The sequence below is a fragment of the Leclercia sp. LSNIH8 genome, from assembly GCF_002920195.1.
Lineage (GTDB): Bacteria > Pseudomonadota > Gammaproteobacteria > Enterobacterales > Enterobacteriaceae > Enterobacter.
Genome location: NZ_PQJY01000002.1, coordinates 114,985 through 229,355, shown reverse-complemented (window position 1 = coordinate 229,355; position 114,371 = coordinate 114,985). Strand labels below are relative to the sequence as shown.

At 56.3% G+C, this 114,371-nt stretch carries 109 protein-coding genes and 5 tRNA genes (2 of these 114 only partly in view); 64 read left to right on the top strand and 50 right to left on the bottom strand.

The genetic code is table 11. From position 1 onward, the window contains the following. The 3 genes in view from gcvA to rlmM are tightly spaced (at most 45 nt apart) and all read left to right on the top strand, a layout consistent with a single transcriptional unit that may run on beyond the window. Positions 1-698: the 3' portion of a glycine cleavage system transcriptional regulator GcvA gene (gene gcvA, locus C3406_RS05920; RefSeq protein ID WP_103180950.1), read on the top strand. The gene continues 217 nt to the left of window position 1, outside the view; 698 of the gene's 915 nt are visible here — the last part of the coding sequence; its start codon lies beyond the left edge, outside the window; its stop codon occupies positions 696-698. Positions 699-743: 45 nt separating this feature from the next. Further along, a complete protein-coding gene (locus C3406_RS05915) occupies positions 744-1,139 on the top strand; it encodes a DUF423 domain-containing protein (RefSeq protein WP_039029918.1) in 396 nt (131 codons plus the stop codon). Beyond that, on the top strand, positions 1,132-2,232 hold the full coding sequence (gene rlmM / locus C3406_RS05910) for a 23S rRNA (cytidine(2498)-2'-O)-methyltransferase RlmM (protein WP_103180949.1): 1,101 nt from the start codon (positions 1,132-1,134) through the stop codon (positions 2,230-2,232). Before C3406_RS05915 ends, rlmM begins: the two co-directional genes overlap by 8 nt. Positions 2,233-2,323: 91 nt before the next feature. On the opposite strand, the gene xni is transcribed toward rlmM, so the two are convergent. From xni to queF, 5 genes are all read right to left on the bottom strand, one after another. Next, positions 2,324-3,082 carry a flap endonuclease Xni gene (gene xni, locus C3406_RS05905; protein WP_103822725.1) on the bottom strand — a complete coding sequence of 253 codons (759 nt, stop codon included), beginning with the start codon at positions 3,080-3,082 and terminating at the stop codon, positions 2,324-2,326. 112 nt (positions 3,083-3,194) lie between these two features. Further along, the gene (locus C3406_RS05900; protein WP_103822724.1) at positions 3,195-4,562 is read right to left on the bottom strand and encodes an L-serine ammonia-lyase; all 1,368 of its coding nucleotides are present in this window, start codon (positions 4,560-4,562) and stop codon (positions 3,195-3,197) included. A 63-nt stretch (positions 4,563-4,625) separates the two neighbouring features. Further along, on the bottom strand, positions 4,626-5,915 hold the full coding sequence (locus C3406_RS05895) for an HAAAP family serine/threonine permease (RefSeq protein ID WP_103822723.1): 1,290 nt from the start codon (positions 5,913-5,915) through the stop codon (positions 4,626-4,628). A 549-nt stretch (positions 5,916-6,464) separates the two neighbouring features. Beyond that, the gene (gene ppnN, locus C3406_RS05890; protein ID WP_103822722.1) at positions 6,465-7,829 is read right to left on the bottom strand and encodes a nucleotide 5'-monophosphate nucleosidase PpnN; all 1,365 of its coding nucleotides are present in this window, start codon (positions 7,827-7,829) and stop codon (positions 6,465-6,467) included. 116 nt (positions 7,830-7,945) lie between these two features. Beyond that, positions 7,946-8,788 (bottom strand): NADPH-dependent 7-cyano-7-deazaguanine reductase QueF, encoded by an 843-nt coding sequence (gene queF / locus C3406_RS05885; protein ID WP_103822721.1) that lies wholly within the window; start codon positions 8,786-8,788, stop codon positions 7,946-7,948. A 68-nt stretch (positions 8,789-8,856) separates the two neighbouring features. Here queF and syd point away from each other — a divergent pair, with 68 nt between their 5' ends. The 8 genes from syd to C3406_RS05845 all read left to right on the top strand — a co-directional run bounded on the left by syd (position 8,857) and on the right by C3406_RS05845 (position 17,365). Further along, a complete protein-coding gene (gene syd / locus C3406_RS05880; RefSeq protein ID WP_103822720.1) occupies positions 8,857-9,402 on the top strand; it encodes a SecY-interacting protein in 546 nt (181 codons plus the stop codon). A 632-nt stretch (positions 9,403-10,034) separates the two neighbouring features. Next, entirely contained in the window at positions 10,035-10,361 is a 327-nt protein-coding gene (locus C3406_RS05875; RefSeq protein WP_103822719.1) for a YqcC family protein, read from the top strand. Continuing rightward, a complete protein-coding gene (gene truC, locus C3406_RS05870) occupies positions 10,358-11,152 on the top strand; it encodes a tRNA pseudouridine(65) synthase TruC (protein WP_103822718.1) in 795 nt (264 codons plus the stop codon). Before C3406_RS05875 ends, truC begins: the two co-directional genes overlap by 4 nt. 3 nt (positions 11,153-11,155) lie before the next feature. After that, the gene (locus tag C3406_RS05865) at positions 11,156-11,605 is read left to right on the top strand and encodes a flavodoxin (protein ID WP_103822717.1); all 450 of its coding nucleotides are present in this window, start codon (positions 11,156-11,158) and stop codon (positions 11,603-11,605) included. Positions 11,606-12,089: 484 nt separating this feature from the next. After that, entirely contained in the window at positions 12,090-13,442 is a 1,353-nt protein-coding gene (gudP, locus tag C3406_RS05860; protein WP_103822716.1) for a galactarate/glucarate/glycerate transporter GudP, read from the top strand. A gap of 2 nt (positions 13,443-13,444) precedes the next feature. Beyond that, entirely contained in the window at positions 13,445-14,785 is a 1,341-nt protein-coding gene (locus tag C3406_RS05855; protein WP_103822956.1) for an enolase C-terminal domain-like protein, read from the top strand. 12 nt (positions 14,786-14,797) lie between these two features. Beyond that, complete coding sequence (gene gudD, locus C3406_RS05850; protein WP_168194507.1) at positions 14,798-16,138, top strand: glucarate dehydratase; 1,341 nt, start codon at positions 14,798-14,800, stop codon at positions 16,136-16,138. An 87-nt stretch (positions 16,139-16,225) separates the two neighbouring features. Further along, positions 16,226-17,365 (top strand): glycerate kinase, encoded by a 1,140-nt coding sequence (locus C3406_RS05845; protein ID WP_103822714.1) that lies wholly within the window; start codon positions 16,226-16,228, stop codon positions 17,363-17,365. Between the two features lie 38 nt (positions 17,366-17,403). Here C3406_RS05845 and barA read toward each other — a convergent pair whose 3' ends face one another. Beyond that, a complete protein-coding gene (barA, locus tag C3406_RS05840; protein ID WP_103822713.1) occupies positions 17,404-20,175 on the bottom strand; it encodes a two-component sensor histidine kinase BarA in 2,772 nt (923 codons plus the stop codon). Between the two features lie 57 nt (positions 20,176-20,232). Here barA and rlmD point away from each other — a divergent pair, with 57 nt between their 5' ends. From rlmD to eno, 5 genes are all read left to right on the top strand, one after another. After that, positions 20,233-21,531 carry a 23S rRNA (uracil(1939)-C(5))-methyltransferase RlmD gene (gene rlmD / locus C3406_RS05835; protein WP_103822712.1) on the top strand — a complete coding sequence of 433 codons (1,299 nt, stop codon included), beginning with the start codon at positions 20,233-20,235 and terminating at the stop codon, positions 21,529-21,531. Positions 21,532-21,583: 52 nt separating this feature from the next. Next, positions 21,584-23,821 carry a GTP diphosphokinase gene (relA, locus tag C3406_RS05830; protein ID WP_103822711.1) on the top strand — a complete coding sequence of 746 codons (2,238 nt, stop codon included), beginning with the start codon at positions 21,584-21,586 and terminating at the stop codon, positions 23,819-23,821. 69 nt (positions 23,822-23,890) lie between these two features. Further along, positions 23,891-24,682, top strand: coding sequence for a nucleoside triphosphate pyrophosphohydrolase (gene mazG / locus C3406_RS05825; protein ID WP_103822710.1), 792 nt, complete (start codon positions 23,891-23,893; stop codon positions 24,680-24,682). A 224-nt stretch (positions 24,683-24,906) separates the two neighbouring features. After that, entirely contained in the window at positions 24,907-26,544 is a 1,638-nt protein-coding gene (gene pyrG, locus C3406_RS05820) for a glutamine hydrolyzing CTP synthase (protein ID WP_103180932.1), read from the top strand. A gap of 82 nt (positions 26,545-26,626) precedes the next feature. Further along, positions 26,627-27,922: a phosphopyruvate hydratase gene (gene eno, locus C3406_RS05815; RefSeq protein ID WP_103826476.1), complete on the top strand. Its 1,296-nt coding sequence runs from the start codon at positions 26,627-26,629 to the stop codon at positions 27,920-27,922. 56 nt (positions 27,923-27,978) lie between these two features. On the opposite strand, the gene C3406_RS05810 is transcribed toward eno, so the two are convergent. Continuing rightward, positions 27,979-29,193 (bottom strand): glycosyltransferase, encoded by a 1,215-nt coding sequence (locus C3406_RS05810; protein WP_103822708.1) that lies wholly within the window; start codon positions 29,191-29,193, stop codon positions 27,979-27,981. Positions 29,194-29,444: 251 nt separating this feature from the next. Between C3406_RS05810 and queE the strand changes: the two genes are divergently transcribed. Beyond that, complete coding sequence (gene queE / locus C3406_RS05805; RefSeq protein ID WP_103822707.1) at positions 29,445-30,116, top strand: 7-carboxy-7-deazaguanine synthase QueE; 672 nt, start codon at positions 29,445-29,447, stop codon at positions 30,114-30,116. Positions 30,117-30,136: 20 nt separating this feature from the next. On the opposite strand, the gene C3406_RS05800 is transcribed toward queE, so the two are convergent. Then, the gene (locus C3406_RS05800) at positions 30,137-31,531 is read right to left on the bottom strand and encodes an MFS transporter (RefSeq protein ID WP_103822706.1); all 1,395 of its coding nucleotides are present in this window, start codon (positions 31,529-31,531) and stop codon (positions 30,137-30,139) included. A gap of 26 nt (positions 31,532-31,557) precedes the next feature. Beyond that, positions 31,558-32,727 carry a M20 aminoacylase family protein gene (locus C3406_RS05795; RefSeq protein ID WP_103822705.1) on the bottom strand — a complete coding sequence of 390 codons (1,170 nt, stop codon included), beginning with the start codon at positions 32,725-32,727 and terminating at the stop codon, positions 31,558-31,560. A gap of 171 nt (positions 32,728-32,898) precedes the next feature. Here C3406_RS05795 and C3406_RS05790 point away from each other — a divergent pair, with 171 nt between their 5' ends. Further along, a complete protein-coding gene (locus C3406_RS05790) occupies positions 32,899-35,223 on the top strand; it encodes a helix-turn-helix transcriptional regulator (RefSeq protein WP_103822704.1) in 2,325 nt (774 codons plus the stop codon). On the opposite strand, the gene queD is transcribed toward C3406_RS05790, so the two are convergent. After that, the gene (gene queD, locus C3406_RS05785; RefSeq protein WP_103822703.1) at positions 35,224-35,586 is read right to left on the bottom strand and encodes a 6-carboxytetrahydropterin synthase QueD; all 363 of its coding nucleotides are present in this window, start codon (positions 35,584-35,586) and stop codon (positions 35,224-35,226) included. Positions 35,587-35,893: 307 nt separating this feature from the next. Here queD and cysJ point away from each other — a divergent pair, with 307 nt between their 5' ends. The 3 genes from cysJ (at position 35,894) to cysH (ending at position 40,222) form a co-directional block, all read left to right on the top strand. Continuing rightward, positions 35,894-37,699: an NADPH-dependent assimilatory sulfite reductase flavoprotein subunit gene (cysJ, locus tag C3406_RS05775; RefSeq protein WP_103822702.1), complete on the top strand. Its 1,806-nt coding sequence runs from the start codon at positions 35,894-35,896 to the stop codon at positions 37,697-37,699. Next, a complete protein-coding gene (gene cysI / locus C3406_RS05770; RefSeq protein ID WP_103180923.1) occupies positions 37,699-39,411 on the top strand; it encodes an assimilatory sulfite reductase (NADPH) hemoprotein subunit in 1,713 nt (570 codons plus the stop codon). The genes cysJ and cysI overlap by 1 nt, the downstream gene beginning before the upstream one ends. Positions 39,412-39,487: 76 nt before the next feature. Next, positions 39,488-40,222: a phosphoadenosine phosphosulfate reductase gene (gene cysH / locus C3406_RS05765; protein WP_103822701.1), complete on the top strand. Its 735-nt coding sequence runs from the start codon at positions 39,488-39,490 to the stop codon at positions 40,220-40,222. 89 nt (positions 40,223-40,311) lie between these two features. Here cysH and C3406_RS05760 read toward each other — a convergent pair whose 3' ends face one another. Beyond that, a complete protein-coding gene (locus tag C3406_RS05760) occupies positions 40,312-41,355 on the bottom strand; it encodes an aminopeptidase (protein WP_103822700.1) in 1,044 nt (347 codons plus the stop codon). Positions 41,356-41,595: 240 nt separating this feature from the next. Between C3406_RS05760 and cysG the strand changes: the two genes are divergently transcribed. The 11 genes from cysG (at position 41,596) to C3406_RS05705 (ending at position 50,538) form a co-directional block, all read left to right on the top strand. Next, positions 41,596-42,954 carry a siroheme synthase CysG gene (gene cysG, locus C3406_RS05755; protein WP_103822699.1) on the top strand — a complete coding sequence of 453 codons (1,359 nt, stop codon included), beginning with the start codon at positions 41,596-41,598 and terminating at the stop codon, positions 42,952-42,954. Positions 42,955-43,109: 155 nt separating this feature from the next. Further along, the gene (gene cysD / locus C3406_RS05750; protein WP_015963247.1) at positions 43,110-44,018 is read left to right on the top strand and encodes a sulfate adenylyltransferase subunit CysD; all 909 of its coding nucleotides are present in this window, start codon (positions 43,110-43,112) and stop codon (positions 44,016-44,018) included. 9 nt (positions 44,019-44,027) lie between these two features. Continuing rightward, positions 44,028-45,455: a sulfate adenylyltransferase subunit CysN gene (gene cysN / locus C3406_RS05745; RefSeq protein WP_103822698.1), complete on the top strand. Its 1,428-nt coding sequence runs from the start codon at positions 44,028-44,030 to the stop codon at positions 45,453-45,455. Beyond that, a complete protein-coding gene (cysC, locus tag C3406_RS05740) occupies positions 45,455-46,060 on the top strand; it encodes an adenylyl-sulfate kinase (RefSeq protein ID WP_103822697.1) in 606 nt (201 codons plus the stop codon). The genes cysN and cysC overlap by 1 nt, the downstream gene beginning before the upstream one ends. A 58-nt stretch (positions 46,061-46,118) precedes the next feature. Then, entirely contained in the window at positions 46,119-46,442 is a 324-nt protein-coding gene (locus C3406_RS05735) for a DUF3561 family protein (RefSeq protein WP_103822696.1), read from the top strand. Between the two features lie 167 nt (positions 46,443-46,609). After that, on the top strand, positions 46,610-46,921 hold the full coding sequence (gene ftsB, locus C3406_RS05730; protein ID WP_032613637.1) for a cell division protein FtsB: 312 nt from the start codon (positions 46,610-46,612) through the stop codon (positions 46,919-46,921). 19 nt (positions 46,922-46,940) lie between these two features. Beyond that, positions 46,941-47,651: a 2-C-methyl-D-erythritol 4-phosphate cytidylyltransferase gene (ispD, locus tag C3406_RS05725; protein ID WP_103822695.1), complete on the top strand. Its 711-nt coding sequence runs from the start codon at positions 46,941-46,943 to the stop codon at positions 47,649-47,651. After that, entirely contained in the window at positions 47,651-48,130 is a 480-nt protein-coding gene (gene ispF, locus C3406_RS05720) for a 2-C-methyl-D-erythritol 2,4-cyclodiphosphate synthase (protein WP_006811766.1), read from the top strand. The genes ispD and ispF overlap by 1 nt, the downstream gene beginning before the upstream one ends. Next, positions 48,127-49,176: a tRNA pseudouridine(13) synthase TruD gene (truD, locus tag C3406_RS05715; RefSeq protein ID WP_103822694.1), complete on the top strand. Its 1,050-nt coding sequence runs from the start codon at positions 48,127-48,129 to the stop codon at positions 49,174-49,176. The genes ispF and truD overlap by 4 nt, the downstream gene beginning before the upstream one ends. Beyond that, the gene (gene surE, locus C3406_RS05710; RefSeq protein ID WP_103180914.1) at positions 49,157-49,918 is read left to right on the top strand and encodes a 5'/3'-nucleotidase SurE; all 762 of its coding nucleotides are present in this window, start codon (positions 49,157-49,159) and stop codon (positions 49,916-49,918) included. The genes truD and surE overlap by 20 nt, the downstream gene beginning before the upstream one ends. Then, entirely contained in the window at positions 49,912-50,538 is a 627-nt protein-coding gene (locus tag C3406_RS05705; RefSeq protein ID WP_103822693.1) for a protein-L-isoaspartate(D-aspartate) O-methyltransferase, read from the top strand. The genes surE and C3406_RS05705 overlap by 7 nt, the downstream gene beginning before the upstream one ends. A 66-nt stretch (positions 50,539-50,604) precedes the next feature. On the opposite strand, the gene C3406_RS26430 is transcribed toward C3406_RS05705, so the two are convergent. Beyond that, positions 50,605-50,808, bottom strand: coding sequence for a hypothetical protein (locus C3406_RS26430; protein WP_231604148.1), 204 nt, complete (start codon positions 50,806-50,808; stop codon positions 50,605-50,607). On the opposite strand from C3406_RS26430, the gene nlpD reads away from it, so the two are divergent. Together nlpD and rpoS are read left to right on the top strand one after the other, a co-directional pair. Further along, positions 50,714-51,778: a murein hydrolase activator NlpD gene (gene nlpD, locus C3406_RS05700; RefSeq protein WP_231604353.1), complete on the top strand. Its 1,065-nt coding sequence runs from the start codon at positions 50,714-50,716 to the stop codon at positions 51,776-51,778. The genes C3406_RS26430 and nlpD overlap by 95 nt on opposite strands. 60 nt (positions 51,779-51,838) lie before the next feature. Continuing rightward, positions 51,839-52,831: an RNA polymerase sigma factor RpoS gene (rpoS, locus tag C3406_RS05695; RefSeq protein WP_103180911.1), complete on the top strand. Its 993-nt coding sequence runs from the start codon at positions 51,839-51,841 to the stop codon at positions 52,829-52,831. Positions 52,832-52,882: 51 nt separating this feature from the next. On the opposite strand, the gene C3406_RS05690 is transcribed toward rpoS, so the two are convergent. Together C3406_RS05690 and C3406_RS05685 are read right to left on the bottom strand one after the other, a co-directional pair. Further along, a complete protein-coding gene (locus C3406_RS05690; RefSeq protein ID WP_103822691.1) occupies positions 52,883-53,260 on the bottom strand; it encodes a DUF4440 domain-containing protein in 378 nt (125 codons plus the stop codon). Next, complete coding sequence (locus C3406_RS05685) at positions 53,257-53,673, bottom strand: MarR family winged helix-turn-helix transcriptional regulator (protein ID WP_103180909.1); 417 nt, start codon at positions 53,671-53,673, stop codon at positions 53,257-53,259. Before C3406_RS05685 ends, C3406_RS05690 begins: the two co-directional genes overlap by 4 nt. A gap of 172 nt (positions 53,674-53,845) precedes the next feature. Here C3406_RS05685 and C3406_RS05680 point away from each other — a divergent pair, with 172 nt between their 5' ends. From C3406_RS05680 to C3406_RS05670, 3 genes are read left to right on the top strand one after another with little or no spacing between them, the layout of a single operon-like run. Next, positions 53,846-54,448, top strand: coding sequence for a non-oxidative hydroxyarylic acid decarboxylases subunit B (locus C3406_RS05680; protein WP_103822690.1), 603 nt, complete (start codon positions 53,846-53,848; stop codon positions 54,446-54,448). Further along, the gene (locus tag C3406_RS05675; RefSeq protein ID WP_103822689.1) at positions 54,438-55,865 is read left to right on the top strand and encodes a non-oxidative hydroxyarylic acid decarboxylases subunit C; all 1,428 of its coding nucleotides are present in this window, start codon (positions 54,438-54,440) and stop codon (positions 55,863-55,865) included. Before C3406_RS05680 ends, C3406_RS05675 begins: the two co-directional genes overlap by 11 nt. A gap of 10 nt (positions 55,866-55,875) precedes the next feature. Then, positions 55,876-56,115, top strand: a complete 240-nt coding sequence (locus C3406_RS05670) for a non-oxidative hydroxyarylic acid decarboxylases subunit D (RefSeq protein WP_103822688.1) — start codon at positions 55,876-55,878, stop codon at positions 56,113-56,115. 139 nt (positions 56,116-56,254) lie between these two features. Here C3406_RS05670 and mutS read toward each other — a convergent pair whose 3' ends face one another. Both mutS and C3406_RS05660 read right to left on the bottom strand, forming a co-directional pair. After that, on the bottom strand, positions 56,255-58,816 hold the full coding sequence (mutS, locus tag C3406_RS05665; protein WP_103822687.1) for a DNA mismatch repair protein MutS: 2,562 nt from the start codon (positions 58,814-58,816) through the stop codon (positions 56,255-56,257). A gap of 113 nt (positions 58,817-58,929) precedes the next feature. Beyond that, complete coding sequence (locus tag C3406_RS05660; protein ID WP_103180903.1) at positions 58,930-59,160, bottom strand: SymE family type I addiction module toxin; 231 nt, start codon at positions 59,158-59,160, stop codon at positions 58,930-58,932. 189 nt (positions 59,161-59,349) lie between these two features. On the opposite strand from C3406_RS05660, the gene C3406_RS05655 reads away from it, so the two are divergent. Beyond that, on the top strand, positions 59,350-59,694 hold the full coding sequence (locus C3406_RS05655; RefSeq protein ID WP_103822686.1) for a nitrous oxide-stimulated promoter family protein: 345 nt from the start codon (positions 59,350-59,352) through the stop codon (positions 59,692-59,694). Between the two features lie 203 nt (positions 59,695-59,897). Here C3406_RS05655 and C3406_RS05650 read toward each other — a convergent pair whose 3' ends face one another. The 8 genes from C3406_RS05650 to ascF form a co-directional block, all read right to left on the bottom strand. Further along, a complete protein-coding gene (locus C3406_RS05650) occupies positions 59,898-60,656 on the bottom strand; it encodes an isocitrate lyase/PEP mutase family protein (RefSeq protein WP_103829358.1) in 759 nt (252 codons plus the stop codon). An 8-nt stretch (positions 60,657-60,664) separates the two neighbouring features. Beyond that, positions 60,665-61,723: a bifunctional transcriptional activator/DNA repair enzyme AdaA gene (locus tag C3406_RS05645; RefSeq protein ID WP_233210539.1), complete on the bottom strand. Its 1,059-nt coding sequence runs from the start codon at positions 61,721-61,723 to the stop codon at positions 60,665-60,667. 451 nt (positions 61,724-62,174) lie between these two features. Beyond that, positions 62,175-63,407: an MDR family MFS transporter gene (locus C3406_RS05640; protein WP_103822683.1), complete on the bottom strand. Its 1,233-nt coding sequence runs from the start codon at positions 63,405-63,407 to the stop codon at positions 62,175-62,177. Between the two features lie 13 nt (positions 63,408-63,420). Next, positions 63,421-64,182 carry a siderophore ABC transporter ATP-binding protein EitC gene (gene eitC, locus C3406_RS05635; protein ID WP_103822682.1) on the bottom strand — a complete coding sequence of 254 codons (762 nt, stop codon included), beginning with the start codon at positions 64,180-64,182 and terminating at the stop codon, positions 63,421-63,423. Continuing rightward, entirely contained in the window at positions 64,182-65,219 is a 1,038-nt protein-coding gene (locus C3406_RS05630) for a FecCD family ABC transporter permease (RefSeq protein WP_103822681.1), read from the bottom strand. Before C3406_RS05630 ends, eitC begins: the two co-directional genes overlap by 1 nt. Next, positions 65,219-66,217 (bottom strand): siderophore ABC transporter substrate-binding protein EitA, encoded by a 999-nt coding sequence (eitA, locus tag C3406_RS05625; protein ID WP_103822680.1) that lies wholly within the window; start codon positions 66,215-66,217, stop codon positions 65,219-65,221. Before eitA ends, C3406_RS05630 begins: the two co-directional genes overlap by 1 nt. A gap of 191 nt (positions 66,218-66,408) precedes the next feature. Continuing rightward, positions 66,409-67,833, bottom strand: coding sequence for a 6-phospho-beta-glucosidase (locus tag C3406_RS05620; protein WP_103822679.1), 1,425 nt, complete (start codon positions 67,831-67,833; stop codon positions 66,409-66,411). An 18-nt stretch (positions 67,834-67,851) separates the two neighbouring features. Then, the gene (gene ascF, locus C3406_RS05615) at positions 67,852-69,303 is read right to left on the bottom strand and encodes a PTS cellobiose/arbutin/salicin transporter subunit IIBC (RefSeq protein WP_103822678.1); all 1,452 of its coding nucleotides are present in this window, start codon (positions 69,301-69,303) and stop codon (positions 67,852-67,854) included. A 244-nt stretch (positions 69,304-69,547) separates the two neighbouring features. Here ascF and C3406_RS05610 point away from each other — a divergent pair, with 244 nt between their 5' ends. After that, positions 69,548-70,561 (top strand): LacI family DNA-binding transcriptional regulator, encoded by a 1,014-nt coding sequence (locus C3406_RS05610; protein ID WP_103822677.1) that lies wholly within the window; start codon positions 69,548-69,550, stop codon positions 70,559-70,561. Here C3406_RS05610 and C3406_RS05605 read toward each other — a convergent pair whose 3' ends face one another. The 4 genes from C3406_RS05605 to norV all read right to left on the bottom strand — a co-directional run bounded on the left by C3406_RS05605 (position 70,562) and on the right by norV (position 75,210). Beyond that, positions 70,562-72,223: an SgrR family transcriptional regulator gene (locus C3406_RS05605; protein ID WP_103822676.1), complete on the bottom strand. Its 1,662-nt coding sequence runs from the start codon at positions 72,221-72,223 to the stop codon at positions 70,562-70,564. A gap of 92 nt (positions 72,224-72,315) precedes the next feature. Continuing rightward, positions 72,316-72,468, bottom strand: a complete 153-nt coding sequence (locus tag C3406_RS26250) for a hypothetical protein (protein WP_199182720.1) — start codon at positions 72,466-72,468, stop codon at positions 72,316-72,318. A 163-nt stretch (positions 72,469-72,631) separates the two neighbouring features. Further along, the gene (norW, locus tag C3406_RS05600; RefSeq protein ID WP_103822675.1) at positions 72,632-73,765 is read right to left on the bottom strand and encodes an NADH:flavorubredoxin reductase NorW; all 1,134 of its coding nucleotides are present in this window, start codon (positions 73,763-73,765) and stop codon (positions 72,632-72,634) included. Further along, complete coding sequence (norV, locus tag C3406_RS05595) at positions 73,762-75,210, bottom strand: anaerobic nitric oxide reductase flavorubredoxin (protein ID WP_103822674.1); 1,449 nt, start codon at positions 75,208-75,210, stop codon at positions 73,762-73,764. The genes norW and norV overlap by 4 nt, the downstream gene beginning before the upstream one ends. A 189-nt stretch (positions 75,211-75,399) precedes the next feature. On the opposite strand from norV, the gene norR reads away from it, so the two are divergent. Continuing rightward, positions 75,400-76,914: a nitric oxide reductase transcriptional regulator NorR gene (gene norR / locus C3406_RS05590; RefSeq protein ID WP_103822673.1), complete on the top strand. Its 1,515-nt coding sequence runs from the start codon at positions 75,400-75,402 to the stop codon at positions 76,912-76,914. Here norR and gutQ read toward each other — a convergent pair. The 7 genes from gutQ to srlA form a co-directional block, all read right to left on the bottom strand. Next, a complete protein-coding gene (gene gutQ, locus C3406_RS05585; protein WP_103822672.1) occupies positions 76,911-77,876 on the bottom strand; it encodes an arabinose-5-phosphate isomerase GutQ in 966 nt (321 codons plus the stop codon). The two genes, norR and gutQ, sit on opposite strands and share 4 nt — an antisense overlap. Next, positions 77,869-78,642: a glucitol operon DNA-binding transcriptional repressor SrlR gene (gene srlR, locus C3406_RS05580; protein WP_103180889.1), complete on the bottom strand. Its 774-nt coding sequence runs from the start codon at positions 78,640-78,642 to the stop codon at positions 77,869-77,871. The genes gutQ and srlR overlap by 8 nt, the downstream gene beginning before the upstream one ends. 63 nt (positions 78,643-78,705) lie before the next feature. Continuing rightward, the gene (gene gutM, locus C3406_RS05575) at positions 78,706-79,065 is read right to left on the bottom strand and encodes a transcriptional regulator GutM (protein WP_103180888.1); all 360 of its coding nucleotides are present in this window, start codon (positions 79,063-79,065) and stop codon (positions 78,706-78,708) included. Between the two features lie 103 nt (positions 79,066-79,168). Then, a complete protein-coding gene (srlD, locus tag C3406_RS05570; RefSeq protein ID WP_103180887.1) occupies positions 79,169-79,948 on the bottom strand; it encodes a sorbitol-6-phosphate dehydrogenase in 780 nt (259 codons plus the stop codon). A gap of 14 nt (positions 79,949-79,962) precedes the next feature. Beyond that, entirely contained in the window at positions 79,963-80,325 is a 363-nt protein-coding gene (gene srlB, locus C3406_RS05565; protein ID WP_103822671.1) for a PTS glucitol/sorbitol transporter subunit IIA, read from the bottom strand. 12 nt (positions 80,326-80,337) lie between these two features. Further along, complete coding sequence (gene srlE, locus C3406_RS05560; RefSeq protein ID WP_103822670.1) at positions 80,338-81,297, bottom strand: PTS glucitol/sorbitol transporter subunit IIB; 960 nt, start codon at positions 81,295-81,297, stop codon at positions 80,338-80,340. Beyond that, positions 81,294-81,857 carry a PTS glucitol/sorbitol transporter subunit IIC gene (gene srlA / locus C3406_RS05555; RefSeq protein ID WP_103822669.1) on the bottom strand — a complete coding sequence of 188 codons (564 nt, stop codon included), beginning with the start codon at positions 81,855-81,857 and terminating at the stop codon, positions 81,294-81,296. The genes srlE and srlA overlap by 4 nt, the downstream gene beginning before the upstream one ends. Before the next feature lie 84 nt (positions 81,858-81,941). Between srlA and C3406_RS26730 the strand changes: the two genes are divergently transcribed. The 19 genes from C3406_RS26730 to C3406_RS05465 all read left to right on the top strand — a co-directional run bounded on the left by C3406_RS26730 (position 81,942) and on the right by C3406_RS05465 (position 96,652). Beyond that, complete coding sequence (locus C3406_RS26730) at positions 81,942-82,067, top strand: hypothetical protein (RefSeq protein WP_255410161.1); 126 nt, start codon at positions 81,942-81,944, stop codon at positions 82,065-82,067. A gap of 57 nt (positions 82,068-82,124) precedes the next feature. Then, a complete protein-coding gene (gene mltB / locus C3406_RS05550) occupies positions 82,125-83,216 on the top strand; it encodes a lytic murein transglycosylase B (protein ID WP_103822668.1) in 1,092 nt (363 codons plus the stop codon). Positions 83,217-83,377: 161 nt separating this feature from the next. Continuing rightward, positions 83,378-83,875 carry a nicotinamide-nucleotide amidase gene (pncC, locus tag C3406_RS05545; protein ID WP_103822667.1) on the top strand — a complete coding sequence of 166 codons (498 nt, stop codon included), beginning with the start codon at positions 83,378-83,380 and terminating at the stop codon, positions 83,873-83,875. A gap of 87 nt (positions 83,876-83,962) precedes the next feature. Beyond that, the gene (recA, locus tag C3406_RS05540; protein WP_103180881.1) at positions 83,963-85,021 is read left to right on the top strand and encodes a recombinase RecA; all 1,059 of its coding nucleotides are present in this window, start codon (positions 83,963-83,965) and stop codon (positions 85,019-85,021) included. 67 nt (positions 85,022-85,088) lie between these two features. Then, entirely contained in the window at positions 85,089-85,589 is a 501-nt protein-coding gene (recX, locus tag C3406_RS05535; protein WP_103822666.1) for a recombination regulator RecX, read from the top strand. 131 nt (positions 85,590-85,720) lie between these two features. Further along, positions 85,721-88,348: an alanine--tRNA ligase gene (alaS, locus tag C3406_RS05530; protein ID WP_103822665.1), complete on the top strand. Its 2,628-nt coding sequence runs from the start codon at positions 85,721-85,723 to the stop codon at positions 88,346-88,348. A gap of 241 nt (positions 88,349-88,589) precedes the next feature. Continuing rightward, entirely contained in the window at positions 88,590-88,775 is a 186-nt protein-coding gene (csrA, locus tag C3406_RS05525; RefSeq protein ID WP_000906486.1) for a carbon storage regulator CsrA, read from the top strand. Positions 88,776-89,117: 342 nt separating this feature from the next. Continuing rightward, positions 89,118-89,210, top strand: a tRNA-Ser gene (locus tag C3406_RS05520). A gap of 4 nt (positions 89,211-89,214) precedes the next feature. Next, positions 89,215-89,291 (top strand) — tRNA-Arg (locus tag C3406_RS05515). Positions 89,292-89,355: 64 nt separating this feature from the next. Next, positions 89,356-89,432, top strand: a tRNA-Arg gene (locus C3406_RS05510). A 65-nt stretch (positions 89,433-89,497) separates the two neighbouring features. Then, a tRNA-Arg gene (locus tag C3406_RS05505) sits at positions 89,498-89,574 on the top strand. Between the two features lie 161 nt (positions 89,575-89,735). Next, a tRNA-Arg gene (locus C3406_RS05500) sits at positions 89,736-89,812 on the top strand. A 249-nt stretch (positions 89,813-90,061) separates the two neighbouring features. After that, on the top strand, positions 90,062-90,628 hold the full coding sequence (gene yqaB, locus C3406_RS05495; RefSeq protein ID WP_103822664.1) for a fructose-1-phosphate/6-phosphogluconate phosphatase: 567 nt from the start codon (positions 90,062-90,064) through the stop codon (positions 90,626-90,628). Then, on the top strand, positions 90,625-91,053 hold the full coding sequence (locus tag C3406_RS05490) for a YqaA family protein (RefSeq protein WP_103822663.1): 429 nt from the start codon (positions 90,625-90,627) through the stop codon (positions 91,051-91,053). The genes yqaB and C3406_RS05490 overlap by 4 nt, the downstream gene beginning before the upstream one ends. Positions 91,054-91,124: 71 nt before the next feature. Further along, the gene (gshA, locus tag C3406_RS05485) at positions 91,125-92,669 is read left to right on the top strand and encodes a glutamate--cysteine ligase (protein ID WP_103822662.1); all 1,545 of its coding nucleotides are present in this window, start codon (positions 91,125-91,127) and stop codon (positions 92,667-92,669) included. Between the two features lie 152 nt (positions 92,670-92,821). Next, entirely contained in the window at positions 92,822-93,337 is a 516-nt protein-coding gene (gene luxS / locus C3406_RS05480; protein ID WP_103822661.1) for an S-ribosylhomocysteine lyase, read from the top strand. A 239-nt stretch (positions 93,338-93,576) separates the two neighbouring features. After that, entirely contained in the window at positions 93,577-93,945 is a 369-nt protein-coding gene (locus C3406_RS05475; protein WP_146052340.1) for a hypothetical protein, read from the top strand. Further along, positions 93,942-95,480: a coiled-coil domain-containing protein gene (locus C3406_RS05470; protein WP_103822659.1), complete on the top strand. Its 1,539-nt coding sequence runs from the start codon at positions 93,942-93,944 to the stop codon at positions 95,478-95,480. Before C3406_RS05475 ends, C3406_RS05470 begins: the two co-directional genes overlap by 4 nt. Before the next feature lie 2 nt (positions 95,481-95,482). Continuing rightward, a complete protein-coding gene (locus C3406_RS05465) occupies positions 95,483-96,652 on the top strand; it encodes an FKBP-type peptidyl-prolyl cis-trans isomerase N-terminal domain-containing protein (RefSeq protein ID WP_103822658.1) in 1,170 nt (389 codons plus the stop codon). A 65-nt stretch (positions 96,653-96,717) separates the two neighbouring features. Here C3406_RS05465 and emrB read toward each other — a convergent pair whose 3' ends face one another. From emrB to C3406_RS05400, 12 genes are all read right to left on the bottom strand, one after another. Then, complete coding sequence (gene emrB, locus C3406_RS05460; protein ID WP_103822657.1) at positions 96,718-98,265, bottom strand: multidrug efflux MFS transporter permease subunit EmrB; 1,548 nt, start codon at positions 98,263-98,265, stop codon at positions 96,718-96,720. 16 nt (positions 98,266-98,281) lie between these two features. Continuing rightward, positions 98,282-99,454, bottom strand: coding sequence for a multidrug efflux MFS transporter periplasmic adaptor subunit EmrA (emrA, locus tag C3406_RS05455; protein WP_103180870.1), 1,173 nt, complete (start codon positions 99,452-99,454; stop codon positions 98,282-98,284). A 124-nt stretch (positions 99,455-99,578) separates the two neighbouring features. Then, positions 99,579-100,109, bottom strand: coding sequence for a transcriptional repressor MprA (mprA, locus tag C3406_RS05450; RefSeq protein WP_039029994.1), 531 nt, complete (start codon positions 100,107-100,109; stop codon positions 99,579-99,581). Between the two features lie 309 nt (positions 100,110-100,418). After that, complete coding sequence (locus C3406_RS05440; RefSeq protein ID WP_103822655.1) at positions 100,419-101,603, bottom strand: MFS transporter; 1,185 nt, start codon at positions 101,601-101,603, stop codon at positions 100,419-100,421. Between the two features lie 142 nt (positions 101,604-101,745). Then, positions 101,746-102,741, bottom strand: a complete 996-nt coding sequence (proX, locus tag C3406_RS05435) for a glycine betaine/L-proline ABC transporter substrate-binding protein ProX (protein ID WP_103822654.1) — start codon at positions 102,739-102,741, stop codon at positions 101,746-101,748. A 9-nt stretch (positions 102,742-102,750) separates the two neighbouring features. Next, entirely contained in the window at positions 102,751-103,821 is a 1,071-nt protein-coding gene (gene proW / locus C3406_RS05430) for a glycine betaine/L-proline ABC transporter permease ProW (RefSeq protein WP_103822653.1), read from the bottom strand. After that, positions 103,814-105,016: a glycine betaine/L-proline ABC transporter ATP-binding protein ProV gene (gene proV / locus C3406_RS05425; RefSeq protein ID WP_103822652.1), complete on the bottom strand. Its 1,203-nt coding sequence runs from the start codon at positions 105,014-105,016 to the stop codon at positions 103,814-103,816. Before proV ends, proW begins: the two co-directional genes overlap by 8 nt. Positions 105,017-105,357: 341 nt before the next feature. Next, entirely contained in the window at positions 105,358-106,317 is a 960-nt protein-coding gene (gene nrdF, locus C3406_RS05420) for a class 1b ribonucleoside-diphosphate reductase subunit beta (protein ID WP_103822651.1), read from the bottom strand. A gap of 9 nt (positions 106,318-106,326) precedes the next feature. Next, positions 106,327-108,471: a class 1b ribonucleoside-diphosphate reductase subunit alpha gene (gene nrdE, locus C3406_RS05415; protein WP_103822650.1), complete on the bottom strand. Its 2,145-nt coding sequence runs from the start codon at positions 108,469-108,471 to the stop codon at positions 106,327-106,329. Continuing rightward, a complete protein-coding gene (gene nrdI, locus C3406_RS05410) occupies positions 108,444-108,854 on the bottom strand; it encodes a class Ib ribonucleoside-diphosphate reductase assembly flavoprotein NrdI (protein ID WP_103822649.1) in 411 nt (136 codons plus the stop codon). Before nrdI ends, nrdE begins: the two co-directional genes overlap by 28 nt. Beyond that, the gene (gene nrdH, locus C3406_RS05405; RefSeq protein ID WP_305773798.1) at positions 108,851-109,096 is read right to left on the bottom strand and encodes a glutaredoxin-like protein NrdH; all 246 of its coding nucleotides are present in this window, start codon (positions 109,094-109,096) and stop codon (positions 108,851-108,853) included. Before nrdH ends, nrdI begins: the two co-directional genes overlap by 4 nt. Positions 109,097-109,337: 241 nt before the next feature. Next, positions 109,338-109,664 (bottom strand): DUF883 family protein, encoded by a 327-nt coding sequence (locus C3406_RS05400; protein WP_103822647.1) that lies wholly within the window; start codon positions 109,662-109,664, stop codon positions 109,338-109,340. Positions 109,665-109,825: 161 nt separating this feature from the next. Between C3406_RS05400 and C3406_RS05395 the strand changes: the two genes are divergently transcribed. Next, positions 109,826-110,170 (top strand): DUF2002 family protein, encoded by a 345-nt coding sequence (locus tag C3406_RS05395; protein WP_039030004.1) that lies wholly within the window; start codon positions 109,826-109,828, stop codon positions 110,168-110,170. 32 nt (positions 110,171-110,202) lie between these two features. Here C3406_RS05395 and alaE read toward each other — a convergent pair whose 3' ends face one another. Further along, positions 110,203-110,652 carry an L-alanine exporter AlaE gene (gene alaE / locus C3406_RS05390; protein ID WP_103822646.1) on the bottom strand — a complete coding sequence of 150 codons (450 nt, stop codon included), beginning with the start codon at positions 110,650-110,652 and terminating at the stop codon, positions 110,203-110,205. Positions 110,653-111,280: 628 nt separating this feature from the next. Here alaE and stpA point away from each other — a divergent pair. Further along, the gene (stpA, locus tag C3406_RS05385; protein WP_103822955.1) at positions 111,281-111,685 is read left to right on the top strand and encodes a DNA-binding protein StpA; all 405 of its coding nucleotides are present in this window, start codon (positions 111,281-111,283) and stop codon (positions 111,683-111,685) included. A 45-nt stretch (positions 111,686-111,730) separates the two neighbouring features. On the opposite strand, the gene C3406_RS05380 is transcribed toward stpA, so the two are convergent. Then, entirely contained in the window at positions 111,731-111,910 is a 180-nt protein-coding gene (locus C3406_RS05380; RefSeq protein ID WP_103822645.1) for a hypothetical protein, read from the bottom strand. Between the two features lie 221 nt (positions 111,911-112,131). On the opposite strand from C3406_RS05380, the gene C3406_RS05375 reads away from it, so the two are divergent. Beyond that, positions 112,132-112,290, top strand: coding sequence for a YqaE/Pmp3 family membrane protein (locus C3406_RS05375; RefSeq protein ID WP_103822644.1), 159 nt, complete (start codon positions 112,132-112,134; stop codon positions 112,288-112,290). Here the strand turns inward: C3406_RS05375 and C3406_RS05370 are convergent. Beyond that, positions 112,287-113,216, bottom strand: a complete 930-nt coding sequence (locus C3406_RS05370) for a LysR substrate-binding domain-containing protein (protein WP_103822643.1) — start codon at positions 113,214-113,216, stop codon at positions 112,287-112,289. The genes C3406_RS05375 and C3406_RS05370 overlap by 4 nt on opposite strands. 319 nt (positions 113,217-113,535) lie before the next feature. Here C3406_RS05370 and C3406_RS05365 point away from each other — a divergent pair, with 319 nt between their 5' ends. Next, the gene (locus C3406_RS05365; RefSeq protein ID WP_103822642.1) at positions 113,536-114,141 is read left to right on the top strand and encodes an ankyrin repeat domain-containing protein; all 606 of its coding nucleotides are present in this window, start codon (positions 113,536-113,538) and stop codon (positions 114,139-114,141) included. A 105-nt stretch (positions 114,142-114,246) separates the two neighbouring features. Then, positions 114,247-114,371 carry the start of an acyl-CoA synthetase FdrA gene (fdrA, locus tag C3406_RS05360; protein WP_103822641.1) on the top strand. The gene runs 1,417 nt beyond the window's last position, so 125 of the gene's 1,542 nt are visible here — the first part of the coding sequence; the start codon lies at positions 114,247-114,249; its stop codon lies off the right edge, out of view.

The window sequence follows — 114,371 nt, the reverse complement described above, 5'->3', positions numbered from 1 at the left end:
TCAAAGAGATATTTTCCCAGCTCACCGAGGCCACCCGTAAGCTGCAGGCGCGCAGTGCCAAAGGGGCACTGACGGTCAGTTTATTGCCAAGTTTTGCCATTCAATGGCTGGTGCCGAGACTCTCAAGCTTTAACTCAGCTTATCCGGGAATCGACGTTCGAATCCAGGCGGTCGACCGTCAGGAAGAGAAGCTGGCAGACGATGTCGACGTAGCGATTTTTTATGGGCGGGGCAACTGGCCAGGGCTGCGTGTTGAAAAATTGTACGCGGAATATTTGCTGCCGGTCTGCTCGCCACTACTCTTAACGGGCGAAAAAGCGTTAAAAACGCCGGACAATCTGGCGCAACACACGCTTTTGCATGATGCTTCTCGCCGCGACTGGCAAACTTATACCCGCCAGCTCGGTCTTAACCATATCAATGTGCAGCAGGGACCCATCTTTAGCCACAGTGCGATGGTGTTACAGGCTGCCATCCACGGACAGGGCGTGGCGTTGGCTAACAACGTGATGGCGCAGTCCGAAATTGAGGCTGGCCGCCTGGTCTGCCCCTTTAATGATGTTTTGGTCAGTAAGAACGCATTTTATCTGGTTTGTCATGACAGTCAGGCAGAACTGGGTAAAATAGCCGCGTTTCGCCAGTGGATCCTGGCAAAGGCGGCCAACGAGCAAGAAAAATTCCGCTTTCGGTACGAGTAACACTTTCTTTTGCGTGCAGGGCGCGCATAACTTCAGGACAGAAACATGACCAGCCGTTTTATGCTGATTTTTGCCGCGGTGAGTGGCTTCATTTTTGTTGCGCTGGGCGCCTTTGGCGCACATGTATTACGCAAATCCCTGGGTGTGGTGGAGATGGGCTGGATCCATACCGGTCTGGAATATCAGGCGTTTCATACCCTGGCAATCTTCGGACTGGCCGTGGCGATGCAGCGTCGCATCAGCATCTGGTTTTACTGGAGCAGCGTATTTATGGCGCTGGGCACCGTGTTGTTCAGCGGTAGCCTCTATTGCCTTGCGCTGTCGCATTTACGCCTGTGGGCGTTTGTTACCCCGGTGGGCGGCGTCAGCTTCCTGGTCGGGTGGGTTTTAATGTTAATCGGTTCGTTCCGTCTGAAACGCAAGGGCGTTGTTCATGAATAAAGTTGTCTTATATTGTCGCCCGGGCTTTGAAAAAGAGTGTGCCGCGGAAATTACTGATAAAGCCGCGAAGCGTGAAGTCTTTGGTTTCGCTCGCGTGAAAGAGAATGCGGGCTACGTTGTTTTCGAATGCTATCAGCCAGAAGATGCCGATAAACTGGTTCGCGAGCTGCCGTTCAGCTCGCTGATTTTTGCCCGTCAGATGTTTGTGGCCGGCGAGCTGCTGCAGGATCTGCCGCCAGAGGATCGTATTACCCCTATTGCCGGTATGCTGCAGGGCGTCGTGGAGAAGGGCGGTGAGCTGCGCGTTGAGGTGGCCGATACTAACGAAAGCAAAGAGCTGATGAAGTTCTGCCGCAAATTCACCGTGCCGCTGCGCGCCGCACTGCGTGACAGCGGCGTGCTCACCAACTATGAGACGCCAAAGCGTCCGGTGGTGCATGTCTTCTTTATCGCTCCGGGCTGTTGCTACGCCGGGTATTCCTATACCACCAACAATTCGCCGTTTTACATGGGGATCCCGCGTCTTAAGTTCCCGTCCGACGCGCCGAGCCGTTCCACCCTCAAGCTGGAAGAGGCGTTCCATATCTTTATTCCGGCTGACGAGTGGGATGAGCGTCTGGCAAACGGGATGTATGCGGTGGATCTGGGTGCCTGTCCGGGTGGCTGGACCTATCAGCTGGTGAAACGCAACATGTGGGTCTACTCCATTGATAACGGCCCGATTGCGCAAAGCCTGATGGACACGGGCCAGGTGACCTGGCTGCGCGAGGATGGTTTCCGCTACCGTCCGAACCGCAATAACATCTCGTGGCTGGTGTGCGATATGGTAGAAAAACCGGCCAAGGTGGCTGCGCTGATGGCAACCTGGCTGGTCAACGGCTGGTGCCGCGAGGCGATTTTCAATCTCAAGCTGCCGATGAAAAAGCGCTACGAAGAGGTTTCCCAGAACCTGGCATACATCCAGACCCAGCTTGCAGAGCATGGCATCAATGCGGAGATTCAGGCGCGTCAGCTGTACCACGACCGCGAAGAGGTTACCGTGCATGTGCGCCGCTGGTGGGCTGCCGTGGGTGGTCGTCGCGACGAGCGGTAATCTGTACAACGCCCGGAGGCGCTGCGCTTACCGGGCCTACAACACCCCTCGTCCCGTAAGCCCGGTAAGCGCAGCGCCACCGGGCATGACGTCACACTCGCTCTAACCTGAGCTGCTGCAAATTCCCGTCTAGCTGTAAATCCGTCTGCAATCGCGCCACGTCCCGGCAGATAAAGGCCATCTCTTTGTGCGCCTCCAGTTTTTTGCGCCACTTCTCCGGCACCTCATCCAGACGGGCGTAAATCCCTTCCAGATCCTGGAAATCGGCCAGCAACTGGGACGCACTTTTCGGGCCAATGCCCGCCACGCCCGGCACCCTGGAGCTGCTGATCCCCGCCAGTCCCCAGTAATCCGGCAGCTGCTGGGGTGATACGCCAAACTCACTGGCGATAAAGGGCGCGTCGAGCCAGCGTTTCTGGAAATAGTCGCGAATGCGAATGGTGGGGGAGAGGAGCTGACAATAGCCTTTGTCCGTCGAGACAATGGTAGCCTGATGGCCTGCGCTGGCCACTTTGACCGCCAGGGTAGCCGCCAGATCGTCGGCTTCGTTGCCCTGGGCGCCCCAGCAGGGGACTCCGCGCTGCTCAAAGGCGGCGCGGATGGCGGGCATTTCGGCGTGCAGATCGTCCGGCATTGGCGCGCGGCCGGCTTTGTAATCCGGCAGGCGCTGGTGACGCCAGCCGCTGTTGCGGGCTTCATCATCAAAAACGGCAACCGCATGGCTGGGCTGGCTGTGACGAATAAGCTGCTCCAGAGCATGCAGGCAGGTATCCTTGCAGGGGGTGCCCTGTACCGCATGAATGCGGCGGATAAGATTCAGCGCGTCGACAATAAGCAAATGAACAGCCACAGATAATCCCTCTTATATCCAGTGGATTAAGGGTAACACCGTCGGCAGAATGAAACTACGAGAGGCGGGAAGAACGGGAAGGAGCCTCGCAAAACAAGGCTCCTTTTCAGGCTTAGTCGCAGGTCACGATCTTCATCGCCAGACCACCGCGAGAGGTTTCACGGTATTTGGCGTTCATATCTTTCCCGGTTTCATACATGGTTTCGATCACTTTATCGAGGCAGACGCGCGGCTCGCTGGTGCGACGCAGTGCCATACGTGCGGCGTTCACCGCCTTCACGGAGGCAATCGCGTTACGCTCGATACAGGGCACCTGCACCTGGCCGGCAACCGGATCGCAGGTCAGACCGAGGTTATGTTCCATGCCAATTTCTGCCGCAATGCACACCTGCGCCGGACTGCCGCCCAGCAGCTCAGCCAGACCCGCCGCCGCCATGGAGCAAGCCACGCCCACTTCGCCCTGACAGCCCACTTCGGCGCCAGAGATCGAGGCGTTCATCTTATACAGCGAGCCAATGGCGCTGGTCACCAGCAGATAGCGGGCCAGTGAGTTAGCGTTTACTTCGCGGATAAACTTGTCGTAATAAGCCAGCACCGCAGGAACGATACCGCAGGCACCGTTCGTTGGGGCCGTTACCACACGGCCACCCGCGGCGTTCTCTTCATTCACCGCCAGCGCGAACATGTTGATCCAGTCCACCACCGCCATCGGATCGCTGGTGGTTTTATCGCTGCTCACCAACATACGACGCAGGGCCGCTGCACGGCGCGGAACACGCAGTTTACCCGGCAGCACGCCCTCGGTGGTGATGCCGCGCTCAATACCGCCGCGCATCACTTCCCAGACGTTAGCAAAGTGCTGTTCCAGTTCTTCTTTGCTGTGTAGCGCCAGCTCGTTTTGCATCATCAGGCCGGAGAGGGAGAGGCCACTCTCCTGGCAATGACGCTGAAGGTCGGCAGCCGTTTTATACGGATACGGCACCGCGACAGGCGCGCTCTCTGGCTGCCCAAAATGGTCTTCGTCGACGATAAAACCGCCGCCGATAGAGTAATAGGTTTGGCTGTAAATCGCCTTGTCGCCTGCCAGCGCGGTGATGCGCATACCATTTTCGTGCAGCGACAGGTTGTCGGCGTGGAAATTCATGCAGCGATCAACCGGGAATTCAACTTCATGCTCACCGTTGGCCAGCAGCAGTCGGCCATGGGTGTTAACGTCCTGGATAAAGCCCGGGATGGCGTCAATATCAACACTATCCGGCAGGTTGCCCGCCAGGCCCATAATGATGGCGATATCGGTATGGTGACCTTTGCCGGTCAGCGACAGGGAGCCATAGACATCTACAACCACGCGGGTGGTGTCGTGCAGTATTCCGCGCGCAATAAGATCGTCCGTGAACTGTTTACCTGCTTTCATTGGCCCGACGGTGTGCGAGCTGGAAGGACCAATACCAATTTTAAAAATATCGAAAACGCTAATCATGATGCGTCCGTTGCTTTACGTCAGAGGAGTAGATTGCGCCATCCGAAGATGGCGCGGGAGGCATTACGCGAACAGCGAGTAGAAGATAGCGGAGATAGCAATCAGACCCATAACCACAACGAAGACGTTGCTGATCTGGCCGCTGTATTTACGCATCGCTGGCACTTTCTGAATGGCGTACATCGGCATCAGGAACAGGATCATCGCAATAACCGGGCCACCCAGGGTTTCGATCATGCCGAGGATGCTTGGGTTCAGAGTCGCAACCGCCCAGGTGGTCAGCAGCATGAACAGGGCTGTGATTTTGTTCAGCTTGTTGATTTCAATACTCTTACCTTTACCGCGCAGAGATTTAATCACCATGCCGTTAAAGCCTTCACGTGCGCCCAGGTAGTGGCCGAGGAAAGATTTAGTGATAGCGATAATCGCGATGATTGGCGCCATCCAGGCAATCACTGGGGCATTAAAGTGGTTCGCCAGGTAAGAGAGAATCGAGATGTTCTGCTCTTTCGCGGCCGCCAGATCTGCCGGGGAGAGGCTCAGTACGCAGCTGAAGACGAAGAACATAACGGTCAGCACCATCATCACGTGAGCGCGAGCCAGGATGCTGGAGCACTTCTTCTCGGCGCCCTGGCCGTACTCTTCACGCTTCGCCACGGCGAAGGAGGAGATGATCGGCGAGTGGTTGAAGGAGAAGACCATTACCGGGATTGCCAGCCACAGGGTCATCCACAGGCCATTACCGGTGGCGGACGCGCTGCTCAGGGAGAGGGTTTCCAGCGCTGCGCCGTTCCACTGAGGGATCAGGTAGCAGGCCAGCACCATCAGGGCGATAACGAACGGGAATACCAGTACGCTCATCGCTTTTACAATCATCTGCTCACCGAAGCGCACGATAGTCATCATACCGACAATCAGGATCAGCGACAGAATGGCGCGCGGTGGCGGCGTCATGCCCAGCTGGTGGGTCATAAAGCTCTCAACGGTGTTGGTGATAGCCACGCTATAAACCAGCAGGATTGGGTAGATGGCAAAGAAGTAGAGCAGGGTAATCAGCTTACCTGCGCCAATCCCGAAGTGCTCTTCAACCACTTCAGTAATGTCTTCACCCGGGTTTTTACCGGAGAGCACAAAACGGGTCAGGCCGCGGTGTGCGAAGTAGGTCATCGGGAACGCAATGATTGCCATGATGATCAGCGGAATTAAGCCGCCAACACCCGCGTTAATAGGCAGGAAGAGAACACCAGCGCCGATTGCTGTGCCGTACAGGCCAAGCATCCACATGGTATCGGTTTTACGCCATCCGCTTCGGGTTTCAATCGAAGCAACGGTGCTGGTTTGAGTGGTTTCCATCTGTGTCTCCAGGAGTAGCTAATGTCAGGTTTCTGGTCAAATTCGATGCAAAAAGGACAAATCGTAATATGAAATTCGCTCAGTGACGGTTTTTATATAATTTTTCTCCGTAACTATCGGCGGGCGGAAAGATACATTTTCATAATGGATCTATCAGTGATCCCGATCTCAAATGCAATAATCTACTTTTGAGGTGGATATCTTTAGACCATTTATCTGCTAAGAAAACATCACAGCGAATTTCTGGGCGCGAAGGCTATCATTAACGATATGTAGCGTGATAGAGAGCCCAGCAATATAGGTGTCATACGCTGTATAAGTCGCGTTTTAGAGGATTTTTTCGTGATTTAAAGCATTTGTACCTAATAAATCACGCTTAGGAAATCTACGTAATCGTTTGCGTTCCATAATGCAAACGTAAAAAGATAAGTTATGGTGATATCTGACGCCACGCCATGTAACTGAAGGCAATAAAAAAGCCGGGCGGCTGAAGGCCATTCCCGGCGGGAGAGAGTGAGAAGGCGCCCGACACGCAGCCGGGCAGGGGCGTTATGCGCAAATCTCGTAGCAGGGGATATAGGCGCTGCCCGGAAGTTTCATACGGTGCTGGGCGACAAAGCCCTGCAGCAGATCGTCCATGCGGCGCATCATTTCGCGGTCGCCATGGATTTTATAGGGACCAAACTCCTCAATGGCCTGGATACCCACCTCTTTCACGTTACCGGCCACGATGCCCGAGAAGGCGCGACGCAGGTCGGCGGCCAGCGTTTCAACCGGCTGATCGGGGTAGAGCTTCAGGTTAGCCATATTTTCATGTGATGGCTCAAACGGGATCTGTAGATCCGGCGAAATACGGATCGACCAGTTAAAGCTGTAGGCATCTCCGGTATCACGGCGGTTCTCTTTCACCAGCGGCATGGCCTTTTTCATCAGGCGTGCCACTTCTGCGGCATCGTCAATGATAATGCGATAGTGACGACGCGCCGTTTCGCCCAGCGTATGCACAATGAACTCATCCAGTACGCGGAAGTAGTCGGCGCTCTCTTTCGGGCCGGTAAGTATCAGCGGCAGCACCTGATCCTGGTTGGCCGGATGCATCAGAATACCCAGCAGATAGAGCAACTCTTCTGCCGTACCCACCCCGCCCGGGAAGATGATAATTCCGTGGGCGATGCGGACAAACGCCTCCAGACGTTTCTCAATGTCCGGCATGATGATCAGTTCGTTAACCAGCGGATTCGGTGGTTCAGCGGCGATGATCGACGGCTCGGTCATACCGATGAAGCGCCCCTCTTTGTAGCGCTGCTGCGCATGACCCACTGCCGCACCTTTCATCGGCGCTTCCATCGCACCCGGGCCACAGCCTGTGCAGATGTTCAGCTCGCGCAGACCCAACTGGGTACCCACACGACGGGCATAGAGATATTCGGTTTCGTTAATAGAGTGACCACCCCAGCAAACCACCATACTTGGGGCTTCGCCCACGTGCAGGGCACGGGCGTTACGCAGGATAGAGAAGACCAGGTTGGTGATATGAACGGAGCTTTCCAGGTTCAGGTGCTGGAAACGACCGGCGTTACTGATCTGGCCGTTCACGAACAGGATGTCGCGCAGAACCGCAAACAGGTTAGCCTGCAGCGCACGGATGATGCGCCCGTCAACAAAGGCCTCTTCTGGCGGGTTAATCAGTTCCAGCTTTACGCCACGTTCGCGGCGCAGGACGTTGATATCAAAGCTTTCAAAGCGGGACAGCAGCTCTTTGCTGTTGTCGGTGAGGCTACCGGAGTTCAGAACGGCAAGTGAACAGTTGCGAAACAATTGATAAAGATCGCTGCTGGCCGTGCTCTTGAGCATGTCCACTTCCAGCTGCGACAACATATCCATTGAGCCAAGCGGGCTAATATGTGTAATCAAGTGAGCTCCTTACGGGACGTTTATCGTCTTTCCCCGTTGATTACAATAGCCCTGGCTTATGACCTTTCACAACCTAAAGCGCGGAACATACCGCGCAGATTGCGAATTTATTTATTTTACTGACGCACTAACCGACCGGTGGCGGGAACAAAATCGGTATTGCTCCGCCACGGGTTGATATCCAGCCCGCCGCGTCGGGTATAGCGGGCATAGACGCTGAGCGACTCCGGCTGGCAGAAACGAAGAATATCGTTGAAGATGCGCTCCACGCACTGTTCGTGGAACTCGTTATGGTTGCGGAAGGAGACCAGATAGCGCAGCAGCTTCTCACGATCGATTTTTGCCCCGCGATACTGGATCTGCACCGAACCCCAGTCAGGCTGATGGGTAATCAGGCAGTTGGATTTGAGCAGGTGACTGACCAGCGTCTCTTCCACCACTTTGCCGCTGGCACTCTTTTCCAGCCACGCGGTGTCAAACTGATAGTTGTCGATCTCAATCTCCTGATCGTCGATGCAGGTGCCGTGGAAGTGGGCAATAGGCTGGCCTTCAAGCTCATCAATCCGATAGAGCGCCACCGTGACCTTACCCTGGGCACAGGCGCTTAAATCCCTCTCCAGAGTGTGCTGTACCGCTTCCCAGCTCTCAAAGCGGGTCTGGTTAAAGCTGTTGAGGTAGAGCTTAAAACTTTTGGACTCCACCAGATTGACGCTGGTGTAATCCAGCTCAACGTGACCCACCGCCACCTGCGGCAAACCGCGGGCGTTAAGCCAGGAGAGCTCATAGAGCGTCCAGATATCGCCGCCGTGGAAGGGCAGGGCATCGGCCTTCAGGCCCAGCGGATCGCGGTTGAGGCTGCGCGGCACGCCCTGTAGCAGGCTGGCATCGTAGATGTCACGGTAGGCTGTGCTTTTGCCCAGCGTCAGGCCCGATAAGGCATCATGATTTTCGTAAGACATGTTTCATTGTCACTTTAAAGGTAAACTATGGGCTGAGTGTATCCTGGCTTATATGAAGAGAGAAACCGGTGGATAAAGAGACTGCTGCTGCGTTAACCGCATTTACCACGCGTTACTGTGACGCCTGGCATGAACAGAAAGCGTCATGGCCGCAAAGCGAAGAGCTGTACGGCGTGCCTTCACCCTGCATTATTACCTCTTCCGGGGATACCGTGACCTGGCAGCCGCAGCCCTTTACCGCTGAGCAGAGTGTAAATGCCATTGAACGTGCCATGGACATTGTGGTACAACCTCCGGTTCACGCGTTCTATACCACACAGTTCGCCGGGGATATGTGCGCTCGCTTTGATAATGAAGCGATGACGCTGCTGCAAACCTGGAGCGAAGAAGACCTGCTGCGCGTGCAGGAGAACCTGATAGGGCACCTCGTTACCCAGAAGCGCCTGAAGCTATCGCCAACGTTGTTTATCGCCACGCTCGACAGTGAGATGGACGTTATCTCTGTCTGTAACCTCACGGGCAACGTGGTAAAAGAGACGCTGGGTACGCAGAAACGTCAGATCCTCTCCGCTTCCCTTGCGGATTTTCTTAATCACCTTCATCCCGTCGTGTAATCCTGCATACTACTGCGCGTGTGAGAGATCTCTTACAGAGTTTGTGAGAGATCGCCCTTATTACTTGAATGTTTAAAACATCAGGTCATTTAAAAAATACTTTATTATCATCTTGTTGCGTTTTCATAACGCTTGGTACAGATACGCAAACTCTTTAATGTGGCTTACGCAGTGCCTTGTAAGACGAAGCGGAATCATGGATTCTATCTCCGTCGACAGGAAGCCGACACAAGAAACGAACATCAGGATGATGACGTTTCTTAACAAGGACACGTCAGGAAGACGCTACAAGGAAGGCTTCAGGATGAAGCAAGAGGATCACGCAGGACGCGTTGAAGGACACCTCCAGGAAGGAGAATGAGAGCCGGTACAGATGTCCGGTGGGTCAGGAAGACCAGGACGCTTCAGGAAGAAGCAGTCACATCAGGACGATGTGCGCAGGATGCAGCGGTCAAGGGAAGACCAGACCTTAGGGTCAGAGGAAAAGTTGTCACGGATGAGCAGGGAGCACTAAAAGTAGCTGGATTGCTGCGAAACGAACCGGGAGCACTGTTTTTACAGTGCTCCCTTTTTTTATTTCTGCGTGGTCTTTGCTATGCTGCGCGCCGTTCACATTTTCAGTTGAGGTTTTCATGACCCATCACGACAACGTGCGCGCGCAACTGCACGCCATTGAAGCTTTACTGCGCGATCATCAGCTGTGGCAGGAGACGGCGCCGCAGCCAGACGCGTTTGAGAGCACGCAACCTTTCTGTATGGATACCCTGGAGCCGTTTGAGTGGCTGCAATGGGTCCTCATTCCCCGCATGCATGCCCTGCTCGATAGCGGCCATCCGCTACCCCAGAGCTTTGCCGTGGCGCCCTATTATGAAATGGCGCTGGATGCTGCCCATCCGTCACGCGACGCGGTGCTGGCCGCGCTGCTGGCGCTGGATACGCTCTTCGGCGACGAAGCATGATCGAGATCCTCTATCAGGATGAGTGGCTGGTTGCCGTTAATAAGCCCTCCGGCTGGCTGGTACACCGTAGCTGGCTGGACCGGGATGAAAAAGTGGTGGTGATGCAGACGGTGCGCGACCAGATCGGTCAGCATGTCTTCACTGCCCACCGTCTGGACAGACCTACTTCCGGCGTTCTGCTGATGGGACTCTCCAGCGAGGCCGGTCGACGTCTGGCGCAGCAGTTTGAGCAGCATCAGATCCAGAAACGCTACCATGCGATTGTCCGGGGCTGGCTGACAGAGTGCGCCACGCTCGATTATCCCCTGACGGAAGAGCTGGATAAAATTGCCGATAAGTATGCCCGCGACGACAAAGGCCCGCAGCCCGCGGTAACCGACTATCGCGGCATGGCGACCACTGAAATGCCGGTTGCCACCAGTAAGTTTCCCACCACGCGCTATAGTCTGATGGAACTGGAGCCGAAAACCGGGCGTAAGCACCAGCTGCGACGTCACCTTGCGCATCTCCGCCATCCGATCATCGGCGACAGCAAGCATGGCGACTTGCGGCAAAACCGCAGCGCCGCAGAGCATTTCGGCTGTCATCGTCTGATGTTACACGCCAGCCAGCTGCAACTTATCCATCCGTTTACCGGCGAGCCGCTGACGATCCGGGCCGGGCTGGACGAGGTGTGGATGCAGGCGTTGTCACAGTTTGGATGGCGCGGACAACTCCCCGAAAATGAAAGGGTTGAGTTTGACGTAACCAACGTTCAGGATGATCGGAACGAGCGTTCAATCAGGGAGTAAAACATGGCGGTAATCGGAATTTTTGTCGGCACGATGTACGGTAACTCGCTGCTGGTGGCAGAAGAGGCCGAAGCGATTCTGGCGGGTATGGGCCATAAAGCCACGGTCTATGAAGATCCCGATCTGGCCGACTGGGAAAAATACCAGGGCCAGTATGCGCTGGTGGTCACCTCGACAACCGGGCAGGGCGATCTCCCGGACAGCATTGTTCCGTTGTACCAGGGAATTAAAGATAAGCTGGGTTATCAGCCGGAAATGCGTTACGGCATTATTGCGCTCGGTGACAGCACTTACGCGAATTTCTGCGGTGGCGGCAAGCTGTTCGACGCTCTGTTACAGGAGCAAAGCGCGCAGCGCGTGGGTGAGATGCTGATGATTGACGCCTCTGAACACCCTGAGCCGGAAGGCGAATCCAATCCCTGGGTTGAACAGTGGGGCACATTGCTAAAATAAGTTCCTGCCCTCCCTGAGCGGAGGGCCAGAACCCTTTGCCAGTTAACAAAGCGACCATGCAGCCAGTATAAGTTAACTGAATCGAGTAAGCTTTGGGCAATCGCCCGTAAATCCTCACCTGAAACGCGGTCATTAGCAGGCATTTTCACTGCGTCAAGCGACCTGTTTCACACTCCCGTTATTCCCTGACTCTGGCCTTCCCCTTACGGGCAGGCAGTTTTCATTTCCGTGAAGTCTCTTCCATTGTCCTGGGCTTTTGCCACAAACAACCGCACAGAGCCTTGCCAATGTTGTGTTGTTGCACGGTGAGAGGGGCCAGGTTCCTTTCTTATACTTTTTCCGCCAGTTAATAAAAATGCAGTCAGTAAGGCGAAACGACCTACATGTTCGAACTGCAAAAACACATACACGTCATTCTGATTACCCTACGGTTGAGCTGTTCAGAATGAACGTAGCGAAAACGCTATGATTCAGGAGTGCAAGAATGAGTTCATTAAGCCAAGCGGCGAGCAGCGCTGAAAAGCGCACTAACGCCCGCTACTGGATAGTGGTGATGCTGTTTATCGTCACATCCTTCAACTATGGCGACCGCGCCACCCTGTCGATTGCTGGTTCAGAAATGGCAAAAGATATCGGGCTGGATCCGGTCGGTATGGGGTATGTTTTCTCCGCATTTTCATGGGCCTATGTTATCGGCCAAATTCCAGGCGGTTGGCTGCTCGATCGCTTCGGTTCAAAACGCGTCTATTTCTGGTCCATTTTCATCTGGTCCATGTTTACCCTGCTGCAGGGCTTTGTGGATATCTTTAACGGCTTTGGCATCATTGTCGCGCTCTTTACCCTGCGCTTCCTCGTCGGGCTGGCAGAAGCCCCATCCTTCCCGGGCAACAGCCGGATCGTGGCTGCCTGGTTCCCGGCGCAGGAGAGGGGAACGGCGGTCTCCATTTTCAACTCCGCACAATACTTTGCCACCGTCATCTTCGCACCTATCATGGGCTGGCTGACGCACGAGGTGGGCTGGTCGCATGTGTTCTTCTTTATGGGCGGTCTGGGTATTGTGATCAGCTTTATCTGGCTGAAAGTGATCCACGAACCGAACCAGCATCCCGGCGTAAACCAGAAAGAGCTGGACTACATCGCCGCAGGCGGCGCGCTGATCAACATGGATCAGGCGAGCAGCAAAGCGAAAGTCCCGTTCAGCCAGAAACTGGGCCAAATCAAACAGCTGGTGGGTTCCCGCATGATGCTCGGGATCTATCTCGGCCAGTACTGCATCAACGCCTTAACCTACTTCTTTATCACCTGGTTCCCGGTCTATCTGGTGCAGGCGCGCGGCATGTCGATTCTGAAAGCCGGGTTTGTCGCTTCCGTTCCGGCAATCTGCGGCTTTGTCGGCGGCGTACTGGGCGGGGTAATTTCCGACTGGCTGATGCGTCGTACTGGCTCTTTGAATATCGCCCGTAAAACGCCAATCGTGCTGGGTATGCTGCTCTCCATGACGATGGTGATGTGTAACTACGTGAACGCCGAGTGGATGATTATCGGCTTTATGGCGATGGCCTTCTTCGGTAAAGGTATCGGTGCGCTGGGCTGGGCGGTGATGGCAGATACCGCGCCGAAAGAGATCAGCGGCCTGAGCGGCGGTCTGTTCAATATGTTCGGCAACATCTCCGGCATCGTGACTCCGATTGCCATTGGCTACATCGTCGGTACCACCGGCTCGTTTAACGGGGCGCTGATCTACGTCGGTATCCATGCCCTGGTGGCGGTGCTGAGCTACCTGGTGCTGGTAGGTGATATCAAACGTATTGAGCTGAAACCTGTTACGGAGCGTTAATGATGAGTATGCAATCCAGCCCTGTCGTCACTGAAATGAAGGTTATCCCGGTTGCCGGCCAGGACAGTATGCTGCTGAACATCGGCGGCGCGCATAACGCCTGGTTTACCCGCAATATCGTGGTACTGACCGATAACGCCGGGAATACCGGCGTAGGTGAAGCGCCAGGCGGCGAGGTGATCTACCAGACCCTGGTGGATGCCATTCCGCAGGTGGTGGGTCAGGAGGTGGCGCGCCTGAACAAAGTGGTGCAGCGCGTACATAAAGGCAACCAGTCTGCCGACTTCGATACCTTCGGTAAAGGCGCATGGACCTTTGAACTGCGGGTGAATGCGGTGGCGGCACTGGAAGCGGCGCTGCTGGACCTGCTCGGCAAAGCGCTGAACGTGCCGGTGTGCGAACTGCTCGGCCCTGGAAAACAGCGCGATGCGGTCACCGTGCTGGGCTATCTCTTCTACCTGGGCGATCGCACCAAAACCGATCTCCCTTACCTGGAACGTTCGCCGGGCAGCCACGACTGGTATCACCTGCGCCATCAGGAGGCGCTCTCCAGTGAGGCGGTGGTGCGTCTGGCGGAAGCCGCGCAGGATCGCTACGGCTTTAAGGATTTCAAACTGAAAGGCGGCGTTCTGCCGGGCGAGCAGGAAATTGAGAGCGCCCGCGCCCTGAAAAAACGCTTCCCGGATGCCCGTATTACCGTGGATCCCAACGGCGCCTGGCTGCTGGATGAGGCTATCTCCTTGTGCAAAGGGCTGGGCGATGTCCTGACTTACGCCGAAGATCCGTGCGGCGCCGAGCAAGGTTTCTCTGGCCGTGAGGTGATGGCGGAGTTCCGCCGCGCCACGGGCCTGCCGGTGGCGACCAACATGATCGCCACCAACTGGCGTGAGATGGGGCACGCCGTCATGCTCAATGCGGTCGATATTCCGCTGGCGGACCCGCACTTCTGGACCCTTTCCGGCGCGGTACGGGTGGCGCAGTTGTGCGATGACTGGGGCCTGACCTGGGGTTGCCACTCCAACAACCACTTTGATATTTCGCTGGCGATGTTTACCCATGTCGGCGCTGCCGCACCGGGCACGCCGACCGCTATCGACACCCACTGGATCTGGCAGGAAGGCGAAGCGCGCCTGACCAAAAATCCACTCGAAATTAAACACGGCAAGATTGCCGTACCTGATGCACCGGGGCTTGGCGTGGAACTTGACTGGGATCAGATCCACAAAGCGCATGAAGCGTATAAGAAACTGCCAGGCGGCGCGCGTAATGACGCAGGCCCAATGCAGTACCTTATCCCCGGCTGGACCTTTGACCGTAAACGCCCGGCGTTCGGTCGCCACTGATTAAAGGATGGAATTATGAGCACGTTTACTACTCCTGTTGTGACCTCTATGCAGGTTATCCCGGTTGCCGGCCATGACAGCATGCTGATGAACCTGAGCGGCGCCCATGCCCCGTTCTTCACCCGTAATATTGTGATCATCAAAGATAACTCCGGTCACACCGGGGTAGGTGAAATCCCGGGTGGCGAGAAGATCCGTAAAACACTGGAAGAGGCGATCCCGCTGGTGGTGGGGCAAACCCTCGGCGCCTATAAAAACGTTCTTAACGCCGTACGTAACGAATTTGCCGACCGTGACGCGGGTGGCCGCGGTTTGCAGACCTTCGACCTGCGCACCACTATTCACGTTGTGACCGGCATTGAAGCCGCAATGCTCGATCTGCTGGGCCAGCATCTGGGCGTTAACGTCGCCTCCCTGCTGGGTGATGGGCAGCAGCGCACTGAAGTTGAGATGCTGGGCTACCTGTTCTTCGTCGGCAACCGCAAGCTGACCCCGCTGCCGTATCAGAGCCAGCCGGATGAGCAGTGCGACTGGTATCGCCTGCGCCATGAAGAGGCGATGACCCCTGATGCGGTGGTCCGTCTGGCGGAAGCGGCCTACGAGAAGTACGGCTTTAACGATTTCAAACTGAAGGGCGGCGTGCTGGCGGGTGAAGAAGAAGCCGAATCGATCATTGCGCTGGCGAAACGCTTCCCACAGGCGCGCGTCACCCTCGATCCAAACGGGGCCTGGTCGCTGGATGAGGCGATCCGCATCGGTAAGCGTCTGAAAGGCGTGCTGGCCTATGCGGAAGATCCGTGCGGTGCTGAGCAGGGCTTCTCCGGCCGTGAAGTGATGGCCGAGTTCCGCCGTGCCACCGGTCTGCCAACCGCCACCAACATGATCGCCACCGACTGGCGTCAGATGGGGCATACCCTGTCGCTGCAGTCGGTGGATATCCCGCTGGCGGACCCGCACTTCTGGACCATGCAGGGCTCGGTGCGCGTGGCGCAGATGTGTCACGAGTTCGGCCTGACCTGGGGCTCGCACTCCAATAACCACTTTGATATCTCGCTGGCGATGTTCACCCACGTGGCCGCTGCCGCGCCGGGCAACATCACCGCCATCGACACCCACTGGATCTGGCAGGAGGGCAACCAGCGCCTGACCAAACAGCCGTACGAAATCAAGGGCGGTATGGTGCAGGTACCAACCACGCCGGGTCTGGGCGTGGAGTTGGATATGGATCAGGTGATGAAGGCGCACGAGCTCTATCTGCAGCATGGTCTGGGCGCACGCGACGACGCGATGGCGATGCAGTACCTGATTCCGGAGTGGACCTTCAACAACAAACGCCCTTGCATGGTGCGTTAAGTCCGGTGCCGGTTCCTGCGGGAGTCGGCATTTTCTCTTGCGTGACGGGTGTATGCTTATGGTAGTCAACATGCGTAAGGACGGCTTATGAAAATAGTGATCGCACCGGACTCTTACAAAGAGAGCCTGAGTGCCCTGGCAGTGGCAACGGCGATAGAGCAAGGATTTTGCGAGATTTTCCCCACGGCGGAGTACGTGAAACTGCCGGTTGCCGATGGTGGGGAGGGCACCGTGGAAGCGATGGTCGCCGCCACCCAGGGTGAAATTATTCAGGTACGCGTAACGGGGCCGCTCGGCGAGCATGTTGACGGTTTTTATGGCCGCTCCGGCGATGGAAAAAGCGCATTCATCGAGATGGCGGCGGCCAGCGGTCTGGAGCTGGTTCCCCCGGCCCAGCGCAATCCGCTGAAAACCACCTCCTGGGGAACCGGGGAGCTGATCCGCCATGCCCTGGATGCAGGCGTAAAACATATCATCATTGGGATTGGCGGCAGCGCCACCAACGATGGCGGCGCAGGAATGGTGCAGGCGCTTGGCGCGAAGCTGCTGGACGAACAGGGTCACGCCATCGGTCCCGGCGGCGGTGAACTGGAAAGGCTGGCTCGTATCGATATCAGTGGTCTGGATAAACGGCTGACGTCGTGCCGCATTGAGGTGGCATGCGACGTCACCAACCCGCTGACCGGCGACAACGGCGCTACCGCCGTGTTTGGTCCGCAGAAGGGGGCGACCTCAGAGATGATCGTGCGCCTCGATCGCGCGCTGACGCAGTATGCCCGGATCATCGCCCGCGACCTGGACGTTGACGTGCTCGGGCTGGCGGGTGGCGGCGCGGCGGGCGGTATGGGCGCGGCGTTGTACGCGTTCTGCGGCGCGCAGCTGCGTCAGGGTATTGAAATCGTCACCGATGCGCTCAATCTCGACGGCCTGGTGGCCGATGCCGATTTGGTGATCACCGGCGAAGGGCGGATCGACAGCCAGACCGTTCATGGCAAAGTGCCGGTAGGGGTGGCGAAGATTGCCAAACGCTACAATAAACCGGTCATTGGCCTGGCGGGCAGCCTGACGGCGGATGTCGGCGTGGTGCACGAGCATGGTATCGACGCGGTATTCAGCGTGATTTATACCGTCTGCACGCTGGAAGAGGCGCTGGAAGATGCCGAAGAAAATGTGCGGATGGCGGCCCGCAATATCGCCGCCGTATTAAAAGTGGGAAGGGGGCTGTAATCCCTTCTGTTCCCCCTCTTCCTGTCGGGAGAGGGGCCTTACGACCCCAGCACCTTCATCGCTTCCCGCGTGACGTTATCCATCTCATCCAGCAACTCCAGGAATTCCGGCTCCAGCTCGCTTTCCGGCGTGCCGGAACGTAACTGCTGCTCCAGCAGCTGACAGAGATTCTTAAGACGCGGCACCCCGCTGTACCCGCAGCTGCCGTGCAGCTTGTGGATCGCCCCGACCAGATCTTCCGGGTTTTCTCCCACCAGCTGCTCTTCCACTTTATTGCGGATCTCCGGCAGGAACGCGACCAGCATCTGCAGCATCTCCCGCGCGAGGTCGTTTTTGCCCGCCGCCTGACGCAGCGCCAGCTGCCAGTCGAGGGTGACACTGCCGTTAACTACGATCTCCGGGACCGCCGGCGGGACCTCCGGTGCGGGGAGCCAGTGACCTGTGGTAGGGCCGGGTTTGTAGCGCAGCAGCAGGCTGTGCAGTTTCTCTTCTTCAATCGGCTTCGCCAGATAGTCGTTCATCCCGGCGCTCAGCAGCTTCTCCTTTTGCCCCGCCATCGCATGCGCCGTCACGGCGATCACCGGGGTTTGCTGCTGATGGGGAAGCTGGCGAATCAGTTCACAGGCGCGGATGCCGTCCATACCGGGCATCTGGATATCCATCATGATCAGGTCAAACGGCTTCTCCTTCGCTCGCTCCACAGCCTGCAAACCGCTCTCGCACAGTTCGACATGCTGAACCTGATCCTCCAGCAGCGCCCCGATCAGCTTGAGGTTGGCGGGGTTGTCATCCACCGCCATCACGGTCATCGGCAGTTTGCTATCATCGCTGGTAATCGGTGCGATGTGATGGTTCAGACGGCAATATTCCGTCAGCGTTGGCAACAGGCGGGTGGCCGTCAGCGGTTTCAGCAGGCAGGCGGCTGCCCCGTCATGTTTTAGCTCCTCGGCGTTGATCTGGGCATGGCAGGGCAGGGCCAGCAGCAGGTAATCGGTCATCGAGGCCGCTTTCGCCAGCCGCTCCTCCTGCATGGTCAGATCGCCGGTAAAGGTCACCGGGATCCCCAGCAGCAGGATGTCGTAATGGTCAACCGGCAGCGTGGAGAAGTTCGGACTGTAGACCACCTCCAGCGGTGTCGTGCTTAACACATCGAGGGTGCTTTGCGCGGCGGCGGTATTGGGCTCCACGTACGCCAGCCGTTTACCCTGCAGACAATCCATGGCCAGACGATCGGTGAGCACGTTCGGGTTCAGGTCGAGGTTGATATGGAACCAGAAGGTCGAGCCCCGGTTAGGCTGGCTGTGGAAGGAGATATCGCCCCCCATCTCATTAACCAGTTTTTGGGTGATGACCAGCCCCAGCCCGGTACCGCCGTGGCGGCGGGAGATGCTGGCGTCGGCCTGGCGGAAGGCCTGGAACAGCCGGGACTGATCGCGCTCAGGAATACCGATCCCCGTGTCGCGGATCTGCACCTCAATCTGCACTTTGGTATTGCTGATGGAGCGTTTTTCGACCAGCACGTCGATGTTCCCGCTCTCGGTGAACTTAATGGCGTTACCCACCAGGTTGGTGATCACCTGTTGCAGGCGCAGCGGATCGCCAATGACGTTGTCCGGCACATCATTTTTAATGTTCAGCGTAAGCTCCAGTCCCTTGTCGTGGGAGGAGTGCGCCAGCAAGGTGACCACCTCATCCAGGGTGTTGCGCAGCGGGAACGGAATACTCTCCAGAATCAGCTTGCCTGCCTCGAGCTTGGAGAAGTCCAGCACGTCATTGATGATTGCCAGCAGGTTGTTGGCGGAGCGTTCAATGGTATGCAGGTGGTCGCGCTGGGTCGGGTTGAGCTCGGTTTTCAGGGTCAGGCGGGTAAAGCCAATCACCCCATTCAGCGGGGTGCGCAGCTCGTGGGACATATTCGCCAGGAACTCCGACTTGATGCGTGCCGCCTCCTGGGCGCGTTTTTTAGCCAGATCCAGCTCAACGTTCTGGATCTCCATCTGCTCCAGCGTTTCGCGCAGGTCGGAAGTGGCCTGATCGACGTTATGCTGCATCTCCTCATGGTATGCCGCCAGCGACATGGCCATCGAGTTGATGCCGTTTTTCAGCATATCCAGCTCGCCGAGCATAAAGCCTTCGACGCGGCTGTCGAGCTGGCCCCGGCGGATCCGGTCGACGGTATTCACCATGTTGCGGATGGGGCTGGTTACATCCCGCATCAGACGCCAGCCGAAGATCAGCGCAATGCCGATACAAAACAGCATCATCACCGTGGAGATAAAGATCTCCCGGTACTGTTGCAGCCGCACGGACTTGAGATCCAGCTCCAGCGCCACATATCCCAGCAAGTTGTTATTGGGCTTAGCGTCTGACGCGGGAGATTCATCCGGTGAATAGCTTTCCGAAATAATGGGGGTGCGCAGGATCATTTTTTCACCCTGGCGGATCACGCTCAGCCGCTTTGGAAACGCTGTACCATCCGGCAGCTTCAGGGTGTCCGGATCAAGCTGAATATTGGAGGTCACGAACAGGTGATTATTTTGGTCATACACTGAAATCGCCCGCACAATGTCCGAATGCCGACGGTGCAGAATGCTGATGAGCTGGCCGATGGGCTCGCGATTTTGCAGGTTCATGCCGTACTCGCTGGAGACCGCGAGCGGCTCAATAATGCTGGCACCGGCGTCCTCGAGCTGACGTTGCAGGTCGTTATAACGGTGCACCACGAAGAAGGTACTCAGCAGTAAACCAATGAGTACGGTAGGGGCGAGGATCAAAATCATCATGCGCGCACGCAGGCTGTAGTTGGTCATGGAGTTCCGTTATGGGACAATTAGAGTCAATATGTTCATTTGAGAAAATTCCCGGCGATGGCGCAATTCTACTCTGCAAAGCGACGCGTGACGACGCGTCAGATCATAACTGTTGAAGTGACAGACCTCGATCCGTTCGGACAGGGGGTGGCGCGCCACGAGGGCAAGACCGTATTTATTCCCGGCCTGCTGCCCCAGGAGCGTGCGGAAATCACCCTGACGGAAGAGAAACGTCAGTACGCTCGCGGGCAGGTAAAGCGCCGTCTTAATGATAGCCCGGAACGCGAAACGCCCCGCTGCCCGCACTTTGGTGTCTGCGGCGGCTGCCAACAGCAGCATGCCAGCGTCGCGCTGCAGGAGCGCAGCAAAAGCAATGCCCTGGCACGCCTGCTGAAGCACGACGTCGATGAGGTGATCGCAGATAAACCCTGGGGCTACCGCCGCCGGGCGCGTCTGAGCCTCAATTATCAGCCGAAAACCGCTCGTCTGGAGATGGGCTTTCGCAAGGCCAACTCCAGTGACATCGTTGATGTCAGAGAGTGCCCCATTCTGGTGCCCCGTCTTGAGGCATTGCTGCCAGAAGTGCGCAAATGCCTCTCTGACCTGCAGGGCGTACGCCATCTTGGGCACGTTGAACTGGTGCTGGCGAACAGCGGCCCGCTGATGGTGCTGCGCCATACTGCACCGCTTTCGGCCAAAGATCGCGAAAAACTGGAACGCTTTTCGCATTCCCATGAGCTTGACCTTTATCTCGCCCCGCAAAGCGAGATACTTGAGCAACTGAGCGGGGAAACGCCCTGGTATGATTCAGAGGGGCTACGCTTAACGTTCAGCCCGCGCGACTTCATCCAGGTTAATGACGGCGTTAACCAGCAGATGGTCGCGACTGCGCTGGCGTGGCTGGATATTCAGCCGGAGGACCGGGTGCTCGACCTGTTTTGCGGGATGGGCAACTTTACCCTGCCGCTGGCAAAACGGGCACGAAGCGTGGTCGGCGTTGAAGGGGTGGCGGCGCTGGTAGAAAAGGGGCGCGATAACGCTGTTCACAATGCGCTGCAAAACGTGACATTTTTTCACGAGAATCTGGAAGAGGATGTTACACAGCAGCCATGGGCGGCGCACGGTTTCGATAAAATCCTGCTTGATCCGGCACGCGCGGGCGCGCCAGGCGTGATGCAGCATATTATTAAACTGGCCCCCAAACGTGTGGTCTATGTTTCCTGTAATCCGGCGACGCTTGCCCGCGATAGCGAGGCGTTATTAGCGGCGGGTTACCAGATTCAGCGTCTGGCAATGCTTGATATGTTCCCGCACACTGGGCATCTGGAATCAATGGCGTTGTTTGAACACAATTGATGAGTTTCGGCTTGTCGAATTCGACAGGCAGGGGTCCCTAAAGGAGAGGACAATGGTTGCGGTAAGAAGTGCACATCTCAATAAAGCTGGTGAGTTTGACCCACAAAAATGGATCGCAAGTCTGGGGATCGCCAGCCAGCAGTCGTGTGAACGCTTAACCGAAACATGGGCCTACTGTCTGCGCACCACACAGGGGCATCCCGATGCCGAGCTGCTGCTGTGGCGCGGCGTAGAGATGGTTGAGATCCTCTCCATGCTGAGTATGGATATCGACACCCTCCGTGCGGCTATGCTCTTCCCGCTGGCCGACGCCGAGGTGGTCACAGAAGAGGTGCTGCGCGAAAGCGTCGGGAAATCGATCGTGGCGCTGATCCACGGCGTGCGCGATATGGCCGCCATCCGTCAGCTGAAAGCCACCCACACCGATTCGGTCTCTTCTGAACAGGTGGATAACGTTCGCCGTATGCTGCTGGCGATGGTGGATGATTTCCGCTGCGTGGTCATTAAGCTTGCCGAACGCGTTGCCCATCTGCGGGAAGTCAAAGACGCGCCGGAAGACGAACGCGTGCTGGCGGCGAAAGAGTGCACCAACATCTATGCCCCGCTGGCGAACCGTCTGGGCATCGGCCAGCTGAAATGGGAGCTGGAGGATTACTGCTTCCGCTACCTGCACCCGGCGGAATACAAACGCATTGCTAAGCTGCTGCACGAGCGCCGTATCGATCGTGAACACTACATCGATGAGTTTGTCGGCGGCTTACGTAAGTCGATGAAAGAAGAGGGCGTGAAGGCCGAAGTCTATGGCCGTCCGAAGCATATCTACAGCATCTGGCGCAAAATGCAGAAAAAGCACCTCGCCTTTGACGAGCTGTTTGATGTGCGCGCCGTGCGTATCGTCGCCGAGCGGCTGCAGGACTGCTACGCCGCGTTGGGGATTGTCCACACCCATTACCGCCACCTGCCGGATGAGTTTGACGACTATGTCGCCAATCCGAAACCGAACGGCTACCAGTCGATCCATACCGTGGTGCTGGGGCCGGGCGGCAAAACCGTCGAAATCCAGATCCGTACCAAGCAGATGCATGAAGAGTCCGAGCTGGGCGTCGCCGCGCACTGGAAGTATAAAGAGGGGCCCACAAGCGGGGCGCGCTCCGGCCACGAAGATCGTATCGCCTGGCTGCGTAAGCTGATTGCGTGGCAGGAGGAGATGGCCGACTCCGGCGAGATGCTCGACGAATTGCGCAGCCAGGTCTTTGACGACCGGGTCTACGTCTTTACGCCGAAAGGTGACGTGGTTGACCTGCCGGCAGGCTCAACGCCGCTCGACTTCGCCTACCATATCCATAGCGATGTGGGGCATCGCTGCATCGGCGCCAAAATCGGCGGGCGTATCGTGCCGTTCACCTATCAGCTGCAGATGGGCGACCAGATTGAGATCATCACCCAGAAACAGCCGAACCCGAGCCGCGACTGGCTGAACCCGAACCTCGGCTATGTCACCACCAGCCGCGGGCGCTCAAAAATTCATGCCTGGTTCCGCAAGCAGGATCGCGACAAGAATATTCTTGCCGGACGCCAGATCCTTGACGATGAGCTGGAGCATTTAGGCATCCACCTGAAAGAGGCAGAGAAATTCCTTCTGCCGCGCTACAACTTTAACGAGCTGGATGAGCTGCTGGCCGCCATTGGCGGTGGGGATATTCGTCTTAACCAGATGGTGAATTTCCTGCAGGCGCAGTTCAACAAACCGAGCGCGGAAGAGCAGGATGCGGCGGCGCTGAAGCAGCTTCAGCAGAAGAGCTACGCTCCCTCGCACCGTGGCAAAGAAAAGGACAAAGGCAGAGTGGTGGTGGAGGGCGTCGGCAACCTGATGCACCATATTGCCCGCTGCTGCCAGCCAATCCCGGGGGATGAGATTGTCGGCTTTATCACCCAGGGGCGCGGGATCTCCATTCACCGTGCGGACTGCGATCAGCTGGACGATTTACAGTCTCACGCGCCGGAACGCATCGTGGATGCGGTTTGGGGCGAGAGTTATTCTGCCGGTTATTCACTGGTGGTACGGGTCTCAGCCAACGATCGCAGCGGCCTGCTGCGCGATATCACCACCATTCTGGCGAACGAGAAGGTGAACGTGCTGGGCGTCGCCAGCCGCAGCGATACGCGGCAGCAGCTCGCCACCATTGATATGACCATCGAAATCTATAACCTGCAGGTGCTGGGCCGCGTGCTCGGCAAGCTGAACCAGGTGCCGGATGTGATCGACGCCCGTCGTCTGCACGGCGGATAATCGCACCTTCTTTTGTAGGCCGGGTAAGGCGTAAGCCGCCACCCGGCATTTTTTTATCAGGACAAAACTATGACCCAAATCGACCGCCTGCTCGGCATTATGCAACGTCTGCGCGACCCGGAAAACGGCTGTCCGTGGGACAAAGAGCAGACTTTCGCCACCATCGCCCCCTACACTCTGGAAGAGACCTACGAGGTGCTGGACGCCATCTCCCGGGAAGATTTTGACGATCTGCGTGGCGAGCTGGGAGACCTGTTGTTCCAGGTGGTGTTCTATGCGCAGATGGCCCAGGAAGAGGGGCGCTTCGATTTCAACGATATTTGCGCCGCCATCAGCGACAAGCTGGAGCGCCGCCACCCGCACATTTTTGGTGATGCTACCGCCGAAAACAGTACCGAGGTTCTGGCCCGCTGGGAACAGATTAAAAGCGCGGAACGGGCTGAAAAGTCGCAACATTCGGCGCTGGACGATATTCCGTTAAGCCTGCCGGCGCTGATGCGCGCGCACAAGATTCAGAAACGCTGCTCGACGGTGGGGTTTGACTGGACATCCTTAGGCCCGGTGCTCGACAAGGTGCATGAAGAGATTGACGAGGTGATGCACGAAGCGCAGCAGGCGGTAGTGGATCAGGAGAAGCTTGAAGAGGAGATGGGCGATCTGCTGTTCGCCACCGTCAATCTTTCCCGTCATCTGGGCGTCAAAGCCGAAGTGGCGCTGCAGAAAGCGAACCTCAAATTCGAGCGCCGCTTCCGGGAAGTGGAGCGCATTATCGCGGCTCGCGGCCTGGAAATGACCGGCGTGGACCTCGACGCGATGGAAGAAGTCTGGCAGGAAGTAAAACGCCAGGAATCTGATCTCTAACGGGTTTTTGCGATCAAGCGCAATTTGTGTGATTTTTTAAATGACAAGCGCTTGATTTGCGTCAAAAACATTTACCCAAAAGGGGCTATTTTCTCACTCCCAATATGAGTCAAAGCCTGAGACAGGAGACGGAGAATGAAAGTTTGTGGCGCTCGCCGTGTTCGGGTATACTACTTTCCCGTCCTGGTTATTCCATCGTTTCACCCTAACTTCTCAGGTTCAGCATGACAACGAACTATATTTTTGTGACCGGCGGGGTTGTATCCTCTCTGGGTAAAGGCATTGCCGCAGCCTCCCTCGCAGCCATTCTTGAAGCCCGTGGCCTCAATGTGACCATGATGAAGCTGGATCCGTACATCAACGTCGATCCAGGTACCATGAGCCCGATCCAACACGGGGAAGTGTTCGTTACTGAAGACGGCGCTGAAACCGACCTGGACCTGGGTCACTACGAGCGCTTCATTCGCACCAAAATGACCCGCCGTAACAACTTCACGACTGGCCGTATCTACTCCGACGTTCTGCGTAAAGAGCGTCGCGGTGACTACCTGGGCGCAACCGTTCAGGTTATCCCACACATCACCAACGCCATTAAAGAGCGCATCATTGCCGGTGGCGAAGGCCACGACGTCGTGCTGGTAGAAATCGGCGGTACCGTAGGCGATATCGAATCCCTGCCGTTCCTCGAAGCGATCCGTCAGCTGGCGGTGGACATTGGTCGCGAACACGCGCTGTTCATGCACCTGACTCTGGTGCCGTACATGGCTGCCGCAGGTGAAGTGAAAACCAAACCGACTCAGCACTCCGTTAAAGAGCTGCTCTCCATCGGTATTCAGCCAGATATTCTGGTCTGCCGCTCCGATCGTGCGGTTCCGGCCAACGAACGTGCAAAAATTGCATTGTTCTGTAACGTGCCAGAAAAAGCCGTTATTTCAATGAAAGATGTCGATTCCATTTATAAAATTCCGGGCCTGTTGAAATCACAGGGCCTGGACGATTATATTTGTAAACGATTCAGCTTGAACTGTCCGGAAGCTAACCTGTCTGAATGGGAACAGGTTATTTACGAAGAAGCGAACCCGGCAGGCGAAGTGACTATCGGTATGGTCGGCAAGTACATCGAACTGCCGGACGCCTATAAGTCCGTTATCGAAGCGCTGAAACACGGTGGCCTGAAAAACCGCGTAACCGTCAACATCAAGCTGATCGATTCGCAGGATGTTGAAACCCGCGGTGTAGAAATTCTGAAAGATCTGGATGCTATTCTGATCCCTGGCGGCTTCGGCTACCGTGGCGTTGAAGGCAAGATCGCTACCGCACGCTATGCGCGCGAAAACAATATTCCTTACCTCGGCATTTGCCTGGGTATGCAGGTTGCACTGATTGAATTTGCCCGTAATGTGGTGGGCATGGAAAACGCGAACTCTACGGAATTTGTGCCAGACTGTAAGTACCCTGTTGTGGCGCTGATTACCGAATGGCGCGACGAAGAAGGTAACGTCGAAGTCCGTACCGAGAAAAGCGATCTGGGTGGCACGATGCGTCTGGGTTCTCAGGCTTGCCAGCTCTCTGATGACAGCCTGGTACGCCAGATGTACGGTGCGCCAGTCATCACTGAACGCCATCGTCACCGTTATGAAGTGAACAACCTGCTGTTGAAACAAATTGAAGCTGCGGGTCTGCGTATTGCGGGCCGCTCCGGGGATGATCAGTTGGTCGAGATCATCGAAGTGCCGAACCACCCGTGGTTCGTTGCCTGCCAGTTCCACCCGGAATTTACTTCTACGCCGCGTGATGGACATCCGCTGTTTGCTGGCTTTGTAAAAGCCGCGACTGAGTTCCAGAAGCGTCAGGCGAAGTAAGAAAAGTTAGAACGGCAGCGCGTACCAAGGGTACGCGCTGTTTGTCTGGAGTTTTAGTTTAACTTGTACTGAGGAAAATCTAATGTCCAAAATCGTTAAAGTCATCGGTCGTGAAATCATCGACTCCCGTGGTAACCCGACTGTTGAAGCCGAAGTACACCTGGAAGGTGGTTTCGTAGGTATGGCTGCTGCGCCGTCAGGTGCTTCTACTGGTTCCCGCGAAGCGCTGGAACTGCGCGATGGCGACAAATCCCGCTTCCTGGGCAAAGGCGTAACCAAAGCGGTTGGCGCAGTAAACGGTCCTATTGCTCAGGCAATCCTTGGCAAAGATGCCAAAGATCAGGCTGGCATTGACAAGATCATGATCGATCTGGACGGTACTGAAAACAAATCTAACTTCGGTGCGAACGCAATCCTGGCTGTTTCCCTGGCAAACGCCAAAGCAGCAGCAGCTTCTAAAGGTCAGCCACTGTTCGAACACATTGCTGAACTGAACGGCACTCCAGGCAAATACTCCATGCCAGTTCCGATGATGAACATCATCAACGGCGGTGAGCACGCTGACAACAACGTCGACATCCAGGAATTCATGATTCAGCCGGTTGGCGCGAAAACTGTTAAAGAAGCCATCCGTATGGGTTCTGAAGTTTTCCATCACCTGGCAAAAGTTCTGAAAGCCAAAGGCATGAACACCGCTGTTGGTGACGAAGGTGGTTATGCACCTAACCTGGGTTCTAACGCCGAAGCACTGGCCGTAATCGCTGAAGCAGTTAAAGCAGCAGGCTACGAGCTGGGCACCGACATCACCCTGGCGATGGACTGCGCAGCATCTGAATTCTACAAAGACGGTAAATACGTTCTGGCTGGCGAAGGCAACAAAGCGTTCACTTCCGAAGAGTTCACTCACTTCCTGGAAGAGCTGACCAAACAGTACCCAATCGTCTCCATCGAAGATGGTCTGGACGAGTCTGACTGGGATGGTTTCGCATACCAGACTAAAGTACTGGGCGACAAAATCCAGCTGGTTGGTGACGACCTGTTCGTAACCAACACCAAAATCCTGAAAGAAGGTATCGAGAAAGGCATCGCTAACTCCATCCTGATCAAATTCAACCAGATCGGTTCTCTGACCGAAACTCTGGCTGCGATCAAAATGGCGAAAGATGCTGGCTACACTGCCGTTATCTCTCACCGTTCAGGCGAAACTGAAGACGCGACCATCGCTGACCTGGCTGTTGGTACCGCTGCTGGCCAGATCAAAACTGGTTCTATGAGCCGTTCTGACCGTGTTGCTAAATACAACCAGCTGATTCGTATCGAAGAAGCGCTGGGCGAAAAAGCACCTTACAACGGTCGTAAAGAGATCAAAGGTCTGTAATTCACGCTGAACCTTCATCTTTAGAAAAACCCGCTTCGGCGGGTTTTTTTTTATCATCACACCGTCGGTACGCTATGACGTGTGCATACCGCCTGTTCAATAATTTCGGCAGCCCGTGCTGCCCCTCCGGCGTTAATCAGCTGAGTCTGGAGGGCGGTGATGCGCTGCGTGTACTGCTTATTTTCCAGCAGGTCGAGAAGATGCTGGCTGAGCGTGCGGCTCGGCGAAAAACGGCAGGCCTTAAGGCCAATGCCGCTGAAGACCACTCGGGCGGCGACGCCTGGCTGATCAAACGCCAGAGGCACGGCGAGGATCGGCGTGGCGGTGGCGATGGCATCCATAACCGTATTCAGCCCAGCGTGGGTGATGACGGCGCTGGCATCGCGCAATACCGCCAGCTGATCGGTAAATCCTACGGTTTTCGCCCCGGCACGCGCCAGCCGGGCGGTTTGACTTGCATTGAGTCTGTCACAGTGGGCAATTAGCAAGGGTACACTCGCCTGTCGGCAGGCGCGGGCAATGGTGCGGAACAGCCCGTAGCGGTAGCCCTGAAGCGTGCCTAATGACGCAAAAACAAACGGCTTCTTATTGCCGGAAGAGACCGTTGGCGGATCGTAGCGTAGCGGACCTACCGCATGGAAGCAGGCGGGCAAGGTACGTGGAAAATCAAAGCCTGGGATGGTCTGGCTGATTTGCGCCAACGGCGACAGGCATTGATCCAGCCTGTTGCGCGAGGACAGACCAAACGCCCGGGCATGACGGGCAATCACTCGCCCCTGTCTCGACATCAGCCAGTCATACACATCCGCACTGGAGGCGTATAATTTCCGGCTGCGATTGCTGGTGCCATAGCGAAAAGGCATCACCGGCAAGGGTATGGTGTTATCCCGGTTTACCGGCAGGGCGCAGCAGATGGAGATAAAGGGCAGGTTGAGCGCTTGTGCAACCAGCCCTCCTGCCGGCTCCATCTGATCAACAATCACGGCGTCAATATTGTGCTGTCGGAAGGCGAGAGGCAGTTCGCGGCACAGCATATCGGTAACGCTTGCCATATCTGATATCAGGCGGAAAAAACCTGGCTCGTGCATCGCAGACGGCGTCGGGTGACCCACGGCGATGAAGCGCGCCTGCGGTTCCCTGAGCAGCGTGCGAGCCTCTTCCTGCTGAAAAAAAGTGACCCGATGGCCGCGCACGATAAGGTGTTTTGCCAGTGCTTCCATAGCGCGCATATGGCTGTATAACGGTAGCGTTATTACCGCAAAATGGCTCATTCTGCTTGTCCAGTATTCTGATGGCTACTCAGTCAAGGGGGTTAACGTCGACAGCCGGGTGGGCGATATCTTAAAAGCGTAGCGTAAGTTTTAATGTTTTTAACATTGCCTTCTGACAACGGCTTTCCACCCTAAGGCTGTTAGCCTGGCTATCCTTAAACTGACAGGAATAAAATCGTGGCCGGGGTTGTTTTGCCTGATTATGTGCGATCTGCAATAATGCCCCCCCGTAAATCTGACCAGAGATAACTATGCAGTACCCGATTAACGAGATGTTCCAGACCCTGCAAGGCGAGGGTTACTTCACCGGCGTTCCCGCTATTTTTATTCGACTGCAGGGATGCCCGGTTGGCTGTGCCTGGTGCGACACCAAACATACCTGGGATAAGCTCGCGGATCGGGAAGTGTCGCTGTTTAGCATCCTGGCCAAAACCAAAGAGAGCGACAAATGGGGCGCAGCCAATCCGGAAGATCTGCTGGCGATCATTGGCCGCCAGGGCTGGACCGCGCGCCACGTGGTGATCACCGGCGGCGAACCCTGCATTCATGACTTGATGCCACTCACCATGCTGCTGGAGAAGAACGGCTTTAGCTGCCAGATTGAGACCAGCGGTACCCATGAAGTGCGCTGCTCCCACACCACCTGGGTGACGGTATCACCAAAAGTAAATATGCGCGGCGGCTACGACATCCTCTCCCAGGCGCTGGAGCGTGCCGATGAGATCAAACACCCGGTCGGGCGCACGCGCGATATCGAAGCGCTGGACGAGCTGCTGGCAACGCTGACGGACGAAAAACAGCGCGTTATTGCGCTGCAGCCCATCAGCCAGAAAGAGGATGCCACCCGTCTGTGTATTGAGACCTGTATTGCGCGTAACTGGCGTCTGTCGATGCAGACGCACAAATACCTGAACATCGCCTGATAGCCCTGCGGCCTCTGTTACTAAGGGGCCCGCAATTTGGGTAATAACGCCCAGGCCACCACCGCCGAACCGAGACAAATCGCACTGTTAAACAGCAGTGCATACTGGGCGGCGCTGGCCATGCCCAGCGGCAGCAGCAGGGCATACAGTGAAGCCGTTACGGCGATCCCCATTGCTCCGCCCAGCGAACTGCCCATCTTATAGATCCCTGATGCTACCCCAACTTTGCTCTCTGGGGCGTTCATCACCGCCGTGTCTGTCGATGGCGTGGCATAACAGCCCAGCCCGAGGCCAAACAGGACGTTGCTGAAAAAGACGGTCACGATATAGATCTCTTTGCTCAGGAAAGTGCAGGAGATAAAGGTGATGCCGATTGCGGTCAACACCGGGCCGGTCATCATCGGCAGGCGGGCGTCATAGCGTTGAAGCAGCTTTTCTGCCACGCGAATCATGGCGAGCACCGTCACCAGATACCCCAGCGTCATCATTCCGGTTTGCAAAGGCGTCAGATGATGGCCCTGCTGTAACCAGATGCTGGTGATCATCATGGTGCCAATACAGCCGTTGAGCATGAAGTTTGAGAGCACCGCCGCGCTGTAGGCCCGGTTTTTAAACAGCGCAAAATCAATCAGCGCCGCATCGCCTTTGCGCAGGCTGGTATAGATAAAACCCAGTGCCGCGAGGATCGTTGCCCCCAGCACCGTCAGTGACAGGCCGCTGCCCCAGCCCCAGCTATGCCCTTTGCTGATAAACAGGTTGAGCAGCACCAGCATACAGACAAAACTCACCAACCCGCCAATATCCAGCTTGTGCTGACCAGCACTGGCGCTTCGGCTTTCCGGCGTACCGCGGATCAACAGCAGTGCAGCCAGGGCCATCGCGATGGAAAAAACAAAAATCCAGCGCCAGCCCAGGCTGGTGGCAATCGCGCCGCCAACAAACGAGCTCAGGCCGCTGCCGCCCCAGGAGCCAATGACCCAGAAGCTGATCGCCCGCTGGCGCGCTTTACCGTCGTACCAGGTTTTAATCAGCGCCAGTGTCGCGGGCATAATGCACGCTGCCGACATTCCCTGGATCGCCCGTCCCAGCAGGAAAAGCACCGGTTCCCGGGCCAGAAACAACAGGCCGCTGCCGATGATACTCAGCACCAGGCCGATAACCGTCAGGCGCACGCGGCCAAACTTATCGGCAAAGCCACCGCTGGCGACCACAAAGCAGCCGCTGAATAATGCGCTGAGACTGACTGCCAGCGTGAGCGTCTCCAGGGATATGTCGAGGCTATTTTTCATGGCCGGCACGACGTTAATCACCGACTGGGCAAATAACCAGAATGTCAGAACGCTCAGAACAATACCCGCCAGCAGTCGATCGTTACCTGCGAAAGCCGGGGTGCCTGTCAGGGGAACGGTACTCATTGTGCAGCCCTCCTGGGGATATGGTATCAACGCAGATAGTGTTCGGTCAGGGCGCTCCAGAGTGCGGCGCCGGTGATCAGGATCTTGTCGTTAAAGTCATAGCCCGGGTTATGCACCATGCAGCGATCCGCTTCATCGCCCGCGCCGATGGTGAAGTAACAGCCGTCAGGGTTCTTTTCAAGCATAAAGGCGAAGTCTTCACTGCCCATGAATGAACCGATAGCGGCCACAGCATCCTGTCCGAACAGATCCTGGGCGACGGTACGCACCATCTCGTTGGCCGCAGGATTATTGATGAGCACCGGGCTGCCGTTGATATGGCGGATGGTGGCCGTGGCGTTGAAGCTCTCTGCCTGCGCAACGGCGATATCGTGGATGCGCTGCAGGACGGTTTGACGCACCTTTTCGTTCAGGGTGCGCACGGTCAGTTTCATCAGAACTTTGTCATTGATGATGTTGGGCGCATGACCGGCCTGAATACTGCCGACCGTCACCACGGCGGGTTCAAACGGAGTGATATTGCGCGACACAATCGACTGCAGGGCGAGGGTAATATGGCAGGCCACCAGCGTAGCATCGACGGTATGTTCCGGCAGGGCACCGTGCCCACCCACGCCATTAACTTCAATGTGTATAGTGTCCGAGGAGGCCATCATGGCGCCATCGCGCAGGCCAATTTTGCCCAGTTTCTGCCCCGGCATATTATGCAGGCCAAAAATATGGTCGCAGGGGAAGGTCTCAAACAGGCCATCTTCGACCATCACCCGTCCGCCATACAGGAGCTCTTCCGCTGGCTGGAAAATCAGGTGCAGCGTGCCGTTAAAGTTGCGGGTGCGCGCCAGGTACTCGGCGGCATAGAGCAGGGTGGTGGTGTGGCCGTCGTGACCGCAGCCGTGGAATTTGCCTTCAACGGTGCTGCTCCACGCTTTGCCGCTCTCCTCCTGCATCGGCAACGCATCCATATCGGCGCGAAGACCAAGACGTTTGCTGCCGTTGCCCACTTTCAGGGTGCCGACCACCCCGGTTTTTGCCATTCCGCGATGTACCTCATATCCCCATTGCTGAAGCAGTTCCGCAACGCGCTGGCTGGTTTGCTGCTCCTCAAAACTGATCTCAGGATGCTGATGAAAATGTCGCCGCAGCTCAATAAACTGCGCTTCGTTGCCCTGCAGTGCTTCAACAATCGGATGTGTCATTTTTGTTATCCTTTTTTTATCAAACAATGCTAATTTCGAGTTTATGCCGATCGCAGCGACGGAAAATGCACTTTTTTGTTGTGAAGCGACGCATTATTTCTGATTGTTTTTCATACAATTCAGTTATGACAAAAAAAAGCGCGTCATAATTTGTCTTCCCTGGAGGAACACATGGAGCAACGGGGTAGCGAGTTTTGGGTGAAGGTGCAGGATATTCGTCAGTTTCATCAGGACGAGGACGACGCGCTGACGCTGCTGTGGCTGCTGGAAGGGAACGCCGACCTGCACACCGACCAGCGGCAGATGACCCTGGCGGCGGATAGCCTGACGATCGTTAATCGTAATCAACGCTGGCAGCTCACCAGCGAGAGCGGCAATACGACAATGTGCGTCATGCTTTCCGGGCGCTGGATCCAGCAGCTCTGTAGCGACTTTTTTACCTATGATTACGCCATCCCGCCCGAAGCCGGGAGCGGCTGGCCTCCTGGTGATGAGCTACGCCACCTTCTGCGCCAACTGCTGGTCTGCACCCTGATTAACGATCAGCATCGCTACCGGCTGGAGGCGACCCGCTGGCTGAGCGAGATCCTGCTCCTGCTGACCAGCCGGTTTCAGCAACCCGCCCGCCTGCTTCTGCGGGAACATCATCCGGGCGTAAGCAAACGCATCGCCCGGGTGGTGGAACGCATCAACGTCAGCTACACCCGACGCATTACGCTTGCTGAAATCGCCGGAAGCGAATTTGTTTCGGAAGCCTGGCTCTCCCGTCTTTTTCGCAAAGAGATGGGCGTCAGTTTTATGCAGTACATTACCACCCTGCGCCTTGAGAAGGCGGCCGACGCGCTTCGCCTGACCAACCGTCCGCTGCATCAGATTGCGCTGGAACAGGGGTTCGCCAGTACGCGGATGATGAGCGATCTGTTCCGACGTCATCACCAGATGGCCCCGGGAGCGTATCGCAAACAACGTCGTCATCACGCCGGGATGCCCCGTCTACGTCCGGGCAATGGGGAGCAGCGTTATCCGGTGGCGGTGGACAAGCTCTTCAGCCTGCTAAATGAAGCCGAAACGCGCGCTCGGGAGCCGTTGCCATTAACCCCGCATCCGGTGCAGGAGAGGGTGCTCGATCTGCATCTTCTCAAGCCCGCTGCGCCGCTGCGTCATACCCGAATGGTGGTGACGGTGCGTGAGCTGGACGACCTGCTGCGGGAGGATGTGCGCCGGGAGCTGGAAAAGCTGGGGGAGGCGATGCCCCTTTTCGGGATTGATATCGCGGAGCCGTTTCTCAGTAGCCGCCTGTTTGCCAGCGGCTGGGACGATCCGCTGATGGCAGGTTATGCCTGCTGGTACAATCTTCATCAGGTCTTCAGCTGGCTTGCGCAAAAACAGTGGACGGTGCTGCTGCATACCGGCCTGACAACCCGCACCGATTTGCTGGCGCGCTTCTTACAGCAGTCGGTCAATCACTTTTCGCCTGAGATTACCGGTCGCTGGCAATTTGTGATGCACTGGTCAACGCAGGCGAGCGAGGAGACAAGAGCGCAGGTCTGGCAGGCTCAGCGGGCGACGCTGCGGGAATATCTGCCGCAGGCGACATTTGGCGTATGGCACCGTTTTGCGCCCGGGCACTCGGGGCATAACGATGAGGCACTGCTGGACTCGACTCTCCTCACCCAGGCCGATTTTTTGGCCTGTCCAGCCGATGGCAATGAGCTTCTCGATCTGGCGCAGCTGGATCCGGCTCATCTCTCTTCCTCTGAAAACTATCCGGTGCAGAAGGTCCGGCAGATCCTGACCTCGCTTCGTCAGCGAAAGCTCTCGCTTCCGGTATGGCTGCTGTCGTGGAATACCCTCACCGGGAACACGCGCGCCACCAACGGCTGGTTTTTTCGTGGGGCACTGCTGATGCAAAACCTGCTCGGACTGTCGGAACAGGTGTGGCTGGCCGGGTTCTGGCTCAACTCGGGCTTACAGGGGGAAGCGCGGGCCAACAATACCATCGATACCTCGAGCCTGGCGCTGCAGTATAACCACGGCCTGCCGCGCCCGATCTATTGGGTAGTCTGGCTGTGGCGACGCCTGCGCGGTGAGGTGTTAGTCAACGAAAAGAATCTTCTGCTATTGCGCCACCACAACGGATACCAACTGCTGCTGCGCAATACGGTGGTGTTTAACCCGTTACTCTCCAGCGAAGAGGCTTTCATTCAGCGTTTTCGCCAGCAGTACCACGTTCAGCTGAAGGGGCTAAGCGGCAGGTGGCGGATTAAGTGTCATCTGTTTGATCAGCACAACGGCGCGCTGTACCCCTTGATTGAAGGCGTGCGCAGTGAAAGGGGACCTGACGAAGAGATGTGGCGCTGGATGGAGCATAAAGCGCGTCCAACGTTGTCAATGCGTGATGAACGGCTTCATGATGGCTGGCAGATTACGGCGTCGCTGGAAAGCAACGCGCTGATGCTCTTTGAGCTCGCGCCGTTGCTCTCTCATGAGACGTAATTATTCGCCGCGATAGACGCAGCCCGCGGTGCAGGTCTCTTTGATCATTACCGCACTCAGCAGCGGCACTAGCGGTTTGATCTCATTCCAGATCCATTTTGCCAGCACTTCGCTGGTCGGGTTTTCAAGTCCCGGAATATCGTTCAGATAGTAATGATCGAGGCGATCGTAGGTCGGTTTGAAGGCGGCCTTCAGCTCGGCAAAATCCATGATCCAACCGGTATGCGGATCGACTTCACCCGTGATCTCCAGACGCACCATAAAGGAGTGTCCGTGCAGACGACCACATTTATGCCCTTCCGGGACGTGAGGCAGATGGTGGGCGGCTTCGAAGATGAAATCTTTAAACAGTGTGGTGGACATCGTGGACTCTCAAAAATGCGGAAAAAACCGCCGTAGAGTACCGGAAAGTACATTTTTTATCATTAACTAAAACGGGCATTATGGTCAGGGGCACCAGACAGCGTAATTAGTGCTGTTTTTTATTTTACTTTTCAAGGAGATGATTAATCACTTTTATTGTTAAGAACAATAGCTAAAAGAGGTTAGTCCATTTGGTTATTTATTATTTCCATCCTGTCTTTAATTGTTATGATCCGCGCCGTTAACCTTACACTCTGTTCTGTCTTTCAGATAAAAATTCAGCTTTGCTACTGGAACATAACGACGCATGACAACACAGGCCCCACCTTCAAATTTGCTTCCCCTGAACCCGGAGCAACTGGCACGCCTGCAGGCGGCCACCACTGACTTTTCACCCACCCAGCTGGCCTGGGTATCCGGTTATTTCTGGGGAATGCTCAATCAACAGCCGGGGGCTGTGGCGAGTGCGCCTGCTACGGCTGTTGAGATCCCGGCAATCACGCTTATCTCCGCCTCGCAAACCGGCAACGCCCGTCGCGTGGCGGAAGCCCTGCGCGACGATCTGCTCGCAGCCAAACTGAACGTGAACCTGGTGAACGCCGGGGACTATAAATTTAAGCAAATCGCGTCAGAGAAGCTGGTTATCGTTGTGACCTCAACCCAGGGCGAAGGTGAGCCGCCTGAAGAAGCGGTTGCGCTGCATAAGTTCCTGTTCTCGAAAAAGGCGCCAAAACTGGCGGGCACCGCCTTTGCGGTCTTCGGCCTGGGCGACTCTTCCTATGAATTCTTCTGCCAGTCGGGCAAAGATTTCGACAGTAAACTGGCCGAGCTGGGGGCAGAGCGCCTGCTGGACCGCGTCGATACCGACGTTGAATATCAGGCTGCGGCGGCCGAATGGCGCGCGCGCATTGTCGAGGTGCTGAAAGCCCGCGTACCGACCGAGACGCCAGCCCAGGCGGCAGCCACCGCCGCTGGCGCAGTCAACGACATTCACACCAGCCCCTACACCAAAGAAGCGCCGCTGACGGCGAGCCTTTCGGTGAACCAGAAAATCACCGGGCGCGATTCAGAAAAAGATGTACGCCATATCGAAATCGATCTCGGCGACTCCGGCTTGCGCTACCAGCCGGGCGATGCTCTTGGCGTCTGGTACCAGAACGATCCGGCGCTGGTGAAAGAGCTGGTTGAGCTGCTGTGGCTGAAGGGCGATGAGCCGGTCAGCGTAGACGGCAAAACGCTGCCGCTCTCTGAAGCGCTGCAGTGGCATTTCGAGCTGACCGTTAACACCGCGAACATCGTGGAAAACTACGCCACCCTGACCCGCAGCGAATCCCTGCTGCCGCTGGTGGGTGACAAAGCCAAACTGCAACACTACGCCGCCACCACGCCAATCGTCGATATGGTGCGTTTCGCGCCAGCCCAGCTCGAAGCCGATGCGTTAATCGGCCTGCTGCGTCCGCTGACGCCGCGCCTCTACTCTATCGCCTCTGCTCAGGCTGAGGTGGAGAACGAAGTCCACGTCACCGTGGGCGTGGTGCGTTACGACATTGAAGGCCGCGCCCGTGCCGGCGGCGCGTCGAGTTTCCTTGCGGATCGCGTGGAAGAAGAGGGCGAGGTGCGGGTCTTTATCGAGCACAACGACAACTTCCGTCTGCCTGCCAACCCGGAAACCCCGGTGATCATGATTGGCCCGGGCACCGGTATTGCACCGTTCCGCGCCTTTATGCAGCAGCGCGCCGCCGACGAAGCGCCGGGTAAAAACTGGTTGTTCTTCGGCAACCCGCACTTCACTGAAGATTTCCTCTATCAGGTGGAGTGGCAGCGCTACGTTAAAGAGGGCGTACTGAGCCGGATCGATCTGGCCTGGTCCCGCGATCAGAAAGAAAAAATCTACGTACAAGACAAACTGCGCGAACAGGGCGCAGAGCTGTGGCGCTGGATCAATGACGGTGCCCACATTTATGTCTGCGGCGACGCCAATCGCATGGCGAAAGACGTTGAGCAGGCTTTACTGGAAGTGATTGCCCAATTCGGCGGTATGGATGCCGAAGCGGCGGATGAATATTTAAGTGAGCTGCGCGTCGAGCGCCGTTATCAGCGAGATGTCTACTAATGAGCGAAAAACATCCTGGCCCACTGGTGGTCGAAGGCAAACTGTCTGATGCCGAGCGCATGAAGGTTGAGAGTAACTACCTGCGCGGCACCATTGCCGAAGATTTAAATGACGGTCTGACCGGCGGTTTCAAAGGCGACAACTTCCTGCTGATCCGTTTCCACGGCATGTACCAGCAGGACGACCGCGATATCCGCGCCGAGCGTGCTGAACAGAAGCTGGAGCCGCGTCATGCGATGCTGCTGCGCTGCCGCCTGCCGGGTGGCATCATCACCACCAAACAGTGGCAGGCGATCGACAAGTTTGCCGGTGAAAATACAATTTACGGCAGCATCCGTCTGACCAACCGTCAGACCTTCCAGTTCCACGGCATTCTGAAGAAGAACGTGAAGCCGGTACACCAGATGCTGCACTCCGTCGGGCTGGACGCGCTGGCGACCGCCAACGACATGAACCGTAACGTGCTTTGCACCTCTAACCCGTACGAGTCCGAGCTGCATGCCGAAGCGTACGAGTGGGCAAAGAAGATCTCCGAGCATCTGCTGCCGCGTACCCGCGCTTATGCCGAGATCTGGCTCGATCAGGAGAAAGTGGCGACCACCGACGAAGAGCCAATCCTGGGCCAGACCTATCTGCCGCGTAAGTTCAAAACCACGGTGGTGATCCCGCCGCAGAACGATATCGATCTGCACGCCAACGACATGAACTTCGTGGCAATCGCCGAGAACGGCAAGCTGGTGGGCTTTAACCTGCTGGTGGGCGGCGGTCTCTCTATTGAGCACGGTAACAAAAAGACTTACGCCCGTACCGCGAGCGAGTTTGGCTATCTGCCGCTGGAGCACACCCTGGCGGTGGCGGAAGCGGTAGTGACCACTCAGCGCGACTGGGGCAACCGTACCGATCGTAAAAACGCCAAGACCAAATACACCCTTGAGCGCGTAGGCGTGGAGACGTTCAAAGCCGAAGTGGAGCGTCGCGCGGGCATCAAGTTTGAGCCGATCCGCCCGTACGAATTCACCGGTCGCGGGGATCGCATTGGCTGGGTAAAAGGTATCGACGATAAATGGCACTTGACGCTGTTTATTGAAAATGGCCGTATCCTGGATTATCCGGGCCGTCCGCTGAAAACCGGCCTGCTGGAGATCGCGAAGATACACCAGGGCGAGTTCCGTATCACCGCCAACCAGAACCTGATCATTGCCGGCGTGCCGGAAAGCCAGAAGGCGAAGATAGAGAAGCTGGCGCGGGATCATGCCCTGATGGAGGCAGTTAAACCGCAGCGCGAAAACTCCATGGCTTGTGTGTCGTTCCCGACCTGTCCGCTGGCGATGGCGGAGGCCGAACGTTTCCTGCCGTCGTTCACCGACAAGGTCGAAGCGATTCTGGAAAAACATGGCATCCCGAACGAACATATCGTGATGCGCGTGACCGGCTGCCCGAACGGCTGCGGCCGCGCGATGCTGGCCGAGCTGGGGCTGGTGGGTAAAGCGCCGGGGCGCTACAACTTGCACCTGGGCGGTAACCGTATCGGCACCCGTATTCCGCGCATGTTCCGGGAAAACATCACCGAGCCGGAAATCCTTGATTCCATCGACCTGCTTATCGGGCGCTGGGCGAAAGAGCGCGAAGCGGGTGAAGGCTTCGGCGACTTTACGGTGCGTGCGGGCATCATTCGTCCGGTGCTCGATCCCGCAAGGGATTTCTGGGAGTAACATCCCACGGGTTTTACCGATTTTCCAGGCCGGGCAGACGCAGTGCCGCCCGGCAAAACAGGCAAACGAGGTTCTTATGTCCGTACTCGATCTAAACGCCCTTAACGATCTGCCAAAAGTCGAACGTATTCTGGCGCTGGCCGAAACCAACGCCCAGCTGGAGAAGCTGGACGCCGAAGGCCGCGTCGCCTGGGCGCTGGAAAATCTGCCGGGCGAATATGTGCTCTCGTCGAGCTTCGGTATTCAGGCGGCGGTCAGCCTGCATCTGGTAAATAAAATTCGCCCGGATATCCCGGTGATCCTCACCGATACCGGCTACCTCTTCCCGGAAACTTACCAGTTTATTGATGAGCTGACGGACAAGCTTAAGCTGAACCTGAAGGTCTACCGTGCAGAGCAGAGCGCGGCCTGGCAGGAAGCACGCTACGGCAAGCTGTGGGAGCAGGGCGTCGAGGGCATTGAGAAATATAATGCCATCAACAAAGTCGAGCCGATGAACCGGGCGCTGTCTGAACTCAACGCCAAAACCTGGTTTGCTGGCCTGCGCCGGGATCAGTCCGGCAGCCGCGCGTCCTTACCGGTGCTGGCGATCCAGCGCGGGGTGTTCAAGGTGTTGCCGATTATCGACTGGGACAACCGGACCGTATACCAGTACCTGCAACAGCATGGCCTGAAATACCATCCGCTATGGGATCAGGGCTATCTGTCGGTGGGGGATACCCATACCACCCGTAAATGGGAGCCGGGTATGGCAGAAGAAGAGACCCGTTTCTTTGGCCTCAAGCGCGAGTGCGGGCTGCACGAAGGCTAATGTTTTTTGCCCGGTGGCGGCTACGCCTTACCGGGCCTACGAATAAGCATCCTGTAGGCACGGTAAGCGCAGCCCCCCGGGCAGCTGCCTCAGGCTTTCTCCGCTTTCGCCAGCTCCTTCACCAGCGGCAGCATCACCCGTACCACATCCCGGCTGCGGTGTTCAATCCGCTTCGGCAATGCCTCGTCGATATACTGCAGATTATCCAGCCTGACGTCGTGCCAGCTTGTTCCCTCTGGAAACGCTTTTGATTTTGCCTGCTGCTGATAACCATCCTTCTTGCCCAGGGACCAGTTGGTCGCTTCAACGTAGAGCACCGGGATCCCGGCTTTATCGAACACCTCGCCATCATTGCAGCAGCCGGTGCCTTTCGGATACGCGGCGTTGCCGCCCGGGTTGGTGGCAGCATAGATGCCGTGGGCGCGGGCAATCGCCAGCGCGCGGTCGCGGGTTAACTTGCGTACCGGACCTGGAGTGGTTTTGCCGCTGTTGAAATAGAGCTTATCCCCCACAATCAAATTATCGAGGTTGATCACCAGCAGGGTGTTTTTCTTCTCGGCCGCGCTCATGCGTTTAAGGACATTCTCGGCGCCCAGCCGTCCCTCTTCCTCGCCGCTGGTGGCGATAAAGCGGATGCTGTACTGGGTGGGAATATCTTTTAGCTGATCGGCCAGCTCCAGCATTACCCCGACCCCAGCGGCATTATCATCAATGCCCTGTAACGTAAGGCCGCCAAGATTGTTGTCGGCATCGCTGTCGCTCATTGGGGCATAGGTATCGAGGTGCGCCAGAATAATAATCTGCTGCGCGGCTTTGCCTTCATGGGCCGCAATCACGGTGCTGCCGGTGACGTTGTGCCAGTTTTTGTTCAGATTGCGTGAGGTATAGATGTAGCGGCTCTGAAATGTACGGATATCGCTCTGGTAGCCCATCCCGGCGAACTGCTGGCGCACGTAGTCAGCGGAGAGCATTTCGGCGGGGGTGCCGGTCATCCGACCCGGGAAAAAGGTGGCAATATGACGAGCCTGCGTCGCGGCCATCTCACCCAGGGGCGAGGTCTTAGCCTGAACCGTTCCGATTAAGCAAACGCCGAGCGCCAGGGCAGCGTATCGGTGGCGCATTGCGGAAAACATAGTGAGTCCTTAAAAAAATAACGCAAAATTTTAACGCGCTTAGTATGAAACTGTGACCGCGCTTACACAATTTGATTTGCTCTTAAATGCCCGGAATGTCGCGCGTTAAGCACTTTTTGATATGGGCTTTTTCAGCGCGTTATTCCATTGAGTAACTACTCATTCCAATTCGTAATTTCATTCGCTCGTAGCCGCCCCCTATAGTCCCCCTATTCCTTGTTGTTAGCGAGTTGTAGCATTGTGGATTACCTTCCTTTATTCGCTGCTGTAAAAGACCGCCCGGTGCTGGTTGTCGGCAGCGGCGAAATCGCTGAGCGCAAAATTGCCTTTTTACATCGGGCAGGCGCGCGCGTGCAGGTTGTTGCCGAAGCGGACTTTGCTGAAGCGCAAATCGACAATGTGGTGCTGGTGATTGCCGCCACCGAAAACCGGGCGCTCAACCAGCGCATCTCCGATGCCGCCCACGCCCGTCACCGCCTGGTGAACGTGGTGGATGACCAGCCGCTCTGCTCCTTTATTTTTCCGTCGATTGTCGACCGTTCGCCGCTGCTGGTGGCGATCTCCTCCGGCGGGACAGCCCCGGTGCTGGCCCGTGTCTTGCGGGAAAAAATCGAAGCGCTGCTGCCGACAAGCCTGGGCCGGATGGCCGAAAAGGCCAGCTACTGGCGCAACCATCTGAAAACCCGCCTGACCAGCGTGGCGGAACGCCGTCGCTTCTGGGAACGGGTATTTCGTGGTCGCTTTGCCAGCCTGATGCAGGCCGGTAATGAGACGGCAGCGCAACAGCTTCTTGAAGACGAACTCGATAACCCCGGCAGCACTGGCGGGGAGATCATTCTGGTGGGCGCCGGGCCAGGCGATGCTGGCCTGCTGACCCTGCGCGGTTTGCAGGTGCTGCAGGACGCCGATGTGGTTTTCTATGACCACCTGGTGAGCGACGGCGTGCGCGAGCTGATTCGTCGCGACGCCGAGCAAATCTGCGTGGGCAAACGCGCGGGCGGCCACGCTGTTCCCCAGCACGATACCAACCAGATGCTGATTGCGGCGGCCAAAGCGGGCAAAACCGTGGTACGCCTGAAAGGCGGCGATCCGTTCATCTTTGGTCGTGGTGGCGAAGAATTGCAGGCGGCAGCCGAAGCGGGCGTGCCGTTCCAGGTAGTGCCGGGGATTACCGCGGCCTCGGCGGTCACGGCTTATGCCGGCATTCCCCTGACGCACCGTGATTACGCCCAGAGCGTTACTTTTGTCACCGGCCACTACAAGGCCGACAGCACCCCGTTTGACTGGACGCATCTGGCGCAGAGCCGTCAGACCCTCGCCATCTACATGGGCACCATGAAAGCGGCGGAGATCAGCGAACAACTGATTCGACACGGGCGCGATGCGAATACCCCTGTCGCGGTGATATCCCGCGGCACGCGCGTCGATCAGCATGTGTCGATCGGAACACTACAACACCTTGCAACCCTGGCGTTAGACGCCCCGATGCCCGCCCTGATTGTGGTGGGGGAAGTGGTGCAGCTGCACAGCACGCTCGCCTGGTTCCAACATACAACCGACACAGAAGGCTTTGGATCTTCTGTTATCAATTTGGCTTAGTCCTGGAGCAACAGGCTATTTTATTTGCCATTTTTGCCCCGGGCTGTGCTCGCAATCCTCACGTACTTGAGTACGCTCCGGTTGCTGTGCGCAGGCCGTGACAAAACTGGCTGCAACAATAACGCCTGTTGCACCAGGCCTTATAAGGAACAGTTATGGATCAAAAACGACTGACGCACCTGCGGCAACTGGAAGCGGAGAGTATTCATATTATCCGCGAAGTGGCCGCTGAGTTTGCAAATCCGGTAATGATGTACTCCATCGGCAAAGACTCCAGCGTAATGCTGCACCTGGCGCGTAAAGCGTTTTATCCAGGCACGCTGCCGTTCCCGCTGCTGCACGTGGATACCGGCTGGAAATTCCGCGAAATGTATGAGTTCCGTGACCGTACCGCCAAAGCCTACGGCTGTGAACTGCTGGTGCATAAAAACCCGGAAGGGGTGGCGATGGGCATTAACCCGTTTGTCCACGGCAGCGCCAAGCACACCGACATCATGAAGACCGAAGGGCTGAAGCAGGCGCTGAACAAATACGGCTTTGATGCCGCTTTCGGCGGCGCCCGCCGGGATGAAGAGAAATCCCGCGCCAAGGAGCGTATCTACTCCTTCCGTGACCGCTTCCACCGCTGGGACCCTAAAAACCAGCGTCCGGAGCTGTGGCACAACTACAACGGCCAGATCAATAAAGGCGAAAGCATCCGCGTCTTCCCGCTCTCCAACTGGACCGAGCTGGATATCTGGCAGTACATCTATCTGGAAAATATCGAGATCGTTCCGCTCTACCTGGCGGCTGAACGCCCGGTACTGGAGCGCGACGGCATGCTGATGATGATCGACGACGATCGCATCGACCTGCAGCCTGGCGAAGTGATCAAAAAGCGGATGGTGCGCTTCCGTACCCTCGGCTGCTGGCCGCTGACCGGCGCGGTGGAATCCGACGCGCAAACGCTGCCGGAGATCATCGAAGAGATGCTGGTGTCCACCACCAGCGAGCGACAGGGGCGCGTGATTGACCGCGACCAGGCAGGCTCGATGGAGCTGAAGAAACGTCAGGGTTATTTCTAAGGAGCCGCCATGAATACCACTATTGCTCAACAGATCGCCAATGAAGGCGGCGTCGAAGCCTACCTGCACGCCCAGCAGCACAAAAGTTTGCTGCGTTTTCTGACCTGCGGCAGCGTGGACGACGGAAAAAGCACCTTGATTGGCCGTCTGCTGCACGATACTCGTCAGATCTATGAAGATCAGCTCTCTTCCCTGCACAACGACAGCAAGCGTCACGGTACCCAGGGTGAAAAACTCGATCTGGCGCTGCTGGTGGATGGCCTGCAGGCGGAGCGCGAGCAGGGCATCACCATCGACGTGGCCTATCGCTATTTCTCCACCGAGAAGCGCAAATTTATCATCGCCGACACCCCAGGGCATGAGCAGTATACCCGCAATATGGCGACCGGGGCCTCAACCTGCGACCTGGCGATCCTGCTGATCGACGCCCGTAAAGGGGTCCTGGATCAGACCCGCCGTCACAGCTTTATCTCCACGCTGCTGGGGATCAAGCATCTGGTAGTGGCGGTTAACAAGATGGATCTGGTGAACTTCAGCGAAGAGAAGTTTAACGAGATCCGCGAGAGCTATCTCACCTTTGCCGAGCAGCTGCCGGGCAACCTCGATATCCGCTTTGTGCCGCTCTCGGCGCTGGAAGGGGATAACGTCGCTTCCCAGAGCGTGAGCATGCCGTGGTACAGCGGCCCGACGCTGCTGGAAGTGCTGGAGACCGTTGAGATCCAGCGCGACGTGGATACGCAGCCGATGCGCTTCCCGGTGCAGTACGTCAACCGCCCGAACCTCGATTTCCGCGGTTTCTCCGGCACGATTGCCTCCGGCAGCGTGCAGGTGGGTCAGCGCGTGAAAGTGCTGCCGTCAGGCGTGGAATCGGCCATTGCCCGCATCGTGACCTTCGATGGCGATCTGCAGGAAGCAAGTGCTGGCGAAGCGGTCACCCTGGTGCTGAAAGATGAGATCGATATCAGCCGCGGCGATCTGCTGGTGGATGCGCAGGAGTCGCTGCCTGCGGTACAAAGCGCCGCGGTGGATGTGGTGTGGATGGCCGAGCAGCCGCTGAGCCCGGGCCAGAGCTACGACATCAAGATTGCCGGGAAGAAAACCCGCGCCCGCGTGGACGGCATTCAGTATCAGGTGGATATCAACAACCTGGCGCAGCACAGCGTGACTGAACTGCCGCTGAACGGCATCGGTCTGGTGGATTTCACCTTCGACGAGCCGCTGGTGCTGGACGAGTATCAGCAGAACCCGGTAACCGGGGGGCTGATTATTATCGATCGTCTGACCAACGTCACCGTTGGCGCAGGGATGGTGCGCGAACCTAAAGCGCAGGCGAGCGCGGTGCCGTCTGAATTCAGCGCCTTTGAGCTGGAGCTCAACGCGCTGGTGCGCAAACACTTCCCGCACTGGGACGCGCGCGATCTGCTGGGAGGCAAGTAATGGCGCAGCATGATGAGAACGTCGTCTGGCATCCTCATCCGGTCACGGTGGCCGAACGCGAACAGCTCCACGGTCACCGTGGGGTTGTGCTGTGGTTTACCGGACTCTCGGGGTCCGGTAAGTCCACCGTTGCGGGCGCGCTGGAAGAGGCGCTGCACAAAGCGGGCGTCAGCACCTATCTGCTGGATGGCGACAACGTGCGCCATGGGCTGTGCAGCGATCTGGGCTTTAGCGATGCGGATCGCAAAGAGAACATCCGTCGGGTGGGCGAAGTGGCCAGCCTGATGGCCGATGCCGGGCTGGTGGTGTTAACCGCCTTTATCTCACCGCACCGCGCCGAGCGGCAGATGGTGCGTGAGCGGGTAGGAAACAGCCGCTTCATTGAAGTGTTTGTCGATACCCCGCTGGAAATATGCGAGCAACGCGATCCGAAGGGACTGTACAAAAAGGCGCGCGCTGGCGAGCTGAAGAATTTCACCGGCATTGATGCGGTTTACGAAGCGCCGGAAAACCCCGATATCCACCTGGAAGGCCAACAATTGGTAACAAATTTGGTGGGTCAATTATTAGACCTGCTCCGGCAGGGCGATATTATCAGATCCTGAGATGGTATTGATGGGGATGCTTAATCTCCATCAATATGTCACGGTCACAGGATCAGCTATGCGGAACAGTGAAAACTACATCATCACCGGGTCGGACACAGTATCGGCACATGACGAGACGACCTGGTCTTTTCCTGGGGCGATTGTCGGCTTTGCGTCATGGCTGATGGCACTGGGGATCCCTTTCCTGTTTTACGGCAGCAATACGCTGTTTTTCTTCCTTTATACCTGGCCTTTCTTTCTGGCGCTGATGCCCGTTGCCGTTGTGGTAGGGATCGCGCTGCACTCTCTGCTTAACGGCAAACTGCTCTACAGCGCCCTGATAACGGTTATGACGGTCGTCGCCATGGTCGGACTGTTATTTTTGTGGCTCATGGGATAAGTTCAGCCATAATTCAAACCGTAACCAACTATGTGACATTGTTGGCTTGCGCGAATCTGCAAAAAAAATGTGGTACATTTGCCCGCAATGTTGCGGCATCTCTGTAGCCCCGATGTAGAGTCATGGGGAAAGTTATGGGATGATGATGCCGTTTTTCAGGGGGCAGGATGGGTAAACTTACGCTGCTGTTGCTGGCTCTGCTGGTCTGGCTTCAGTATTCGCTGTGGTTCGGTAAGAACGGCCTTCACGATTACAGTCGCGTCAGCGATGACGTGACGGCGCAGCAGGCAACAAACAGCAAATTAAAAGCGCGAAACGATCAGCTGTTTGCGGAAATTGACGATCTCAATGGCGGACAGGAAGCCATTGAAGAGCGCGCGCGCAACGAACTCAGCATGACTAAGCCGGGCGAAACCTTCTATCGTCTGGTGCCGGATGCGTCTAAACGCAACCAGGGCTCAGTACAAAACACTCGATAATCAGGCCCAGGATTACGCCATGGCAGTAACTTTTTCCAACGTATGCGCCGTTGTGCCAGCCGCCGGGTTTGGCCGGCGCATGCAGACTGAATGTCCTAAACAATACCTTTTAATTGGTGATAAAACGATCCTTGAGCACACCGTGGCGGCGCTGCTGGCGAACCCACGCGTGACGCGGGTCGTTATCGCTATCAGCCCGGGCGACGCCCGCTTCGCCGCGCTGCCGCTTGCCCGCCACCCGCAGGTGACCGTGGTGGACGGTGGCGCAGAGCGTGCCGATTCGGTGCTGGCGGGACTGATAGCCGCCGGTGACGCGCAGTGGGTACTGGTGCACGATGCGGCGCGTCCGTGCCTGCATCAGGATGACCTGGCGCGGCTGCTGGCCATCAGCGAAACCAGCCGCGTTGGCGGCATTCTGGCCACGCCGGTTCGCGATACCATGAAACGCGGCGAGCCCGGTCTGCCGGCCATCGCCCATACGGTGGAGCGCGTTGACCTCTGGCATGCGCTCACGCCGCAATTTTTCCCTCGCGAGCTGTTGCACCACTGCTTAACCCGTGCGCTGAACGAAGGCGCAACCATCACCGACGAAGCCTCGGCGCTGGAGTATTGCGGTTTTCACCCGGAACTGATTGAAGGGCGCGCAGATAATATAAAGGTGACGCGCCCCGAAGATTTACAGCTGGCAGAATTTTATCTTACCCGTTCGACCCATCAGGAGAAGGCATAATGCGAATTGGACATGGTTTTGACGTACACGCCTTTGGCGGCGAGGGCCCAATTATCATTGGCGGCGTACGCATCCCTTACGAAAAAGGACTGCTCGCGCATTCTGATGGCGATGTTGCCCTGCACGCGTTAACCGATGCGCTGCTGGGTGCCGCGGCGCTTGGCGATATCGGCAAGCTGTTCCCGGATACCGATCCGGCCTTCAAAGGGGCGGACAGCCGCGAGCTGCTGCGCGAAGCCTGGCGCCGTATTCAGGCCAAAGGCTATACCCTTGGCAACGTGGATGTGACCATTATTGCCCAGGCGCCGAAAATGCTGCCGCATATTCCCCAGATGCGCGTCTTTATCGCCGAAGATCTTGGCTGCCATATGGATGACGTCAATGTCAAAGCGACCACCACCGAGAAACTCGGCTTTACCGGCCGTGGTGAAGGCATCGCCTGCGAAGCCGTGGCGCTGCTGGTGAAGGCGGCGAAATGACGGACTTGGACAACCTGACCTACCTGCACGGTAAACCGCAGGGCACGGGGCTGCTGAAAGCCAACCCGGAAGATTTTAGGGTCGTCGAGGATCTGGGTTTTGAGCCGGATGGCGAGGGCGAGCATATTCTGGTGCGGATCCTGAAGAACGGCTGCAACACCCGCTTTGTGGCCGATGCGCTGGCAAAGTTCCTGAAAATTCACGCCCGTGAAGTGAGCTTCGCCGGGCAGAAAGACAAACACGCCGTGACGGAACAGTGGCTCTGCGCGCGGGTGCCGGGTAACGGGATGCCCGACTTAAGCCAGTTCCAGCTTGAGGGCTGCCAGGTACTGGAATACGCCCGCCATAAGCGCAAGCTGCGCCTCGGCGCGTTAAAGGGCAATGCTTTTACCCTGGTGCTGCGCGAGGTAAGCCACCGCGACGAGGTGGAGCAACGTCTTAAGGCCATCCAGGCGCAAGGGGTGCCGAACTACTTTGGCGCGCAGCGTTTTGGCATCGGCGGCAGTAACTTGCAGGGCGCGCTGCGCTGGGCGCAGAGCAATGCTCCGGTGCGCGATCGCAATAAACGCAGTTTTTGGTTGTCGGCAGCCCGCAGCGCGTTGTTTAATCAAATCGTCAGCGAGCGACTGAAAAAAAGAGACGCGAATCAAGTTGTTGTCGGCGATGCGCTACAATTAGCGGGACGCGGCAGCTGGTTTGTCGCCACTGACGAAGAGCTGCGCGATGTGCAGGCGCGCGTCGAGGCAAAAACGCTGATGATCACTGCGGCCCTGCCGGGTACCGGCGACTGGGGTCCGCAGGGTGATGCGCTGCGCTTTGAACAGTCTGCCATCGCCGATGAAACAGAGTTATGCTCACTGCTGGTGCGTGAAAAAGTCGAAGCGGCACGCCGGGCGATGCTGCTCTATCCGCAACAGTTGAGCTGGAACTGGTGGGATGACGTAACCGTCGAGCTACGTTTCTGGCTGCCGGCAGGCAGCTTTGCCACCAGTGTTGTCAGGGAACTTATCAACACTTCGGGTGACTATGCGAATATTGCTGAGTAACGATGACGGGATCCATGCGCCAGGCATTCAGACGCTGGCGAAAGCGCTACGTGAGTTCGCCGAGGTGCAGGTGGTGGCTCCCGATCGTAACCGCAGCGGTGCCTCTAACTCGTTAACACTCGAGTCGTCTCTTCGCACCTTTACCTTCGATAACGGTGATATCGCCGTGCAGATGGGCACCCCGACCGACTGTGTCTTTCTGGGGGTTAATGCGCTGATGCGTCCCCGCCCGGACGTGGTGGTCTCCGGCATTAATGCCGGACCCAACCTGGGCGATGACGTGATCTACTCCGGTACGGTGGCGGCCGCCATGGAAGGACGCCATCTCGGCTTTCCTGCCCTGGCGGTCTCGCTTAACGGCCATCAGCATTACGATACCGCCGCCGCGGTCACCTGCGCCATTCTGCGCGCGCTGAGCCGTGAGCCGCTGCGCACTGGCCGCATCCTTAATATCAACGTGCCCGATCTGCCGCTGGATCAAATCAAAGGTATCCGCGTGACGCGCTGTGGCAGCCGCCACCCGGCGGATAAAGTGATCCCGCAGGAAGATCCGCGCGGCAACACGCTGTACTGGATTGGTCCGCCGGGCGAAAAACATGATGCCGGGCCGGATACCGATTTCGCCGCCGTAGATGAAGGCTACGTCTCCGTCACCCCGCTGCACGTCGATTTGACCGCGCATAACGCGCAGGATGTGGTTTCAGGCTGGCTGGATCGCGCCGGGGTGAGCTCGCAATGGTAAGCAATCGTGTACAAACTCTTCTGAATCAATTACGCAGTCAGGGCATTGCTGACGAGCGGGTGCTGGACGCCATCTCGCGGGTACCGCGGGAAAAGTTCGTGGATGAGGCGTTTGAGCACAAGGCGTGGGAAAACGTCGCGTTGCCGATAGGGCAGGGGCAAACCATCTCCCAGCCCTATATGGTGGCGCGCATGACCGAGCTGCTGGAGCTGACCCCGGACTCGCGGGTGCTGGAGATTGGCACCGGTTCTGGATACCAGACCGCCATTCTGGCGCACCTGGTGCATCATGTCTGCTCGGTTGAGCGCATTAAAGGGCTGCAATGGCAGGCACGCCGCCGCCTGAAGCAGCTCGATTTACATAATGTTTCTACCCGTCACGGGGATGGCTGGCAGGGCTGGAAGGCTCGCGGCCCGTTTGATGCCATTATCGTGACGGCTGCACCGCCTGAGATCCCGGCTGCGCTGATGGCGCAACTGGACGACGGCGGGATCCTCGTTTTACCGGTGGGCGATGAACACCAGCTGTTGAAGCGTGTTCGTCGACGGGGCAACGAGTTTATTATCGATACCGTAGAAGCCGTACGTTTCGTGCCTCTGGTAAAAGGAGAGCTGGCCTGAGACTCGGATTTTTCCAGGGTTATTCAGGCAAATTCAGCGTATGGTGTGGCGCAAAACGTCGTGACATTACGGTAATTTTAAGTCACTGGTAATTAAAAATAATCCTGGGGGATAAATGAGCGCGGGAAGCCCAAAATTCACCATCAGCCGTGTTGCGGCATTGTCACTGGTTTCAATCTGGTTGGCAGGTTGTTCAACATCGAATAATGCCCCTGCGCCTGTAAGTTCGGTCGGCGGTGATAGCGGTTCTGGTAATTCATCCGGTGGCATGCTGATCACCCCTCCGCCTAAGATGGGCACCTCTACGGCGCAACAAACTCCGCAAATCCAGCCTGTTCAGCGCCCGGTTACCCAGCCAGTGCAGATTCAGCCAGTGGAACAACCTGTCCAGACGGAAAATGGCCGCATTGTGTATAACCGCAAGTATGGGAACATTCCGAAAGGCAGCTATACTGGCGGCAGCACTTACACCGTGAAACGCGGCGATACCCTCTTCTATATTGCCTGGATCACCGGGAACGATTTCCGTGATTTAGCAGAGCGAAACAACGTTCCGGCCCCGTATAGCCTGAATGTCGGCCAGACGCTGCAGGTGGGCAATGCGACCGGCGCGCCGTTAACGCCAGGCAATACCGTTTCTGCGGCTGACGTCACGGCGCAAAATAACAGTGTGACGCCTGCGCAAAAATCAAGCACAGTGGTTGCGTCGCAACCGACAATTACGTATTCTGAAGATTCAGGTGAACAGAGTGCTAACAAGATGTTGCCGAACAATAAGGGGACTGCGACTGTTGTTACAGCACCCGTTACGGCTCCTGTGGTTAGCTCTACCGCACCCGTTGCCAGTAGTCAGACGTCCAGCTCGCCAATTTCTTCGTGGCGCTGGCCGACTGAAGGCAAGGTTATCGAGAACTTTTCTTCCTCCGAGGGGGGAAATAAAGGGGTCGATATCGCAGGGAGTAAGGGACAGGCTATTATCGCGACCGCTGATGGACGCGTGGTATACGCCGGTAACGCTCTGCGCGGTTACGGTAATCTTATTATCATCAAACACAACGATGATTACCTGAGTGCCTACGCCCATAACGATACGATGCTGGTCCGGGAACAACAAGAAGTTAAGGCGGGGCAGAAAATAGCTACCATGGGTAGCACCGGAACCAGTTCTACACGCTTGCATTTTGAAATTCGTTACAAGGGGAAATCCGTAAACCCGCTGCAGTATTTACCGCAGCGATAATTTGGCGGGACATATCTTTTGGTATGTTGCGCCCAGGGATCACGGGTAGGAGCCACCTTTATGAGTCAGAATACGCTGAAAGTTCATGATTTAAATGAAGACGCGGAATTTGATGAGAACGGAGTAGAGGCTTTTGACGAAAAAGCCTTAGTAGAAGAGGAACCCAGTGATAACGATTTAGCTGAAGAAGAGCTGTTATCGCAGGGTGCCACACAACGTGTGCTGGACGCGACTCAGCTTTACCTTGGGGAGATTGGTTACTCCCCACTGTTAACAGCCGAAGAAGAAGTTTACTTCGCGCGCCGGGCATTACGTGGTGATGTGGCTTCACGTCGTCGCATGATTGAAAGTAACCTGCGTCTGGTGGTTAAGATTGCCCGTCGTTACAGCAATCGTGGTCTGGCTCTGCTGGATCTGATTGAAGAGGGCAACCTGGGCCTGATCCGCGCAGTAGAGAAATTTGACCCTGAACGTGGGTTCCGTTTCTCAACCTATGCGACGTGGTGGATCCGACAGACCATCGAACGGGCAATCATGAACCAGACCCGTACGATTCGACTGCCTATTCACATCGTGAAAGAGTTGAACGTCTATCTGCGTACCGCACGCGAGTTGTCCCATAAGCTGGACCACGAGCCAAGCGCGGAAGAGATTGCCGAACAGCTTGATAAACCTGTTGATGATGTTAGCCGTATGCTGCGTCTCAACGAGCGTATTACCTCCGTCGACACCCCGCTGGGTGGCGATTCCGAGAAAGCGCTGCTGGACATCCTAGCCGATGAAAAAGACAACGGCCCGGAAGACACCACGCAGGACGATGATATGAAACAGAGCATCGTCAAATGGCTGTTCGAACTGAACGCCAAACAGCGTGAAGTGCTGGCACGTCGTTTCGGTCTGCTGGGGTATGAAGCTGCGACACTGGAAGATGTCGGTCGTGAAATCGGCCTGACCCGTGAACGTGTTCGTCAGATTCAGGTAGAAGGTCTGCGTCGCCTGCGTGAAATCCTGCAGGGCCAAGGGCTGAATATCGAAGCGCTGTTCCGCGAGTAAGCACCTTTTCGTCAAAAAAGGCCAGTCGAAAGACTGGTCTTTTTCTTTTGCTTAAGGCGCTGCGGTTTCGTGTAGCAGACGCCAGGTGAGGTTATCTCCCTCCTGGTTCAGGATAGCGCTGGACCAGCGCACGTTCACCGGCTGATCCGGGCGGGTTTGTGTTTCACGGTAGTGAAGCACTGCACCGTTATCCCAGGTCTGCAACGTCGTTATTTCATCAATCACGATCTTCAGTCCAGGGCGGCTGCCGCGCTGAGCCTCGAGGAAACGTGTGAGCGCGGGGTGATCCAGGTGTGCGCCGGTTGGGGCAATCATCAAAAAATCCTGATGAAAACGGGCGAGCAGGGGGGCAAAATCGCCTTCACCCTGGCCTAACCACTTTTCTAATGCGATGTGAGCATCAATAATTTCTGTTTCATAGCGGGTCATTCTCTCTCCTTTACCATCATTTTGCGAACCAACTCCGTAAACTGGCGACGCTCCTCAGCCGTTAAACGCCCCAGAAAAGCCTCATCGACATGATTCCCTACCGGTTTACAGTTGCCGAGCAACGCTTCGCCTTCCGGCGTTAAGAATACAAACCGGCGGCGCTTATCTGCAGCATCGGCTTCGCGCTTCACCAGCCCACGTAATTCCATACGGCTCAGCATCTCCGCGAGGGTAGCTTTGGTGCTTACCGCCGCTTCGGTGAGCGCCACCTGCTCAATGCCGGGATGTTCCGCGATAGAACGCAGCACCGCGTATTGCGGCTTAGTCAGCTCGGGTAAGGCCTGCTGCCAGCGCGCAGTATGTTGCTGAAAAAGCTGACGTAACAGGTGGAACGCTTCTTGTTTTAGTTCCATGAACTCTCCGGCATAAAAATGATCTCTTTATGATAGCCCCGATCAGCGGTGAATTTAACGCGGTCCGTTTTATCATTTCGTGTGATCGTATGCGAACGATCTTGTCAGCGCCCAGATCCGGGCGTACGGTAAGCAAAAAGTTCGTATGCGAACAAATGAAATGAGGTGTTGGATGAGATTGATTGTTGGGATGACAGGGGCGACCGGTGCGCCGCTTGGCGTGGCATTGCTGCAGGCGCTGCGCGACATGCCGGAAGTAGAAACCCATCTGGTGATGTCGAAATGGGCGAAAACAACGATTGAACTGGAAACGCCCTATACCGCTCAGGATGTTGCCGGATTGGCGGATGTGATTCACAGCCCGGCGGATCAGGGGGCAACCATCTCATCCGGCTCCTTTCGCACCGACGGCATGATCGTCATTCCCTGCAGCATGAAAACTCTGGCGGGCATCCGCGCAGGCTATGCCGAAGGGCTGGTGGGGCGTGCCGCTGACGTGGTGTTAAAAGAGGGACGCAAGCTGGTTCTGGTCCCGCGGGAAATGCCGCTCAGCACTATCCATCTTGAAAATATGCTGGCGCTTTCCCGCATGGGCGTGGCAATGGTGCCGCCGATGCCCGCTTATTACAACCACCCGCAAACCGCCGATGACATTACTCAACACATTGTGACCCGGGTGCTCGATCAGTTTGGTCTGGTGCATAACAAAGCCCGTCGCTGGGAGGGGTTACAGGCGGCCAGACATTTTTCCCAGGAGAATAAACATGGCATTTGATGATTTGAGAAGCTTCCTGCAGGCGCTCGATGAGCAAGGGCAACTGTTGAAAATTACGGAACAGGTCGATGCGGAGCCGGATCTGGCCGCGGCAGCCAATGCTACCGGGCGCATTGGCGATGGCGCACCTGCGCTCTGGTTTGACAACATCCGCGGCTTTACCGACGCCCGCGTGACGATGAACACCATCGGATCCTGGCAGAATCACGCCATCTCCATGGGGCTTCCGCCGAATACACCGGTCAAAAAGCAGATCGACGAGTTTATTCGCCGCTGGGATAACTTCCCGGTTGCGCCGGAGCGTCGCGCAAACCCGGCCTGGGCAGAGAACACGGTGGATGGCGACGCGATCAATCTGTTCGATATTTTGCCGCTGTTCCGCCTGAACGACGGTGACGGCGGATTCTATCTGGATAAAGCCTGTGTGGTCTCCCGCGATCCCCTCGATCCGGATCACTTCGGCAAGCAGAACGTCGGCATCTACCGCATGGAGGTGAAGGGCAAACGCAAGCTGGGTCTGCAGCCGGTGCCGATGCATGACATCGCCCTGCATTTGCATAAAGCGGAAGAGCGCGGGCAGGATCTGCCGATTGCGATCACCCTGGGCAATGACCCGATCATCACCCTGATGGGGGCGACGCCGCTGAAGTACGATCAATCAGAATATGAGATGGCGGGAGCGTTACGCGAAAGCCCGTATCCGATCGCCACCGCGCCGCTCACCGGTTTTGACGTCCCCTGGGGTTCGGAAGTGATTCTCGAAGGGGTGATTGAAGGCCGCAAACGTGAAATCGAAGGGCCTTTCGGGGAGTTCACCGGACACTACTCCGGTGGCCGTAACATGACCGTGGTGCGCATCGATAAAGTTTCTTACCGCACAAGACCGATTTTTGAGTCGCTCTATCTTGGGATGCCGTGGACCGAAATCGACTATCTGATGGGCCCGGCAACCTGCGTGCCGCTCTACCAGCAGCTGAAAGCCGAGTTCCCGGAAGTGCAGGCGGTGAACGCTATGTACACCCACGGCCTGCTGGCAATTATCTCCACCAAAAAACGCTACGGCGGCTTTGCCCGTGCCGTTGGCCTTCGGGCAATGACCACGCCGCACGGTCTGGGCTACGTGAAGATGGTGATCATGGTGGATGAGGATGTCGATCCGTTCAACCTGCCGCAGGTGATGTGGGCGCTGTCATCGAAAGTGAACCCAGCAGGGGATCTGGTGCAGCTGCCGAACATGTCGGTGCTGGAGTTGGATCCGGGGTCAAGCCCTGCGGGGATCACCGACAAATTGATTATCGACGCCACCACACCGGTTGCACCCGATATGCGTGGACACTACAGCCAGCCGGTACAGGATCTGCCTGAAACCAAAGCCTGGGCCGAAAAACTGACCGCGATGCTGGCCGCACGTAAATAAGGAGGGGAAAATGATTTGTCCACGTTGTGCCGATGAACATATTGAGGTGATGGCGACGTCGCCAGTTAAAGATGTCTGGACGGTGTATCAGTGCCAGCACTGTCTGTATACCTGGCGTGATACCGAGCCGCTGCGCCGCACCAGCCGTGAGCACTATCCCGAAGCGTTTCGCATGACGCAGAAGGATATCAACGATGCCCCACAGGTGCCGACCATTCCGCCGTTGCTGGCGGAAGATAAGCGCGGATAAAAAAGCCGGGTGGCGGCTACGCCTTACCCGGCCTGGGATCCAGCGTCTTTTGTAGGCCCGGTAAGCGATAGCGAGCCCGCACGAAATTCCCGTAGGCCCGGTAAGCGTAGCGCCACCGGGCAAGAGAGACCGCAGAGCGCTACACCAGATTCTTCAACCGATAAATCCACTCCAGCGCCTGACGTGGCGTCAGGGAATCCGGGTCGAGGTTCTCCAGGGCTTCCAGCGCCGGGGAGGTCTCTTCGGCAGGGACCAGCAGCGACATCTGGGTGCCATCTACCTGGGTGGCCGCCGCGTTTGGCGCCAGGCTTTCCAGCTCGCGCAGCTTCTGGCGCGCGCGCTTGATTACCTCTTTCGGCACCCCTGCCAGCGCCGCCACCGCCAGTCCGTAACTTTTGCTCGCCGCGCCATCCTGTACGCTGTGCATAAAGGCGATGGTATCGCCGTGCTCCAGCGCATCCAGATGCACGTTCGCCACGCCCTCCATCTTCTCCGGCAGTTGCGTCAGCTCAAAGTAGTGGGTAGCAAACAGGGTCAGGGCTTTGATCTTATTGGCCAGGCTTTCGGCACAGGCCCACGCCAGCGAGAGCCCGTCATAGGTTGAGGTGCCACGGCCAATCTCATCCATCAGCACCAGGCTGTACTCCGTGGCGTTGTGCAGAATATTCGCCGTTTCGGTCATCTCGACCATAAAGGTGGAGCGACCGCTTGCCAGATCGTCCGCCGCGCCGACGCGGGTAAAGATACGGTCGATAGGGCCGATCTCCACCTTTTGTGCCGGAACGTAGCTGCCGATGTAGGCCAGCAGCGCAATCAGTGCCGTCTGGCGCATATAGGTACTTTTACCGCCCATGTTTGGCCCGGTAATAATCAGCATCCGGCGCTGCGGCGACAGGTTCAGCGGGTTGGCGATAAACGGTTCGTTCAGTACCTGTTCCACCACGGGGTGGCGCCCTTCGGTAATGCGCACGCCTGGCTTATCGGTGAAGGTTGGGCAGCAGTAGTTCAGCGTCTCGGCACGTTCTGCCAGGTTAACCAGTACATCCAGCTCGGCCAGCGCCGCGGCGCTCTGCTGCAGATCCGCAAGGTGCGGCATCAGGATGTCGAACAGGGCATCATACAGCTGTTTTTCCAGCGCCAGGGCTTTGCCTTTGGAGGTGAGCACTTTGTCTTCGTACTCTTTCAGCTCCGGAATAATGTAACGCTCGGCGTTTTTCAGCGTCTGGCGGCGCACGTAGTGAATAGGGGCCAGATGGCTCTGTCCACGGCTGATCTGAATAAAGTAGCCGTGTACCGCGTTGTAACCGACCTTCAGGGTGTCCAGTCCAAGGCGCTCACGCTCGCGGATCTCCAGCTTATCCAGATAATCCGTCGCGCCATCGGCCAGGGATCGCCACTCGTCCAGCTCTTCGTTGTAGCCTGGAGCAATCACGCCGCCGTCACGCACCAGCACCGGCGGGGCTTCAATGATGGCTTTTTCCAGCAGTTCGCGCAGTTCGCTAAATTCGCCCATCGCCTCGCGCAGCTTTTGCACCGGGGCGCAGTCAACCTCCGCCAGCTGGCTGCGCAGTTCAGGCAGTTGCTGGAAGGCATGGCGCATGCGGGCTAAATCGCGCGGGCGTGCGGTGCGCAGCGCCAGCCGTGCCAGAATACGTTCCAGATCGCCCACCTGACGCAATACCGGCTGAATGTCGCTGTACCGATCCTGCAGGGCACCAATGGTCTGCTGGCGCGCAGTGAGCGTGGCAATATCGCGCACCGGCATATGCAGCCAGCGTTTCAGCATACGGCTGCCCATCGGGGTGACGGTACTGTCGAGCACCGAGGCGAGGGTGTTCTCCACACCACCGGCTAAATTCTGGGTGATCTCCAGATTGCGGCGGGTGGCGGCATCCATAATGATGCTGTCCTGCTGGCGTTCAATCGTAATGGAGCGGATATGCGGCAGGGCGGTGCGCTGGGTATCTTTTACGTACTGCAGCAGACAGCCCGCGGCGCACAGGCCGCGTGGCGCGTTTTCTACGCCAAAGCCGGTCAGATCGCGGGTACCAAATTGCAGATTGAGCTGCTGGCGCGCGGTATCGATTTCAAATTCCCATAGCGGACGGCGACGCAGACCGCGACGCCCCTCAAGCAGCCCCATCTCGGCGAAATCTTCGGCATACAGCAACTCCGCAGGATTCGTGCGTTGCAGTTCGGCCGCCATGGTTTCGCGGTCGGCCGGTTCACTCAGGCGAAAACGCCCGGAGCTGATATCGAGCGTGGCGTAACCGAAACCTTTGCTCTCCTGCCAGATGGCGGCGAGCAGGTTATCCTGGCGCTCCTGTAACAGCGCTTCATCGCTGATGGTGCCCGGCGTGACGATGCGTACCACTTTGCGCTCAACCGGACCTTTCGAAGTGGCCGGGTCGCCAATCTGTTCGCAGATAGCGACCGATTCACCCTGGTTAACCAGCTTCGCCAGGTAGTTCTCTACCGCATGATGCGGAATACCGGCCATCGGGATGGGTTCACCTGCCGAGGCGCCACGTTTGGTCAGGGAGATGTCGAGCAGCTGCGAGGCGCGTTTCGCATCGTCATAAAACAGCTCGTAAAAGTCGCCCATCCGGTAAAAGAGCAGGATCTCCGGATGCTGAGCTTTCAGCTTCAGGTACTGCTGCATCATGGGGGTGTGGGCGTCGAAATTGTCAGTAGCGGTCATGGAGTGATGATGTCCATTTCTTTGAAAACAGTGCTGTTCAGGCGACGTTAGGGTCGTGTATTGCCGCTATTGTCGCATGAAAAAATGGCCCGGCGCAGCAAAATGTCACCGCCTTAGTCCGGCTCTTCGCCGACCAGCTCAATCACCAGTTTTCCCTGTTCCACCAGCACCCGCACCCGGGAATGGGTTTTAAAACCGGCCTCTTCCAGCCAGTCGCCTTTTAAACTCAGCGCGGCGTGTACGCTGTAGCGTGTTGGGATCTTGGTCTTGCGATCCTCATGGCGCTTTCTGAAATACCCCACGGTGAGCTGACGGCTGGGTCTGGAAATGCTGATATCTGACATAGAAACTCCTTTTTCTCGGGCAAGGATCAGGTGATATAAACACCTGTATAAAATGCCAGTAAAATGAACCTGAGACAAACGCAGAACTGCGAAGCGTCTTCAGAAAACGAAATGTAAAATATGAAATCGGGCTGAATATCCAGCCTGAAAAGGGTATTATAAATACAACTTATTATTAGGTATTAGACTATGGCAGGAAAACGGATCGCGCGCGAAAAAGAGACCATCCGCAAGATGATCGCGCTCTATGAAAAGCAGTGCCCGCAGGCATCTAAAGAGGCGGGACACTACGCAGCGCTGAATGCGTATGCCGACAAGCGGCTGGATAAATGCGTGTTTGGTGAAGAGAAACCGGCCTGCAAGCAGTGCCCGGTCCACTGCTACCAGCCCGCTAAGCGTGAAGAGATGAAGCAGGTCATGCGTTGGGCGGGGCCGCGCATGCTCTGGCGTCACCCGATTCTGACGATTCGCCATTTGATTGACGATCGCCGCCCGGTGCCAGAGCTGCCGGAAAAGTACCGCCCGAAAAAGTAACCTCTCAGGTGCGCGGCCTGCGTATCGGGCGGCAGATTGCCATTTTAACTGCGAGATGAGATAGCTCATAGTTGACCATTATTAAATCAACCGAATGCATTTTTCTTGCTATGTATCAGGCTTGAAGAAAGTTAATGTATATTATTTACAGTACTTTCTGAAAATTGAAATTAATATTTTCTAAATGAATAGGTGAGGTAAATTTAGCGATAAATTTCTATAGCTTTATCTTTCAGTTGCCCACAAAATTCAATCCAGGATTTTGGACCGATACTTACACGGCTAACGCCAGATTTACTGTAAGCCTGAAGGTCCGGTTTACTGCTTAAATCCATTATATTTACTGGTAAATCGACTGCCGAACAAACTTGTTTTATTAAATAATGGTCTGTGGTACCAGGAATAAAGAATCCATTTGCGCCAGCCTCACGATATGCACGTCCTCTGTGGATGACGGCTTCTAGTAAATTGGTATGTTTGTTCTGGTCACCTTCTTGCAAGAAAATATCTGTTCTGGCATTAATGAAAACATTAACCCCCATTTTATCTGCTGTTTTTCTCAGGGCTGTTATTCTTTCAGATTGCTCTTCTATCCCGAATATACCACCCTGAGCGATATTTTGGTCCTCAAAGTTAACGCCTGCGACTCCGATATCAATCAACGCAAAGAAGTTTTCACAAACCGCTTTTAATTCCTGAGCGTATCCGCTTTCGAAGTCGACAGTGACTGGAAGGTTTACCGCTTTAACAATATTTTTTACAACTAGAAGTAACTCATCAAAAGGTATGGATTGCCCGTCAGTGTATCCCTGTGCCTCCGCAACAGACCAGCTGCTGGTCGCAATCGCCTCTGCGCCATTAGTGGCAAGAATTTTGGCCGTACCGGCGTCCCAGATATTGTAGAGAAAAAGAGGGCGATCCTTTTTGTGCAATAGATGAAATGATTCGATGTGCTTATTCATAGTGCCTCTCACTTATTGGATATTCTGCGTTCATGTTCGATTAACCATTTCTTACGCCACAGTCCACCACCATATCCTGTTAATGTTCCGTCTGCGCCAATTACTCTATGGCATGGGATTAAAATGGAGATGTGATTTGCTCCATTAGCTCGGGCAACTGCCCGACAAGCCGTGGTATTGCCTATCTCTTTAGCAATATCTGAATAACTTCTTAATTCGCCCATAGGAATTTTTCTCAGCGCATCCCAGACTCCTCTTGTAAATCTTGTGCCAAATTCTGCTAAGGGTGTATTAAAATGGAAAATTCTACCCTCGAAGTATAAGTTAAGCTCTTTCTCAACGAGATCGATGGGGGCTTCGCGGCCCATAACAATTTCGGCGTTGGTGATTTTTTTAAGTTTTTCCATTTCGCCTGGCAGCGCTTTTCTGTCGAGAAATTCCAGTAAATAAAGAGAGTATTTATCCGCAATGGCGATCATTGTTCCGATAGGGGTCTCTATCCAGTCTGCTTTAAGGTAAAATCTATTATGAGCATTTTTGGGAGAAACACCGATATGCCGCGATATTGCATTACGGAATCCGCTTCCTGAATCATAATTGGCTGTTAATTGTGCATCGATCACTTTTGATCCGTCAGTCAAAGACTCCACACTTCTCCCAATCTTTCTCTGCCGGGCAATTTCTAAAAAAGTAATGCCAAACTGACGTCTGAATGCCCGCCTGACTGTCGACGGATCGAATCCCATTTCTGCAATGGCACCTTCGGACCACTTTTTATCAGTGTCGCTTTCCAGCTCATCCAGTAGCTTGTCAATCATAGGCTCACGAGTCAGGCCGATAGCCATCGGTCTACAGCGTTTGCAAGGTCTGAACCCGGCTTCCAGCGCTGAACCTATAGATGAATAACAGGTTGAATTTTCTTTTTTGGGTTTTCTGGCAGGACAGGTCAGCTTGCAGAAGATACCTGTGCTTTTGACCCCCACATATGCAAAGCCTTCATAGGAAGGATCCCGTTCAATCAATGCCTTATAAAGAACGTCATCTGAAGGAATATCGAATAGCATCATGATGCCTCGTTTGGGTGGTGTTCCAATAATGTTAATGGAATGCTGGGGAGGGGAGCGACTAAAAACGGGCATCTATTTGTTCAAAGAGTAAAACAGAGTTTTTGTTTAAATATGAGTTTTTTAATAGTTTATTCACATAAAATTTAAATTTTAAACGGATATAAATACCAAAAAAATCGTATTTGGTTTTTTTAAAAGCATGCAATTCTGTGATAATAATCACCAGCCATATTTTTATCTTATTGAATTAAAATGTTTTTTCGGATTGTGCTTTGTTGTAATCATAGTGTGAATACAATCGAGACTGCATCAAGAATCTGGTTTTCATTAAACCGAGAAGCACTCCCAGTTTTCCTTCGATTCATTCGGGCATCTGGCGAATGGATGTCTTATGTAGAAGATGAGCAGGTGATGCCCCGGTCAGGGCCGCGCATGCTGTGGCGTCAGCCGATTAGCCTCGCGGCCTACGCATCGGGCGGCAGATAACGACCATAGCAATTGCACTGCACAGCGGAAACACCGCCAACACCAGCCACGGAACGATCGCCCCGGCGGAAGGCGTCAGCGCCCGGTCGAGCAGATCGCCGAGCAATAAATTCCCCGCCAGCACCGCGCAGCCCCCAGCGGTAGCCAGCGCGCCATAGTGCGCGCCTAAAGTCGATTCACTCGCAAACCACGGCACCACATCTTTGCCCGCCGGCACCAGCAGCATCTGCCCGGTGGTCAGCAGGGTGACAAAACAGGCCGCAGGCAGCAGACGCAGCAACCCCGTGCCCGGCGTTGAAGAGGCAAAGAGCGCGACGCTCAGAAACGCGGCGGCGATAAGCAAAAAGCCCACCGGCAGGATCCGCACCGCCCCCACCCGACGGGCAAAACGCGCCAGCGGCAGCTGAAAAAGGATCACCAGCCCCGAGGCCAGCATAAACAGTGGGCCAAGATCTTTCTCGCTGCCGCCAGCACGCTGGATCTCCACCGGGAGCGCCAGATAGAGCTGGTTATAGCTTAACAGCCAGCTGCTCCAGGCGATGATGAACGCCACGAACCGCGGCTGGCGAAAGGTGGTCCACCAGGGGGTGATATGCAGCGGCTGATTTTTTGCTGAGCCTGAAGGTAAACAGAAGAACAGCACGATAAGCGCCACCACGAAGACCGCGGCCCCGGCCAGCGCCACCTGACGAAAGCCCAGGCCGGTGAGCAGGGCGCCCGCGACCGGGCCAAGCACTGCCCCCAGCTCGCCGCACACCGCAAAGAGGGCGAACCACTCGGCGCGGCTGCGTTTGCCCTGCGCCTCGCTGCGGGTTCCGGCTTTGGCCAGTAACGCTTCGATGGAAGGGGAAAACAGCGCCCCGCCGATCCCGGTGAGGCATGCCCCGGCAATAATGACCGGCAGGCTGTAGCCAAAGGCCAGCAGCAGATAGCCCACCACCCGCACAACGCAGCCGCAAAGAATAATGATGCGCGCGCCGTAGCGGTCGGAGAGGGCGCCGCCAACGATAAACATCCCCTGCTGGGAGAAGGTCCGCAGCCCGAGCACCAGCCCGATAACGCCGCCGGAGAGCAGCATATCGTCGCGTAAAAAAATCGCCAGGAAGGGGACAACGGCGTAAAAACCGATGTTGAAAACAAACTGGCTGCCCAGTAAGACGGGCGGCCAGAGTTGCGTCGCGGGACGAATGGATAGCACCTGTTACCTCGCCTCAGACGAGGAAGTGAATATGTTTTTTGCCATGATCGGGGGAGAGCTCAATGCGGGTTTTCACCCGGAATATCTCCCACAGCAGCTCTTCGGTCAGGATTGCCTGCGGCGTACCGCTGGCGACAACGCACCCTTTTTGCATCACGATTAGCGCATCACAGAACATGGAGGCGTGGTTAAGATCGTGAATGGCGACAATGCTGGTGACCGGCAGCTGGCTGATCAACTGCATCAATTGCATCTGATGGTGAATATCCAGATGGTTAGTGGGTTCATCCAGCAGGATCTCGGTTGGCATTTGCGCCAGCGCCCGGGCGATATGCACCCGCTGGCGCTCGCCGCCGGAGAGACTCAGCCAGCCCTGCTCGCTGTGATGCATCATATCCACCGTCTTCAGCGCCTGGTTTACCGTTTCGTCATCCTGCGCCGTCCAGCCGGAGAAAGGGGAGTGGTGCGGAATACGCCCCAGCTTTACCACGTCCCGCACGCGCATGTTGGCATCGGTCATGCCGTGCTGTTCCACAAAGGCTACCCGCCGGGCGAGCTGCTTTTTCGGGATACCACTGATGCTTTTGCCATCCAGCGCGACGGTGCCGCTATGGGGGCGACGTAAACCGGCCAGGATCCGCAGCAGCGAGGATTTGCCGGAGCCGTTTGGCCCCAGCAGGCCGACGGTCTGCCCCTGAGATACTGCCAGCGAGACATTGTCGACGATGACCTTTTTACCCACCTTCCAGGTGATATTTTCAGCAGTGATGCTCATCACTTATTCCTTGAACGGTAGATAATCACAGCAAAGAACGGGACGCCCACCAGCGCAGTCACCACGCCGACCGGCAGGCTTTGCGGGGCGATCAGCAGGCGCGAGGCGATATCCGCCAGCACCATCAGGATGGCACCCGCCAGCGCGCTGGCGATAAGCAGCGTGCGGTGCAGCGGACCAAAGAAGAAGCGCATCATGTGTGGTACCACCAGGCCGACAAAGCCGATGGAGCCCGCCATACTGACGATGGTGGCGGTCATCAGTGCGGTAACGATAAACAGGATCAGGCGCACCCAAGGGACAGCGATCCCCAGCGATGCGGCGGCATCGTCGCCAAAGGTGAAGGCGTCGAGCGCCCGGGCGTACCAGAGACAGACAGCCAGACCGACCAGCACCGCGACCAGCACCATCTGGAACTCGGGCCATCTCACGCCGCTAAAGCTGCCCAGCAGCCAGAACATCACGTCGCGTGCCTGCTGGGCGCTCGCCGAGGTGCTGACGGTCCAGGCGGTGATGGCGTTAAACAGCTGCGAGGCGGCCACCCCGGCAAGGATGGTGCGTTCGCTGCCGCCGCGGGCACCGTTCGTCAGCAGGGCCACAAACGCGAAGGCGGTAAACGCGCCGGCGAAGGCCCCGGCGGAAAGTGTCACGGTACCGCTGCCAATGCCCAGCACGACCACGGAGACCGCACCGGTTGACGCCCCGGCAGATACCCCCAGGACGTAAGGTTCGGCGAGGGCGTTTTTCAGCAGGCTTTGCAGCACCGCGCCGCAGATAGCCAGACCCGCACCGCAGCAGGCCGCCACCAGCGCCCGGCTCAGACGAAAGTCCCAGATCACGCTCTCATAGATGCGATTGAGCGGCACCTCGGTTAAGCCCATTTTATTGGTAATGGCGTAGAACACGCTCTGCAGGGGGATCGACAACTCCCCCACGCTGACGCCAAAAGCGATAACCAGCAGCAGCGCGACCACCGCCAGGAAACCCGAAGCTGGCAACAGCCAGTTCAGGCGGGTCTGTTGTACCACTGCGGTCATTAATTCAGTTCCATTTTTCTGAGCTGTTCACCAATCTGCTCCGCGCCGTAGAGGGTGCGGATGGTCGGGTTCATCGCCTGGCCGTCCATCACCACGATGTGGCCTTTTTTCACCGCATCGAGCTGGCTGACGGCGGGATCGCTTTTCAGGAATTTGATTTTTTCCTCGGCGTTATCCAGCGCCCAGCGGTTACGGTCGAGGCTGGAGACCACGATCACGTCCGGGTTGGCAGCGATAATGCTCTCCCAGCCGACGGTCGGCCATTCCGTTTCAGAGGTGATGGCGTTGTGGCCGCCCAGCACGTTAGCGATAAAGCCGGAGGCGCTGTTTTTACCGCCGACGTAGGCGTCAGAAGAGGGGGAGGAGCTGGAGAACCAGAAGACAAATGAGAGGTCTTTTTTGTTTTTGCTGAATTCTGCCCGCAGGTCGGCTTCACGCTTTTTAAAATCGGCAATCAACGCCTGGCCGCGATCTTCGACGTTAAAGATTTTGGCGAAGTCTTCGATCTCTTTATACAGGAAGGTCATATCCCACAGCTTCTGGCGGCTGCCGTACATATCGCCCACATCTTTTTTGGTGGCGCACATGCCCGGCGACATGTAGCTGTTCACGCCGACGGTAGCCAGATCTTCGCGTTTGGCGACTTTACTCTCTGGCCCCAGCAGCAGCGGCAGCTGGGCCGGAACGAAGTCCGGATTTTGCGCAAGGATAGACTCTAGCGTCGGGATCTCGACGGTCAGCAATTTAACTTTTTCATTCTTTTCAGCGAGTTCAGGCAGCACTTTGGTCGGCCAGAAGGCGCTGGCGGCGACCTTATCCTGCAGGCCCAGCAGTAAGAGAATTTCTACGGTGTTCTGGCCCAGTGCGACCACGCGCTCCGGTGCTTTGGTGAAGGTCTCTTTATAGCCGCAGTTCTCGATCGTCAGAGGGTAGGTGGTTGCAAAAGCAGAACCGGCTGTCGCGATCAGCAAGCCTAATGCACTGATGATCTTTTTCATGAAACGCTATCCTTCATTAATTTATTGATGACAGCCCGGGAGCATGGCTGAGAATGAATATCATTTATTGTGGCGGGGTTTTATACAATGATATATTCATGGTGTCAATGAACGATAGTAACGCCATGAAACTATTGGTTTTGATCGGGAGAGTAGGCCGGGCAAGCAGCGCGCCGCCCGGCGAAGGGGGATTAATCTAAATCTGCACCGTTGCTGGCAATCACTTTCTTGTACCACCAGAACGATTTTTTGCGTTTGCGTTCAAGGGTACCGTTGCCCGCATCATCACGATCAACATAGATAAAGCCGTAGCGCTTGCTCATCTCGCCCGTAGAGGCGGCCACCAGATCGATACAGCCCCAGCTGGTGTAGCCGATCAGCGGAATGCCATCTTCTATGGCGTCGCCCATCGCGCGAATATGCTCCCGCAGGTAGCTGATGCGGTAGTCGTCGTTAATCTCACCGTTGGCGTCGATCTCATCCTTCGCGCCTAAGCCGTTCTCCACCAGGAACAGCGGCTTCTGGTAGCGGTCGTACATCATGTTCATGGTGATGCGCAGGCCCAGCGGGTCGATGCCCCAGCCCCACTCGCTGACTTCAATGTGCGGGTTGCGCAGGGATTTCACGATATTGGCCGCGCTGGTGTTGTTGGCATTCATATCCGCCGAGGCGCAGCGCGAAGCGTAATAGCTGAATGAGACAAAATCGACGGTGTTTGTCAGCAGTGCGTCATCGCCCGGATCTTTGACAATCACCACCCCCTTTTCGCGGAATACGCGAGCAGAGTAGGCCGGGTAGCGGCCGCGGGCCTGCACGTCGATAAAGAACAGGTTCTCACGATCTTTTTCTAATGCCGTCCACACATCTTCCGGTTTGCAGGAGTAGGGGTAGAAGTTACCGCCCGCCAGCATGCAGCCCACCTGGTTTTGCGGGTTCACCTCGTGAGCAATTTTGGTTGCCAGCGCGCTGGCAACCAGCTCATGGTGGGCGGCCTGATACTTCACCTGATCCTCATTTTCACCTTCCTCAAACACCAGCCCGGCACCGGAGAAGGGGCTGTGCAGCATGATGTTGATCTCGTTGAAGGTGAGCCAGTATTTCACCAGCCCGTTAAATTCTTCGAAGCAGGTGCGGGCGTAGCGGGCAAAGAAATCGACCATCTTGCGGTTGCGCCAGGAGCCGTACTCGGTCACCAGGTGCATCGGCACGTCAAAGTGGCAGAGGGTCACCAGCGGCTCGATGTTGTACTTTTTGCACTCCTCAAACACCGCCCGGTAAAAGGCAATCCCTTCTTTATTAGGCAGCGGTTCGTCGCCGTTCGGGTAGAGACGGCTCCAGGCAATGGAGGTACGGAATACCGTGAAGCCCATCTCGGCCATTAAGGCGATATCTTCTTTATAGCGATGGTAAAAATCGATCGCGTCGTGGCTGGGATAGAACTCGTCGTCACGCAGCGAAAAGCGTTTTTCCTTGCCGACTTTCACCGCCAGGCGATTTGCGCCGTGGGGGATCATATCGACGGTGGTCAGGCCCTTGCCGCCCTCGCGGTATGCGCCTTCGCTCTGGTTAGCGGCCAGTGCGCCGCCCCATAAAAATCCTTGTGGAAAAACTGACATTCTTACCTCGCTATAAATTTATGCTTGTGCTGCTTTGGCCTGAACCGGTGCGGATTGCAGCGCGCGCGCTTTTTCCGCTTCGTCTTCTACCGGGATATCTTCAAAGCCCAGAATCAGGGTCAGCACGAAAGAGAGCACCACGGCCAGGGCCATTACCCCAAATACCCAGACGATGGACATCGGGTTGGCCGGGTCGAAGAACTGGACGCTGGTAAACAGGCCCGGCGCCGCCATCGAGTGGCTGGCCAGCCCTGCAATTCCGGCCACGGCGCCGCAGATAAAGCCGCTGATCAGGCTCGCAATTAAAGGACGTTTCAGGCGCACCGCCACGCCGTAGAGCGCCGGTTCAGAAATGCCAGCCATGATGGCAGAAGCTGCGGCGGCCAATGCCGTCTGGCGCAGTTCCGGGTTTTTGGTTTTCCATGCCACCGCCAGCGATGAACCGCCGAGGGAGAGGTTGGCGCCGATTTCAGACGGCATTACCATCCCCTCTTTGCCGGTTTCGGCAATGGTCTGAATGATGGTAGGCGTAAAGACGCGGTGCATCCCGGTCATCACCAGCAGCGGCCACAGCGCGCCCATGATGGCGACGGAGAGCCAGCACAGATAGCCGTGAATGGTGTAAACCAGCGCGGAGATGCCGCTACCGATCCAGATCCCCAGCGGCCCAATCAGGACGATGGCGAGCGGGGCGGCAATCAGCACGATCAGCATTGGCTTGAGGAAGTTTTTCGTCACCGCCGGGGTGATTTTGTCCACCCAGCGTTCGATATAGGACAGGCACCAGGTCATCACCAGCGCCGGGATCACCGTATAGGTATATTTCACCGCGGTCACCGGCACAAACGCGAACTCAACGTGCTCGCCCTGCGCCGCTTTCGCCATCAGCTCAATAAAGCTCGGGTGGACCAGCACGCCCGCAATGGCGATCGCCAGCGACATGTTGGTTTTGAATTTCACCGCCGCAGAGGCGGCTACCATCAGCGGCAGGAAGAAGAACGCGCCGTCGCCGATTACGGTCAGGATCGTCAGCGTCGGATCGCCTTTGGTCAGCACGCCGGTCATCTCGAGGATCATCGCCAGCAGCTTGACCATTGAACCGCCGATGATCGCCGGGATCAGCGGTGACATGGTGCCGATCAGGGCATCAAGAATGCCCGCGCCAATGCGTTTCAGGGTCAGCTTTTGCGGCCCCTGGGGCGCGGCAGGCTGCATGTCGGCGGGCAGCAGGTTGACCACCTCGCGGTACGCCTGGGAAACGGTATTGCCGATGATCACCTGGCACTGGTTGTCGTTGCGCACGACGCCCAGCACGCCGCTGATGCTTTTCAGCGTCGCGCTGTCGATCAGGCTCTCGTCTTTTGCCACGAAGCGCAGGCGGGTCATGCAGTGGGTGACCGCGACGATATTCTCTTTGCCGCCGAGCGCGCTGACAACGGCATTCGCCAGCGCAGCATAATTTTTGGCCATCGGGTTGTATCCTGTTTTATCAGTAAGGTACGTCTTCATCGGGGTGAGCGATGAAACTTATATAGGAAACCGGTTCCACAAAATCATGAAGAGTTTCCTGGGATCTAACAAGATCACGTTTTAGCCATTTTTTAAATTCGTGATGGCGATCACCTGGCGTGTTAAAAAGCGTGTGACAGACGCTGCGACAATTTTCACGCGGTGCAGTACACTGCCGCTCACGGGATTAAGACGGAACAGATGCATGACCACGATGCTGGAAGTGGCGAAGCGGGCAGGGGTCTCGAAAGCGACGGTTTCCCGGGTGCTTTCGGGCAATGGCTACGTGAGCCAGGAGACAAAAGACAAGGTTTTTCAGGCGATTGAAGAGAGCGGGTATCGGCCTAATTTACTGGCGCGTAACCTGGCGACCAAAAGCACGCAAACCCTTGGGCTGGTGGTGACCAACACCCTCTACCACGGGGTCTATTTCAGCGAGCTGCTGTTCCATGCCGCCAGAATGACCGAAGAGAAGGGACGTCAGCTGATCCTCGCCGACGGTAAGCACAGCGCCGATGAGGAGCGCGAGGCGATTCAGTACCTGCTGGATATGCGCTGCGATGCGATCATCATCTACCCGCGTTTTCTCAGCGTTGATGAGATGGACGAGATCATCCAGAAACACGCCCAGCCGGTGATCGTGCTCAACCGACGCCTGCGTAAAAACAGCAGCCACTGCGTCTGGTCAGATCATAAAGCCTCCAGCCAGGCGGCGGTATCGACCCTTATCGAGCAGGGCCACCGCGATATCGCGTTTATCACCGGATCGCTCGATTCCCCCACCGGGATCGAACGCCTTTCGGGCTACAAAGAGGCCCTTGCTGCGCACCGCATTCCGCTGCGCGAGTCGCTGATTGTCGAGGGTAAATGGCACCCGGCCAGCGGGGCGGCAGGGGTGACGACGCTGCTGGCGCGCGGCGAGCATTTTACCGCGCTGGTGGCGAGTAACGACGATATGGCGATCGGCGCCATTAAGCAGCTTCACGACAGCGGGGTCGCCGTGCCGGAGGCGGTGTCGGTGGTGGGTTTCGATGACATTGCGATGGCGCCCTACGTGGTGCCGTCCCTCTCCAGCGTGCGTGTCCCGGTGACAGAGATGGTAAAAGAGACCATCAGCCGTCTGATCTTTATGCTCGATGGTGGGGACTTCACCTTCCGGCAGACCTTTGCCGGAGAGTTGATGCTGCGTGATTCCGTCATCCCCGGCCCGCACCGCTGATCACAATATGGCCGCCGGGGGCAGCCAGGCACGGGTAAAATCGAGCCAGCCGCCCGCGGTCAGCACCATATCCTGCACGTTTTCCAGGGCGTTGATCCGGTAGCGGTAGTGGAACAGCGGCGTGCAGCGGCCCTCCGCCAGCAGGCGCTGGAAAAAGGGCGTCAGGTGCGCGTTAAAACGCGCTTCGCTGTCGCTGTACTGCATCAGCTGCTGTTTCTCTTGCTGCCAGCGATCTTCCCCCAGCGCCGTAGCCCAGGCCGGTTCATAGATAAACCACTCCGCCAGCGTAAACCCGGTCATCCCGGTCGCCAGGTGATCTCCCAGCAGCAGATCGGCACCCGCCAGCGTATCGGGGGCATACCAGCCATCGCGATCTTTCCAGTCGGTGTGTAGCTCGCAGCCGCGCTGTTGCAGCTGAATCCGCCACATCCCGGCCAGTTCACGCAGTTCCGGCGTGTTGTAGCACACCAGCGTCAGGCGCGTTGGCAGCGTGATGTCGGGCCGGGCGGGCAGGTCGGGCAGGTCGGGAACCTGTAATCCGGGAAGAATTTCGGTGTGCGTCTGCAGATCTTCACGCCGGGCAAAGCACTCTTCATTCAGAATGCGCAAGCTCTGGCGCAGATACGCAGCAAGCGCGGCGGGCAGCGTCGCATTCACCATCAGCCAGGCGAAACCGCCGCTGGTGGAGGTGACCGCTTCCTGCCTGGCGTTACCTTTTCCCACCGTTATCCATGCCGCTTTATCGGTCGCCATGCCGGTCCGCCAGAACTCAATAGCATGCAGCAACGGATGGGCACCAAAGTACCACGGCTGGCGTTCAAGGCGCAGAAAATGGGAGTGGTGGCGGGCAATAGTGAAAGGCCCGGCGCCCACGTCCGGCTGACGGGGATGCGGCAGCCGACAGACCGGATGGGCGAGACGATGCGCCAGCAGAGCGTCCGGCGCATGCAGATAAACCGCCAGACACCACGGGGCGACAAGGGTCACCGCGTCGATATGCAGTAACCCGCTGTTGCGGGCCGGATCGCTTAGTAGCTGCTGCACCGCGCTCAAAATATCGTCATCGCTTACCGGCTGGCCGTTATGCCAGTGCGCGCCGCTGCGCAGGTAAAAATGCCAGCGCAGGCCGTCGTCAGAGCAGGCCCAGTGGTGCGCCAGGTCGGCCACCGGCTGCGCCTTGCCCGGTTCATAACGGGTTAAACCGGCGTGTACCGCGCAGATAATATGTTGTTCGGCGCGCCGTCGATGCAGCGCCGGATGCAGGGAGGTGAGCGGACGATACCAGGGAATGCGCAGCGTCGGCTGGTGCTTGAGCCATTTACCGCCGAGAAAGGGGGTGATGATGTGGTGCAGGCTGGCCGGATCGCCGTCCGCCAGCTGTAGCGCGCTCTGATAATCCCCTTTCTCCAGACAGGCATGCATCAGCGGGGCGCTGAGTTCGCTGGTGGACACCAGGCAGTGCAGCGTAGCGCGATGCCCGCGCCCCGGCTGAGCGCGCCAGCTTAACCAGCCGCTTTCAGCAAGCTGGCGGAGCAGCGTGCGCGCGTGGCGCTCGCTGCAGAGCGCCACCTCGGCGACCTCGGTGATGGTGGTGAGCTGCGGCGTTGAGCCGTAATGGGCTGAGAGCCGTTGATACTGGCGGATTTTCTGGAGCTGGCGCATGGTGACATCCCTGACGAAGGCATTGCGAAGAGTGTAGGGCTTTTTGCGCGATTATAACTGTTTTGCCGGGTGCGGTTTGATTTGCCGGGCAATCAGCGCTTACTGACCGGCATCATCAGTTCGCGTAGCCGCTCAATACGCGCTTCCGGGCTGAGATAGAGCCAGCGAAATAAAATACGTTCATGCTTCCTGACCTGTTTGAACCAGGCGGCAAGCCAGTTTATTTCTTGGGTGAAGTTTGCCATTTGTCGTCTCCGGTGAAGGAATACCGCAACAGAGTAGGCCGGAAAACAGGATTAAAACAGGACGCGGTTTTACAGCTGTTCCGCATTAAAAAAGCCCCGGGCACCGGGGCTGCGAAAGGCAAAATCTGACAAGCATATAACGAGTAGAGCAAGAGTTTGAGGGTTAAACAGGTAATGCTTTCAGCAGGGCGAAGGCCTCCTTCATCCGATCTTCGCTGACCACAAAGGCGCGCAGATTGCCCTCGTTGTCGGCCCCTTTCGCCACCATCCCCTGGGCTTCGATGGCGATCTGCCAGTTCAAATCCTGGCGCTGGGTTTCGCCTGCCAGGTGCAGCGGCAGTTCCGGCGTTTTGACCTTCACCAGCATCGCAGGCAGTTTCAGTGGCGTACTGGCCCCGAGCAGATTCTTCGCCAGATACATGGCGCTTAACTGGATCGGCTGCAGGAACGGCAGTACCTGACCATTAATTTCGGCGCAGTCACCCAGAGCATAAATATCGGGCCGGGTGGTTTGCAGATAGCTGTCGACCTTCACGCCGCGAGCTGTTTCTGCACCGGCCCGCTGTGCCAGCCCGATCTCCGGGCGCAGGCCGGTGGCGGCAATCACCACATCGACCTCAATGCAGCGATCCCGATCCAGCAGGGCGCAGATCCCGGTATCGGTTTGGGTCAGGCTTTGCAGCTGGGATTTCAGCTGCAGATGCACCCCCATATCGGTCAGCCGGTGTTGTAAGCGACTACTCACTTCGGCGGGCATCAGCGCTGACAGAATGCTGGCGGAATGGTCAACCAGGGTGACCGCTTTACCGGCCCGGCAAAAATCCATCGCCAGTTCGCTGCCGATAAGACCCGCGCCAACAATCATCACCCGTCGGGCGTCACGCAACGTGCTTTCGCAGGCGCGGTACTCCGTCTGGCTGTTGAGGGTCAGCATCAGCTCGCGGCCCGCAACCGGCGGGACGAAAGCCGAGGCTCCGGTTGCCAGCACCAGTTTGTCATAGGACCACTGCTTGTCTTTTCCTTTGACCACGTGGGCGGCGGCGTCGATGTCGGTGACCCAGGTGTAAGGAAACAGGCGCAGGTTAAACTGTTCGGCAAACTCTCCCGCCGTCTGGCGGGTGAGGTCGTCGGCCTGCTGACTCTGACTGATAACGTGGCTCAGGTCTGGCTTGTTGTACTCATCCATACTGTCCGCTGCAATAAGCGTCAGCGGGACGTTCGCATCCTGTTTACGGATATTTTTCACCAGCTGGCGGGCGGCGAAGCCCGAGCCGATGATGACGATACCGTGGCTCATTTTGCCTCCGATGCCAGTTCTTCAAATACATCTTTACCAAGGGAACATTCCGGGCAGAGGAAGTTGTCCGGCACGTCGCTCCACGGGGTTCCTGGCGCGACGTCCTGCAGCGGCTCGCCAAGGGTTGGATCGTAGATCCACTGGCAGACGCTGCACTGCATGCAGGGGCCGAGGTCGGCGGTGGACTCTTCGACGCTGGCGCTTTCTTCCGCCTGAGCGGCAGGTTTCACGCTGGCTTCCGGCAGCGGAGCGAGCGCCCACTGACGGGCAATATCGCGGCCATGCTGACGGCAGACTTCCAGCGCATCGAGATCCGGGCGCCATTTCGCCTTCAGGCTCATCGACATTTCAAAGCCCGCATCCTGCAAACGGGTGGAGAGACGGTCTACCGCGCCGCCGCTCCAGCCGTGAGAGCCGAAGGCGCTGGCACGTTTGTTACGGAAGCGCAGGCCGGTCATCTCTTCCACCAGGCCGGCAATTTTCGGCATCATCACGTTGTTCATGGTGGAGGTGCCCACCAGCACGCCTTTTGAGCGGAAGACGTTCGTGAGAATTTCGTTTTTATCGCTGCGGGCGACGTTAAAGATCTTCACCGCCACGTTCGGGTCAACTTCATTAATGCCCTGGGCGATGGCGTCGGCCATCATGCGGGTGTTGTTGGACATGGTGTCGTAGAAAATGGTGATGCGGTCTTCCTGATAATCCGCCGCCCATTTCAGGTACAGCTCGACGATCTGCGTAGGGTTATCACGCCATACCACCCCGTGAGAGGTGGCAATCATATCCACCGGCAGGTTAAAGCCGAGGATCTCGGTGATTTTTGGCGTCACCAGACGGCTGAACGGCGTCAGGATGTTAGCGTAGTAGCGCTGGCACTGCTCAAACAGTTCGGCCTGATCCACTTCGTCATTGAACAGACGTTCGTCGCAGTAGTGCTGGCCGAAGGCGTCATTACTGAACAGCACCGCGTCGCCGGTCATATAGGTCATCATGCTGTCCGGCCAGTGCAGCATCGGGGTTTCCACGAAGATCAGCTGTTTGCCGTTGCCGATATCCAGCGAGTCACCGGTTTTCACCACGTTGAAGTTCCACTCCGGATGGTGGTGATGGCCGGTGATAGAGTCGATGGCGTTGGCGGTGCAGTAGATAGGGGTGTCCGGGATGCAGGACATCAGCTCGGTCAGCGCCCCGGCGTGGTCCTCTTCCGCATGGTTAATGATGATGTAGTCGATATCGGCCAGATCAATTTCACTGCGCAGGTTCTGCACGAATTCGCGGCTGAATTTATGATCGACGGTATCGATCAGGACGTTTTTCTCTTCCCGGATGAGATAGCTGTTATAGCTGCTACCGCGCAGCGTTTTGTACTCCGTTCCGTGAAAATCTCGTACTTCCCAGTCACGTTGACCAACCCAATGAATATTGTTTTTAACCAGAATAGACATAGCAACCTCAACTTAATACAGCGCAATTAAATGAAAGATGTCATGTCTATTGCAGGGTGCGTGCCAAATTTTTAATTGTTTGATTTATAATGGTTTTAAAAATAATGGCACTTTCATGGTAGTCAATTTGACTGTGTCTGGTATAGTCAATATGACACTGCGTATTGTCAAAATGACAACGAGGCGACAATGAGTTTTTCTGTAGAGGTGCTGGCGAAAATCGCCATTGAATTGCAGAGCGGCATCGGCCATCAGGATCGTTTTCAGCGGCTGATCTCCACCCTGCGCCACGTGCTGGAGTGCGATGCGTCGGCGCTGCTGCGCTACGAAGGGCGGCAGTTTATTCCGCTGGCGATCGACGGGCTGGCGCAGGATGTGCTGGGGCGGCGCTTTACCCTGGAGGGCCATCCGCGGCTGGAGACCATTGCCCGCGCCGGGGATGTGGTGCGCTTCCCGGCCGACAGCGACCTGCCCGATCCCTACGACGGGTTGATCCCCGGCCAGGAGAGCCTGAAGGTACACGCCTGTATCGGCCTGCCGCTGTTTGCCGGGCAGAACCTGATTGGCGCGCTGACCCTCGACGGCATGTCGCCGGACCAGTTCGATACCTTCAGCGACGAAGAGCTGAGGCTGATTGCCGCCCTGGCCGCCGGGGCGCTGAATAATGCCCTGCTGATTGAGCAGCTCGAGAGCCAGAACACCCTCTCCACCCGCCCGACGGGATTTGAGCAGGTACAAAGCACCGAGATGATTGGCCTCTCGCCGGGTATGGTGAGCCTGAAAAAAGAGATTGAGATTGTCGCCGCCTCCGACCTGAACGTGCTGATCGAAGGGGAGACCGGCACCGGTAAAGAGCTGGTGGCAAAAGCCATTCATCAGGCCTCTCCCCGGGCGGTGAATCCGCTGGTCTATCTCAACTGCGCCGCGCTGCCGGAGAGCGTGGCGGAGAGCGAGCTCTTTGGACACGTCAAAGGGGCGTTTACCGGGGCCATCAGCAACCGCAGCGGCAAGTTTGAGATGGCCGATAACGGCACGCTGTTTCTGGATGAGATTGGGGAACTGTCGCTGGCATTGCAGGCCAAGCTGCTGCGCGTGTTGCAGTATGGCGATATCCAGCGGGTGGGTGACGACCGCAGCCTGCGGGTCGACGTGCGGGTGCTGGCCGCCACCAACCGCGATCTGCGCGAAGAGGTGTTAGCCGGGAATTTCCGCGCCGACCTGTACCATCGCCTGAGTGTGTTTCCGCTTTCGGTGCCGCCGCTGCGCGAGCGTGGCGAAGATGTGGTGCTGCTGGCGGGCTATTTCTGTGAACAGTGCCGGTTGCGGATGGGGCTATCCCGGGTGGTGCTAAGCCCCGGCGCCCGGGCGCATCTGCTGAGCTACGCCTGGCCGGGTAACGTGCGCGAACTGGAACATGCCATTCACCGGGCGGTAGTACTGGCCCGGGCGGCGCGGGCAGGGGATGAAGTGGTGATCCACGCGCAGCACTTTGCCCTGCATGATGAGAGCACGCCGGTGGTGACGCCGGAGACGCCACGCGTTGAGAATCAGAACCTGCGTGAGGCGACGGAGGCGTTTCAGCGTCAGATGATTGTCCGGGCGCTGGAGCAGAACAGCCGCAACTGGGCGGCGAGCGCGAGGGCGCTGGAGACCGACGTCGCCAACCTGCACCGGCTGGCGAAACGTCTGGGTCTTAAGGGTTAGAGAATGCCTGCCTGGTAGAAATCCTGGAGGTTGATGGCACCGCAGAGGCGGCCATGGCTATCCACCACCGGCGCGGCGGTGATTTTGCGCTTCATCAAGAGCTCTTTGGCTTCAATGGCGCGGCTGTCGGCATTCAGCGTCAGGCCACCGGCGGTCATGGCGTTGCTGACGGCAATCTCCAGTTTGCCGCCGCTCACCAGCCAGCGGCGCAGGTCGCCGTCGGTAAAGACCCCTTTCACCTGCTGGTCATCATTGCAGACCGCCACCAGCCCCAGCCCGGTACGGCTCAGCTCCAGCATCGCGTCCATCACGCTGGTATTCAGTTTCACCTGCGGGATGGCCTCCTCGGTGCGCATCAGGTGGTGCACCTTATTCAGCAAACGTGCCCCCAGGGCGCCGGCAGGGTGGGAGCGGGCAAAATCTTCTTCATTAAAGCCGCGGGCCTGCATCACCGCCATCGCCAGCGCATCGCCCATCATCAGGGTGTTGACGGTGCTGGAGGTCGGGGCGAGGTGCATCGGGCAGGCTTCGCGCTCCACCGAAATATCCAGCGTGGCGTTGGCCGCCAGCGCCAGCGGCGAGCGGGACTTGCCGGTCATCGCCAGCAGCGCGACCGATTTTTCCTGCAAACGCGGGAGGATCAAATCCAGCTCTTTTGCCGAGCCGGAGTAGGAGATAAAGAGCAGCACATCGCGGCTCTCAATCATCCCCAGATCGCCGTGCAGCGCCTCAGCAGGATGGACAAAGAAGGCCGGGGTGCCGGTGCTGGCAAGGGTCGCGGCAATCTTCTTGCCGATGTGTCCGGATTTACCGATGCCCGAGACGATCACCTTCCCGTCGCAGTGAATAATGGTATTGGCTGCGCGAACAAAATCCTCCCCCAGACGGTCCGGCAGGCGGCTGGCCTCCTGCAGTTCCAGCATCAGGGTCTGGCGACCCGCGTTTAACAGAAAATCACTCATCACGCTCTCCGGTTACAATCACGTCGATTCCTTTCTCTTCCAGCGCTTTCTTAAACGCCGGATCGATGCCCGCGTCGGTAATCAGCTTATCGACGCTCTCCAGGCTACAGACAATATTCGGGCTTTTACGGCCAAACTTTGACGAGTCCGCCATCAGGATCACCTCCCTGGCGGCATTGCACATCGCTTTACTGACGCTGAACACTTCGTTGAAGGTGGTGACGCCCGCGTTGAGGTCGATGCCGTCGGTGCCCATAAACAGGCGGTCGAAGCTGAAATGGTCGAAGGCGTTCTCCGCCAGCTGGCCGTGAAACGAGGCCGATTTTTTGCGGAAGGTGCCGCCGGGCATCAGGATGGTTTGTTCGTTGTCGAATTCGGACAGGGCGTTGACGATATGCAGGCTGTTGGTCATCACCGTGATGTTATTAAAGCGGCTCAGCATCGGCACCATCTGCAGCACCGTGCTGCCTGCATCGAGGATGATGGAGTCGCCGTCATGGATAAATTTTACCGCGGCGTCAGCGATTAACGCTTTTTGATGGGTGTTGATGAGCGTTTTGTGATCGATAGGCGGGTCGGCCTCGTCTTTATTCAGCACCACGCCGCCATAGGTACGGATCACCGCCCCGGCGTTTTCCAGGATCACCAGATCCTTGCGGATTGTGGTGCCGGTGGTATCAAAGTAGTGGGCCAGATCCTCAACCGAACATTTTCCCTGTTTTTGCAAATGGTCGAGTATGGCCGCCTGCCGCTGGCGGGGTTTCATAGGCGTTGAGTTCCTTAGGTTGCGAAATGATAATTTCGCAAGCTTATAACGTTCACAACGAAATTATCCATGTTTCAATTTAAGCGCTAATGATAGTGCATCCTGACAGAGCGAATCATTGGGAAAGATCACATCGGGCTCTAATTCCTGCAACGCGGTGCCGTTAATCGCTGCAATTTTCACCGGTCGGGCAAAGACCGTCAGCCCACGCATCATCAAGGAGTCACAGACCCGGTGGTTATCATCCAGCGCAATGGCGACAATCACCCGCGGCTTAAAGCGACCGCCGGAGCGGCCCACGCCCACGCGCCCTTTCTGGCAAAGGGCGTCGAAGGCGCGGTTAAAACGATGGATTTGCCAGCCGCCGAGTGCCAGCTGGCACAGCCAGGCGATAACGGCGACGGTGATCAGGGTGGTGACCATATTTAGCTCCTGTGCTATTGCCGGGCAGCGCTACGCTTGCCCGGCCTGGGGTTCGAGGTTTGTAGGCCCGGTAAGCGAAGCGCCACCGGGCGTTTAGGCTCGATCAGAACATCACCTGCCCACCGGTGACATTGATCGACTGCCCGGTGCAGTAAGAGGCTTTCGGGCTGGCATAAAACAGCAGCATATTCAGCACGTCCTGATAGTCGCAGCCGCGCTTCAGCGGCACTTTATCGATGTAGTATTGCTCCACCTGATCTTCGTTAATGCCAAGTTTGGTGGCGTACTGCGGCAGCAGGGACTGGAACATCGGCGATTTCAGCAGGTTGCCGAGCATCAGGGAATGCACGGTAATGCCATATTCCGCCAGATCCAGCGCCAGGGACTGCGTCAGCCCCACGCCGCCGAACTTGGCCGCGCTATAGCCCGAGTTGTGCTTGCTGCCCACCTTGCCGGACTTGGAGTTGATCTGAATGATGCGCCCGGCAATGCCGTCGCGGATCATCAGGCGCGAGAACTCCCGGGCGCAGAGGAAATAGCCCACCAGGTTCACCTGCAATGAACGGTCGAAATCCCCCAGTTCCACGTCGCTGATAAACGCCGCTTTGGCGATCCCGGCGCTGTAGACCAGCAGATCGGTGCGGCCAAAAATCTCGTCCACGCCGCGGGCGAGAGCCAGCACACTCTGCTCGCTGGTGGCGTCGGCGCCAAATCCCCAGGCCATCCCGTTACCGAATTCGGTGTTGATGGCGTCCGCCACGCGGGCGGCCTTTTCACTCTGGATATCGACTACCGCCACGCGGTAACCCTCTGCGGCAAGCCCACGGCAGAGGAACTCCCCTAAGGTTTGTCCTCCACCAATGACAACGGCAACCTGACTCATATTTCTCTCCTTAATTACGCAACAAATTTTAATGTGCAGCCTGGGGTAACAGCCTGCGGAACCGGGCCCGCCACGTGAACCGTGCCGGGGTACTCCGCCTGGGGCTGACCGTCGAAACGCAGGGTGATGTGGCCCAGCTCGCGTAGGTTTTGTTCGGCCACGTCGCCCACAGCGGTGACGGCATAGCGCGTTTCGCCCAGCTCCAGCTGGCTTCCGGCCTTCAGCTCGCCATTGAGCTCGCCGTGGCAGTGGATAAAACAGAACTCTTCGATATCCGCCGGGGCCCCTTCACGAAAGGTGATTAGCATCTGGTCGCTCAGCGCATCCGGGGCGCTCTGGCCGATGCGGGTAATGGTGGTCTGGTAAATCACGGTCATCAGGAATTCCTCTTATTGATAAATAAAGCCGGAGACGAACCAGGCGATCAGCACCGTTGGCGCACCGGTCAGGAAGCGGCTTACCAGCACCGAAGGAACGCCGACGCGCACGGTCTCCTGGCGCGCTTCAGCCAGCGACAGCCCCACCGGAATAAAGTCACAGGCGGCCTGGGCATTAATGGCGAACAGCGCGGGCAGGGCGAGGTGCGGGGGAATATTGCCCAGCCCAATCTGCACGCCAATCAACACGCCAATGACCTGGGCGATGACCGCGCCGGGGCCGAGAAACGGCGACAGCAGCGGGAAGGAGCAGATCAGCGCCAGGGTCACCAGCCCGAGCGGATGGCTGGCCAGCGGAGCCAGGCCGTGGGCGATCCAGTCTCCGAGGCCGGAGGCCATGATGATGCCGATCAGCGCCGAGACGAAGGCCATGAACGGCAGGATGGTTTTTAGCACCGTATCGATGGTGTCGCGCCCGGACTGGAACAGGACCGCAACCGCAGAGCCCATTCCCATCCCGACTTTTGCCAGCAGACCGTCGCTCTGCTCGGTGATCTTCTTGCTGGTGTCATATTCGCGCGGCGCGTGCTTTTTCACCGGCGCAGCTCCGTCTACCAGCGTGATGTTCTCTTCTTTTACGCCGGAGACGTAAATGTCCTCCACGATATGCTGCGCCAGCGGGCCGGATTTGCCCGTCGAATGAATATTGACGGTGGGAATGCGCCGTTTCGGGTAGATGCCACAGCGCAGGGTGCCGCCGCAGTCGATCACCGCCACGCCGATCTCCGCTTCCGGCGGCTCGCCCTCCTTAAAGCCATCTACCGCTTCCCAGCCGGTGAGTTCGCGCAGCTTGTCGACGATAGCCGGGCGGGTGCCCGCGGTGATATAGACGATCTTTTTGCCTTCGGTGGCGTCGAACTCCAGCGGGCCGCCCCAGCCACCCGTGCCTTTCTCAATGCGGATCCGGCTCATGCTGTAGCTCCCTTAAGCTGGACGTTCTGTTCAAGCTGAATGCCCATTTTCTTTTCGAAAATGGCGGTAGTGAGATCGGTCACCCAGCCGCGGAAGAAGTTAGTCACCAGGCCGACCAGCAGGTAGCTCACCGCCAGCGGGCCGAGCGGCAGACCGAGGGTGGTCAGGCCGCTCGCAATCCCCAGATAGACAAACAGCTCGCCGGGGTTAATGTGCGGAAACAGACCGTTCATGGAGTGGCAGCTGTACGACGCTGCCGCGTAGTAGCTCGGCTTGTAGCGTTCGGGCATAAAGCGCCCGAGGCTCAGGGTCATGGGGTTACAAAACACAAAAGTGCCGATGCAGGGCAGCAGCAGATAGCGGGAGATGGGATTACCCGCGCAGCGCTGGGCCAGCTTTTCAATCCGCTGCTGGCCAATAAAGTTGATCAGCGCATTCATGATCACCAGCAGGCTGATCAGCAGCGGCAGAATGCCGGTGACCATGCTGGTGAAGACCTCGCCACCTTTCTGAAACAGCCCGATAAACCACTCGGCGCCGTGGGTGATGGTTTCTATCATTATTTTCTCCTGTAGGGTAAGTTCGCTCTGGCGGAGTAATAATAATCACTTTGAAAGGTTTTAAAGTGTTAAACAGATCTCACAATGAAAGAAAAAATGATTATTTTGAAAGATAATAAGAAAGGTGACGGTGGCGTGGTGGAGAAGAGAACGAATTTACCTTTAGGCAGCGTAAAGATTTTGCCGGGTGCGTGTGCGCCCCTTCCTTGAGGTGTCCCGGATGCTTTACCATACTTGCCACTTATCGAATTCGTGAATGGATGTGTCATGTTCAAGCGTCGTTACGCAGCGCTACTCCCTGCGCTTATTCTGCTCTCCGCCTGCAGTAGTAAACCGAAGACCGAAGAGGTTCAGCAAACGGCAGGCGCCCCTTCCGGCGGCTTCCTGCTGGAGCCTCAGCATAATGTGATGCAGATGGGGGGCGACTTTGCCAATAACCCTGCGGCGGAACAGTTCATCGACAAAATGGTGAGCAAGCACGGCTTTAACAAAGCCCAGCTACAGGAGATCCTCTCCCAGGCGAAACGTCTGGATTATGTATTGCGACTGATGGATCGCCAGGCGCCGACCACCCAGCCGCCAGCCGGACCGAACGGCGCATGGCTGCGCTATCGCAAACAGTTTATTACCCCGGACAACGTGCAGAATGGCGTGGCGTTCTGGAATCAGTATCAGGATGCGCTGACCCGTGCTCAGCAGGTTTACGGCGTGCCGCCGGAGATCATCGTCGGGATTATCGGCGTGGAGACCCGCTGGGGCCGGGTGATGGGTAAAACCCGCATCCTTGATGCGCTGGCGACCCTCTCCTTTAACTACCCGCGCCGGGCGGAGTACTTCTCCTCCGAGCTGGAAACCTTCCTGCTGATGGCACGCGACGAGCAGGACGACCCGCTGGATCTGAAAGGTTCCTTTGCCGGGGCGATGGGCTACGGTCAGTTTATGCCGTCTTCCTATAAGCAGTATGCGGTCGATTTCAACGGGGACGGGCACATCAACCTGTGGGATCCTGAAGATGCCATTGGCAGCGTTGCCAACTACTTTAAAGAACATGGCTGGACGCCAGGCCAGCCGGTCGCGGTTATGGCTAACGGCCAGGCACCGGGGCTGGAGAACGGCTTTAAAACCCGCTACAGCGCGGCACAGCTGATCTCTGCCGGGCTCACGCCGCAGCAGCCGCTGAACGGCAATCAGCAGGTGAGCCTGCTGCGTCTGGATATTGGTACCGGTTATCAGTACTGGTACGGTCTGCCGAACTTCTACACCATCACCCGCTACAACCACAGCACGCACTATGCGATGGCGGTCTGGCAGCTGGGGCTGGCGGTGGCCCAGGCACGGGCGGCCTCGCCGTTCAGTTAACGCTTGAAAACGTGAGTGGCTTATGCCACTCACGTTTCACTCCTGGCCGGATGGCCAGGTTTATTTTTTCTGAATCCCCCTCGTAAAACCTCCCCCTCATCCTTATATCTATCGGCTAAAGTGCTATCTTGTGCTGCACGTTTTTATGGAGACAAAACGAGATGACTGACCATGAATTAATGCAGCTCAGTGAGAGGGTAGGGCAGGCGCTAAAACAGCGCGGTGCCACGGTCACCACGGCTGAGTCCTGTACTGGTGGCTGGGTGGCGAAAGCTATCACCGATATCGCGGGCAGTTCCGCCTGGTTTGAACGCGGTTTTGTCACCTACAGTAATGAAGCGAAAGCGCAGATGCTCGGGGTTCGTGAACCCACGCTTATCGAGCATGGCGCGGTGAGTGAACCGGTGGTCATCGAGATGGCGATTGGCGCCCTGCGTGCCGCCCGGGCGGACTATGCTATCTCTATTAGCGGTATCGCCGGGCCGGACGGTGGCAGCGAAGAAAAGCCTGTTGGAACAGTGTGGTTTGGCTTTGCGACGGCGCAAGGCGAGGGGATTACCCGCCGGGAATGCTTCAGCGGTGACCGTGAAAGCGTGCGTCGTCAGGCCACCGTTTATGCGTTAAAAACGCTCTGGCAACAATTTCTACAAAACACTTGATACTGTATGAGCATACAGTATAATTGCTGCAACAGAACAGAAATCCAAGGTGAAGCGCAGTTGTTTCACCCGGCATGAGAGGAAAAAATGGCTATCGACGAAAACAAACAGAAAGCGTTGGCGGCAGCACTGGGCCAGATCGAAAAGCAATTCGGTAAAGGTTCCATCATGCGCCTGGGTGAAGATCGTTCCATGGATGTAGAAACTATCTCCACCGGTTCGCTTTCTCTGGATATTGCACTGGGTGCTGGCGGCCTGCCTATGGGGCGTATCGTAGAGATCTACGGGCCAGAATCCTCCGGTAAAACCACCCTGACCTTACAGGTTGTGGCTGCTGCACAGCGCGAGGGCAAAACCTGTGCCTTTATCGATGCTGAGCACGCGCTGGATCCGGTTTACGCACGTAAACTGGGTGTTGATATCGACAACCTGCTCTGCTCCCAGCCGGATACCGGTGAGCAGGCGCTGGAAATCTGTGACGCACTGGCGCGCTCTGGCGCAGTTGACGTAATCATCGTCGACTCCGTAGCGGCGCTGACGCCAAAAGCAGAAATCGAAGGCGAAATCGGTGACTCTCACATGGGCCTCGCGGCACGTATGATGAGCCAGGCGATGCGTAAGCTGGCCGGTAACCTGAAGCAGTCCAACACGCTGCTGATCTTCATCAACCAGATCCGTATGAAGATTGGTGTGATGTTCGGTAACCCGGAAACCACCACCGGTGGTAACGCGCTGAAATTCTACGCCTCCGTGCGTCTGGATATCCGCCGTATCGGTGCCGTTAAAGACGGTGAAAACGTGGTGGGTAGCGAAACCCGTGTGAAAGTGGTGAAGAACAAGATTGCTGCACCGTTCAAACAGGCTGAATTCCAGATCCTCTACGGCGAAGGTATCAACTTCTACGGCGAACTGGTTGACCTGGGCGTGAAAGAGAAGCTGATTGAGAAAGCGGGCGCCTGGTACAGCTACAACGGCGACAAGATCGGTCAGGGTAAAGCGAATGCTATCTCCTGGCTGAAAGAGAACCCGGCAGCAGCGAAAGAGATTGAGAAGAAGGTACGCGATCTGCTTCTCAACAATCAGGATGCTAAGCCAGACTTCACTGCGGATGACGCAGACGTAGAAGAAACCAACGAAGATTTCTAATCACTTGATGTAATAAAAGGGCTGCGATTGCGGCCCTTTTTTGCATTTGTTTTTCAGCAGGTGCTTTATGAGTGAATCATCCCCCCGACGCCCCACCTGGAACCGTCTGCTTGATCGCGCAGTACGCATACTGAGCGTGCGCGACCATAGCGAACAGGAGCTGCGCCGCAAACTCATGGCGCCGGTCATGAGCAAAAACGGCCCGGAACAAATCGACGCGACCGCGGAAGATTATGACCGCGTTATTGCCTGGTGTTACGAGCATAACTATCTGGACGATACCCGCTTCGTCTCTCGCTTTATCGCCAGCCGCAGCCGTAAAGGTTATGGCCCGGCGCGTATCCGCCAGGAGCTTAATCAGAAAGGTATCTCACGGGAAATCACAGAACGCGCGATGCGTGAATGCGAGATTGACTGGTGCGAACTGGCGCGGGAACAGGCGGTGCGAAAATACGGCGAACCGCTGCCGCGTGAATTTTCAGAAAAAGTCAAAATCCAGCGCTTTTTGCTCTACCGCGGTTTCCTGATGGAGGATATACAGGATATCTGGCGTAATTTTACCGATTGAACGCATGCGGGATTTTACTTCCCTCCAAAGAAAACTTATCTTATTCCCACTTTTTACAGTAGCTGGTCCGTCCAACAACGGTTGCGTAGTGACCCGCTGTGACATTTCGTTAGCTTGATTTCAGGATAATTATGAGCAAGAGCACCGCTGAGATCCGACAGGCGTTTCTCGATTTTTTCCATAGTAAGGGACATCAGGTTGTTGCCAGCAGCTCCCTGGTACCGAACAACGATCCAACTTTACTCTTTACCAACGCCGGGATGAACCAGTTCAAGGATGTCTTCCTTGGTCTCGACAAGCGTAATTATTCCCGCGCGACCACCTCGCAGCGTTGCGTACGTGCGGGTGGTAAACATAACGATCTGGAAAACGTCGGTTATACCGCACGTCACCACACCTTCTTCGAGATGCTGGGTAACTTCAGCTTCGGCGACTATTTCAAACATGACGCTATCCAGTACGCATGGGAACTGCTGACCGGTGAAAACTGGTTCAACCTGCCGAAAGAGCGTCTGTGGGTTACCGTCTACGAAACCGACGATGAAGCCTATGAAATCTGGGAAAAAGAAGTCGGTATCCCGCGCGAACGCATTATTCGCATCGGCGATAACAAAGGCGCCCCGTACGCGTCTGACAACTTCTGGCAGATGGGCGACACCGGTCCGTGCGGTCCTTGCACCGAAATCTTCTACGATCACGGCGACCACATCTGGGGCGGCCCTCCGGGTAGCCCAGAAGAAGACGGCGACCGTTACATTGAGATCTGGAACATCGTCTTCATGCAGTTCAACCGTCAGGTCGACGGTACTATGGAGCCACTGCCGAAGCCATCCGTGGATACCGGTATGGGCCTGGAGCGTATTGCCGCGGTACTGCAGCACGTTAACTCCAACTACGACATCGATCTGTTCAGCACTCTGATTAAGTCCGTTGCCGATGTGACTGGCGCAACCGACCTGAGCAACAAATCCCTGCGCGTTATTGCCGACCACATCCGCTCCTGTGCGTTCCTGATTGCTGACGGCGTGATCCCATCGAATGAAAACCGCGGCTACGTGCTGCGCCGTATCATTCGCCGCGCGATCCGTCACGGCAACATGCTGGGCGCGAAGGAGACCTTCTTCTATAAGCTGGTGGGGCCACTGATTGGCGTGATGGGCGCCGCGGGCGAAGAGCTGAAACGTCAGCAGGCGCAGGTTGAGCAGGTTCTGAAGACCGAAGAAGAACAGTTTGCCCGTACGCTGGAACGTGGCCTGACTCTGCTGGACGATGAGCTGTCGAAGCTGAAAGGCGACACCCTGGATGGCGAAACCGCCTTCCGTCTGTACGACACCTATGGTTTCCCGGTTGACCTGACGGCTGATGTTTGCCGCGAGCGCAATATTAAAGTTGACGAAGCGGGCTTCGAAGCGGCAATGGAAGAGCAGCGCCGTCGTGCGCGTGAATCCAGCGGTTTCGGTGCCGATTACAACGCCATGATCCGCGTTGATGGCAGCAGCGAATTTGAAGGTTACGAGCATCTGGAAACCAACGGCAAAGTGACTGCCCTGTTTGTTGACGGCAAAGCCGTGGAGAGCATCAGCGCGGGCCAGACTGCCGTTGTGGTTCTGGACAAGACGCCGTTCTACGCAGAATCAGGCGGCCAGGTTGGAGATAAAGGCGAACTGAAAGGCAATGGTTTCAGCTTTGCCGTCAGCGACACGCAGAAATATGGTCAGGCAATTGGCCACCAGGGGACGCTGGCATCCGGCGAACTGAAAGTGGGCGAGGGCGTTCAGGCTATTGTTGACGAAGCGCGCCGCGCACGTATTCGTCTGAACCACTCCGCGACGCACCTGATGCACGCCGCACTGCGCCAGGTTCTGGGTACGCACGTTGCGCAGAAAGGCTCGCTGGTGAATGACAAAGTGCTGCGTTTCGACTTCTCCCATTTTGAAGCGATGAAACCGGCAGAAATCCGCGCGGTGGAAGATCTGGTTAATGCCCAGATCCGTCGTAACCTGCCGATCGAAACCAACATCATGGATCTCGAGGCGGCGAAGAACAAAGGCGCAATGGCCCTGTTCGGCGAGAAGTATGACGACCGTGTGCGCGTGCTGAGCATGGGTGATTTCTCCACCGAGCTGTGTGGTGGTACGCACGCCAGCCGTACGGGCGACATTGGTCTGTTCCGCATCGTGTCCGAATCCGGTACCGCGGCAGGCGTTCGTCGTATCGAAGCGGTCACTGGTGAAGGCGCGATTGCCAGCCTCCATGCGGAGAGCGATCAGCTGCACGACATCGCCCAACTGCTGAAGGGCGACAGCCAGAACCTGGGCGAGAAAGTGCGCAGCGTGATGGAACGTACCCGCCAGCTGGAAAAAGAACTCCAGCAGCTGAAAGAGCAGGCTGCGGTTGCGGAGAGCGCAAACCTCTCCAGCAAAGCGGTTGAAATTAAAGGCGTTAAACTGCTGGTCAGCGAGCTGACGGGCGTTGAGCCGAAAATGCTTCGTACCATGGTCGACGATCTGAAGAACCAGCTCGGTTCAACGGTTATCGTTCTGGCTACGGTAGCGGAAGGTAAGGTTTCTCTGATTGCGGGCGTATCTAAGGACGTGATCGACCGTGTGAAAGCAGGGGAGCTGATTGGTATGGTCGCTCAGCAAGTGGGCGGTAAAGGCGGTGGTCGTCCTGACATGGCGCAAGCCGGTGGTACGGACGCAGCGGCCCTCCCGGCAGCGCTGGCCAGCGTAGAAAGCTGGGTAAGTTCGAAACTGTAATAATTACAAAGCGTAATCAGACGCCATAACGACACTGTTATGGCGTACTGCGCTCTACGCTATCGATAATGATAAAGTCAGGTTGAGTTTGTGTATATCGGCTAAACTTACGTTTAACAGATTGTGATGCCGTGACTACCTACACATTACGTGTTTGTCATCGCTTACTTTTTGGCGTTATATGATGGATAATGCCGGGATACAAGAGACCCGACTCTTTTAATCTTTCAAGGAGCAAAGAATGCTGATTCTGACTCGTCGAGTTGGTGAGACCCTCATGATTGGGGATGAGGTCACCGTGACAGTTTTAGGGGTAAAGGGTAACCAGGTACGTATTGGTGTGAACGCCCCTAAAGAAGTCTCTGTTCATCGTGAAGAGATCTACCAGCGTATCCAGGCTGAAAAATCCCAGCAGTCAAGTTACTGATATTATCGCGTCTCGCTCTCTGGCGAGACGCACCCCTCCTGACATTCTCCTTCCCTAAAGTTACCGTTCTGTTTCGTTCGCTCTGTTTTTAACCACTCTTATCTCTTTTACTTCGCCAAAATCCACCGTTCTTCATGCAGAAGAGTGCAGAAAGAGGGGCAAAATACGTTTATAAAACACTCTCTTTGCGGGTTTTACGTCCGAATTGCCTGTGAATTGTGCAAACGATAAAAGCTTGTGGAAAATTGTTTGACTTATAAGTCCCAGAAAGTAATATATGCGCCACGCAGCGACGAGAAGCTCTTAGCGAGTTACTCGAAGCACTCGAAAGAGGCGTTGTGTGGTGAGGTGGCCGAGAGGCTGAAGGCGCTCCCCTGCTAAGGGAGTATGCGGTCAAAAGCTGCATCCGGGGTTCGAATCCCCGCCTCACCGCCATTTTGCATCCGTAGCTCAGCTGGATAGAGTACTCGGCTACGAACCGAGCGGTCGGAGGTTCGAATCCTCCCGGATGCACCATCTATTACTTCATATTGCTTTAGAAGTGATATGAATATCGAGCAGTACAGTAGTAAATCCCGATGCATCCGTAGCTCAGCTGGATAGAGTACTCGGCTACGAACCGAGCGGTCGGAGGTTCGAATCCTCCCGGATGCACCATCTTTTACTTTGTTTTGCTTATGAAGCAATACCGAGTATCAGCAGTAACAGTAGTAAATCCCGATGCATCCGTAGCTCAGCTGGATAGAGTACTCGGCTACGAACCGAGCGGTCGGAGGTTCGAATCCTCCCGGATGCACCATATTCTCCGAGATAGCAGCTAAGCTGTTGTTTCATGGTCTGCGAGTCAATCGCAAGCACCAGGGAGGATAGCGTTGCTTTAGCAACGACCCGTAGGGCAAGGCGCAGCCGAGTAATCCTCCCGGATGCACCATTTACTACATCTCAAAGCAGTATCCCGATGCATCCGTAGCTCAGCTGGATAGAGTACTCGGCTACGAACCGAGCGGTCGGAGGTTCGAATCCTCCCGGATGCACCATATTCTCCGAGATAACAGCCAGACTGTTGTTTTATGGCCTGCGAATCAATCGTCAGCACCAGGCAGGATAACGTTGCTTCAGCAACGACCCGGAGGGCGAGGCAACGCCGAGTAATCCTCCCGGATGCACCATATTCTCCCTCATTGTTTATTCCTTCGACGTTTCGTCAGCAATCATCTTCACTGTCAGCGACAAAAACCGCCATTTACGATAAAGTAATGCTTTGTTAATCGTTTAGCGAGAGCACGATGTACGCACAGTATGACGGTTTGATCTTCGATATGGATGGCACCATCCTCGACACCGAGCCAACGCATCGTAAAGCCTGGACTGAGGTCCTGGGCCGTTACGGAATGCGTTTCGACTTACAGGCGATGATTGCCCTCAACGGATCTCCTACCTGGCGTATTGCGCAGGCCGTGATTGAACTGAATCAGGCCGATCTCGACCCGCACCTGCTCGCGCGTGAAAAAACCGATGCGGTAAAAGCCATGCTGCTGGACACCGTGCGCCCTTTGCCATTAATTGAGGTGGTAAAAGAGTGGCACGGACGTCGCCCGATGTCGGTCGGGACGGGCAGTGAAAGCGCGATCGCCGAAGCGCTGCTCAACCATCTTAACCTGCGCCACTATTTCTCTGCCGTGGTCGCGGCCGATCACGTTAAAAACCATAAACCTGCACCTGACACCTTTCTGCTTTGCGCAGAGCTGATGGGAGTCCCTCCCGCGAAGTGTGTCGTGTTTGAAGATGCTGATTTCGGTATTCAGGCGGCGCGAGACGCCGGTATGGCCGCGGTGGATGTTCGCTTACTGTGAGTGACGCACTGTCACTCGCCTCATTATTCGCCAGCAGTTTTTTAAGCGCTACGATCCTTCCCGGAAATTCCGAGGTGGTGCTGGTGGCGATGCTCTTGTCCAGCGTCAGTCAGCCGTGGTTGCTCGTGTTAATAGCAACAATGGGTAATAGCCTTGGAGGGCTGACTAACGTTATTCTTGGGCGATTCTTTCCGCTACGCAAAACGTCGCGCTGGCAGGAAAAGGCAGTCGGCTGGCTAAAACGCTATGGCGCTGCCACGCTTTTATTAAGCTGGATGCCGGTAATCGGTGATTTACTGTGCCTGCTAGCGGGATGGATGCGCATCCCCTGGGGGCCTGTGCTCTTTTTTTTATGCCTTGGCAAGGCGTTGCGCTACATTCTTGTAGCGGTTGCAACTTTGCAGGGCATGACGTGGTGGCACTAATTGGACTGTTTGTGACCAGAAACCATTACAATTATGCTAAATAAAATGATTTTGACAGGCGGGAGGTCGAATTGATCCCGGACGTATCACAGGCACTGGCCTGGCTGGAAAACCACCCTCAGGCTCTGAAGGGTATTCAGCGCGGTCTTGAGCGCGAAACGCTGCGCGTTAACGCAGACGGCAGTCTCGCAACGACGGGCCATCCACAGGCGTTGGGTTCGGCGCTGACCCATAAATGGATCACCACTGATTTCGCCGAAGCACTGCTTGAGTTTATTACGCCGGTCGACGGCGAAATTGACCACATGCTGAAAATCATGCGTGACATTCATCGCTACAGCGCTCGTAATCTGGGTGATGAGCGGATGTGGCCGCTGAGTATGCCTTGCTATATCGCGCAGGGGCAGGATATTGAACTGGCGCAGTACGGCACCTCCAATATCGGTCGTCTGAAAACGCTCTATCGCGAAGGATTAAAAAATCGCTATGGTGCGCTGATGCAGACGATTTCTGGCGTGCACTATAACTTCTCCTTGCCGATGGCATTCTGGCAGGCGAAGTGCGGCGAAACGGATAAAGAGGCGATCTCCGCAGGCTATTTCCGCCTGATTCGTAACTACTATCGCTTCGGCTGGGTCATCCCATATCTGTTTGGTGCTTCTCCGGCGATTTGCTCCTCTTTCCTGCAGGGCAAACCGACCACGCTGCCGTTTGAGAAAACCGAATGCGGCATGTACTACCTGCCGTACGCGACCTCCCTGCGTCTCAGCGACCTGGGTTATACCAATAAATCGCAAAGCAATCTCGGAATTACGTTTAACGATCTACATGAGTATGTGGCAGGATTAAAGCGGGCGATCAAAACCCCGTCGGAAGCCTACGAAGAGATCGGTCTTGAGAAAGACGGTAAGCGCCTGCAAATCAACAGTAACGTTTTACAGATTGAAAACGAACTGTATGCGCCTATCCGTCCGAAACGCGTCACGCGCAGCGGAGAAACTCCGTCGGATGCGTTACAGCGCGGTGGGATTGAGTACATCGAAGTACGTTCCCTGGATATCAACCCGTTCTCGCCAATTGGCGTGGACGAGCAGCAGGTACGCTTCCTCGATCTGTTTATGGTCTGGTGCGTGCTGGCCGATGCGCCGGAAATGAGTTCTGACGAACTGCTTTGCACCCGCACTAACTGGAACCGGGTGATCCTCGAAGGGCGCAAACCAGGCCTGACGCTGGGCATCGGTTGCCAGACGGCACAGTTCCCGCTGCAGCAGGTGGGGAAAGATCTGTTCCGCGATCTCAAACGTGTCGCCCACACGCTGGATAGCGTTTATGGTGGTGATGAGTATCAGCAGGTGTGCGATCAGCTGGTCGAAAGTTTTGATAATCCGGAGCTGACATTCTCGGCACGCATTCTGCGTTCTATGATTGATCGGGGTATTGGTGGCACCGGCCGTGCGCTGGCGGCGGAGTATCGCGATATGCTGCTGCAGGAGCCGCTGGAAGTGCTTACCGAAGCCGAGTTTGCTGCTGAACGCGAAGCATCAATGGTGCGTCAGGCTGAGATTGAGGCGGCGGATACAGAGTCGTTTGCTGAGTTTCTGGCGAAACAAGGCTGACAGAAAAGAAAAAGGCCACATCGCTGTGGCCAAAATAACATCTCTGAAGAACAGGGATGATGATAACAAATGCGCGTCTTTCATATACTCAGACTCGCGTTGAATTGAAGAGTTCATTATTTTTAAAAAAAAATCACTATCGGAGGTGACGTATGCCGTTATTAGATAGCTTTACTGTCGACCATACCCGTATGGAAGCACCTGCTGTACGCGTTGCGAAGACCATGCATACCCCGCACGGCGATACGATCACGGTATTCGACCTGCGTTTCTGCGTACCGAATAAAGAAGTGATGCCGGAAAAAGGCATTCACACTCTGGAGCACCTGTTTGCCGGTTTCATGCGCGATCACCTGAACGGTAACGGCGTTGAGATCATCGATATTTCGCCTATGGGTTGTCGTACCGGGTTCTACATGAGCCTGATTGGGGTGCCGGAAGAGACCCGCGTTGCTGAGGCCTGGAAAGCGGCGATGGCTGACGTGCTGAAGGTGAAAGAGCAGAACCAGATCCCGGAACTTAACGTTTACCAGTGCGGCACATATCAGATGCACTCTCTGGAAGAAGCACAGGATATCGCCCGCCACATTCTTGAGCGTGACGTTCGCGTTAACAGCAACGACGAACTGGCGCTGCCAAAAGAGAAGCTGCAGGAACTGCACATCTAGTTCATTACCCGGCTCTCAACAAAGCGTGAGCTGGGTAATTTTACTCCCTTCTGCCTTGTTTATTTATAAATTCCTAAAAAATTATCTCTCGTTGTGCATCCCTCTCTTTGTGACTATTATTGCAGCCAACGCATGATGGTTAATTATATATTATATCTATGGATGATGTATTAATACGCATTCATTGTAATTATGGGTGCGTTGATATTTCATGGAATAGATAAAAATCAGAGGGATTTATGAAAGTTTATTTGACAGGTGCCGCCATCCTTTTTTCTACTCTTTTTTTGTCTGCATGCGGATCTGGAAGCGTTACGACGCCTATTGCGAAAGCACCTGCTGAACGTAAGCAGGAAGTGCAATGCTATCAGGAGTTTTCCGCGTTACAGAAGCTCGACCCCGTAGCCTATGAATCCTACCGTAAGCAATTCGATAATATTAATAAAAACTATAAAATTTACGAATCGAATAAATCCCTGGTGGATGGTAATGCTTCGGAGGTTATGCTCACCGAAATTAATAAAAAATTATCGCTGGTATGCGTAAGGATTCGTAATACGGTCTATACCAACATGATGAACCGTGCTAATGAAATGAATAAGTTATGAATAAATTCTTTAGCGCAGCACTGTACTGCGGATTGTTATTATCAGGCGGAAAGGCGCTTGCAGTTGGCACGGATTTATTAAAGCGTCTGGATGATGAAAAAATTATCGGCCAGGAGAAAACTAACCCCTTTATTGCCTCTGAAACCGCTACAACTCCCCAGAAGGCGGCAGTGGATCTTCCCCAATCGCAGGCGAGTAAGCCTGCTGATCCGGTACCCCGTGCCAGTGCCGTTAAAAGTGACAAGGCTGCCGGGATAGACCCGGCAAAAATTACGCGTCTGAACGACGCGCTTCGCCAGGCCAACTCCACCATTACCGCGTTAAATAAACAGCTAAGTGTTTTAGAAAGAGAGAAAGCTTCTCTGGAACAGGCGGTTGCCCATGAAAAGGATCGCGTTGCGGAAAAGGAGCAGGCGATCGCCCGGCTTAAACCGCAACCGGATGGCAGTGCGCAAAAAATTGCTGTCGAAAGCCTCATTGCGGCATTGCCAAAGTCTGCTGATATCGAGAAACAAAAAAACGCGGAACTGGCGGAACAACTGCGTAAAGCCAACGCGCAGCATGCCGCGCTGACCAAACAGCTGGCCGACCTGCAGGCGCAGAAGAATGCGCTGGATACCCAGCTGGCCTCTCTTAAAACTCACTCTGAAAAAAACACTGTGCTGACGGGGGAGATCGATGCCCTGAAAGCTCAGCTGTCCACTCAGAACCAGCAAAAAACCGCGCTGGAAAAGCGGCTGGCCGAGCTTGAGAAAGAGTTCAACAGTGAAAAGGCGAAATTCGCCATTACGCAAAGCCAGCTCGAAGATACCAAAAAAGTCCTCGCCTCTCAGGAGTCACTGCTGGCAACGCAAAAAAGCAGCTCCGGAAGTGAGAAAGAGAAGCTCACTAAAGAGCTGACCGATCTGCAGGCGCAAAAAAAGGCGCTGGAAACCCAACTTACCGCGCTGAAGGCTGCCGATGAAAAGAGCGCCGCGCTGACCAAACAGCTGGCCGATCTGCAGGCGCAGAAGAGTGCGCTGGATACCCAGCTGGCCTCTCTTAAAACTCACTCTGAAAAGAGCACTGTCCTGACGGGTGAGATCGATGCCCTGAAAACTCAGCTGTCCACACAGAACCAGCAAAAAACCGTGCTGGAAAAGCGGCTGGCCGAGCTTGAGAAAGAGTTCAACAGTGAGAAGGCGAAATCCGCCATCGCGCAGAGCCAGCTTGAAGATACCAAAAAAGTCCTGGCTTCTCAGGAGTCACTGCTGGCAATGCAAAAAAGCAATGCCGGGAGCGAGAAAGAGAAGCTCACTAAAGAGCTGACCGACCTGCAAACGCAGAAGAAAGCGCTGGAAACTCAACTGACGACGCTGAAACAGGCCATTGATAAAAATGCGACGCTCACAAAAGAGCTGACCGATCTGCAGGCGCAAAAAAAGGCGCTGGAAACCCAACTCGCCGCGCTGAAGATCGCCGATGAAAAGAGCGCCGCGCTGGTCAAAGAGTTGAGCGATCTGAAGACGCAGAAAAGGCGCTGGAAACGGAGCTGATTGTGTTGAAAGAGACGCGTGAGAAAAATGCCGTCCTGACCAAACAGCTGGCAGAGCTGCAGGCGCAGCGGCAGGTGCTGGATGCGCAGCTGGCTACCCTTAAAGCGAGCGGTGATAAAAGCACCGGTGTGGTCAAAGAGCTCGACACGTTAAAAGCGCAGCTATCGGCACTGAACCTGCAAAAAGCGACGCTGGAAACCCGTCTGGCCGAGCAGGAAAAGCAGTTCAGCAGTGAAAAAACGAAGTCCGATATTGTGCTGAAGCAGCTTGAAGATGCTAAAAAAGTTATCGCTTCTCAGGAATCCCTGCTCTCTTTACATAAAAGCAATACGGGCATTGAGAAAGAGAAGAGCAGCGCGCAGCTGGCGACCGCAGGTAAAGAGGCCGCGGAACTGAAAAAGCAGCTGGCAGAGCTACAGAGGCAAAACGCCTCGCTTGAGGAGAAATATAAAACGCAAAATAGCTCTCTTACAGCGCTGACGGCCGAAAACCAGAAGTTAAAGGAGACTCAGGCTAAGGCTGGAAAAGACGTTGCGCCTGTGCAGCAGGTGAAGATTGATAAGACGGCGTCAAAAGATACGAAGACCAGCTACGCAATCGGTGCATGGTATGGCGATGCGGCAGAGCGTGAGAAAGCCAAGCTGGACGGTCTGAGTAAAAAACTCGATCTTAACGCCTTTATGCAGGGCTTTAACGATAAGGTGACTAACAAGCTACAGCTGGCAGAAGCCACGCTTTCGAAAGAGCTGACGGCACTGGATCAGTTACAGAAAAAACAGTTTGTCGCAACGCAAAGTGAAAATGAAAAGCAGAGTAAAGCTATCATGACAAAAGCGGCGAATGAGAAGGGAGCTAAGCGACTACCTGATGGCGCTGTCTACAGGGTGATTAAAAAAGGTGAAGCTCCCCTGATCAACGACAAAAATGAAATCATGACCGAAATCGATGAAGTGCTCGGCACCGGTAAGGTCATGTCCAAAAATGAAATTCGTGCCAGTCGGGTGAAAGATTTACCGCCGCTGTTCCAGACGGTAGTGAAAAAGCTGGGCCTGGGCGGAGAGGCAAAAATCCATATCCCGGCGAAGCAGGCGTATGGTGAGTCGGGTGTTCCCGGTTTTGTACCGCCAGGTACAGTCTCGATCATCACGATTAAAATTATTGGGATTAAGTAGCCGTAACCGCGGCCATAAAAAAACGGATCTGCATGCAGATCCGTTTTTCTTTTCAGGCAAACACGTCAGTGGGCGCCGCCCCCTCCGCCACCCGCCCCAAACGGCGGTTTGGCAAACCAGATCAGCCCCAGTAACACAATGAACACACCTGCCGACAGCCAGAAGATCTCGTTGGCCGAAATTATCAGCCCCTGCGCGGTGATCTGCTGTGCTATCCACCCGGATGCCTGTTGCTCGGTCATGCCCATTCCCTGTAGCTGGCTGTACATCTCCTGCGCCTGCGGATTGAACACATTCACCGACTCGGTCAGCTGCGCATGGTGCAACGACTCCCGATTGGTCCACATGGTCGTCGTCATTGAGGTACCGATAGAGCCCGCCAGCGTACGCATAAAGTTCGACAGGCTGGACGCCGCCGCCATCCTTTCCGGCGGCAGACCGGAGAGGGTGATGGTAGTCAGTGGCATAAAGAAGCAGGCCACCGCAAACCCCTGGATGAACTGCGGCCACGCGGAGGCGCCAAAGTCCATGCCCGGTTCAAAGGTATAGGCGCGCCAGTAGAAGCACACCGCATACATGATGAAGCTGAAGGTCACCAGGCGTCGCATATCCAGCTTATGGGCGAAGCGGCCGATGATCGGCGACAGCAGGACCGGGATCACCCCGACCGGCGCCGACGCCAGCCCTGCCCAGGTGGCGGTATACCCGTACACCTCCTGCAACAGCTGCGGCAGCAGAACAATGGCGCCGAAGTAAAGCATGTAGGCGAGGCTGATACACAAACAACCTATGGTGAAGTTGCGCGATTTAAATAGCGACAAATCGACTATCGGGTTGTCTTCCGTCAGCTCCCACACAATCAGGAAGCTGAGCGCCACCACCGCCACAACAGTCAGAACGATGATCTCCTGGGAGGCGAACCAGTCCAGCTCTTTCCCGCGGTCGAGCATGATCTGCAGGCTACCGATGCCCAACACCAGTAGCGCCAGCCCCACGCCATCAATCCGCCGCTGTTCAGTACGGGTTTCGCGGCCACGCAGCGACTGCAGGGTCAGCAGTACCACCAGGGCGCCAATCGGCACGTTGATAAAGAAGATCCAGCCCCAGTGATAGTTATCGCTGATATAACCGCCCAGAATCGGGCCGCAGATCGGGGCGACAATCACCGTCATCGACCACAGCGCCAGCGCAATGGAGCGCTTGGCAGGCGGATAGTTGTTCAGGAGCAGACTTTGCGACAGCGGGATCAGCGGCCCGGCGACAATCCCCTGGATCACGCGGAAGAAGATGAGCATGGTCAGGCTGCTGGAGACGCCACACGCCCAGGAGGCCAGCACGAAAGCGATCGTTGACCAGAGGAACAGTTTCACTTCCCCGACGCGCTTCGCCAGCCAGCCGGTAATCGGGATGGAGATCGCATTCGCCACCCCGAATGAGGTGATCACCCATGTCCCCTGGCTCAGGGATGAGCCAAGGTTCCCGGCGATGGTCGGGATCGCCACGTTCGCGATGGTGGAGTCCAGCACCTGCATGAATGTCGCCAGCGAAAGCGCAATGGTCATGATGACCAGCTGCGCCCCTTCCAACGGTTTTTGCGGTTTTTGCTGCTGCATAACGCTCACCTTCGGATTAACCGGCGTTTGCCTTCACGATCTCATCGATCAGTTTATTCACCGGCTCAAGGCTGATCTCGCGGGCATTACTTTCGTAGGCCGGGTTCGAACGTGCCTGGTTTGCCAGCATCTGGCCGTCACGGTTGGAGGTATCCACCGTCACCAGCGTGGAGAGGCCAATACGCAGCGGATGGTCCGCCAGCTGTTTCTCATCCAGCTCGATACGCACCGGCAGACGCTGAACCACTTTGATCCAGTTCCCGGTGGCGTTCTGCGCAGGCAGCAGCGAGAAGGCGCTGCCGGTCCCCATATCCAGCCCCACCACTTTACCGGTGTACTTCACGTCGTCGCCGTAGATGTCGCTGACGACCGTAGCGGTCTGGCCGATACGCATATGCGCCAGCTGGGTCTCTTTGAAGTTGGCGTCAATCCACAGGTTGGTTGCCGGCACCACCGCCATCAGCGGGGTGGAGGAGGTGATCTGCGCGCCAGGCTGCACGGAACGGCGGGAAACGTAGCCGGTCATTGGGCTGACGATTTTGGTACGCTGCAGTGCCAGCCAGGCGTTACGGACTTCGGTCGCCGCCTGTTTTACCGCCGGTTGTTGATCGAGCGTGGTATTCAGCACGATTGCCTGATTGGCGTTATATTGCTGAAGGGCCACATCCAGCTGAGCCTGCGCGCTGGCGACCGCGTCACGGGCGTGTTGCAGCTCTTCGCGGCCAATCAGGTTGGCCGAACCCAGCGGGACGCGACGATTGAGGTCGCTCTGGGCCTGGGCGAGGGCGGTTTTCTGCACGTCAATATTGGCCTGCAGCTGTTTGCTGTTGATCATCAGCTGGCGGGTCTGACGTACGCTTGACGCCAGCTCAGTCTGCGCTTTTTCAAACGCCTGCTGGGCATCGGTCGGATCGAGCGTTACCAGCACATCACCTTTTTGCACAAAGTCGGTATTGTCAGCCCAGACTTTCGTCACGCTGCCCGACACCTGCGCCATAATCTGAACCTGGTTCCCTGCCACATACGCGTCATCCGTCTCTTCACTATGACGCAGTACTAAAAACCAATAGATCCCATATGCCACGGCAATGATAATAAAGAGCAAGGTCAGCAGCAGAAGGGCGCGCTTGCGTTTGCCTTTCTTGTTGACCGGTTGCTGCGGGGTTGTGTTCTCCGCATTTGCGCTCATGTTGTTCTCCACGATCTTATTATTTCACATCGGCTGAGCCGACCTGTTATCAGAAAGGCCAGCATGATGAGATGCTGGCCTGACGGTTTTCTTATTAATCTGGATTTTGGAGCGTGTCGTCGCGTTAGCGCAGCGCCTCAAGAACAGCGCCATCTTCATCCATCTGGTCCAGACGGGTGAGCAGCTTACGGGTGATATGCTCGAGCTGATCTTTCTCTGCGTTACTTAAAGACGACCAGAGTTGATGCAGGCAGTTGTGCTGAGGTGGGAGCACCTCGCGCAGGAATTCGTGACCTTTCTCGGTCAGTTGCAGGTGCAGACAACGGCGGTCGTTGTCACTTTCGCGGCGCTCAATCCAGCCACGTTTTTCAAGCTCATCGGCAATACGGGTCGCATTGGTACGGGACGAACCCAGCGCGCAACTCAGCTCCGAAGGCTGAATGCTGTGATTTTCCTGAGACTCCAGCGTAATCAACGCCATAAATAACGTCTCGTTAATCCCTTGAGCTTTCAGCATTTTATTGCGATTTTCCAACAGCTTACCCTGCATGTGCATGCAGAGACGCGTTAACAGGATCTCCTGATAAGGAAAATCTGCATAGCGACTGGCGCGAAATTTAAGCATTTGTTCAATGGGCGTAAACGAACTATCCATTTGGGCATAACCTCATTAATTACAGCCGATATAGTAACGACAGTGACAAATAATGTAAATGAATTATTTGTGCGGATAAAATCCGCAAGACGAATTTCACTGTCATCAAGAGCCGGGTTGATCCGTGACCCGGTAAGCACAGAAAAGAGGGGGTGACGCTGGCAAAACGGGGATGGGTCATCAGGCGTAAGCTATTCATGCGGTATTCTAATATATTACCCACATAAAAATTTTCGGTATAAATGATTGCGTACCTTAACAGACTGAGGGGCTCCTTAACACCCTGAGAGCCCCAAACTTATGTAAACCTTATTGAATAGCCTCCTGACGGTGATAACCACGCCACCAGACCAGCAGGTTAAGCAGCGCCATCACCGCCCCGACCGCACACACGCCCGTCCAGCCGGCATGCTGCCACGCCGAGGCCGAAATGAGCGACCCGGCCGCACCGCCGATAAAGTAGCTGGTCATATACCCGGCCGTCAGGCGGTTACGGGCATCCGGCTTAACGCGGTAAATCACGGTCTGGTTGGTGATATGCACCCCCTGCACGGTCAGGTCGAGCACCAGGATGCCGACAATCAGCGCCAGCACCGAGACATGTCCGTACCAGATTGCTGCCCAGGAGAGCAGCAGCATCACCAGACCGACGGTGGTGGTGAGGTGCGATTTGCCCTTGTCCGCCAGGCCACCCGCAGGACGCGCCCCCAGCGCACCGGCAGCCCCGGCCAGACCAAACAGACCGATCACCCCTTCGGAATAGTTAAACGGCGGAGAGGCCAGCAGGAAGGCCATCGAGGTCCAGAGGATGCTGAAGTTGGCAAAGGTGAAACAGCCGAGCAACGCCCGGGTACGTAGCAGTTTATCCTTTATGAACAGGCTAAAGACGGAGCCCAGCAGCTGCGGATAGTTGAGATGGGTTTCTGACTTCACCTTCGGCAGGCCGCGCCACAGCGCCAGCGCCATTACCACCATCAGCACCGAGGCGACCCAGTAGACGGTGCGCCAGCCGCCGATACCCGCCAGTAAGCCCGCAACGGTACGCGCCAGTAAAATCCCCAGCAGCAGGCCGCTCATAATGGTGCCCACCACCTTACCGCGTTTTTCCGGCGAGGCGAGGGTGGCGGCGAGCGGCACCAGAATCTGCGCCACTACCGAGAAGAGACCGGTCAGGGCGGTGCCGAGGATCATCATGCTCAGCGACTGGCTGGAGGCGGTGATCAACATCCCGCCCGCGGCCAGCAGCGTCATGGAGACAATCATCGCCCGGCGTTCAAACATATCCCCCAACGGGACGAGGAACAGCAGACCCACAGCGTATCCCAGCTGGGCGGCGGTAACGATAAAACCGGCCGAGCTTGCCGAGAGCGAGAAGTTGCGGGCGATGGTTTCCAGCAGGGGTTGCGCATAGTAGTTGCCGGCGACCGCCAGACCGGTTGCCACTGACATCAGCAGAATAAGTGCGGGGCTAAGCCCCTGAGTTGTTTTTGTCATTTGGTTTCGAAATCATTAGTTAAGTGATTATTTTCTCGTAAACCATAATAACGGATGAAGTGAGGAGGCGGGGAGTTGTTGAGTGATGGATCGTGCGGTCTGCTCCCCTCACGGGAGAGAGGAGCAGAGTAGCAGAGTAGCGTTACTTCTGTGCCGCCAGGGCTTCATTTACCCACGCATCAAACTGCTGCTGGTGGGCTTTGATCCAGCCATCGATATGGCCCTGTACATCGGCCTCAGATGACTTGCCGGCATGCATCATCGCGTTCTGGGCGTTGATGTCCGCCAGCGGCAGCTTCATGACCGAGAACAGCTTCGCCGCCGCCGGGTTTTTCTCAGCCCAGGCTTTGTTGGCCACAATGTGCATGGTATTCACCGGGAAGCCGTAGTTCATGCCGTTAGGCAGTTTGGTGTCGATATCCTTCTGCTCGCCCGGCAGGGAGGAGAACGGCACCTGCAACCAGACCACATCTTTACCCGGCTTCAGCACGTCGCTCACCCAGTATGGCGTCCAGGTGTAATAGATGACCGGTTTACCCTCTTTAAAGCGGGCAATGGTGTCGGCCATCATCGCCGAGTAATTCCCGTGACTGACGTCCACGGTTTTTGCCAGGTCGAAGGCTTTGTTCTGGTGGTTAATCACCGCTTCGCAGCCCCAGCCCGGCGAGCAGCCCATCATGTCGGCTTTGCCGTCCCCGTTGGTATCGAACAGCTCCGCAATCTTCGGATCTTTCAGCTGCTCAATATTGGTGATGTGGTACTGGTCGGCGGTTTTCTTGTCGATCAGATAACCCTGCGCCGCACCGGAGACAAAGGTCCCTTCACGGTAGAACTTTTTATCGCCGCCCGCCGCGCTGTACATGTCGTCATGCAGCGGCTGCCAGTTCACGGCAGTAAAGGTGGCATCGCCGGAGGCAATGGAGGTATAGCCAACGTTGTAATCCACTTCGCTGGGCTTGTTGACGGTATAACCCAGTTTCTCCAGCGCCCGGCTGACCAGCCCGGTCTGGAATGACTCTTCGGAGATGGTGCTCTGGACCGGTTGCACGGTAATACCGGTGCCCGGCAGGTCGGCAGCGAATGCGCTGGTAGAGGCAAGGGTGGCAAACGCTGTGGCAAAAAGTACGCTATGTCGCATCGTTGTTCCTTATTTAGACGTTGTGAATGGGCGGGTAAGCAACCCGACAGGGCCGGTGGTATACCAGCGACGGTTGCCGCGACTGCGTGCATCACGACCGACAGCCTGGGTCAGGCGGTCAAGGATAATGGCGAGGATCACGATCCCGACGCCACCGACGGTGGCCAGCCCCATATCGAGACGACCAATCCCGCGCAGCACCATCTGGCCCAGACCGCCCACGGCGATCATCGAGGCGATCACCACCATCGACAGGGCCAGCATCAGGGTCTGGTTCACACCCGCCATAATGGTCGGCATCGCCAGCGGCAGCTGCACCTTAAAGAGCATCTGACGCGGACTGGCGCCAAACGAGCGCGAGGCTTCGATCAGATCCGCCGGGACCTGGTTGATGCCCAGAATGGTCAGACGCACAATCGGCGGCAGGGCGAAGATAATGGTCACCACCACGCCCGGCACGTTGCCGATGCCGAACAGCATCACGATAGGCACCAGGTAGACAAACGCCGGGGTGGTCTGCATCGCATCCAGCAGCGGGCGGATAATTTTCGCCGCCCGCGGGCTGCGCGCCAGCCAGATCCCCATCGGCAGGCCGATCACCACGCAGAAGAGCAGAGCGGTCAGCACCAGCGCCAGGGTGATCATCGCCTGGGACCACGCGCCAATGGCGCCGATGGCGATCAGCGAGATCAGCGTGGCGATCCCCATTCCCGCGCTGCCAAACTGCCAGGCAATCAGCGAGAAGAGCACGATGGCGACCGGAGCGGGCATCCCCAGCATCAGCTGCTGGAAGCTGTTGAGGATGTAGTCCACCGGGACGCGGATCCCCTGGAACACAGGGCGGAAGTGGGTCACCACCCAGTCGATCCCCTCCGTCACCCAGCGGTCGAGCGGGATCAGGGTCTTATGGAACGGATCCATAATATTGAAATGTTCTGGTTCCGGCGCCGGAGCGCTGGTCAGCCAGTCAGCGCCACCGCCGTCGGTGGGCGCTGGCGTAGAAGAACCCCACGCGTCAGCAGATTGCGCCGCGCTGTCCGCCGCCTCTGTAGTACCCCACGGGTTAGATTGATCAGCCATTGTTTGCCCCCTCGCGATCTAAAGCCTGCAGCAGCATGCGTTTTGAAATGATGCCGACGTACTGTTGTTCGTCTCCAATTACCGGCACCGCACAGGGCGCCTGGCCAACGTGGGAGAGCAACTCGCTGAGCGGCGTTTCCGCGTCCACGGCAAGTGGCGCGTCGATTAACGCCGCATCGATCCCCTGACCTTCGCCAAGGGCGGTTTTCAGGGAGTCGATGGAGACCACGCCGACAAATTTATTGCCGCGTTCAACCAGATAACCGTATTCCCGGTCTTCATCCTGCAGCAGCTTCAGCGCCGAACGCGGGCCAAACCCTGGTGTTTTACGGATAATGCCGTTTGGCGTGCGGCGGGCAATATCTTTGGCGCTAAATACCTGGCTAATATCCACGCCACGGAAGAAGGTGCGGACATAATCATTTGCCGGATTATTCAAAATTTCGTCCGGCGTTCCCACCTGCACCACTTCGCCGTTTTGCATAATGGCAATACGATCGCCAATTCGCATGGCTTCATCGAGGTCATGGGAAATAAAGACAATGGTGCGCTGATGTCGGGATTGCAGTTTTACCAGCTCGTCCTGCATCTCGGTGCGAATTAATGGATCGAGGGCCGAGAAGGCTTCGTCCATTAATAATATATCGGGGTTGATCGCTAATGCGCGGGCTAATCCCACGCGCTGGCGCATCCCGCCGGAAAGTTCATCCGGATATGCGTGGGCGTAATTTTCCAGCCCCACCTGACGCAGCGCATCCAGCGCTTTTTCCTGGCGCTCATTGGCCGGTACGCCGGCTAATTCCATGCCGAAAGCAGTGTTATTTAACACCGTCATATGCGGCATCAGGGCGAACGACTGAAACACCATCGCGATCTTTTTTCTGCGCACCTCGCGGAGCTCGGCGTCTGATATTTTGGCGATATCGACGCCGTCAATCAGCACCTGCCCGCGGGTGGGTTCAATCAGGCGATTGAGAAGGCGAACCATAGTGGATTTACCCGAACCGGATAATCCCATGATGACAAATATCTCGCCTTCTTCAATGGCCAGACTGGCGTCTTTTACGCCAAGCGATAGCCCGGTTTTTTCCAGAATTTGTTCTTTTGAGAGACCTTTTTCAATATATTTGAAAGCCCTCTGCGGGTGCTCGCCAAATACTTTGTAGAGGTTTTTAACTTCTAATTTAATTGCCATGCAATAAAGAATGTCCCGTTATTTATTTAAATCGATAGCGTTACCAGTGAAATAATAAGCAGGCCATACCCTAACATACTCAGAATCTGAGACAACCCTTGCGGCGCTTGTGGCATGAATTTTGCCGTGGTTTGCATGCGGACAATATCGCTCAATTTCCCATGAGATAAGGGCTGAGCGGGAGATGAATTTTTTTGAGATTTTTACCGTGCGGATGGGAAATTTCGCCTGAATCGATGTGATCCAGGCGAATATGACCGGAGAATTACAGCGTAGATCACGAAGAGATATTTGTCAGACATTAAGTGATATATTTCGCATTGAAAACCGATTTATTTCACTTAAAAATCCCAGTCCTGGTCTTCTGTCTCCACCGTTTTTCCCATGACATAGGACGATCCCGACCCGGAGAAAAAATCATGGTTTTCGTCACCATTCGGCGAGAGCGCGGCGAGGATCGCCGGGTTTACCTCCGCCATTTCCGGCGGGAAGAGCGCCTCGTAGCCGAGGTTCATCAGCGCTTTGTTGGCGTTGTAACAGAGGAACGCTTTCACATCCTCCTCCCAGCCCGTTCCGGCATAGAGCTCGTCGGTATAGCTCAACTCGTTATCATACAGCTCCATCAGCAGATCCAGCGCAAAACCCTTCAACGCCTCGCGTTCGGCCTCGCTAACTTTCTCCAGCCCTTTCTGATACTTATACCCAATATAATACCCGTGCACGGCCTCGTCCCGGATGATCAGCCGAATCAGATCCGCAGTATTGGTGAGCTTACCCCGGCTCGACCAGTACATCGGCAGCCAGAAGCCGGAGTAGAAGAGAAACGACTCCAGAAAGACGCTGGCAATCTTCTTCTTCAGCGGTTCGTCGGCGCGGTAATGTTCCAGTACCCGCTGGGCTTTACGCTGCAACGTAACGCTCTCTTCGCTCCAGCGGTACGCGGCATCCACATCTTTGGTCTGACAAAGCGTCGAGAAGATGGAGCTGTAGGAGCGGGCATGCACCGCCTCCATAAAGCTGATATTCGACATCACTGCCTCTTCGTGCGGGGTCAGCGCATCGTCAATCAGCGCCGGTGCGCCCACCGTATTCTGCACCGTGTCGAGCAGCGTCAGGCCGGTAAAGACGCGGATAGTGAGCTGCTGCTCTTCGCGGCTTAAGGTCTGCCACGCCGGAACGTCGTTCGACAGCGGCACCTTTTCCGGTAGCCAGAAGTTACTGGTCAGGCGGTTCCATACCTCCAGATCTTTGTCATCTTCAATCTTGTTCCAGTTAATGGCGTGAACCCGGGACAGTTTCATGCTCTCTCCTTACAGCGCGCAGGACACGCAGCCTTCTGTTTCGGTGCCTTCCAGCGCAAGCTGGCGCAGGCGAATGTAGTACAGGGTCTTGATCCCTTTCTTCCACGCATAGATCTGCGCTTTGTTGATGTCGCGGGTGGTGGCGGTGTCCGGGAAGAAGAGCGTCAGCGACAGCCCCTGATCGACATGTTTTGTCGCCTCGGCGTAGGTATCGATAATTTTTTCCGGGCCGATTTCATAGGCATCCTGATAGAGGTCCAGATTCTCATTCGTCATAAACGGGGCAGGGTAGTAGACGCGCCCGGTTTTCCCCTCTTTGCGGATCTCGATTTTCGACACAATCGGGTGGATGCTCGAGGTGGCATGGTTGATGTACGAGATCGACCCGGTGGGCGGTACCGCCTGCAGATTCTGGTTGTAGATGCCGTAGCGCATCACGTCGTCGCGCAGCTGTTGCCACATCGCCCGCGTCGGCAGGCGGACCCCGGCGCGGGCAAACAGCGCCCGCACTTTTTCCGTTTTTGGCTGCCAGTCGCCGCTGAGGTACAGGTTAAAGTACTCTCCGCTGGCGTAACGCGACTGCTCAAAACCGGCGAATCGCTGCCCTTTTTCACGGGCCAGCATCATTGAGGTGTTCAGCGCGTGCCAGGTGATGGTGTAGAAGTAGAGGTTGGTGAAATCCAGCCCCTCCGGGCTGCCGTAGGCAATGCCCTCCCGCGCCAGATAGCCGTGCAGATTCATCTGCCCCAGCCCAATGGCGTGCGAGGCGGCATTCCCGGCCTCTACCGACGGCACGCTGCGGATGTGGCTCATCTCCGACACTGCCGACAGGCCGCGCACCGCGGTCTCAACGGTGCGGCCAAAGTCCGGCGAGTCCATGGTATGGGCAATATTCAGCGAGCCCAGATTGCAGGAGATATCGTGCCCGATACGGGCGTAGTCCAGGTTCTCGTCATAGGTTGAAGGGCTGTTAACCTGCAAAATCTCCGAGCACAGGTTGCTCATATTGATGCGCCCGGCAATGGGGCTGGCGCGGTTGACCGTGTCCTCGTACATGATGTAGGGATAACCGGACTCAAACTGGATCTCGGCCAGCCGCTGGAAGAACTCTCGGGCGTTGAGGGTTTTTTTGCGGATCCGCGTATCTGCCACCATCTCGTCATACAACTCGCTCACCGCCACATCGCCAAACGGCTTACCGTAGATGCGCTCCACGTCGTAAGGGGAGAAGAGCGCCATATCGGCATTCTCTTTTGCCAGCCGGAAGGTGATATCCGGAATCACCACCCCCAGGGAGAGGGTTTTGATGCGAATTTTTTCGTCGGCGTTCTCGCGTTTGGTATCAAGAAAACGCATGATGTCCGGGTGATGGGCATGAAGATAGACCGCCCCGGCCCCCTGGCGTGCGCCGAGCTGGTTGGCGTAGGAGAAGGCATCTTCCAGCATCTTCATCACCGGGATCACCCCGGAGGACTGGTTCTCGATGCGCTTGATGGGTGCCCCCGCTTCCCGCAGGTTCGAGAGTAAAAAGGCCACGCCGCCGCCGCGTTTGGAAAGTTGTAGCGCCGAATTGACCGCCCGGCCAATCGACTCCATGTTGTCTTCAATACGCAGCAGGAAACAGGAGACCAGCTCCCCGCGCTGCGCCTTGCCGCCGTTGAGGAAGGTAGGCGTGGCGGGCTGAAAACGCCCGGAAAGGATCTCATCCGTCAGCTGGCGGGCCAGCGTTTCATCTCCCTGGGCCAGAGTCAGGGCGACCATCACCACCCGATCCTCAAAGCTTTCCAGATAGCGCTTTCCGTCAAAAGTTTTCAACGTATAGCTGGTGTAAAACTTCCAGGCGCCGAGGAAGGTCTGGAAACGAAAACCGCTGGCATGGGCATGGGCAAAGAGCGCCAGCACAAAGCTGCTCTCATAGCGCACCAGCACCCGTGGGTCGTAGTAACCTTCCCTGAGCAGGTAGTCCAGACGCGCCTGCGGGCTGGCAAAGGTCATGCTGTTGGGGCGGACATGGGCGTTAAAAAAGGCGTCCACCGCCTCATGATCTTTGCTGAACTGGATCTTCCCGTCACCATCGTACAGGTTCAGCATAGCGTTCAGGGCATGGAAATCCTGCGATCCCTGCATCACGCGTTCTGCGGTTGTCGTTGCCAAAATTCGTTTACTCCTTTACGCACGTTGTCGACGTCCTGCTGTGTCCCCATCAGCTCAAAGCGATAGAGGTACGGCACGCCGCACTTTTGTGAGATGACATCCCCGGCGCGGCAGAAGGCATCGCCGAAATTACGGTTGCCGGCGGCGATCACCCCGCGGATAAGCCCCCGGTTATGGGGATCGTTAAGAAAGCGGATCGCCTGGCGCGGTACCGCCCCGGCGGTTCCACCGCCGCCGTAGCTGGGCACCACCAGAATAAAAGGCTCGTCCACCTGAATGCGCTCCCGCTCGTTCAGCGGGATCCGCACGGCGGGCAGCCCGAGGCGCACGATAAAGCGGTGCGTGTTCTCCGAGCTGCTGGAGAAGTAGACGAGCAGGCTCATGCCCGGGCGGCCTGCGCAGCCTGCGGCAGCCGGTTAATCAGGTCCGGACGGAACCCCGACCAGCTTATCTCCCCGGCGACCACCACCGGCAACTGGCGGAACCCTTGGGCTTTAAGCCTCTCTGCCGCGTCGGCAACCTGATCCACATTCACCAGTTCGAAGCTCACGCCCCGACTCTCCATGGCGCGTTTGGTGGCATGGCACTGCACACAGTTGTCACGAGTGTAAATAATAATGCGCATGATTCGTATTTCCATTTAAAATGGGAGTCCAACGCGATTGAACGCGTCACCAGGAGTCTGTCTTGCTAAAAGGGATACTAGATGTAGTTATCTAAACTTTCAACCACACAAGATATGGGAAATTCAAGCGTATTTGCTGCCGGTAACAACTGTTACGGGAAGGGGGGCTATGGCTTATAAAAATGAAAAACCCCAACACCGCAGGGCATTGGGGTAGAAGAGCATAGTTCGGCGTTGGGCGTTACTTACGCAGGGCGAGCAGCGCACCGATGAAGATCCCGACGGCCGCGACGGTACCTACCGCACACATGGGTCTCTCGCGAATAAAGGTGTTCGCACAGTTTATGGCATCGCAGGCAGACTGCTTGCTGGTGGAACATCCATTAAGACGCGCACGGGTTTCGCGCAGTAGCGACCGCGCCTTACGTCTCGCATCTTCCGCTTCGCCCTTCGCATCCGATCCCCAGGATTTCAAAACGCTTTCCAGCGTATCCGCTAATTTCCTGACATCGTTATGGATATCCTGAGCATCGTCCTCAACATCGTTTCGGTTTGATCGGCTAAACATACAATTCTCCCTTGAATTTGCGGTAATAAACAGTTTAGACCACCTTTTTAATATCTGAAGCCGGTCACGGCTTATCAGGCCGTTTATGGATTTTTCTGAAAGCACTGCTAATGCTGAATACGGTAAGGTTGCCCGGCAGGAAATGATAACGAGGAAAGAATATGTATTTACGACCCGATGAGGTTGCGCGCGAACTTGAAAAAGCGGGATTTACGGTGGATGTGGTAACACAAAAAGCATACGGTTATCGTCGTGGCGATAATTATGTTTATGTGAACCGGGAAGCCCGCATGGGGCGCACTGCGCTGATCATTCATCCGACGTTGAAAGAGAGAAGTCTTTCCTTCGCGGAGCCTGCTTCAGAGATGAAAACCAGCGACCATTACCAGCAGTTCCCGCTCTATTTAGGGGGCAATAATCAGGAACATTATGGTATTCCGCATGGTTTCAGTTCCCGCATGGCGCTGGAACGTTTTCTGAAAGGCCTGTTTGGCGACTCGCAATAACGACGCGACTGGCTTTCGCCAGTCGCCGTGTTTCAGGCCTTGACCTGCTGGTACTGGCTCACTTTAAACAGACGTCGGCAGTAGTCGAGGAAATAGCCGTAGACGGCGCCCATCATCATCGACACCACAATATTCGAGCTTACAGCAGCGGCGATCTGGTGCCAGTCTGCGCCCACCGTTAATAAAATGGCGACATATACCGGCGACTGGAAGGTGACATAGGCCACCACGTCCGCCAGATTTTTCATCCAGCCGGTAGATGAATAGCGGCGGGCAAAACGCATCACCGCATCGCGGTAGAAACCGTACGGCCATGCAATAAGGATGTTCACCGGCACGGCGACCAGACGTGAAGAAAGTGACTGCTCAAAGGTCATTCCGGAGAGGAATATTTCAATCAGCATGTTCACCACCGAACAGTAGACCACCATTGCAAATGTGTCCGCTACAGCGTGGCGCAGGCGAGACTGCCGTGAGAACATGTTCTGACTCCTGAAGATGATACGATAACGAGGCTAAAGCGGGTTGGGATAGTGCTTTAGTTTGCTTTGTTTTTCTTGTATAGCGTATCTCTCTGCATTGAAACTCTCAATTAGAGATAAATTTTTATTTACTGGCGTTTTGTCCGTAAAATTCTCTAAACGAACCGGTTTTGCCAGTGTTGCGTTATTTTCTTTGTTACTCTCTGTTTTTGTATTTTAAAACAACGACTTAATGTAACGTTTTTCCGCGTCTGGCATGACCTGTGTTCAGGTAAGGAAAAACGCCCATGTCGCAAGGCGGTTATGTTGTTAAAATGATGTTGTGCAGCGTAAAGCTCTGGGATTGATGATTTGGTTTTATGCGATGCAGATGAATGAATATTCGTTTCGCGCCGCAGCGCCTCAACCACTGATGCCGGTAATAGCACAGCGGTAATAAATACTGATTAAACTGCGGTCCTGAATAAATCATTAAAACTGAAAATAACCGTCATTATATATTCTTAATTCCCTGTTGTTTGACCTGAATTATATTTTCGTGCGGTATCGTCTGGATGTTTATAAACAAATGAATTACCATGAGCCGGTATTGATTATTCAGACGACTTTGAAAAGGTTTTCATATTACATGACTTCAATGTTACATAATCTTAATAATATCCGTTCACTTCGCGCGATGGCGCGTGAATTCTCTCTGGACGTGCTGGAAGATATGCTCGAAAAGCTGCGTATTGTCACGGAAGAAAAACGTAATGAGCAGGCTGAGATCGAACAGCAACGTGCCGAGCAGCAGCAAAAAATTAGCGCTCTGCTGGAGATGATGAAAGCTGACGGTATTTCGGCAGAAGACCTGCTGGGTTCCGAACTGCTGAGCGCCAGCGCGCAGCCGAAAAAGCGCAAACCGCGTGCTGCAAAATATCGCTATACCGATCTCGATGGCACTGAAAAAACCTGGACCGGCCAGGGCCGTACGCCGAAGCCGATCTCCCTTGCGCTGGCAGAGGGTAAATCACTGGATGATTTCCTGATTTAATGCGCGCAGACCGGGCGGATTCACGCCGCCCGGCAGCACCGGCGCTTAGCAGACGCCGAAATCGCCATCTTCTTTATACAGCGCCACATCCGCTGCTTTCAGGGTGTATTTATCTCCCTGTTCGTTACCTGCCTGCACCGCCACAATCTGATCTTCATGCACTTCGATGACTTTAAGTTTTGGTCCGCCCATGCGCGGCTGTACGAGATCGCCAACAGAAAACATAGTTACCTCCTTATGATGGATGAATTCCGAGCTTAGCCCAAGCGCAGGCCGCGGTACAGCGCGGCGGACGGATTACCCCTTAATCGCCAGCCTAAACCTGTGTAAAGAGGGTAAAAGAGGGTAAAACTTCACGCCAACGCTGGCAGCCGTGCGTAGACTCGCTACCCTTAAAGTTAAAATCTCTTTTTTAACAATGACCTGACTGCTTGTATGGAGAATCTATGGGTTTCTGGCGTATCGTAATTACCATCCTGCTTCCCCCGCTTGGCGTGCTGCTGGGCAAAGGGTTTGGCTGGGCCTTTATCCTTAACGTCATCCTGACGCTGCTGGGCTACATCCCCGGCCTTATCCATGCGTTTTGGGTGCAAAGCCGCAGCTAATCCCGCCACAGTAAATCGCTGTAGATCCCGGTCAGCACCCCCTGGGGCGCAAACTGCTGTTTGATCCAACGGGTGACCAGACCGGTTGCCGCATGCTGCGTGGCAAGCAGCATGCGCGAGTCCTGGCGCGGGTTATTAATGCGCCGCGTTACCAGCAGCCCCGCCTCGACTGCCTCTCTCGCCATATGTTCCGGTAAAAAACCGATCCCTTCGCCCAGAATCTGACACTGGCATTTAGTATTAAAATCCGGCACCAGGATCGCCTCCTGGCCGTGCAGCAGCCAGCCCACTTTCTTGTTAATGGTATGCGCCGTGTCTTCGACCATGATGTTGGGATACAGGCGCAACTGGCTCTCGGCCAGCGGCTCCGGAGCCAGCGCCAGCGGATGGTCCGGGGCGATGGCAAACACCCAGCGGATCGCGCCAATCTCGGTGTAATCGATCCCGCCGCCGTCCAGCAGGGTATCCGGCGCGCCAATAGCGATGTTCGCCTGATTATTGATGATCGAATCCCAGACGCCGTTATACACCTCGGTGGTGACGGTGATCTGACAAGTGGGGAACTGTTTCTTTAATACCTGCAACAGGCGGGCGGTGTGGCGCGGCGTATAGAGCAGCTGGTTGATGCAGATCCGCACCCGGGTCTCAATGCCCTGGGAGATGGTATCTATCCCGCGCTTGATGGCGTGGAAGTCATTCAGCAGGTCTACCGCCTTACGGTAAAAGTAAAAGCCCGATTCGGTGAGTTCAATGCTGCGGGTGTTACGCACAAACAGCACCACGTCGAGGCCGGTCTCCATCCGCTTGATGGTGTAACTGATGGCCGAGGTGGTGACCCCCAGTTCGGTAGCCGCTTTGCTGAAGCTGCTGAAGCGGGCCGCGGTAGTAAACGCCAGCAGGTTCTCTTCGGTAAAGATGGAATTCATATTATGGCTCCTGGCACCCATCAGTTTTGAACATATTTTAACAACGCGGTTACAACTCATTTGAAGCCGGTCACAGTTCTGCTAATTTGCTGCGAGCCGCGCAGCGCAAGGCCTGCGTAAACATAAGCAGAATGCAGCTTAAGGGCCTAAAAAGCGGTAAAACATAAGGAAAAGGTTGCACAGACGCACGTTTTGACCGGACTGTTAAATTTAACTCAACAATGAATTCGCTGTCGATGAATCATTTTTAAGCGGATTCTTTTCTGACCAGGCCATTGCTATGCTCACTCCATCAGAAAGGAAAACCCGGAGTGTGGATATGTCCAGCAATGAACTCGTTACTGAATTTCTGTTAGCCGCCGAGCAGGGGAATGTCGCGGCATTAAGCGCCTGTCTGGAAAAAGGGGTGGATATAAATGCCACCAACCGGCAGAAAAGAACCGCCATTATTATCGCCAGCCTGAATAAACACTATTCCTGCGTGGAGCGGCTGATTGCCGCTGGCGCAAATATCGACCAGCAGGATCAGACCTGTTTCAACCCGTTCCTGATTAGCTGCCTGACCAACGATCTTACCCTGCTGCGCCTTGTCCTGCCGGCCAACCCGGATCTCGACAGGCTGACCCGCTTTGGCGGGGTGGGGATCACCCCGGCCAGCGAGAAAGGGCATCTGGAGGTGGTGCAGGAGCTGCTGGCCCGCACCGACATCAACGTTAACCACACCAACTTTGTCGGCTGGACCCCGCTGCTCGAAGCCATTGTGTTAAATGACGGCGGCCCTCGCCAGCAGGCGATCGTGAAGCTACTGCTCGACCACGGCGCCAACCCGCATATGACCGATAAATACGGCAAATCCCCCCTCGAACTGGCGCGGGAGAAAGGCTTCAGCGAGATTGCCGAGCTGCTGATCGCCGCCGGCGCCTGATACTCCCGGCCAGCCGTTTCGCGCTGGCCTGAAATAAAAATAGCTCTTCCCATCATGCCTTCGGGCGTGATGTAGCCCCCTTTTGCCCGCATTCAGGAGGACGTAATGCCCACCAAAATCGTGATAAAAAAGAACACTTATTTTGATTCTGTTTCGCTGATGTCGGTTTCCACCAAAGCCAACAAATTGCCCGGCGTGGAGCAGGCTTTTGTTGCTATGGCCACCGAAAT

Bases quoted from the DNA above. Each gene is read 5' to 3' on its own strand.
- C3406_RS05915 (WP_039029918.1), top strand. From the start codon at position 744: ATGACCAGCCGTTTTATGCTGATTTTTGCCGCGGTGAGTGGCTTCATT.
- rlmM (WP_103180949.1), top strand. From the start codon at position 1,132: ATGAATAAAGTTGTCTTATATTGTCGCCCGGGCTTTGAAAAAGAGTGT.
- C3406_RS05900 (WP_103822724.1), bottom strand. From the start codon at position 4,562: ATGATTAGCGTTTTCGATATTTTTAAAATTGGTATTGGTCCTTCCAGC.
- C3406_RS05895 (WP_103822723.1), bottom strand. From the start codon at position 5,915: ATGGAAACCACTCAAACCAGCACCGTTGCTTCGATTGAAACCCGAAGC.
- queF (WP_103822721.1), bottom strand. From the start codon at position 8,788: ATGTCTTACGAAAATCATGATGCCTTATCGGGCCTGACGCTGGGCAAA.
- C3406_RS05875 (WP_103822719.1), top strand. From the start codon at position 10,035: ATGACCCATCACGACAACGTGCGCGCGCAACTGCACGCCATTGAAGCT.
- truC (WP_103822718.1), top strand. From the start codon at position 10,358: ATGATCGAGATCCTCTATCAGGATGAGTGGCTGGTTGCCGTTAATAAG.
- C3406_RS05865 (WP_103822717.1), top strand. From the start codon at position 11,156: ATGGCGGTAATCGGAATTTTTGTCGGCACGATGTACGGTAACTCGCTG.
- gudP (WP_103822716.1), top strand. From the start codon at position 12,090: ATGAGTTCATTAAGCCAAGCGGCGAGCAGCGCTGAAAAGCGCACTAAC.
- C3406_RS05855 (WP_103822956.1), top strand. From the start codon at position 13,445: ATGAGTATGCAATCCAGCCCTGTCGTCACTGAAATGAAGGTTATCCCG.
- C3406_RS05845 (WP_103822714.1), top strand. From the start codon at position 16,226: ATGAAAATAGTGATCGCACCGGACTCTTACAAAGAGAGCCTGAGTGCC.
- barA (WP_103822713.1), bottom strand. From the start codon at position 20,175: ATGACCAACTACAGCCTGCGTGCGCGCATGATGATTTTGATCCTCGCC.
- rlmD (WP_103822712.1), top strand. From the start codon at position 20,233: ATGGCGCAATTCTACTCTGCAAAGCGACGCGTGACGACGCGTCAGATC.
- relA (WP_103822711.1), top strand. From the start codon at position 21,584: ATGGTTGCGGTAAGAAGTGCACATCTCAATAAAGCTGGTGAGTTTGAC.
- mazG (WP_103822710.1), top strand. From the start codon at position 23,891: ATGACCCAAATCGACCGCCTGCTCGGCATTATGCAACGTCTGCGCGAC.
- pyrG (WP_103180932.1), top strand. From the start codon at position 24,907: ATGACAACGAACTATATTTTTGTGACCGGCGGGGTTGTATCCTCTCTG.
- eno (WP_103826476.1), top strand. From the start codon at position 26,627: ATGTCCAAAATCGTTAAAGTCATCGGTCGTGAAATCATCGACTCCCGT.
- C3406_RS05810 (WP_103822708.1), bottom strand. From the start codon at position 29,193: ATGAGCCATTTTGCGGTAATAACGCTACCGTTATACAGCCATATGCGC.
- queE (WP_103822707.1), top strand. From the start codon at position 29,445: ATGCAGTACCCGATTAACGAGATGTTCCAGACCCTGCAAGGCGAGGGT.
- C3406_RS05800 (WP_103822706.1), bottom strand. From the start codon at position 31,531: ATGAGTACCGTTCCCCTGACAGGCACCCCGGCTTTCGCAGGTAACGAT.
- C3406_RS05795 (WP_103822705.1), bottom strand. From the start codon at position 32,727: ATGACACATCCGATTGTTGAAGCACTGCAGGGCAACGAAGCGCAGTTT.
- C3406_RS05790 (WP_103822704.1), top strand. From the start codon at position 32,899: ATGGAGCAACGGGGTAGCGAGTTTTGGGTGAAGGTGCAGGATATTCGT.
- queD (WP_103822703.1), bottom strand. From the start codon at position 35,586: ATGTCCACCACACTGTTTAAAGATTTCATCTTCGAAGCCGCCCACCAT.
- cysJ (WP_103822702.1), top strand. From the start codon at position 35,894: ATGACAACACAGGCCCCACCTTCAAATTTGCTTCCCCTGAACCCGGAG.
- cysI (WP_103180923.1), top strand. From the start codon at position 37,699: ATGAGCGAAAAACATCCTGGCCCACTGGTGGTCGAAGGCAAACTGTCT.
- cysH (WP_103822701.1), top strand. From the start codon at position 39,488: ATGTCCGTACTCGATCTAAACGCCCTTAACGATCTGCCAAAAGTCGAA.
- C3406_RS05760 (WP_103822700.1), bottom strand. From the start codon at position 41,355: ATGTTTTCCGCAATGCGCCACCGATACGCTGCCCTGGCGCTCGGCGTT.
- cysD (WP_015963247.1), top strand. From the start codon at position 43,110: ATGGATCAAAAACGACTGACGCACCTGCGGCAACTGGAAGCGGAGAGT.
- cysN (WP_103822698.1), top strand. From the start codon at position 44,028: ATGAATACCACTATTGCTCAACAGATCGCCAATGAAGGCGGCGTCGAA.
- cysC (WP_103822697.1), top strand. From the start codon at position 45,455: ATGGCGCAGCATGATGAGAACGTCGTCTGGCATCCTCATCCGGTCACG.
- C3406_RS05735 (WP_103822696.1), top strand. From the start codon at position 46,119: ATGCGGAACAGTGAAAACTACATCATCACCGGGTCGGACACAGTATCG.
- ftsB (WP_032613637.1), top strand. From the start codon at position 46,610: ATGGGTAAACTTACGCTGCTGTTGCTGGCTCTGCTGGTCTGGCTTCAG.
- ispD (WP_103822695.1), top strand. From the start codon at position 46,941: ATGGCAGTAACTTTTTCCAACGTATGCGCCGTTGTGCCAGCCGCCGGG.
- ispF (WP_006811766.1), top strand. From the start codon at position 47,651: ATGCGAATTGGACATGGTTTTGACGTACACGCCTTTGGCGGCGAGGGC.
- truD (WP_103822694.1), top strand. From the start codon at position 48,127: ATGACGGACTTGGACAACCTGACCTACCTGCACGGTAAACCGCAGGGC.
- surE (WP_103180914.1), top strand. From the start codon at position 49,157: ATGCGAATATTGCTGAGTAACGATGACGGGATCCATGCGCCAGGCATT.
- C3406_RS05705 (WP_103822693.1), top strand. From the start codon at position 49,912: ATGGTAAGCAATCGTGTACAAACTCTTCTGAATCAATTACGCAGTCAG.
- C3406_RS26430 (WP_231604148.1), bottom strand. From the start codon at position 50,808: ATGCCACCGGATGAATTACCAGAACCGCTATCACCGCCGACCGAACTT.
- rpoS (WP_103180911.1), top strand. From the start codon at position 51,839: ATGAGTCAGAATACGCTGAAAGTTCATGATTTAAATGAAGACGCGGAA.
- C3406_RS05690 (WP_103822691.1), bottom strand. From the start codon at position 53,260: ATGACCCGCTATGAAACAGAAATTATTGATGCTCACATCGCATTAGAA.
- C3406_RS05685 (WP_103180909.1), bottom strand. From the start codon at position 53,673: ATGGAACTAAAACAAGAAGCGTTCCACCTGTTACGTCAGCTTTTTCAG.
- C3406_RS05680 (WP_103822690.1), top strand. From the start codon at position 53,846: ATGAGATTGATTGTTGGGATGACAGGGGCGACCGGTGCGCCGCTTGGC.
- C3406_RS05675 (WP_103822689.1), top strand. From the start codon at position 54,438: ATGGCATTTGATGATTTGAGAAGCTTCCTGCAGGCGCTCGATGAGCAA.
- C3406_RS05670 (WP_103822688.1), top strand. From the start codon at position 55,876: ATGATTTGTCCACGTTGTGCCGATGAACATATTGAGGTGATGGCGACG.
- mutS (WP_103822687.1), bottom strand. From the start codon at position 58,816: ATGACCGCTACTGACAATTTCGACGCCCACACCCCCATGATGCAGCAG.
- C3406_RS05660 (WP_103180903.1), bottom strand. From the start codon at position 59,160: ATGTCAGATATCAGCATTTCCAGACCCAGCCGTCAGCTCACCGTGGGG.
- C3406_RS05655 (WP_103822686.1), top strand. From the start codon at position 59,350: ATGGCAGGAAAACGGATCGCGCGCGAAAAAGAGACCATCCGCAAGATG.
- C3406_RS05650 (WP_103829358.1), bottom strand. From the start codon at position 60,656: ATGAATAAGCACATCGAATCATTTCATCTATTGCACAAAAAGGATCGC.
- C3406_RS05645 (WP_233210539.1), bottom strand. From the start codon at position 61,723: ATGATGCTATTCGATATTCCTTCAGATGACGTTCTTTATAAGGCATTG.
- eitC (WP_103822682.1), bottom strand. From the start codon at position 64,182: ATGAGCATCACTGCTGAAAATATCACCTGGAAGGTGGGTAAAAAGGTC.
- C3406_RS05630 (WP_103822681.1), bottom strand. From the start codon at position 65,219: ATGACCGCAGTGGTACAACAGACCCGCCTGAACTGGCTGTTGCCAGCT.
- eitA (WP_103822680.1), bottom strand. From the start codon at position 66,217: ATGAAAAAGATCATCAGTGCATTAGGCTTGCTGATCGCGACAGCCGGT.
- C3406_RS05620 (WP_103822679.1), bottom strand. From the start codon at position 67,833: ATGTCAGTTTTTCCACAAGGATTTTTATGGGGCGGCGCACTGGCCGCT.
- ascF (WP_103822678.1), bottom strand. From the start codon at position 69,303: ATGGCCAAAAATTATGCTGCGCTGGCGAATGCCGTTGTCAGCGCGCTC.
- C3406_RS05610 (WP_103822677.1), top strand. From the start codon at position 69,548: ATGACCACGATGCTGGAAGTGGCGAAGCGGGCAGGGGTCTCGAAAGCG.
- C3406_RS05605 (WP_103822676.1), bottom strand. From the start codon at position 72,223: ATGCGCCAGCTCCAGAAAATCCGCCAGTATCAACGGCTCTCAGCCCAT.
- C3406_RS26250 (WP_199182720.1), bottom strand. From the start codon at position 72,468: ATGGCAAACTTCACCCAAGAAATAAACTGGCTTGCCGCCTGGTTCAAA.
- norW (WP_103822675.1), bottom strand. From the start codon at position 73,765: ATGAGCCACGGTATCGTCATCATCGGCTCGGGCTTCGCCGCCCGCCAG.
- norV (WP_103822674.1), bottom strand. From the start codon at position 75,210: ATGTCTATTCTGGTTAAAAACAATATTCATTGGGTTGGTCAACGTGAC.
- norR (WP_103822673.1), top strand. From the start codon at position 75,400: ATGAGTTTTTCTGTAGAGGTGCTGGCGAAAATCGCCATTGAATTGCAG.
- gutQ (WP_103822672.1), bottom strand. From the start codon at position 77,876: ATGAGTGATTTTCTGTTAAACGCGGGTCGCCAGACCCTGATGCTGGAA.
- srlR (WP_103180889.1), bottom strand. From the start codon at position 78,642: ATGAAACCCCGCCAGCGGCAGGCGGCCATACTCGACCATTTGCAAAAA.
- gutM (WP_103180888.1), bottom strand. From the start codon at position 79,065: ATGGTCACCACCCTGATCACCGTCGCCGTTATCGCCTGGCTGTGCCAG.
- srlD (WP_103180887.1), bottom strand. From the start codon at position 79,948: ATGAGTCAGGTTGCCGTTGTCATTGGTGGAGGACAAACCTTAGGGGAG.
- srlB (WP_103822671.1), bottom strand. From the start codon at position 80,325: ATGACCGTGATTTACCAGACCACCATTACCCGCATCGGCCAGAGCGCC.
- srlE (WP_103822670.1), bottom strand. From the start codon at position 81,297: ATGAGCCGGATCCGCATTGAGAAAGGCACGGGTGGCTGGGGCGGCCCG.
- srlA (WP_103822669.1), bottom strand. From the start codon at position 81,857: ATGATAGAAACCATCACCCACGGCGCCGAGTGGTTTATCGGGCTGTTT.
- C3406_RS26730 (WP_255410161.1), top strand. From the start codon at position 81,942: ATGAAAGAAAAAATGATTATTTTGAAAGATAATAAGAAAGGTGACGGT.
- mltB (WP_103822668.1), top strand. From the start codon at position 82,125: ATGTTCAAGCGTCGTTACGCAGCGCTACTCCCTGCGCTTATTCTGCTC.
- pncC (WP_103822667.1), top strand. From the start codon at position 83,378: ATGACTGACCATGAATTAATGCAGCTCAGTGAGAGGGTAGGGCAGGCG.
- recA (WP_103180881.1), top strand. From the start codon at position 83,963: ATGGCTATCGACGAAAACAAACAGAAAGCGTTGGCGGCAGCACTGGGC.
- recX (WP_103822666.1), top strand. From the start codon at position 85,089: ATGAGTGAATCATCCCCCCGACGCCCCACCTGGAACCGTCTGCTTGAT.
- alaS (WP_103822665.1), top strand. From the start codon at position 85,721: ATGAGCAAGAGCACCGCTGAGATCCGACAGGCGTTTCTCGATTTTTTC.
- csrA (WP_000906486.1), top strand. From the start codon at position 88,590: ATGCTGATTCTGACTCGTCGAGTTGGTGAGACCCTCATGATTGGGGAT.
- yqaB (WP_103822664.1), top strand. From the start codon at position 90,062: ATGTACGCACAGTATGACGGTTTGATCTTCGATATGGATGGCACCATC.
- luxS (WP_103822661.1), top strand. From the start codon at position 92,822: ATGCCGTTATTAGATAGCTTTACTGTCGACCATACCCGTATGGAAGCA.
- C3406_RS05475 (WP_146052340.1), top strand. From the start codon at position 93,577: ATGAAAGTTTATTTGACAGGTGCCGCCATCCTTTTTTCTACTCTTTTT.
- C3406_RS05470 (WP_103822659.1), top strand. From the start codon at position 93,942: ATGAATAAATTCTTTAGCGCAGCACTGTACTGCGGATTGTTATTATCA.
- emrB (WP_103822657.1), bottom strand. From the start codon at position 98,265: ATGCAGCAGCAAAAACCGCAAAAACCGTTGGAAGGGGCGCAGCTGGTC.
- emrA (WP_103180870.1), bottom strand. From the start codon at position 99,454: ATGAGCGCAAATGCGGAGAACACAACCCCGCAGCAACCGGTCAACAAG.
- mprA (WP_039029994.1), bottom strand. From the start codon at position 100,109: ATGGATAGTTCGTTTACGCCCATTGAACAAATGCTTAAATTTCGCGCC.
- C3406_RS05440 (WP_103822655.1), bottom strand. From the start codon at position 101,603: ATGACAAAAACAACTCAGGGGCTTAGCCCCGCACTTATTCTGCTGATG.
- proX (WP_103822654.1), bottom strand. From the start codon at position 102,741: ATGCGACATAGCGTACTTTTTGCCACAGCGTTTGCCACCCTTGCCTCT.
- proW (WP_103822653.1), bottom strand. From the start codon at position 103,821: ATGGCTGATCAATCTAACCCGTGGGGTACTACAGAGGCGGCGGACAGC.
- proV (WP_103822652.1), bottom strand. From the start codon at position 105,016: ATGGCAATTAAATTAGAAGTTAAAAACCTCTACAAAGTATTTGGCGAG.
- nrdF (WP_103822651.1), bottom strand. From the start codon at position 106,317: ATGAAACTGTCCCGGGTTCACGCCATTAACTGGAACAAGATTGAAGAT.
- nrdI (WP_103822649.1), bottom strand. From the start codon at position 108,854: ATGAGCCTGCTCGTCTACTTCTCCAGCAGCTCGGAGAACACGCACCGC.
- nrdH (WP_305773798.1), bottom strand. From the start codon at position 109,096: ATGCGCATTATTATTTACACTCGTGACAACTGTGTGCAGTGCCATGCC.
- C3406_RS05400 (WP_103822647.1), bottom strand. From the start codon at position 109,664: ATGTTTAGCCGATCAAACCGAAACGATGTTGAGGACGATGCTCAGGAT.
- C3406_RS05395 (WP_039030004.1), top strand. From the start codon at position 109,826: ATGTATTTACGACCCGATGAGGTTGCGCGCGAACTTGAAAAAGCGGGA.
- alaE (WP_103822646.1), bottom strand. From the start codon at position 110,652: ATGTTCTCACGGCAGTCTCGCCTGCGCCACGCTGTAGCGGACACATTT.
- stpA (WP_103822955.1), top strand. From the start codon at position 111,281: ATGACTTCAATGTTACATAATCTTAATAATATCCGTTCACTTCGCGCG.
- C3406_RS05380 (WP_103822645.1), bottom strand. From the start codon at position 111,910: ATGTTTTCTGTTGGCGATCTCGTACAGCCGCGCATGGGCGGACCAAAA.
- C3406_RS05375 (WP_103822644.1), top strand. From the start codon at position 112,132: ATGGGTTTCTGGCGTATCGTAATTACCATCCTGCTTCCCCCGCTTGGC.
- C3406_RS05370 (WP_103822643.1), bottom strand. From the start codon at position 113,216: ATGAATTCCATCTTTACCGAAGAGAACCTGCTGGCGTTTACTACCGCG.
- C3406_RS05365 (WP_103822642.1), top strand. From the start codon at position 113,536: ATGTCCAGCAATGAACTCGTTACTGAATTTCTGTTAGCCGCCGAGCAG.